Origin of the sequence: Devosia naphthalenivorans, assembly GCF_003056355.1 — a bacterium.
GTDB lineage: Bacteria > Pseudomonadota > Alphaproteobacteria > Rhizobiales > Devosiaceae > Devosia > Devosia naphthalenivorans.
On sequence record NZ_PYVW01000001.1, the window covers coordinates 325,456 to 439,732 of the forward strand.

Annotated in this window: 117 protein-coding genes (2 of these 117 running past the window's edge); 64 read left to right on the forward strand and 53 right to left on the reverse strand. The window is 60.5% G+C overall.

Annotation, left to right across the window (positions count from 1 at the left end):
* Positions 1-1,050, reverse strand: the 5' portion of a protein-coding gene (locus C8264_RS01870; protein WP_108459239.1) for a nucleoid-associated protein. Its footprint begins 27 nt before the window's first position; 1,050 of the gene's 1,077 nt are visible here — the first part of the coding sequence; it begins with the start codon at positions 1,048-1,050; its stop codon lies beyond the left edge, outside the window.
* Between the two features lie 272 nt (positions 1,051-1,322).
* Here C8264_RS01870 and C8264_RS01875 point away from each other — a divergent pair, with 272 nt between their 5' ends.
* Complete coding sequence (locus tag C8264_RS01875; protein ID WP_108459240.1) at positions 1,323-1,604, forward strand: DUF3892 domain-containing protein; 282 nt, start codon at positions 1,323-1,325, stop codon at positions 1,602-1,604.
* A gap of 43 nt (positions 1,605-1,647) precedes the next feature.
* Here C8264_RS01875 and C8264_RS01880 read toward each other — a convergent pair whose 3' ends face one another.
* The 6 genes from C8264_RS01880 to C8264_RS01905 all read right to left on the reverse strand — a co-directional run bounded on the left by C8264_RS01880 (position 1,648) and on the right by C8264_RS01905 (position 5,110).
* Entirely contained in the window at positions 1,648-2,274 is a 627-nt protein-coding gene (locus C8264_RS01880; RefSeq protein ID WP_108459241.1) for a hypothetical protein, read from the reverse strand.
* A gap of 7 nt (positions 2,275-2,281) precedes the next feature.
* Positions 2,282-2,941: a hypothetical protein gene (locus tag C8264_RS01885; RefSeq protein ID WP_108459242.1), complete on the reverse strand. Its 660-nt coding sequence runs from the start codon at positions 2,939-2,941 to the stop codon at positions 2,282-2,284.
* Entirely contained in the window at positions 2,934-3,581 is a 648-nt protein-coding gene (locus C8264_RS01890; protein WP_108459243.1) for a hypothetical protein, read from the reverse strand. Before C8264_RS01890 ends, C8264_RS01885 begins: the two co-directional genes overlap by 8 nt.
* Positions 3,578-3,778 carry a terminase small subunit gene (locus tag C8264_RS22040; RefSeq protein ID WP_162783411.1) on the reverse strand — a complete coding sequence of 67 codons (201 nt, stop codon included), beginning with the start codon at positions 3,776-3,778 and terminating at the stop codon, positions 3,578-3,580. The genes C8264_RS01890 and C8264_RS22040 overlap by 4 nt, the downstream gene beginning before the upstream one ends.
* Positions 3,779-3,909: 131 nt before the next feature.
* On the reverse strand, positions 3,910-4,416 hold the full coding sequence (locus C8264_RS01900; RefSeq protein WP_162783412.1) for a MerR family transcriptional regulator: 507 nt from the start codon (positions 4,414-4,416) through the stop codon (positions 3,910-3,912).
* A gap of 88 nt (positions 4,417-4,504) precedes the next feature.
* Positions 4,505-5,110, reverse strand: a complete 606-nt coding sequence (locus tag C8264_RS01905; protein ID WP_162783413.1) for a hypothetical protein — start codon at positions 5,108-5,110, stop codon at positions 4,505-4,507.
* Between the two features lie 565 nt (positions 5,111-5,675).
* Here C8264_RS01905 and C8264_RS01910 point away from each other — a divergent pair.
* Both C8264_RS01910 and C8264_RS01915 read left to right on the forward strand, forming a co-directional pair.
* On the forward strand, positions 5,676-6,275 hold the full coding sequence (locus C8264_RS01910; RefSeq protein WP_108459247.1) for a 2-hydroxychromene-2-carboxylate isomerase: 600 nt from the start codon (positions 5,676-5,678) through the stop codon (positions 6,273-6,275).
* A 63-nt stretch (positions 6,276-6,338) separates the two neighbouring features.
* On the forward strand, positions 6,339-6,683 hold the full coding sequence (locus tag C8264_RS01915; protein ID WP_108459248.1) for a hypothetical protein: 345 nt from the start codon (positions 6,339-6,341) through the stop codon (positions 6,681-6,683).
* 96 nt (positions 6,684-6,779) lie between these two features.
* Here the strand turns inward: C8264_RS01915 and C8264_RS01920 are convergent, their stop codons facing one another.
* The 21 genes from C8264_RS01920 to C8264_RS02025 form a co-directional block, all read right to left on the reverse strand.
* Positions 6,780-7,784 carry a hypothetical protein gene (locus C8264_RS01920; RefSeq protein ID WP_108459249.1) on the reverse strand — a complete coding sequence of 335 codons (1,005 nt, stop codon included), beginning with the start codon at positions 7,782-7,784 and terminating at the stop codon, positions 6,780-6,782.
* Positions 7,781-8,029 carry a hypothetical protein gene (locus tag C8264_RS01925; protein WP_108459250.1) on the reverse strand — a complete coding sequence of 83 codons (249 nt, stop codon included), beginning with the start codon at positions 8,027-8,029 and terminating at the stop codon, positions 7,781-7,783. The genes C8264_RS01920 and C8264_RS01925 overlap by 4 nt, the downstream gene beginning before the upstream one ends.
* Positions 8,030-8,415: 386 nt before the next feature.
* On the reverse strand, positions 8,416-9,306 hold the full coding sequence (locus tag C8264_RS01935; protein WP_342748679.1) for a MurR/RpiR family transcriptional regulator: 891 nt from the start codon (positions 9,304-9,306) through the stop codon (positions 8,416-8,418).
* Entirely contained in the window at positions 9,303-10,379 is a 1,077-nt protein-coding gene (locus C8264_RS01940) for an ABC transporter ATP-binding protein (protein WP_108459251.1), read from the reverse strand. The genes C8264_RS01935 and C8264_RS01940 overlap by 4 nt, the downstream gene beginning before the upstream one ends.
* The gene (locus tag C8264_RS01945) at positions 10,376-11,125 is read right to left on the reverse strand and encodes a glycerophosphodiester phosphodiesterase family protein (RefSeq protein ID WP_108459252.1); all 750 of its coding nucleotides are present in this window, start codon (positions 11,123-11,125) and stop codon (positions 10,376-10,378) included. Before C8264_RS01945 ends, C8264_RS01940 begins: the two co-directional genes overlap by 4 nt.
* Before the next feature lie 23 nt (positions 11,126-11,148).
* Positions 11,149-11,958, reverse strand: coding sequence for a carbohydrate ABC transporter permease (locus C8264_RS01950; RefSeq protein WP_108459253.1), 810 nt, complete (start codon positions 11,956-11,958; stop codon positions 11,149-11,151).
* Positions 11,948-12,814, reverse strand: coding sequence for a carbohydrate ABC transporter permease (locus C8264_RS01955; RefSeq protein WP_108459489.1), 867 nt, complete (start codon positions 12,812-12,814; stop codon positions 11,948-11,950). Before C8264_RS01955 ends, C8264_RS01950 begins: the two co-directional genes overlap by 11 nt.
* Positions 12,815-12,872: 58 nt before the next feature.
* Positions 12,873-14,132, reverse strand: coding sequence for an ABC transporter substrate-binding protein (locus C8264_RS01960; protein ID WP_108459254.1), 1,260 nt, complete (start codon positions 14,130-14,132; stop codon positions 12,873-12,875).
* 142 nt (positions 14,133-14,274) lie between these two features.
* Positions 14,275-14,736 (reverse strand): heme-degrading domain-containing protein, encoded by a 462-nt coding sequence (locus C8264_RS01965; RefSeq protein ID WP_245892894.1) that lies wholly within the window; start codon positions 14,734-14,736, stop codon positions 14,275-14,277.
* A gap of 51 nt (positions 14,737-14,787) precedes the next feature.
* A complete protein-coding gene (locus C8264_RS01970; protein ID WP_108459255.1) occupies positions 14,788-15,558 on the reverse strand; it encodes an SDR family NAD(P)-dependent oxidoreductase in 771 nt (256 codons plus the stop codon).
* The gene (locus C8264_RS01975) at positions 15,536-16,033 is read right to left on the reverse strand and encodes a 2,4'-dihydroxyacetophenone dioxygenase family protein (RefSeq protein WP_245892895.1); all 498 of its coding nucleotides are present in this window, start codon (positions 16,031-16,033) and stop codon (positions 15,536-15,538) included. Before C8264_RS01975 ends, C8264_RS01970 begins: the two co-directional genes overlap by 23 nt.
* 11 nt (positions 16,034-16,044) lie before the next feature.
* On the reverse strand, positions 16,045-16,797 hold the full coding sequence (locus C8264_RS01980; RefSeq protein WP_108459256.1) for an RraA family protein: 753 nt from the start codon (positions 16,795-16,797) through the stop codon (positions 16,045-16,047).
* Between the two features lie 112 nt (positions 16,798-16,909).
* Positions 16,910-17,971: an ABC transporter ATP-binding protein gene (locus C8264_RS01985; protein WP_108459257.1), complete on the reverse strand. Its 1,062-nt coding sequence runs from the start codon at positions 17,969-17,971 to the stop codon at positions 16,910-16,912.
* Between the two features lie 28 nt (positions 17,972-17,999).
* On the reverse strand, positions 18,000-18,749 hold the full coding sequence (locus C8264_RS01990) for an aldo/keto reductase (RefSeq protein WP_245892896.1): 750 nt from the start codon (positions 18,747-18,749) through the stop codon (positions 18,000-18,002).
* A 94-nt stretch (positions 18,750-18,843) separates the two neighbouring features.
* Positions 18,844-19,704, reverse strand: coding sequence for a carbohydrate ABC transporter permease (locus tag C8264_RS01995; protein ID WP_108459259.1), 861 nt, complete (start codon positions 19,702-19,704; stop codon positions 18,844-18,846).
* Positions 19,701-20,561 (reverse strand): carbohydrate ABC transporter permease, encoded by an 861-nt coding sequence (locus C8264_RS02000; protein ID WP_108459492.1) that lies wholly within the window; start codon positions 20,559-20,561, stop codon positions 19,701-19,703. Before C8264_RS02000 ends, C8264_RS01995 begins: the two co-directional genes overlap by 4 nt.
* A 71-nt stretch (positions 20,562-20,632) precedes the next feature.
* Entirely contained in the window at positions 20,633-21,850 is a 1,218-nt protein-coding gene (locus C8264_RS02005; RefSeq protein ID WP_108459260.1) for a sugar ABC transporter substrate-binding protein, read from the reverse strand.
* A 65-nt stretch (positions 21,851-21,915) separates the two neighbouring features.
* Entirely contained in the window at positions 21,916-23,043 is a 1,128-nt protein-coding gene (locus C8264_RS02010) for a mannonate dehydratase (protein WP_205245594.1), read from the reverse strand.
* A 125-nt stretch (positions 23,044-23,168) separates the two neighbouring features.
* Positions 23,169-24,335, reverse strand: a complete 1,167-nt coding sequence (locus tag C8264_RS02015) for a mandelate racemase/muconate lactonizing enzyme family protein (RefSeq protein ID WP_108459262.1) — start codon at positions 24,333-24,335, stop codon at positions 23,169-23,171.
* Positions 24,332-25,486, reverse strand: a complete 1,155-nt coding sequence (locus C8264_RS02020) for an iron-containing alcohol dehydrogenase (protein WP_108459263.1) — start codon at positions 25,484-25,486, stop codon at positions 24,332-24,334. The genes C8264_RS02015 and C8264_RS02020 overlap by 4 nt, the downstream gene beginning before the upstream one ends.
* A 5-nt stretch (positions 25,487-25,491) precedes the next feature.
* Positions 25,492-25,923, reverse strand: coding sequence for a VOC family protein (locus tag C8264_RS02025; protein ID WP_108459264.1), 432 nt, complete (start codon positions 25,921-25,923; stop codon positions 25,492-25,494).
* A 185-nt stretch (positions 25,924-26,108) separates the two neighbouring features.
* Here C8264_RS02025 and C8264_RS02030 point away from each other — a divergent pair, with 185 nt between their 5' ends.
* The 27 genes from C8264_RS02030 to C8264_RS02160 all read left to right on the forward strand — a co-directional run bounded on the left by C8264_RS02030 (position 26,109) and on the right by C8264_RS02160 (position 53,210).
* Entirely contained in the window at positions 26,109-26,924 is an 816-nt protein-coding gene (locus C8264_RS02030) for an IclR family transcriptional regulator (protein ID WP_108459265.1), read from the forward strand.
* Positions 26,925-26,946: 22 nt separating this feature from the next.
* Entirely contained in the window at positions 26,947-28,137 is a 1,191-nt protein-coding gene (locus C8264_RS02035; protein ID WP_108459266.1) for a mandelate racemase/muconate lactonizing enzyme family protein, read from the forward strand.
* Between the two features lie 14 nt (positions 28,138-28,151).
* Positions 28,152-29,135: a Gfo/Idh/MocA family protein gene (locus C8264_RS02040; protein ID WP_108459267.1), complete on the forward strand. Its 984-nt coding sequence runs from the start codon at positions 28,152-28,154 to the stop codon at positions 29,133-29,135.
* Positions 29,136-29,170: 35 nt separating this feature from the next.
* Positions 29,171-30,172: a Gfo/Idh/MocA family protein gene (locus tag C8264_RS02045; RefSeq protein WP_108459268.1), complete on the forward strand. Its 1,002-nt coding sequence runs from the start codon at positions 29,171-29,173 to the stop codon at positions 30,170-30,172.
* Positions 30,173-30,327: 155 nt separating this feature from the next.
* Positions 30,328-31,443: a cyclopropane fatty acyl phospholipid synthase gene (cfa, locus tag C8264_RS02050; protein WP_108459269.1), complete on the forward strand. Its 1,116-nt coding sequence runs from the start codon at positions 30,328-30,330 to the stop codon at positions 31,441-31,443.
* Positions 31,444-31,518: 75 nt separating this feature from the next.
* Positions 31,519-31,734 carry a hypothetical protein gene (locus C8264_RS02055; RefSeq protein ID WP_108459270.1) on the forward strand — a complete coding sequence of 72 codons (216 nt, stop codon included), beginning with the start codon at positions 31,519-31,521 and terminating at the stop codon, positions 31,732-31,734.
* A 23-nt stretch (positions 31,735-31,757) separates the two neighbouring features.
* Positions 31,758-31,976, forward strand: coding sequence for a helix-turn-helix domain-containing protein (locus tag C8264_RS02060; RefSeq protein WP_108459271.1), 219 nt, complete (start codon positions 31,758-31,760; stop codon positions 31,974-31,976).
* A 112-nt stretch (positions 31,977-32,088) separates the two neighbouring features.
* On the forward strand, positions 32,089-32,820 hold the full coding sequence (gene msrA / locus C8264_RS02065; RefSeq protein WP_245892897.1) for a peptide-methionine (S)-S-oxide reductase MsrA: 732 nt from the start codon (positions 32,089-32,091) through the stop codon (positions 32,818-32,820).
* 80 nt (positions 32,821-32,900) lie between these two features.
* Positions 32,901-33,449: an outer membrane protein gene (locus tag C8264_RS02070; RefSeq protein WP_162783414.1), complete on the forward strand. Its 549-nt coding sequence runs from the start codon at positions 32,901-32,903 to the stop codon at positions 33,447-33,449.
* Between the two features lie 302 nt (positions 33,450-33,751).
* Positions 33,752-34,315: an outer membrane protein gene (locus C8264_RS02075; RefSeq protein ID WP_162783415.1), complete on the forward strand. Its 564-nt coding sequence runs from the start codon at positions 33,752-33,754 to the stop codon at positions 34,313-34,315.
* A 790-nt stretch (positions 34,316-35,105) separates the two neighbouring features.
* Entirely contained in the window at positions 35,106-35,471 is a 366-nt protein-coding gene (locus C8264_RS02080) for an NADH-quinone oxidoreductase subunit A (protein WP_108459275.1), read from the forward strand.
* Positions 35,462-36,043: a NuoB/complex I 20 kDa subunit family protein gene (locus tag C8264_RS02085; RefSeq protein ID WP_108459276.1), complete on the forward strand. Its 582-nt coding sequence runs from the start codon at positions 35,462-35,464 to the stop codon at positions 36,041-36,043. The genes C8264_RS02080 and C8264_RS02085 overlap by 10 nt, the downstream gene beginning before the upstream one ends.
* 11 nt (positions 36,044-36,054) lie before the next feature.
* Positions 36,055-36,672: an NADH-quinone oxidoreductase subunit C gene (locus C8264_RS02090; protein ID WP_108459493.1), complete on the forward strand. Its 618-nt coding sequence runs from the start codon at positions 36,055-36,057 to the stop codon at positions 36,670-36,672.
* On the forward strand, positions 36,669-37,865 hold the full coding sequence (locus C8264_RS02095; RefSeq protein ID WP_108459277.1) for an NADH-quinone oxidoreductase subunit D: 1,197 nt from the start codon (positions 36,669-36,671) through the stop codon (positions 37,863-37,865). The genes C8264_RS02090 and C8264_RS02095 overlap by 4 nt, the downstream gene beginning before the upstream one ends.
* On the forward strand, positions 37,865-39,193 hold the full coding sequence (gene nuoE, locus C8264_RS02100) for an NADH-quinone oxidoreductase subunit NuoE (protein ID WP_108459278.1): 1,329 nt from the start codon (positions 37,865-37,867) through the stop codon (positions 39,191-39,193). The genes C8264_RS02095 and nuoE overlap by 1 nt, the downstream gene beginning before the upstream one ends.
* Positions 39,194-39,204: 11 nt before the next feature.
* A complete protein-coding gene (nuoF, locus tag C8264_RS02105) occupies positions 39,205-40,512 on the forward strand; it encodes an NADH-quinone oxidoreductase subunit NuoF (protein ID WP_108459279.1) in 1,308 nt (435 codons plus the stop codon).
* Positions 40,513-40,517: 5 nt separating this feature from the next.
* Complete coding sequence (gene nuoG / locus C8264_RS02110; RefSeq protein WP_108459280.1) at positions 40,518-42,584, forward strand: NADH-quinone oxidoreductase subunit NuoG; 2,067 nt, start codon at positions 40,518-40,520, stop codon at positions 42,582-42,584.
* Positions 42,585-42,593: 9 nt separating this feature from the next.
* Positions 42,594-43,691 carry an NADH-quinone oxidoreductase subunit NuoH gene (gene nuoH / locus C8264_RS02115; RefSeq protein WP_108459281.1) on the forward strand — a complete coding sequence of 366 codons (1,098 nt, stop codon included), beginning with the start codon at positions 42,594-42,596 and terminating at the stop codon, positions 43,689-43,691.
* Positions 43,691-44,179: an NADH-quinone oxidoreductase subunit NuoI gene (gene nuoI / locus C8264_RS02120; RefSeq protein ID WP_108459282.1), complete on the forward strand. Its 489-nt coding sequence runs from the start codon at positions 43,691-43,693 to the stop codon at positions 44,177-44,179. The genes nuoH and nuoI overlap by 1 nt, the downstream gene beginning before the upstream one ends.
* Before the next feature lie 11 nt (positions 44,180-44,190).
* Positions 44,191-44,799: an NADH-quinone oxidoreductase subunit J gene (locus C8264_RS02125; RefSeq protein ID WP_108459283.1), complete on the forward strand. Its 609-nt coding sequence runs from the start codon at positions 44,191-44,193 to the stop codon at positions 44,797-44,799.
* Positions 44,800-44,814: 15 nt separating this feature from the next.
* Complete coding sequence (gene nuoK / locus C8264_RS02130; RefSeq protein ID WP_108459494.1) at positions 44,815-45,123, forward strand: NADH-quinone oxidoreductase subunit NuoK; 309 nt, start codon at positions 44,815-44,817, stop codon at positions 45,121-45,123.
* 10 nt (positions 45,124-45,133) lie between these two features.
* Positions 45,134-47,236 (forward strand): NADH-quinone oxidoreductase subunit L, encoded by a 2,103-nt coding sequence (gene nuoL / locus C8264_RS02135; protein ID WP_108459284.1) that lies wholly within the window; start codon positions 45,134-45,136, stop codon positions 47,234-47,236.
* Positions 47,236-48,807, forward strand: a complete 1,572-nt coding sequence (locus C8264_RS02140) for an NADH-quinone oxidoreductase subunit M (RefSeq protein ID WP_108459285.1) — start codon at positions 47,236-47,238, stop codon at positions 48,805-48,807. Before nuoL ends, C8264_RS02140 begins: the two co-directional genes overlap by 1 nt.
* A 9-nt stretch (positions 48,808-48,816) precedes the next feature.
* Positions 48,817-50,262: an NADH-quinone oxidoreductase subunit NuoN gene (gene nuoN / locus C8264_RS02145; RefSeq protein ID WP_108459286.1), complete on the forward strand. Its 1,446-nt coding sequence runs from the start codon at positions 48,817-48,819 to the stop codon at positions 50,260-50,262.
* Positions 50,263-51,093, forward strand: a complete 831-nt coding sequence (locus tag C8264_RS02150; RefSeq protein ID WP_108459287.1) for a biotin--[acetyl-CoA-carboxylase] ligase — start codon at positions 50,263-50,265, stop codon at positions 51,091-51,093. It abuts the gene before it with no gap.
* Positions 51,023-52,837, forward strand: coding sequence for a ribonuclease J (locus C8264_RS02155; RefSeq protein WP_245892898.1), 1,815 nt, complete (start codon positions 51,023-51,025; stop codon positions 52,835-52,837). The genes C8264_RS02150 and C8264_RS02155 overlap by 71 nt, the downstream gene beginning before the upstream one ends.
* A gap of 124 nt (positions 52,838-52,961) precedes the next feature.
* Positions 52,962-53,210, forward strand: a complete 249-nt coding sequence (locus tag C8264_RS02160; RefSeq protein ID WP_108459289.1) for a DUF1467 family protein — start codon at positions 52,962-52,964, stop codon at positions 53,208-53,210.
* On the opposite strand, the gene C8264_RS02165 is transcribed toward C8264_RS02160, so the two are convergent.
* Positions 53,211-53,642 (reverse strand): MmcQ/YjbR family DNA-binding protein, encoded by a 432-nt coding sequence (locus tag C8264_RS02165; RefSeq protein ID WP_245892899.1) that lies wholly within the window; start codon positions 53,640-53,642, stop codon positions 53,211-53,213. It lies immediately after the preceding gene.
* A 191-nt stretch (positions 53,643-53,833) separates the two neighbouring features.
* On the opposite strand from C8264_RS02165, the gene proS reads away from it, so the two are divergent.
* Genes proS through C8264_RS02180 form a run of 3 tightly spaced genes read left to right on the forward strand, consistent with a single transcriptional unit; the run spans position 53,834 to position 57,226 of the window.
* Entirely contained in the window at positions 53,834-55,183 is a 1,350-nt protein-coding gene (gene proS, locus C8264_RS02170) for a proline--tRNA ligase (RefSeq protein ID WP_108459291.1), read from the forward strand.
* Positions 55,184-55,197: 14 nt separating this feature from the next.
* A complete protein-coding gene (locus C8264_RS02175; RefSeq protein WP_108459495.1) occupies positions 55,198-56,547 on the forward strand; it encodes an ABC transporter permease in 1,350 nt (449 codons plus the stop codon).
* Positions 56,540-57,226, forward strand: coding sequence for an ABC transporter ATP-binding protein (locus C8264_RS02180; RefSeq protein WP_108459292.1), 687 nt, complete (start codon positions 56,540-56,542; stop codon positions 57,224-57,226). Before C8264_RS02175 ends, C8264_RS02180 begins: the two co-directional genes overlap by 8 nt.
* Before the next feature lie 76 nt (positions 57,227-57,302).
* Here the strand turns inward: C8264_RS02180 and C8264_RS02185 are convergent, their stop codons facing one another.
* From C8264_RS02185 to C8264_RS02210, 6 genes are all read right to left on the reverse strand, one after another.
* The gene (locus C8264_RS02185) at positions 57,303-57,725 is read right to left on the reverse strand and encodes an HIT family protein (protein ID WP_108459293.1); all 423 of its coding nucleotides are present in this window, start codon (positions 57,723-57,725) and stop codon (positions 57,303-57,305) included.
* Positions 57,726-57,728: 3 nt separating this feature from the next.
* A complete protein-coding gene (locus tag C8264_RS02190; protein ID WP_108459294.1) occupies positions 57,729-58,853 on the reverse strand; it encodes a hypothetical protein in 1,125 nt (374 codons plus the stop codon).
* A 55-nt stretch (positions 58,854-58,908) separates the two neighbouring features.
* On the reverse strand, positions 58,909-60,084 hold the full coding sequence (locus C8264_RS02195) for a GNAT family N-acetyltransferase (protein ID WP_425430655.1): 1,176 nt from the start codon (positions 60,082-60,084) through the stop codon (positions 58,909-58,911).
* A gap of 88 nt (positions 60,085-60,172) precedes the next feature.
* The gene (locus C8264_RS02200; RefSeq protein WP_108459295.1) at positions 60,173-60,631 is read right to left on the reverse strand and encodes a RidA family protein; all 459 of its coding nucleotides are present in this window, start codon (positions 60,629-60,631) and stop codon (positions 60,173-60,175) included.
* Positions 60,628-61,953 carry a DNA polymerase IV gene (locus tag C8264_RS02205; protein WP_108459296.1) on the reverse strand — a complete coding sequence of 442 codons (1,326 nt, stop codon included), beginning with the start codon at positions 61,951-61,953 and terminating at the stop codon, positions 60,628-60,630. Before C8264_RS02205 ends, C8264_RS02200 begins: the two co-directional genes overlap by 4 nt.
* A gap of 3 nt (positions 61,954-61,956) precedes the next feature.
* Positions 61,957-62,247: a DUF3572 family protein gene (locus tag C8264_RS02210; protein ID WP_108459297.1), complete on the reverse strand. Its 291-nt coding sequence runs from the start codon at positions 62,245-62,247 to the stop codon at positions 61,957-61,959.
* Positions 62,248-62,334: 87 nt separating this feature from the next.
* Here C8264_RS02210 and C8264_RS02215 point away from each other — a divergent pair, with 87 nt between their 5' ends.
* Positions 62,335-62,706 (forward strand): response regulator, encoded by a 372-nt coding sequence (locus tag C8264_RS02215; RefSeq protein WP_108459298.1) that lies wholly within the window; start codon positions 62,335-62,337, stop codon positions 62,704-62,706.
* A gap of 83 nt (positions 62,707-62,789) precedes the next feature.
* Positions 62,790-64,160: a PleD family two-component system response regulator gene (locus C8264_RS02220; RefSeq protein ID WP_108459299.1), complete on the forward strand. Its 1,371-nt coding sequence runs from the start codon at positions 62,790-62,792 to the stop codon at positions 64,158-64,160.
* A gap of 552 nt (positions 64,161-64,712) precedes the next feature.
* Here the strand turns inward: C8264_RS02220 and rpmG are convergent.
* From rpmG to rnr, 3 genes are all read right to left on the reverse strand, one after another.
* Positions 64,713-64,880, reverse strand: a complete 168-nt coding sequence (gene rpmG / locus C8264_RS02225) for a 50S ribosomal protein L33 (protein ID WP_035096841.1) — start codon at positions 64,878-64,880, stop codon at positions 64,713-64,715.
* Positions 64,881-65,182: 302 nt separating this feature from the next.
* Complete coding sequence (locus tag C8264_RS02230) at positions 65,183-65,578, reverse strand: DUF983 domain-containing protein (RefSeq protein ID WP_108459300.1); 396 nt, start codon at positions 65,576-65,578, stop codon at positions 65,183-65,185.
* Between the two features lie 4 nt (positions 65,579-65,582).
* Positions 65,583-67,865 carry a ribonuclease R gene (gene rnr, locus C8264_RS02235; protein WP_108459301.1) on the reverse strand — a complete coding sequence of 761 codons (2,283 nt, stop codon included), beginning with the start codon at positions 67,863-67,865 and terminating at the stop codon, positions 65,583-65,585.
* A 216-nt stretch (positions 67,866-68,081) separates the two neighbouring features.
* On the opposite strand from rnr, the gene C8264_RS02240 reads away from it, so the two are divergent.
* On the forward strand, positions 68,082-69,128 hold the full coding sequence (locus tag C8264_RS02240; protein WP_108459302.1) for a dipeptidase: 1,047 nt from the start codon (positions 68,082-68,084) through the stop codon (positions 69,126-69,128).
* A 673-nt stretch (positions 69,129-69,801) separates the two neighbouring features.
* Positions 69,802-70,092: a GIY-YIG nuclease family protein gene (locus tag C8264_RS02245; protein WP_108459497.1), complete on the forward strand. Its 291-nt coding sequence runs from the start codon at positions 69,802-69,804 to the stop codon at positions 70,090-70,092.
* Between the two features lie 74 nt (positions 70,093-70,166).
* Here the strand turns inward: C8264_RS02245 and topA are convergent, their stop codons facing one another.
* Positions 70,167-72,812: a type I DNA topoisomerase gene (gene topA / locus C8264_RS02250; protein ID WP_108459303.1), complete on the reverse strand. Its 2,646-nt coding sequence runs from the start codon at positions 72,810-72,812 to the stop codon at positions 70,167-70,169.
* 125 nt (positions 72,813-72,937) lie between these two features.
* On the reverse strand, positions 72,938-73,339 hold the full coding sequence (locus tag C8264_RS02255) for a heme-copper oxidase family protein (protein ID WP_108459304.1): 402 nt from the start codon (positions 73,337-73,339) through the stop codon (positions 72,938-72,940).
* A 265-nt stretch (positions 73,340-73,604) separates the two neighbouring features.
* Here C8264_RS02255 and C8264_RS02260 point away from each other — a divergent pair, with 265 nt between their 5' ends.
* From C8264_RS02260 to C8264_RS02275, 4 genes are all read left to right on the forward strand, one after another.
* Complete coding sequence (locus C8264_RS02260) at positions 73,605-74,636, forward strand: aldo/keto reductase (protein ID WP_108459305.1); 1,032 nt, start codon at positions 73,605-73,607, stop codon at positions 74,634-74,636.
* Between the two features lie 150 nt (positions 74,637-74,786).
* Complete coding sequence (locus C8264_RS02265; protein WP_108459306.1) at positions 74,787-75,161, forward strand: response regulator; 375 nt, start codon at positions 74,787-74,789, stop codon at positions 75,159-75,161.
* Between the two features lie 13 nt (positions 75,162-75,174).
* Positions 75,175-75,393: a hypothetical protein gene (locus tag C8264_RS02270; RefSeq protein WP_108459307.1), complete on the forward strand. Its 219-nt coding sequence runs from the start codon at positions 75,175-75,177 to the stop codon at positions 75,391-75,393.
* Between the two features lie 117 nt (positions 75,394-75,510).
* Positions 75,511-75,927, forward strand: coding sequence for a DUF4260 family protein (locus C8264_RS02275; protein WP_108459308.1), 417 nt, complete (start codon positions 75,511-75,513; stop codon positions 75,925-75,927).
* Positions 75,928-75,967: 40 nt separating this feature from the next.
* On the opposite strand, the gene purN is transcribed toward C8264_RS02275, so the two are convergent.
* Both purN and purM read right to left on the reverse strand, forming a co-directional pair.
* Positions 75,968-76,558, reverse strand: coding sequence for a phosphoribosylglycinamide formyltransferase (purN, locus tag C8264_RS02280; RefSeq protein ID WP_245892901.1), 591 nt, complete (start codon positions 76,556-76,558; stop codon positions 75,968-75,970).
* Positions 76,555-77,631, reverse strand: coding sequence for a phosphoribosylformylglycinamidine cyclo-ligase (gene purM, locus C8264_RS02285; RefSeq protein ID WP_108459309.1), 1,077 nt, complete (start codon positions 77,629-77,631; stop codon positions 76,555-76,557). The genes purN and purM overlap by 4 nt, the downstream gene beginning before the upstream one ends.
* A 274-nt stretch (positions 77,632-77,905) precedes the next feature.
* Between purM and C8264_RS02290 the strand changes: the two genes are divergently transcribed.
* From C8264_RS02290 to C8264_RS02305, 4 genes are read left to right on the forward strand one after another with little or no spacing between them, the layout of a single operon-like run.
* The gene (locus C8264_RS02290) at positions 77,906-78,997 is read left to right on the forward strand and encodes an AI-2E family transporter (protein ID WP_108459310.1); all 1,092 of its coding nucleotides are present in this window, start codon (positions 77,906-77,908) and stop codon (positions 78,995-78,997) included.
* The gene (locus tag C8264_RS02295; RefSeq protein WP_162783417.1) at positions 78,975-79,712 is read left to right on the forward strand and encodes a P-loop NTPase family protein; all 738 of its coding nucleotides are present in this window, start codon (positions 78,975-78,977) and stop codon (positions 79,710-79,712) included. Before C8264_RS02290 ends, C8264_RS02295 begins: the two co-directional genes overlap by 23 nt.
* Entirely contained in the window at positions 79,705-81,870 is a 2,166-nt protein-coding gene (locus C8264_RS02300; protein ID WP_108459312.1) for an RNA degradosome polyphosphate kinase, read from the forward strand. Before C8264_RS02295 ends, C8264_RS02300 begins: the two co-directional genes overlap by 8 nt.
* A gap of 2 nt (positions 81,871-81,872) precedes the next feature.
* On the forward strand, positions 81,873-83,408 hold the full coding sequence (locus C8264_RS02305) for a Ppx/GppA phosphatase family protein (RefSeq protein ID WP_108459313.1): 1,536 nt from the start codon (positions 81,873-81,875) through the stop codon (positions 83,406-83,408).
* Between the two features lie 146 nt (positions 83,409-83,554).
* Here the strand turns inward: C8264_RS02305 and rnd are convergent, their stop codons facing one another.
* Entirely contained in the window at positions 83,555-84,724 is a 1,170-nt protein-coding gene (gene rnd / locus C8264_RS02310; RefSeq protein WP_108459314.1) for a ribonuclease D, read from the reverse strand.
* Positions 84,725-84,920: 196 nt separating this feature from the next.
* On the opposite strand from rnd, the gene aspS reads away from it, so the two are divergent.
* The 13 genes from aspS to C8264_RS02375 all read left to right on the forward strand — a co-directional run bounded on the left by aspS (position 84,921) and on the right by C8264_RS02375 (position 100,491).
* On the forward strand, positions 84,921-86,711 hold the full coding sequence (aspS, locus tag C8264_RS02315) for an aspartate--tRNA ligase (RefSeq protein ID WP_108459499.1): 1,791 nt from the start codon (positions 84,921-84,923) through the stop codon (positions 86,709-86,711).
* Between the two features lie 128 nt (positions 86,712-86,839).
* A complete protein-coding gene (locus C8264_RS02320) occupies positions 86,840-88,441 on the forward strand; it encodes an EAL domain-containing protein (RefSeq protein WP_162783418.1) in 1,602 nt (533 codons plus the stop codon).
* Between the two features lie 110 nt (positions 88,442-88,551).
* Positions 88,552-90,837: an NADP-dependent malic enzyme gene (locus C8264_RS02325; RefSeq protein WP_281261429.1), complete on the forward strand. Its 2,286-nt coding sequence runs from the start codon at positions 88,552-88,554 to the stop codon at positions 90,835-90,837.
* Positions 90,834-91,157, forward strand: a complete 324-nt coding sequence (locus tag C8264_RS02330) for a Dabb family protein (RefSeq protein WP_108459316.1) — start codon at positions 90,834-90,836, stop codon at positions 91,155-91,157. The genes C8264_RS02325 and C8264_RS02330 overlap by 4 nt, the downstream gene beginning before the upstream one ends.
* 45 nt (positions 91,158-91,202) lie before the next feature.
* Positions 91,203-91,601 carry an FtsB family cell division protein gene (locus C8264_RS02335; protein ID WP_108459317.1) on the forward strand — a complete coding sequence of 133 codons (399 nt, stop codon included), beginning with the start codon at positions 91,203-91,205 and terminating at the stop codon, positions 91,599-91,601.
* 115 nt (positions 91,602-91,716) lie between these two features.
* Positions 91,717-92,736: a pyruvate dehydrogenase (acetyl-transferring) E1 component subunit alpha gene (pdhA, locus tag C8264_RS02340; RefSeq protein WP_108459318.1), complete on the forward strand. Its 1,020-nt coding sequence runs from the start codon at positions 91,717-91,719 to the stop codon at positions 92,734-92,736.
* An 89-nt stretch (positions 92,737-92,825) separates the two neighbouring features.
* Positions 92,826-94,223, forward strand: a complete 1,398-nt coding sequence (locus C8264_RS02345; RefSeq protein ID WP_108459319.1) for a pyruvate dehydrogenase complex E1 component subunit beta — start codon at positions 92,826-92,828, stop codon at positions 94,221-94,223.
* 11 nt (positions 94,224-94,234) lie between these two features.
* Entirely contained in the window at positions 94,235-95,608 is a 1,374-nt protein-coding gene (locus C8264_RS02350) for a pyruvate dehydrogenase complex dihydrolipoamide acetyltransferase (protein ID WP_108459320.1), read from the forward strand.
* 12 nt (positions 95,609-95,620) lie between these two features.
* A complete protein-coding gene (locus C8264_RS02355) occupies positions 95,621-96,262 on the forward strand; it encodes an SGNH/GDSL hydrolase family protein (RefSeq protein ID WP_108459321.1) in 642 nt (213 codons plus the stop codon).
* 27 nt (positions 96,263-96,289) lie between these two features.
* Positions 96,290-97,729: a dihydrolipoyl dehydrogenase gene (lpdA, locus tag C8264_RS02360; protein WP_108459322.1), complete on the forward strand. Its 1,440-nt coding sequence runs from the start codon at positions 96,290-96,292 to the stop codon at positions 97,727-97,729.
* Between the two features lie 119 nt (positions 97,730-97,848).
* Positions 97,849-98,889 (forward strand): Gfo/Idh/MocA family protein, encoded by a 1,041-nt coding sequence (locus tag C8264_RS02365; protein WP_108459323.1) that lies wholly within the window; start codon positions 97,849-97,851, stop codon positions 98,887-98,889.
* A gap of 74 nt (positions 98,890-98,963) precedes the next feature.
* Positions 98,964-99,917, forward strand: coding sequence for a lipoyl synthase (lipA, locus tag C8264_RS02370; RefSeq protein WP_108459324.1), 954 nt, complete (start codon positions 98,964-98,966; stop codon positions 99,915-99,917).
* 130 nt (positions 99,918-100,047) lie between these two features.
* A complete protein-coding gene (locus tag C8264_RS02375) occupies positions 100,048-100,491 on the forward strand; it encodes a type II toxin-antitoxin system RatA family toxin (protein ID WP_108459325.1) in 444 nt (147 codons plus the stop codon).
* Between the two features lie 149 nt (positions 100,492-100,640).
* Here C8264_RS02375 and C8264_RS02380 read toward each other — a convergent pair whose 3' ends face one another.
* Positions 100,641-101,144 (reverse strand): CinA family protein, encoded by a 504-nt coding sequence (locus tag C8264_RS02380; RefSeq protein WP_108459326.1) that lies wholly within the window; start codon positions 101,142-101,144, stop codon positions 100,641-100,643.
* Positions 101,144-102,334, reverse strand: coding sequence for a bifunctional 2-C-methyl-D-erythritol 4-phosphate cytidylyltransferase/2-C-methyl-D-erythritol 2,4-cyclodiphosphate synthase (locus tag C8264_RS02385; RefSeq protein WP_108459327.1), 1,191 nt, complete (start codon positions 102,332-102,334; stop codon positions 101,144-101,146). Before C8264_RS02385 ends, C8264_RS02380 begins: the two co-directional genes overlap by 1 nt.
* Before the next feature lie 179 nt (positions 102,335-102,513).
* Between C8264_RS02385 and dusB the strand changes: the two genes are divergently transcribed.
* The 3 genes from dusB to ntrC are packed head-to-tail and all read left to right on the forward strand — an operon-like array spanning position 102,514 to position 106,087.
* The gene (gene dusB, locus C8264_RS02390; RefSeq protein WP_205245595.1) at positions 102,514-103,515 is read left to right on the forward strand and encodes a tRNA dihydrouridine synthase DusB; all 1,002 of its coding nucleotides are present in this window, start codon (positions 102,514-102,516) and stop codon (positions 103,513-103,515) included.
* Entirely contained in the window at positions 103,512-104,645 is a 1,134-nt protein-coding gene (locus tag C8264_RS02395) for a two-component system sensor histidine kinase NtrB (protein ID WP_108459328.1), read from the forward strand. The genes dusB and C8264_RS02395 overlap by 4 nt, the downstream gene beginning before the upstream one ends.
* Positions 104,642-106,087, forward strand: a complete 1,446-nt coding sequence (ntrC, locus tag C8264_RS02400; RefSeq protein WP_108459329.1) for a nitrogen regulation protein NR(I) — start codon at positions 104,642-104,644, stop codon at positions 106,085-106,087. Before C8264_RS02395 ends, ntrC begins: the two co-directional genes overlap by 4 nt.
* Before the next feature lie 194 nt (positions 106,088-106,281).
* On the opposite strand, the gene pip is transcribed toward ntrC, so the two are convergent.
* The 7 genes from pip to C8264_RS02435 all read right to left on the reverse strand — a co-directional run bounded on the left by pip (position 106,282) and on the right by C8264_RS02435 (position 111,659).
* Positions 106,282-107,235: a prolyl aminopeptidase gene (gene pip, locus C8264_RS02405; protein ID WP_281261430.1), complete on the reverse strand. Its 954-nt coding sequence runs from the start codon at positions 107,233-107,235 to the stop codon at positions 106,282-106,284.
* Positions 107,228-108,442, reverse strand: a complete 1,215-nt coding sequence (gene pqqE, locus C8264_RS02410) for a pyrroloquinoline quinone biosynthesis protein PqqE (protein WP_108459331.1) — start codon at positions 108,440-108,442, stop codon at positions 107,228-107,230. The genes pip and pqqE overlap by 8 nt, the downstream gene beginning before the upstream one ends.
* Positions 108,439-108,759, reverse strand: a complete 321-nt coding sequence (pqqD, locus tag C8264_RS02415; RefSeq protein WP_108459332.1) for a pyrroloquinoline quinone biosynthesis peptide chaperone PqqD — start codon at positions 108,757-108,759, stop codon at positions 108,439-108,441. Before pqqD ends, pqqE begins: the two co-directional genes overlap by 4 nt.
* Entirely contained in the window at positions 108,759-109,523 is a 765-nt protein-coding gene (gene pqqC / locus C8264_RS02420; protein WP_108459333.1) for a pyrroloquinoline-quinone synthase PqqC, read from the reverse strand. The genes pqqD and pqqC overlap by 1 nt, the downstream gene beginning before the upstream one ends.
* Complete coding sequence (pqqB, locus tag C8264_RS02425; protein WP_108459334.1) at positions 109,520-110,425, reverse strand: pyrroloquinoline quinone biosynthesis protein PqqB; 906 nt, start codon at positions 110,423-110,425, stop codon at positions 109,520-109,522. The genes pqqC and pqqB overlap by 4 nt, the downstream gene beginning before the upstream one ends.
* A gap of 26 nt (positions 110,426-110,451) precedes the next feature.
* Positions 110,452-110,532 carry a pyrroloquinoline quinone precursor peptide PqqA gene (pqqA, locus tag C8264_RS02430; RefSeq protein ID WP_108459335.1) on the reverse strand — a complete coding sequence of 27 codons (81 nt, stop codon included), beginning with the start codon at positions 110,530-110,532 and terminating at the stop codon, positions 110,452-110,454.
* Between the two features lie 122 nt (positions 110,533-110,654).
* Positions 110,655-111,659, reverse strand: a complete 1,005-nt coding sequence (locus C8264_RS02435) for a LysR family transcriptional regulator (RefSeq protein ID WP_162783419.1) — start codon at positions 111,657-111,659, stop codon at positions 110,655-110,657.
* Positions 111,660-111,867: 208 nt separating this feature from the next.
* Here C8264_RS02435 and C8264_RS02440 point away from each other — a divergent pair, with 208 nt between their 5' ends.
* The 3 genes from C8264_RS02440 (at position 111,868) to C8264_RS02450 (ending at position 113,697) form a co-directional block, all read left to right on the forward strand.
* Positions 111,868-112,329, forward strand: a complete 462-nt coding sequence (locus C8264_RS02440) for an SH3 domain-containing protein (RefSeq protein ID WP_108459502.1) — start codon at positions 111,868-111,870, stop codon at positions 112,327-112,329.
* A 190-nt stretch (positions 112,330-112,519) separates the two neighbouring features.
* Complete coding sequence (locus C8264_RS02445) at positions 112,520-113,047, forward strand: c-type cytochrome (RefSeq protein ID WP_162783420.1); 528 nt, start codon at positions 112,520-112,522, stop codon at positions 113,045-113,047.
* Between the two features lie 29 nt (positions 113,048-113,076).
* Complete coding sequence (locus C8264_RS02450) at positions 113,077-113,697, forward strand: zinc metalloprotease (protein WP_108459338.1); 621 nt, start codon at positions 113,077-113,079, stop codon at positions 113,695-113,697.
* A gap of 13 nt (positions 113,698-113,710) precedes the next feature.
* Here C8264_RS02450 and C8264_RS02455 read toward each other — a convergent pair whose 3' ends face one another.
* Positions 113,711-114,277, reverse strand: the 3' portion of a protein-coding gene (locus C8264_RS02455; protein WP_162783421.1) for a substrate-binding periplasmic protein. It continues 225 nt past the right edge of the window; 567 of the gene's 792 nt are visible here — the last part of the coding sequence; the start codon falls outside the window, past its right edge — the gene reads right to left on this strand; the stop codon is at positions 113,711-113,713.

Here is a 114,277-nt window from a genome sequence, read left to right on the forward strand (position 1 = left end):
GATCGTTATGCGTGTCCACATCTCGTCACCCTCGCCGCCAAAATCCGTTGCTGGCCCCTCTTCGATAACGGCAGTCCTGTCCTGAATGGCCTGTGGGGATGCGGTCAGTTCAATATCGGTCCCAAACTTGAATCTTCTCCGCCGCAGACGAGCCCCCATGTCTGAAGTGTCCCGAACAACTGCTCGGTTGGGGAACTGCTTTGCCTCCAGGAAGCGCGCAAATGGATCTCGGAGCTCAACCGGCAGGTACGACTCACTAAATTCTTGGGACGTGAAAGTTGGTGACTGTTCTGTTTTCACGAATGTATACAGCGCATCGCCCAAATCGCGTTTCGCTTCAGGAGAGATCTGCGCCTGTCGCACGAACTCCCTGGTTAGGTCGAAGAATTTCACCGTCTCATACTTGCCGTTTTCGGGGAACGTACATCCAAGGAAAGCTTCATAGAAATACTGGGCAGCGCCTTCGCGGTGGCTTGCAGTTATGTTGCTGTCAAAAACAAATGCGCGCCAAGATTCGTCTTCTTGAGGGGCATCGGGGTGCACCAAAAACCCGACCTTGAAGAGCCTGGTTGCTGGGGTGAGAAAGATGTTCTCTAGAAATTCGGTGATTACGGCTTCAGCATTTTTACTACGCCGAAAGCCAGATTGCGTCTCAGCTTTTATAATTCCGAGAAATGGGTTCTCCGGCGCACCAAAAGTGCCATCGAAAACTAGGACCATCCCGCCCGGGTAACTCCGCGCCATTTGTGCATCGGCCAGAAGATCAGCAATCACCTTCGACCGATCGAGGAACTCTTCGTCGGTCGACGCCAGTAAGTTACCTGCGGCCTCTACGACGGACCCCTGGCCCTCCCGCACGATTCGCATTTCCATGCTCTTGGACTGTGCGGAAAGCGCATCGGTTATACGCGCTCTAAATTGTGCCAGCGCCATTTCGCTCAGTCGCTCAAGCTCCGTTCCATAGGTAGGAGTGACTTTTTGCCGATCCTCACCCCTCCGGAAGATCTCATGCATAACGATTCGGCCGATTTGTAAGTTTTCGATGAGCAAAACTGTTCCCCCTATTTGCAGCGGGGACTTTAAGCAACTACGACAAAATATACTATATCGGAACAAAGCAAGAACGCAACGAATTCCTGTCCCGTGGCCACAGACTGCGTTGCACAGAAGGGAGTCGGAAAGCGCCGACGCTGCTAGGCCCTCTGACACGGAACATTCTAGGAGGGTGCGTAACCTATTTCCTGTTCACAAGTGCTAGTTTGTTCCGTTTATGGACCGGCTATGTGCTATCACGTCCCCATTAGCGTCAAACGAGGTTCAAAATGGCCGACGTATTGGTAGCGTGCATAAACAAGAAGGACCGCAACAGTTCATATGAGGGCATCACCCACTTGGGCAATGCGAACTCGGCGAATGGCGGGTGGAAGTGGACCCGAGCAGAGGTCATTGCATCCATCGAAGCTAAGACAAACACCTTCTATACTCTCGTTCAAGGTAATCGCGGCAACATTGGCGTGGTGGATGGGTCAACCGGAAAATACGTTCGAACCTATGCGGACGGTGAGTGGAACGACAATCTGCTTTCACTACCAGAGTGTCCCTAACTTGAATCCGGCCCTGGCGCTTCGCAGCAGCCGGGGCCTTTTTCTAGGCCATCAAGGTCGCCTGCCGCATCTTCATCCGCGCAAGCACCCTGCGCGCCACCTGGCTGGCTGGCAAGCTGACGACCCGGCATTCGGTGCCTTCACCATCTGCCGCCCGCGAGTGAGCACCCCCATCGGCGGGCACGGGCACCGCGGAGAGCTCAAACGGCTCCCAGTCTACGGCTCGCAACACTGGCAACGCACCTTCCGTTTCTACCCGCACGTACTCGTGGGTTCGATATCCGACCGACACCGGGAATGGATGCCCATCGCGAAGATCCTGCATGAGCTCTTCGGCCGCCCTCTTGCGTGACAGCTTGACCGTGGCGAAACCTTTGCCGCCGCTGATGTGGACGGAGCTGACGATGACGGTGCCGAGCCTGCTGTCCATCGAAGCGGCGGCGTGAGCATCTAGCAGACTCATGCCGGCCTGAAAGCGCTCCAGCCTAATGTGCGCAGGATCCATCGAAAGTTCTTCGATGTATTCGCCGATCTCAGGCGCCCAGCGCTTTACCTGTGCACCGGCCGCCCAAATGATTTCCACCGTGCGATCTGCCTCGTTGAGCGTGGAGGCGCGGACCTGAACCGCACCATAGCCCTTTGGGACAGGAACCATCTTGCTTGTTGTCATCACGGCCTCAGAAGAACTGGTGCTTTGGAATGCCGTCGTCGACGGGGCCACCAATGCCGAAGAGGGCGAAAGCTTTCGTCCGGGTGAGCCAGCCAAGAGTTCTACCCCACGCCGGCAAATCCCCCATGGGAGGCAGGGAAATGGAGTCGCGCAGCGTGGGTTGGTCCACATATTCTTCGTGCCAGAAGTCGTGCGAAACGTTTCTCAGCGTTGGCCGGCCATACTCGACCCCGGATATCGCAAGCTCCTCATTGACTTCTTCGATCGCTTTGTCGGCGGCCTCCTCGGCCTCGGCAAGAGCTTGTAGTTTGCGTGCAAGGTCTGGGTATTCCGATCGAATGCGGCTAACCGCAGCATCCCTCACGGAAACGGCTGCTTCATAACGCCCGAAAAATGCGGCTGCGGATTCTTCGGCACGAGAGACCTCAAGCCGCCGCGATAGCTCGGCAGTCGCGGCCACGGCCCGATCCAAATCAATGCGAGCTTCGTCGATGACCGCCTCTGCGGCCAAAATGTCTTGCTTGGATCCGGTGAGCAAAAGGTCGGCTCGTCGAGACCGTGCGATTTCCAGGGCGCCCTCTAGGGATGGGATGTCAATGCTGGCAAGTGCCTCCGCGATATCGTTGGAGTTGTTGGACTTCAGCAGTGCTCGTAATTTGTCAAACATGGGTTTCCTTATCGGCGTACGCGCCGAACTCAACGTGTTGGGACAGGACAGAATGGGCTGTTTCGCCGTCAACGATGCCGTTTGTCATCAGCCTGTAGGCGAGTGCCTGCACGCCTGCCCAGGCGTAGCCGTCGGCCATCATTTCGATCGCCAGGTTTTCGGCGCGTCGGTAAAATCGAAAAGCGGCACCATTGCCCGCGTCGGCACCAACTCCGCCGATGGCACATAGAACCGCTTGGCAAGTGTCGCATGGCCCTAGGTGCAGGGCTCGGATCTTGTCGAAGTATCTCCGAAGGTGAAAGCCGGTGCTGTGTATGACCACGCCTTCGAGCCGGTCTTCGGCAACCATTCCAGCCAGCTTGATAGCAATTGATTGCTGCCGAGAGAGCGGGCGCGGTTCGGACAGGGACTGGCACTGCGCGGGCTCGGTAACTCGAACCTCCGATAGGCGCCGACCGAAGAGATGATGGGCCAAGGCATGGCCAGCCTCATGGGCCGCCACGTCCATAGAGGCCGAGGGCGGCACTACATCAATATCAACAATCGCGCCGCTAAAGGGCGAGATAGGGCTCTCGACCATGTCGTAAGTGAAGCCACCGCTTACCGGCCGACTGCAGCATTCTTTGCTGAAGTAGCTCATGGGCGATACCTTGATGGGTCGCGTGTTGCGAACCAGTCGATTACAGCTCGAGTGTCGTAAGTTGCAGCTATGCCCTTCCTGCCCTTCGTGCAGACGGGCAGACTTTCCTTTTCCCAAGTTCGAATGGTGACGACTGAAACACCCAAAATACGGGCAATTTCAACCTGATTGACGGCTTTGCCGCGGATTTGGTTCATGACTTTGCTTCTGATGGGGTGCGAAAGCGAAAACGCATTGAAAAACTCATACCTAGCCAACAGGCGGGCCGTCGCACCGGCAGTGGCCGGGGGTGGCCCTGGAGAACCTAAGGGTGGGGTGGTGCCGGGCATCAGGCGGCTGCTGACTGGCGCTTGTACACCGCCTCTGCCCTTTGCAGGGTACGCGCCCAGATATCACCCACCTTTAGAACAATGGACGCGCAATGAACTTCTGGCGCTCGCAGCATCTCGCGATGAACAACAAAGCCAGTGCCTGCACTTGGCGTCAGCAACGCGATCTCCTCTGGACCGCCGCGGAATACAACTTCCGGTTCCGGGTTCACCTCCAACAGGGCACATGCGGCTTGAGCGGCCATTCGCAGGGGAAAATTGAGGTGAATCAGATCGCGAGTAATCGCTGCCACAGCCGCTTCCCGCACGGTATATTCAACCAGATGATCAACCTTGGTGCCGATGAAGAGCGATAGGCCCCGGTCTCGCCAGTCGCGAATGGCACTGGGTTTAACGTCAATGATTTCGGCGACTTCAGCCGCGTTGAAAATGGGATTGTCCAATTGCATGATTCTGCCCTTCGGGTTTCGGGTGGCCCGAATGGTGCGGGCAAAAAGAAAGGCCACCCCGAAGGATGGCCTCGTGTTGGCGCGACGCCTTGCAAAACTTGCACCTTGAAGAGACTGCTGACCTGAGCCCTTCGTAGAAGAAAGGCTACGAGGCGAGTTCTTGGTGGCATCCGTCGTACTCCGCGTACAATTCCATCAAAGCCTCCAGCGCGACGCGCACGAGCTCGGTGCCAACGGCAGAACCGTACTTCCCATAATGGCCTCGGGACTGCCCGACAGACTCGGAGGTCGAGCCGGTGGCAGCCATCTCCAAAACTCGCCATAACGACGAAGGAATTCCACCTTTTAAAAAGGCAACGGTTTTCCGCGCGTAGATCGACTTCACCATTGCCCTTTCGGGGGAGTGCATTGCACGGGCTGCCGGTGAGGATTTCATTTGGGCGCCAGAGAACAGTTCGCGAGCCACTCTGGCCGCTCCTGGGGCCGAAGGCCAATGAGCTCCGCAATACCGCGCGTTGAGTTCAGCATCAACTTCGGGGCTGTGGCCGGGCTTAGCTGGCCCCTCTACACTTCGGTAGCGATCTTCAAGCTGGTACGCCTTCTCGCCATCCAGCTTAAAGGGCAGCACTTGACCATTGGGCGCCGTCCGGTACTCGAGATCACCTGTCATATGCAACGCCACGATGTGCTCTGCTGTGACGCGCTCCACATGAACCGGGACGCCGAACCGCCTCACATCTTCATCGATCATCGCGTTCTCTGAGCGATAGGTTGCTTCTGCTCCCTGTCCTTCCATTGCCACCAGATCGTGACGCAGACGGCACAGGGACAACAGCGCTCGAGAGTTCTCTGCTGTAGTGCGCATAAGTCGCCCGGCCTTGAGGCGGTCATATGCGGGCCACTGGTGGGCGCCATCTGGCCGGTGATTCTCGTTAGCCGGCGTGCAGGCCGGTACAACGGTTAGCTGGTGCAAGGCGTTCATCATTGTTCCTTCGGTTCATGGCTCCGCCGTCGGCGCTCAAGGCGGCGTTCAGCGGGTTAATGATGGTGCTAGAGGGTCTTCTCGCCCCTATTGCATTCAGTGTGCGGCTGCGTTTTTGAAACTGCCAGCGCAACTGAGCCCACTTATCCCCTGCTGCCGTTCTTTTTAGGCTTGATCTGTCGCGACACACGGGCGGCGCTGTTCCACTGTTCCACTGTTCCACTGTTCCACTGTTCCACTGTTCCACTGTTCCACTGTTCCACTGTTCCACTGTTCCACAGTGCCATGGTGACTGAGCGTCCGTTGAGTTAGGCTGCTTTCGGGAGGGACCATCATGACCGCAACGTTGGACGTGTTCTATTTTCCTGGCAGCACGTACACCTACCTTGCCGCACTACGGGCGCCGACATTGGCTGCAGCGTCCGGTGTGGAGCTCCGCTGGCGTCCATTCAACGTCCGCGCCATCATGATTGAAATGGACAACGTTCCATTCGCCAAAAAGCCTATCAAGGCTAGGTACATGTGGCGCGACATTGAGCGTCGAGCACAGCGCCACGGGCTGCCGTGGAGCGGACAACCCCCTTATCCCGTAGATCCGGAGTTGAAGGCATTGCGGATTGCTACAGTTGCGAGCCTAGAAGGCTTTGGCCAAGCTTTCGCCGAGGCGTCGTACCGTGCTTGGTTCCTTGAGGGAAAGATTCCTGGCGTCGATCAGAACACGGAGGCTGTGCTCCACGGCCTAGACAAAGATCCAGAGCAGGTGGTCGCGCTGGCCAACTCTGGCGAGATACTGCAGCAAGTAGAGGCTGAGACCGATGCAGCCCGATCGCTTGGCATTTTTGGGTCGCCTACCTTTGTAGTCGGGCAGGAAATTTTTTGGGGCGACGACCGGCTCGAGGATGCCCTCGACTGGTTGGCCACCGAGGGGCGGTAGCGAACAAGACCTCGTTGGGAACAAACAACATCACCATCGGTTTGCCCGGCGGAGGTATTTCACATGCACAAAACTATCCTTGTCCTCACCGCAGCCTTGGCCATGGCCGGCTGTTCTACAACTCGCGACAGAGACGTCGTCGTGTCGTCATCATCGACGGCCGTTCTCATGAGTCCGCAGCCGGTGGTGCGGCAGGCTCCCATGCGAATGGCCAGCGGGTCGCAAGCCTCGCTCGAGCCGTCCGCGGCGCTGTTGAAGCCGGGCCCGGGCTACGTCGCATCGTTTCCGGAAGCCGATCGCCGGGCTGCTTGCCAGCGGCTTGATTATCGGGAAGGAACGCGAGCGTTCGCGGCTTGCATGATAGGTGACTTCCCCGAAAATCCGTATTTCGAACAGGCAAGAAACTGACGCACCCAGCGCAGTTCGACTAGCATTCTCCTAGTCCGGCAGATGTGCCCCGCTCAATCATGAGCGAGGCACTCACTGATGTACGTGGCTGGTGCCTCAAGCCACAGACGCTACCCTGCGCCAAGGAGCGTTCGGGTTCGGCTTGAAGCGCGGCGGATTGCGTATGCTCAGCGGTTCGTGAGTATCGTTGTCGTTTTCATGCAGAAGCGAATATGCCGCGAGCGAGCTCATATAGATCATGTCGCCAGGGTCGCCGGATGCCCAAACGCGCACGCCGATTAGGTCTTCGATACCCTCTGGCGCGCTCTGGGTCTCGCCGTAGGTGAGGAGAGCCTGAAACCGTCCGGTCGCCGCCTCATCGAACGGTGTGCCATCGGGCATAAGCTCCAGAACGAAGTAGTCGTCTGCTGTTGCGCTGCCGTCTTCATTCTGCATGTCGATGAAAAAGAACGGCTCGCCTTCGTTGTCGTTCAGCCCTGCGCCAACAATCGTCCATTGCACTGGGAGCGGGAAGGCGACGGGCGCGGCCGCAAGGCCAGCGCCAACGGCGTCTTCCCTGCTACCCTCTTGCTTTATAACCCCGGTAATAACCGGGTCTATAAGCAAGGTTTTGTTCGGTGGCGGTAGAACGCTATCGTTCGTAGCGTTCGGTGACGGTAGAACGTCAGTGTTCCGCGGTGGTAGAACGCACGGCAGTGGCGGAGCGCTCTGTGGCTGTAGAGCGCTCTGCGGCTGTAGAACACTAAGCGGGCCAGCCTCGAACAGCTTCTTGGCCGCTTGCCAATTTGGGACATAGGTCGTGGCCGCTTTGCCGGAGCCGACCTCCCGGGTGAAATAGCCCCACTCAACCAGATCGGAAGTAGCGACCTTGATGCTGCCATGGGTTAGGCCAGTGGCCTTGGCCAAGAAGCGATAACTTGCTCGACCTCTGCCGGCGTCCCGGTAGTAGTGCTCTAGGATCGGCCAAGCGACTTGGGAGTGGATCATGCGCGAGCGCTCGTCTTGGATGACGGCGCCGAGAATGTACCACTTCGCGAGGTTGCCCTCCTCGTCTTTGAGGACACGCGGTGCGGGAGCTTTAGGTCTGCGCTGTCCACTCATACGCCGCGCTCCAGGGCTTCGACAGCCATAGCGGTCAGTTTCTCGGCCAGATCCGCCGAGAATGATGCCGCGAGGTGGCGGCCCGCATAGGGAGCATAGATGCGGTGACGGCCGTCTCGCATACGGAGCAAGCGCAACTTGTAGAGTCGGATCTCGGGGGAGATTTCCACGTCGATAAGACCCACACAGGTGTGGCCGGTGCGGTCGCGTTCAGGCGTGATCGCATGAGATTCAATTAGGTGCATGTCGTTCTCCGTTACCGCCCGTCTGGGCGCGCGAGGTCGATCCCTGCCGCGTTGTGCGGCTGGGATTTTTGGTGGTGGATAGTGGGCTGTTGGGGGTAGCGGAGTTTCAACTCTGCAAGCTTTTGCTACCCGTTTGGGTTCGGCGTGAGTTGAAACTTTTCTTGTAAAATAAAGCAGAGCGCCGGCCTGTCACGCCGGAGGTCGCGGGTTCGAGCCCCGTCTCTCGCGCCATTCTTTTCAATGACTTGAGAGGATTGGCGGGATCGAGTGTCAACTCTCCCTTCTAACTATTTTCATTTTTTCTGGCTCTGTTTTTCGCTCAGAAGTCTGCGCACTATCCTGAGCGCTCCATCAGTTGCCTGAATCGCCGCCCGGTTGCCATTCGTCTAAAGCAGTGTCCGGGAGAGCCCAGACTCCGCGCGGAAGGACTTGAATGCCTCAAGCGAGCGGATGGAGTGGCCGTCGTCGATGGATGCCAGGTCGAGTATGATGGTGTTGGCGATGGTCATCGGCACCACAAGCGATTGGGACTCGCCCGCGGCACCGCGCGATACCGCGATGTGTTGATCGGGCGCTGGGTCGATGCGAGCGCCGCGCAGATCGGTGATTGCCAAGGTCGTGGCACCACGGTCGCGGGCAATGGCGCGCACCTCGTTCATCACCGGGACGGCCCGCCGGAAAGCCAGAAGCCAAAGAACGTCCTCGCCCGACATCTGCGCCAACGCCTCGGGCAATTGATGCATCTGGCGCGCCAGGTCAACCGCCGCATAGCCGGAGCGATTTAGCCGGAGGGCGATGAGACCGGCCAGCGCGCCGAAATGGCCACGCCCAAACACAAGGACTTTCCGGCTCTTGCGGATGGCCTGGGCGAAGCTGCGGATTTGCGCGTCGGTGACGGAGGAGCGCACCTGCTCAAGCGCGGCAATCTCGCTGTTGAGCACGGAAGAGAGCACGCTGCCTTCCTGGGCTTTGACCAGCCGAGCCGCCATGCGGGCGGCCGGGCTCTCGAAATCGCCCATTCCATCCATCAGGCTCGACTGGATAAAGCTGCGGAACTCGGGATAGCCCGAAAACCCCAAGCGGCGCGCCAGGCGAACGGCCGAGGCAGGATGGACACCGGCGCGCGAAGATACCACAGCGCCATTCTCGATTGCCGCCCGAACCGGATCCCGCGTCAGGACCTCAAGCAGGCGCTCGTCCGCCGGGGTCAGTCGGGTCGCGTTACGGGCTATGAGTTCCTGTAGGGCCTGGGAGACGGCATCTTTGGTATCGATCACGGCGCGTCCAAATTTGTCGCAGGGTAGGGGGATACTTCCCTGATCTGCCCACCGAGATCAACGCGCATGCCGCTGTCGTCGAACACCAGTGCCCGGGAAAGGTCGTAGCTTACCCAGAGATTGCTGTTGGCGGGCGGCAAGTCGGCGCGGGCACAGTTGAGCGTCAGTCGTCCGGCGGTGCTGTCGCAGTGAAGGATCATTGTGGCGCCGGTCATTTCAGAGAGCATCATGCGCACGGGCAGCCCGGCTCCGGATGGCGTACCTGCATGTATGGTCAGGTGCTCGGGACGCAAGCCAAGTGTCAGATTGGAATCGCCGGTAAAGCCGGGAACCGATCGGGCCGGCAGAAAATTCATGGGCGGCGCGCCCAAGAAGCCGGCGATGAAGCGGTGCGCGGGCCGGTCGTAAATGGCTTCCGGCGTATCGAACTGGAGCAGATGCCCGTCCTTCATCACCGCGATTCTATCGGCGAGCGATAGGGCCTCGGTCTGGTCGTGGGTGACATAGACGATGGTTGCACCAAGCTGGCGGTGCAGCTCCTTGATCTCGGTGCGCATGGCGATGCGCAGCGCATTGTCGAGGTTAGACAGCGGCTCATCCATGAGGAAGATGGAGGCGTCGCGGGCCATTGCGCGGCCCATAGCGACGCGCTGGCGCTGGCCGCCGGAAAGAGCTGCAGGCTTGCGATCGAGGTACGGATCGAGCTGTAGGGTCTGGGCCACGTTTTCGGCCCGGGCATTACGCTCGTGCCTGGGTATCCCGCGCAGTTCGGGGCCAAAGGCGATGTTTTCGCGCACGCTCATATGCGGGTAAAGCGCGTAGTTCTGGAAGATCATGGCTATGTCACGATCCTGCGGCGGCAGGTCGTTGGCGCGGGCGCCGCCAATATGGATGTCGCCGCCATTCGCATGTTCGAGCCCGGCGATCAGGCGCAGCAGCGTGGACTTGCCGCAGCCCGAGGGGCCGACGATGACGATGAACTCGCCGGCCTCGATGTCCATGGAAAGACCATGCAGTACCGGAGCGCCATTGGCGTAGCTCTTGCGAATATCCTTGAGTTCTATCGCACTCATACCGGGCGCTCTTCGGTAATGCGGTTGCGAATGGCGATGGCCAGGGTCGGGCGGTCAGTGGTGAACACCTTAACCCCCATGGCCAGCGCTTTTTCGATCTGCGGCGTGGTATGAGCGGCCCAGCAGCCAAACTGGATGCCTGCGGCGCTGAAAGCGGCCATCAGCTCGGCATCCGCATCATCGATATTGATCCCAATCTCGTCGATCCCGCGGGCGCTCAGGAGTTCGGCCACCGCAGTGAGGCCGAGCTGGCGCAGCACCGGCGGGCTGACAAGCCAAAGGCGCGGACGGGTGCTTGCGGCGCCCAGTTCCTCCAGGGTTTCGAGAAGAAAGGAAGAGAAAGTGGTGCGGGCGAGCATGCCTTCCCGTTCCAGCGTCGCGATCACGCCGGGAACGAAATCGCGATAGGCGCGGCCGTTAGAGCCCGGCTTGATCTCGCAGCGAAATTCCACGGAGGACGGCGCATAGATGGCGCAGAGCTCCGTCAAAGACAACGGATGCTCCCCAGCGCTGTAGTTGATCACCGCCCGCCGCACGTCTGCTTCCGACAATTCGGCGATGGCGCCGGCAGTATCAGTGGTGCGATCGAGGGTGGCGTCATGGTGCACCATGATGGCGCCGTCACGGGTGGGGTGTAGATCGAACTCGACTTCGTCCAGGGGCATGCGGGCAGTGGCGCGAAATCCGGTGGGTGTGCTGTCGCCGAATTCAAGTGTGCCGCCGCGATGCGATGCGATGCGTGTCATCGTCTGTTGTCCTTGTTGTCGTGTCATTTGACGGCACCCATGGTGATGCCACGTACCAGGTGCCGCTCGACAAAGAAGAAGCCGAGGAGCACGGGCAGGATGGTGATGGTGGAGGCGGCCATAACCAGCGGCCAGTCGATCAGGCCCTCACCGGGATTGACGCTATAGAGCCGGGCGAGGCCGAGCTGGAGAGTATAGAGATCCTCTTTGCCAACGGCGACCAGGGGCCAGATGTAGTTGTTCCATTCGGCCAGGAAGATGTAGAGGCCCATTGAGGAGATCGCCGGGCGCGAGATCGGCACGATGACACGCCAGAGAACCTGCAGGGGACGGGCGCCATCCATATAGGCCGCTTCGTCGAGTGCCTTCGGAATGCCGCGAATGTATTGGCGCAGGAAAAACGCTGCAAAGCCGTTGGAGATCGCGGGCAGGATCAACCCGGCATAGCTGTCGAGCAGGCCGGCCTTGGCGAGGGTCAGATAGTTCGGGATCAGAGTGATGTGGCTAGGGATCATCAGCGTCGCCACGGTGACGCCGAACAGGAGATCACGGCCGCGGAAGTCAAAGCGCGCAAAGGCGAAGGCGGCCGTGGTGGAGACGACAAGTCCCGCAATTGTAACGACGCCCGAAACGAACAGGCTATTGAAGAGGTAGCGGGCGAAGTTGAACTGGCCGATCGCTGTGGCGTAGTTGCTCAGGGTAAAGTCGAAGCCGCCCGTATAGTAGGAATGAGCCGTCTGGAAAGACATCCAGATGGAATAGAGCACAGGCGACAGAAAGACGAGACCGCCCAGAAGTGCGAGGGCGCTGAGCGCTTTTTCCTTAGGCTTCATAGTGCACCTTTGCGCCCAGCACGCGTGACTTGACCAAGGCGAGCCCGATCAGCAGCACGAACAGGATGACTGCCAGAGCCGAGCCGGTGCCGATGTCGAAGAGGACAAAGCCGGTGCGGTACAGCAGGTGAACCAGCATATCAGTGGCGCCCGCGGGCCCGCCGCGAGTCATGACATTGATGATGGTGAAGACCTGGAATGCCTCGATGACCGAAATCACCAGCAGGAAATAGGTGGTTGGCATGATCAGCGGCACGGTAACACGGCGGAACACCTGCCAGCGGCGCCCGCCATCCATGGAGGCGGCGTCATAGAGCTCCTGCGGCACGGCCTGCAGTCCCGCAATATAAATGATGACGTCGTAGCCGAGTTGCTTCCAGGTGTTGATCAAGATCAGGACCAGCAGAGCGATCTGGGGATCCTGCAGCCACGGGACCTTCCCGAGACCCAGTCCGGTCAGCGCGGCGTTGGCCAAGCCATAGTCGGTAGAAAATACCCAGGAGAAAACCACCGCGATGGAAACCGTTGAGGTGATGGTTGGCAGGAACAGGGCGCCGCGCAGGATGCGTGAGCTGAAGATCTCACGCTTTAGATAGCTGGCGATCGCCAGGGCAAGTGCCAGGCGAAGCGGCACCGAGATAGCGGCAAAGACGGCGGTAACGCTCAGTGAATGCCAGAAATCGTCGGACGCGAAGAGGCGCGCATAGTTGTCGAAGCCGACAAACGGCTTCTCAGGCGACATGAAGTTCCAGGAACGGAAGCTGAGGTCGACGCTGGAGATGATCGGCAGGTAGGTGAACACCGCGATGAAGGCAATCAGCGGCGCGGCGAGCAAATAGGGCGTGAGCTTTGGCATGAGCATTGGCACCGTTGGGGCAGCGGACCTGGGGAGCCCGCTGCCTTGGTCAGGGAGCTTAGTTGCTGGTGCGGGCTTCTTCGGCGCGCGTTTCCTCGGCAAACTGAATCAGGGTCTCTTCCACCGGACGCTGACCCAAAGCCATGGCCTGCCACATGTCGTACTCGTTGGTGCGCATCCAGGTCACGACCGGGGTGCGGGCGCGGCCATGGGCGTTGGGCAGGGAGTTGATGGCGACGTCAATGCCGGGTTGGCTGGCCAGGGCCTCGGCGGCAACGGGCTGCTCGGCCGAATTGCGGTTGATCGGCAGATAGCCGGTGGCAGCGAACCAGATGGCATTGGCCTCCGCGGATGCGGCGTAGCTCACGAAATCATAGGCCGCGTCCTGCGCCTCTTGCGGGGAGTTGGCGAGGATGCCGATGCCGGCGCCGCCGATCGGCACTGCGCAACCATCATTGCAGGGCATGGGCAGCACGCCCAAATCTTCGCCCAAGGCATCCCTGGCGCCGACATAGTTGCCGGTGGAGTTCATCATGATGCCGACCTTGCCGGCCAGGAACGCGTCGCGGCCGTTATCTTCCTCGGTCACGCCGTCGGCCGAAGCAAGCTGGCGGTCGTGCACCAGCGAAGCCATCCATTCATAGGCTTCGATGGTCTTGGGATCGTCGAGCAAGATCTCGCCCGTGGTGGCGTCGATCAGGTCACTACCATTGGCCATCACCAGACCCCAGCGGGCAAATTGGCCAGGGGCTGCAATGCCCGTTATGCCCTCCGAAGCCAAGGCGTCGGAGACGGTCTGGGCAGCATCGGCGATCTGCTCGAAGGTGGACAGATCGGGTTCGCCCTCGATGCCGGCGCGGGCGAAGATGTCCTTGTTGTAGTAGAGGACGGGGGTCGAGGAGTTGAAGGGGACGATATAGTTCTTGTCACCGATGACGCCGATCTGGCGGGCATAATCGTAGAGCTCATCCTTGAGCGGATCTGCGTCGAAATAGGGGGTGAGGTCGGCCAAAACGCCGCCATCGGCGAACAGGCCATAGCGGGTTACTTCAAGGATTACCGCGTCGGGCGCCCGGTTGGCCGGAATGGCCGCCTGCAGGCGTGCGACGATATCGTTGTAGTTGCCGACATATTCCGCCTGAACGTCCACTTCGGGATTGGCGGCTTCGTATTTGCCGATGATTTCTTCGAGGGCTTCACCGGACTTGTTATTGAAGCTGTGCCAGAAGGTGACGGTGGTCTGTGCCTGTGCGGCAGAAGCGGAAACGGCCAAAGCCAGGACGCTGGCTGCAATCAAGACGTGCAATTTGCGTGACATGTTGTTCTCCCTGCAATTGGAATTGCATTGCAGGGAGTGATCTAATCGGCGAGTCCAACGCTTTGCTGACGTTTATGCGAAAGTTTCATGACCACGGAAGCGGTGCATATCGACAGTCGCCGGATGTGTTATTGAGGATATCTCAGGCGAGTTGCTGAAGCGCCGATACGACCAGTCGATGATCCTCTACGTCAGGCAGGCCACTGACAGCGACGGCGCCAACTACCCCTACATCACGCACAAAGATCGGCACGCCGCCGCCACTGGCTGCAAAATCGCGTTCAGGGAGCCGGTAGCGGGCATGGAAATTGACGTCCTTGCTCTCGCACAACAATCGCATATAGAGCGAACTCTGATGAAACCGCAGGGCAACGGCGCGCTTGCGGCGGAGCCAATCGGCATTGTCCGGAGTGGCGCCTGGCATCAACGCCAGAAAAACTGGCGTGGCGCCATGCGATATTTCGATCCCGATTGGCAGATTGCGCTCGGACGCTGCTGCCTGGATCGCAGCGCCGATTTGCCAAGCGACGGCATAGTCAAAACGCTTGAGCACCAGCGCCGCTTGTTCCGTCAGCAAAGTTTCCATGGTTGGTGGATTGATCAAGGGCGACGCTCCTCAGGCTCATCAAGTAGGTTGGAGTTGGACCGCCCCGGCTCAGGCGATGGAGTAACCGCCATCCACCACAAGGGTGGAACCGGTCACAAACGAGGCTGCTGGCGAGCAGAGATAGAGCACCGCATTCGCGACCTCCTCCGGGCGGCCCCACCGCTTGAGCGGGGTGCGCGACAATATCGGGTCGGCACGGCTCGGATCATCCCGCAACGGTTGCGTCAGAGGCGTTGCAATCCAGCCAGGAGCCACCGCGTTGACCCGGATGGACTGGTCCGCAAACGCTATCGCCAGCGATTTGGTGAGTTGGGCGACCCCGCCTTTGCTTGCCGAATAGGCCGGCACCAGCCCACCGCCGAAAAACGACAGCATGGACGCCAGATTGACGATGCTCCCTTGAGTCGCAGCCAGCAACGGCCGAGCGGCGGCGCACATGCGCATGGTGCCATTCAGATTAACGTCGAGCACCTGCTCGAACACGGCAGGATCGAGTTCATCCCCGCGCCGGATCATGCCTGCGCAGTTGACCAGAATGTCCAGATTGCCAAGGCGCGAGATCGTCGCGTCAATTGCAACAGGATCTCGCACGTCCAGCACGCCAAGGTCGGCCGTGGCAAAATCGGCATCACCCGCGAGCGTGTCGATCTCTGCTTGGCTTATGCCCGTGGCTGTCACGCCCGCGCCCGCCCGAAGGAATGCCCGCGACACTGCGGCGCCAATGCCCGAGGTGCCGCCTGTGACCAGAACCTGCTTGCCGCCATACCAGCCGCTGGCCCAGCTGTAGTCCAGCTGCTCAGCGGATGAACTGGTCGACATAGTCTGCTCCCAGGCCGACCTTCTCGTAATGAGTGCGGCACATATCGATCTTGGTGAAGACGTCTTCGTAGCCGGCGTGCTGGTTGTTCTCGTCCAAATACACCATCGACCCGGTGATGTTGAAGAACGTGATCATCTCGCTAACGTCTTCGGGCACCATCAGGGTGTGGATCTCCCCGGGCGGCTCGAACACATACGAGCCGGTCTCTGCCACCCAGTCGTGCTCAAGATAATACCAGCGGCCCTTGATGACGTAACCATGGACCGGATTGGGGTGCAGGTGCCGCGACAGCACGCCCGAGCGACGAACGCGCAGCAGATTGCACCATTGGCCAACCAAGGTGTTGAGCATCAGCGGGCGGAACCACACGCCCTCCGCCTGGGGCACCCAAACACGCTCATCGTCGGGCACCGCCTGCACCGCGATTTCAGTAGGCGCGAGCGGATGGGCCGAACCGGCCATATTCTTGTACATGACTATCCCTCCTAAGGCTGGAGCGGGTTCGCCGCGCGCCAGGCCTGATATTCCGGCTCCACCTCAGCCGTCAGCGGGTAGTATTTGCGCAAATCCGCCCCCTGCGATAGGCGCAGCCGTGCAAACTCTTCCCACTCGGCATGCTTGCTGGCTTCCTCGATCAGCTTTTCAGCCATGGCAACCGGCACGACAACAACGCCGTCGTCGTCAGCCACGATGATGTCGCCCGGCATGACCAGCGCGCCGCCACAGGCGACGGGAACATTGACGGCAAAAGGAATGAGATTGGTCTGCGCATGGTAGTTGGGCGTCACGCCCTTGACCCAGATACCCAGATCCAATTCCGCGGCCTTGGCCGAATCCCGGATGCAACCATCCACAACAATGCCCGAGCCGCCGCGGCCGGCCAGATAGGTCAGCATCATCTCGCCGAAGATGCCGCTGGCCATGTCGCCGCGAGCATCAACCACCACCATGTCGCCCGCCTGAGCCGGATAAAGCACATGGCGATGCAACTGGCGCTCCGGATTGTCGTACTCGTTGGACCCGTAGAGGTCTTCGCGTTTGGGCATCATCTGCAGGGTCAGCGCGGGACCCGCTACCGAGCGGCCGGTTTTCAGCGGGCGCGGCCCGTGGATTTGCGCATCGCGAATGCCCATCAGGCTAAGCTCGCTGCTTGCCGTAGCGGTGCCGATCTTGGCCAATGCGTCGCATTGCGCGCGCGGTGGGCGGGAAATGTCCTGGATGTCTTCTGGTGATTGCATTGTGAATGCCCTTGGTCGAATGGAATGGCAGCGACCGGGCCGTAACCGGTCGCTATGCGTCTTGTCGTCTTGATTGAAGCCGCACGAGCGCTGGCTGGCGGATTGAATCCGTTCAGGCGTGCTGAATGCGCTGACCTGACTTGCTATCGAACAGGTGGATCCGGTCATGGTCTGGCTTTACGCGCAGCTTCTCGCCGGGAAGACCTGTGATGCGCTCGCGGAACACCCCGACCACCTCGTGCCCGGCAAAGCGCATGGCGACCTGCGTCTCGGAGCCTGTTGGCTCCACGGTGATGATCTCGGCGTCGATACCCTCGGCATCGAGCACGAAGTGTTCTGGACGAACGCCCAGGCTCACGGCTCGGCCATCCTCACCCGCGGGCGCATAGGGCAATTCGATCGCTGTTCCGTCTGCGGCAACGAAGCGGCCGCCGACCAGCTTGCCGCCAAGGATGTTCATCGATGGCGAGCCGATAAAGGCCGCCACAAACAGATTGTTCGGATAGTCGTAGAGTTCGAGCGGCGTGCCGATCTGCTCGACGATCCCGTCATGCATCACCACTATCCGGTCGGCCATGGTCATGGCTTCGATCTGATCGTGTGTGACATAGACCGTGGTGGTCTTGAGGCGCTGGTGGTTTTGCTTGATTTCGGAGCGCATCTGGACGCGCAGCTTGGCATCGAGGTTCGACAGTGGTTCGTCGAACAGGAACACTTTTGGATTGCGCACCATGGCGCGGCCCATGGCGACGCGCTGACGCTGGCCGCCGGAGAGCTGGCGCGGATAGCGCTCCAGATAGGGGTCAAGGCCGAGCATCTGCGCGGCCACCGTAACGCGGCGCTTGATTTCCTCCTTGGGTGCCCGCGCGAGCTTGAGCGAAAAGCCCATGTTCTGTGCCACGGTCATGTGGGGATAGAGCGCGTAGCTCTGGAACACCATCGCGATATCGCGTTCCTTGGGGGGCAGGGCATTGACCACCTTGCCATCGATGGCAATCTCGCCACCGGAAATTTCCTCTAGCCCTGCCAGCATGCGCAGCAGCGTGGACTTGCCGCAGCCCGAAGGCCCGACCAGCACCACGAACTCGCCATCGGCGATGTCGACGGATACGCCGTGCAGGATCTCTACCGAACCGTAGGATTTGCGGGCGTCGCGAATTGAAACTGAACCCATGAAAAGAAACCTTTCTCGAGCGAACCCGTCAGTCGTCCCAGCGGGGAGACTTGGCCGGATTGATGTGGCGATAACCGCGATCGAGCCGGCGGATCTGGTCCATGTGCTCGGGCGTCAGGATGATGGTGGTGGCGTCCCAATTGTTTTGCAGATTGGTACGGCTGGCCGAGGCGGGGATCACGATGTGTCCCTCGGCCATCAGAAATGCCAGGGCCACGGCAGCGGGCCCGGTGCCGAGTTCTTCGGCGATGCGCATCAGCACGGGATCGGTGGCGACCTGCCCCTTGACCAGCGGCTGGTAAGCGGTGAGCTGCAAGCCGCTTCCACGCGCGAAATCGCGCAGCTTGGGCACCTGCAGCCACGGGTGGATTTCCACCTGGTTGGTGGCCAGGGCCTGGGCGTCGAGCAGGGCCTGGGCCCGCTCCAGCAGCGCGATGGTGAAGTTGGACACCCCGATCAGCCGGGCGTAACCAGCTTCGCGCGCCTGGCCGAGCGCTTCCATATAGCTCTCCAACGGCACGACTTCTTGCGGCACCGGCCAATGGATCAGCAGCAGGTCCACCTGGTCGACGCCGATGGTGTCGAGGCTCTTGCGCACGCTGGCCATGAAATCGGCAGGTGCCAGATTGGTATCGGCAACTTTGGTGGTGATGAACACCGCATCACGGCCAAGGCCCGAGCGGCGCACCGCTTCGCCTACTGTGGCTTCGGTATCGTAGCTCTGGGCAGTATCGAGGTGGCGGTAGCCGATCTCGAGCGCTGTGGAGATTGCGTCCACTCCTTGCGGTCCTGTGCGGCCATAAGTGCCAAGGCCGAGGGGCGGGATGAGTGTCGAGGATGCCATGAACAAGGCCCTTTCGAAGTAGACGGGACTAGCCCTTGGTGGCGCCGGCCGTCATGCCGCCTACGAACAGGCGCTGCATGGACAGGAACAGAATGGCGATGGGAAGGGTCATCACCATGGAAGCCGCCATTACGGCGCCCCAGTCGGTGTTGAACTCCGTGGAGAATTCCGCCAGCCCGATCGGCAATGTCTTGACCGAAGAATCGGTGGCGAAGCACAGCGCGAAGATGAACTCGTTCCAGGTGGTCACGAACGCATAGACCAGCACGGAAACGAGGCCCGGAACGGAGAGCGGCAGGGTAATGCGGAACAGCACGCCGATGCGGCTTGCGCCATCGATGATCGCGGCTTCCTCAAGCTCCACCGGAATGGCCTTGAAATAGCTGGTCAGCATCCAGACCGACAGCGGCAGGGTCAGGATCATGTAGACCAGGATCAAACCCCAATAGGTGTTCACCAGCCCCAGCACCCGCAGGGTGATGAACAGGGGCACGATGATCGCGGCGGTCGGCAGCAATTGACCGACGAGCACGAAGGACTGCAGGATCGGCTTGCCGCGGAAGTTGAAGCGCGCAAAGCCGTAGGAGGCAAAGATCGCCAGGATCAGCGCCAGCACGGTTGAGCCCACCGACACCACCACGCTGTTCAGGAAATAGCGCGGGATATTGGATTCAAACAGCACCTTTTGGTAGTTGTCGAGCGTCGGCATGGTCGGCCACCAGATCGGTGGGATGGTGTAAAGCTCGCGCAGGGTCTTGATGGATGACAGGCCCATCCACCAGAACGGAAACAGGCACACGAACACCAGCAACAGGGAGCCGATGATGATCAGCGGCATCGGCAAGCCCGTGCGCTTGAGCTGAGCGGGGGCGGAAACGACAGTGCTCATCGAGCTTCTCCAGCATTGGAGGCAAGGGTGCGGATGTAGACAAAGACCACGACGATCGCGACCGCGAAGAACATCACCGACAGCGCCGCCGCCTGGTTGAACTGCACGCTTTCAAAGGCCGTCCGGAAAATCTGAATCGGCGTGATCAGCGTCCGATTGGCGGGGCCGCCGCGGGTGATGGCGTAGATGATGGTGATGTGGTTGAGCGCCCAGATCACCAGCAGCAGCGTCACTGCGATGATCACCGGCCGCACCTGGGGTAGCATCACGTACCAGACCTCTTCCCAGAAGCTGGCGCCATCGATGCGCGCGGCTTCATAAAGATCGTTGGGAATGGACTGCAGGCCCGCCAGCACCATGATGGCGACAAAGGGGAACATCTTCCAGATATTGATGGCGATCATCACCGGCAACACTGTGCTGCCATTGGTCAGCCAGCCAACCGGCTCGGGGACAATGCCGGGCGCTGTCAGCATGTAATTGATGATGCCGAATTCGGTATGGAGCATCCAGGCCCAGGTCGTGGCGGCAACGATGCCCGGCACCACCCAGGGGATCAGCGTCACTGAGCGCACAATGGCCCGGCCGCGGAAATTCTGGTTCAGCAGGATGGCAGCAAGAACCCCCAGGATCACCTGGAAGACAATGGAGCCAAACACCCACCAGAGGGTATTCACGAAAGCTGTCGGAGTAGCGCGGGCGCCCAGGATGCGCGCGAAGTTCTCGACCCCGACATAATTGCCCTGGTTGTCGGTGACGCTGAGCAAGCCCGTATAGGCTACTGGATAGGCAATCAGCAGGCCCAGTACCAAAAGGGCGGGCAGAACAAACAAATAGCCTGTGGATTGTCGATGCATGGCGACCACCAAAAGAAGGAGAAGCAACGCCCCGGCCACACATCGCGGCCGGGGCGCAGGGAGGGAGCGGGCTAGAGCAGGGCTTCGATTTCGTCAGCAGCGCCATCCATGGCGGTCTGCACGTCCTCGTCGCCCAGCAGGATGCGCTGGATGCCGTCGAAATAGGCCTGGCTGATCTGAACCCAGCGCGGATGCGCCGGCACCGGGCGGCCAAAAGGCAGCATTTCCTTGAAGACCTGCAGGATTGGGTCCTGGAAGCGTTCGGCTTCCATGGCCGAGACGCGGGCAGGGAAGGTGTCGGTCAGGACGGCCTGGCTATCGGCTTCGCCGAGGAAAGCGATAAAGGTCTTGGCTTCTTCCGGGTTCTTGGCATCGGTAGGAACCACAAGGCTCCAACCGCCCAGGATCGCGGCAGTGTCGGCGCCTTCGGGATGTGGAATGGCCATCACGCCGATATCGATATTCGGATTTTCCTGGCGGATCGAGTTCACGTCGAACTGGCCCGACTGATACATCGAGACCGTTTCGGCGATGAACAGGCGGCGATTGGCGGTACCGTCATTCTCAAGCGTCGAAGATGGCGAAATGCCGTTCTTGAGGAAATCGGTGTAGTAGGTCACAGCCCGCACACTTTCAGGGCTGTTCACCAGCACTTCAGTGCCGTCTTCGGAGATGATGCCGCCGCCCGCCATCCACATGAACGGCAAAGAACGGAAAATGGTGTTGCCCACTTCGCCGCCGCCGGTGATGGCAAAGCCGGACTTGCCATCCTTGGTCATGGCCTGGGCCGCGGCCACAAATTCTTCCCAGGTCTGGGGTGGGTTCTCAGGATCAAGGCCGGCCGCTACCAAATCACCCTTGTTGTAGATGATGGCATGGGTTTCGATGCGGTAGGGAATGCCCCAGAGCTGATCCTCCCAGGTCACGTAGTCGAGCGCTGCGGGGATATAGTCCTCGCGGTCGGTCAGTACCTCATCGAGCGGCACCACCAGGTTGTTCTGAGCGTAGCCGTTCACCCAGCCATGCTGGACATCGATCACGTCGGGCGCTGCGCCGGACTGGAGCGCGGTCAGGATGCGCTGGGGCAGGCCGTCGGTGGTAGTGATCTCGAGGTTGATGGTGATATCGGGATTGGCAGCCTGGAACTTTTCCACCAGCTCACGGGCGCGAGCCTCGTTGAAATTGGGGGTCCACCAGGTCACTTCGCCGGCGCTGGCCCAACCGGCCGAGAGCGCCAAGCCCGAAACAGTGCAACCCAGCAGGGCTGCCGTCTTGAAAAGCTTCTTCATGATAATCCTCTTCCTCCCTGCGACGTCGATGTCGCAATCCTTTCCCCGCTAGCCGGGGCGTGCTGTCACTGTCGCGAAACGGCAGCTTTCTGGTGATGTGCCACGGGCGTGGCACGGCTGGCCGAAAGCGCTGAAGCTTGCGCGATCAGCGCTTTCATGTAGCCAATGGTGTAGGCATGGCCGGCATGCCATGGCGCCGAGCAATCGAGTTCGGGGACGTGGTCGGGAACCAGCACCCCGTCATAGCCCTCTTCGTGCAGGATCTGCACGATCCGAGCCATGTCGATGTCGCCATCATCGACAAAGGTCTCCACATAATTGGGCACCTCGCCGTGCACGTTGCGGAAATGGACGTAGCCAATAGACCCGGCGCGCGCAAAATGGCGCGTCGTCTCGTAGACATCGCCTTCGCGCATTTCGGCGAGCGAGCCCACGCAATATTCCAGCGCATTGGCAGGACTGGGCACCAGCGCCAGCAGGCGGTCATACTTGGCGTGCGAATTGACCAGCCGGGCTGTGCCGCGCAGCAGGTCCACCGGGGGATCGTCGGGATGGGCGGCAAGCCTTACGCCGGCATCTTCGGCGACCGGCACCAGTTCACGCAGGAACCATTCCAGCCTTGCCCAGAGTGTAGCCTCGTCCACGGCCTGTGGCGAAGCGCCGGGTACTCCGCGCCGATAACGCATATTGCCCACCATCCCATCGGGAATGGGGCTTTGCGCGTCGATCTCGTCCATCGCGAACACGGCGGTAACAGCGCCGCCACGACCGACCGGCTTGCGCTGCCAACCCCAGACGCCGGCGAGCGAGAAATTGTAGCCCACGACGGGAATGCCGGCTCGACCGGCATTCCGTACCAGGGTCTTCATGTCTTCCATTTGCTCGGCCTTGCGAGGGCCATCAAGCAAGATATCGGACCAGAAATTAGGGGAGATGTTCTCCATGGCGGCGACGCGCAACCCGTGACGCCCCAGCATGGCGACCAAGTCAGCCATGTACTGATAGGACCAGAGCGGCGCATCGATGCAGTCGCCATTGATCGGGCCGACGCCGCCCGCCAGATAGGCCGAATTGTCGGCGTTCCGCGCATAGTCGGTCAGGTGCACGACAACGTCCTGCACGCCGAGCTGGCTTGCGAAACGCGCGCCTTTCTCGCTCAGCAACTCGCCATAAAGGCTTATTCCGATCCTCACGCTGTCCTCCGGTTGATGGCGCTCTCTGGCGCAGTTCATATTTGAACATCATCAATTCTTGATAGAACTATGATGCGCAGAGCCCGGGCTGTCAACAGCCCAGGTCCGTTATTGCGTTTCGTTCGCTACTTCGTGTGGGTCGCCTCACCCGTGGCAACGCCGCTGGTGTTCATCGAGCCATCGAACAGGGGCACGTTGGTCGCTTCATAGGGAAAGCGGGCGCAGGCTTCCTCGATCAGTTCGACGCCCAGGCCCGGCGCGGTCGGAGCCAGCATGTAGCCGTTCTCGAACTGCAGGGTTTCCCGCACCAGCTCCTTCCGCCAAGGCACGTCGACGGAAACGGTTTCGAATACCGAGAAATTGGGGATCGCCACCGACATGTGCAGCGTCATGGCGTTCATCACTGGCCCAACCGGATTGTGGGGCGCAATCGGGATCAGATGCGTGTGAGCCAGATGCGCGACCCGCTTGGTCTCGCCCATGCCGCCAGCATGCGACACATCGGGCTGAAGCACATCGACAGCCTTCTTGCTGAGTGCTTCGAGAAATCGCGCCGGCTCATAGAACCGCTCGCCAGCAGCGATCGGCACCGGGCTATTGGCGCGCACATCGGCAAGGGCATCAATGCTCTCGGGCGGTGTCGGCTCTTCGATCCAGGTCAGGTCGAACGGCGCCAGCGCTTTGCACATGGCAATCGCGGTAGGCACATTGAGGCGCCCATGCACGTCCAGCATCAAATTGATGTCCGGCCCGACCGCATCGCGCACAGCTTCGACGATCTCGATGGTCTGCCGGCGCTGCCGGCGATCCATTTCCAGATCAGCGACATCAAAGGGATCCCATTTGAGCGCATTGTAGCCCATGGCAAGGGCCTTGCGCGCATTGTTGGCGTACTGCTCGGGCGTCGTCGCGCCAAAGAACCAATGATTGGCATAGCACGCGACGCGGTCGCGATATTTTCCGCCTAGCAGTTCGAACACCGGCACGCCCAGTGCCTTGCCCTTGATGTCCAGCAGCGCCGCCTCGATGCCGCCCAACGCCGTGCGAAATACCGCCCCGGTGCGCCAATAGCTGTCGCGGTGCAATTGCTCGATAATGGCATCGACCGCGAACGGGTCCTTGCCGATCAGCACCCGCTCCAGCTCCTCCAGAGCCGCCACGACTGTGTTGGTCTTCCACTCCAGCGTGGCCTCCCCAACTCCATCGATGCCGTCATCGGTGTAGAGCTTCACGAACACGAAATTGGTTCGCGACACATTGGCCACGAAGGTCTTGAGGGCAACAATCTTCATTGGATGGCTTTCGCGGAGGCGCCGTCTGCCATGGCCGCTTCCAGAATGGCGCGGTAGTCCTCAGCCGAGGCGGTGCGGGGGTTGGTGGGATGACTGTGATCGGCGAGGGCGCGTTCGATGATCCAGTCGAACTGGTCACGTCGGACGCCCATGGCGGCAAGTCCTGCGGGCAAGGCAAAGCTACTGTTGAGCGCCTCCAGGGCGGCGGCGAGATCATCGCCTTCGCCCAGCCCCATTGCGATCTTGAGTCGGGCCAGCTTGTTGCCGACCGCCGGTGTGTTGAAGCGCACCAGCAGCGGCATCAGGATAGCGTTGAGCGTGCCATGGTGAAGCTTGAGGTCCTGCAATCCCCCCAGCGCATGACTGAGAGAATGCACTGCGCCCAGGCCCTTCTGGAACGACAGCCCGCCATGCAGTGCACCCAGCATCACCTCGGTACGCGCTTCGACATCGGCGCCATTGGCGAATGCTTTGGGCAAGTTGCGCCAGATGCGTCCCGCACCATCGAGCGCAATGGCATCGGCGACGGAGTTGGCCCGCGGCGAAAAGAAGGTCTCGATGCAATGGGACAGCGCATCCAGACCCGTCGCCGCCGTAAGATAGGGCGGCAACTTCAATGTCAGTTCCGGGTCGCAGATGGCGCGCCGCGGGATAAGGTGCGGGCTGATAATGCCGAGCTTGCGCCCGTCGGCCAGAGTCAGGAGCGCCGCCCGTCCCACTTCGGCGCCGGTGCCGGCTGTGGTGGGTATCGCGATCATCGGCGCCACTGCAGGCGTGATCCGTTCGATGCCACCATAAATGGCTGCGTACTGCTCGAGATTGCCGGGATGATTGGCCAGCAGCGCCACACCTTTGGCCAGATCGATAGGCGAGCCACCGCCCAACGCCACGACGCCGTCGCAGTTGCCGGAACGATACGCCGCAAGCGCCGCTTCAACCGCGCGCTCGGTTGGATTGGGCGGCGTGTCCAGAAACAGCGTGCGATCCGCGGGCAACAGTGGCTCGACGCGATCCAGCAGCCCCGATGCCAAGAGGCCCGCATCCGATACCAACAGCGGACGCGTGATCTTGAGCTCAGCCAAGGCTCCGGGCAGCGTGGCCAGCTCGCCCGGGCCAAAATCAATGGCAGTCAGATAGGTGATGCGCGCCATGGCTGTTACCGTCCCTTGAGCCGGGCAATGGCCTGGGCCTGCATTGAGTCAGCCGCCATCTGCATCAGCTCGATGCGGTGGCCGTCGGGATCTTCGATCCACGTTTGCCAATTGCCATCGGCACCCTGCACCTTGGGGCGGATCATCTCGACGCCGGCCTCATTCAGCTCGCGCACGGTCTGCTCGATATCGGGCACCTGCAGGCACATATGGTTGTAGCCCACGGCCTCGCGCTCGCTGGCGCGCTCTCCCTCGCCTTCGGGAAACACTTCGAGGTACTGGTCGTCGGTGATGCGCAGGTAGACCAGCCACAGCCGACCCTCACGATCCAGCCGCAGCATCTCGGTGAACCCCAGCTTCTTCGTGTAGAAATCCAGGGTACGAGCGACATCCTTTACGCGGATGGCAACATGGGTGATCGCGGAAACTGTTAGCATCAAACGAAACCTTTCGGGGAGGGGCCCGCCAGCGCAGGGCGGCAGGCGGGTAGGGGCCGACCAATCGGCAAGTTGGGCTGGTGTTGCATCAGAAATCCTCCGGCGGCGTTGCGCCCTTGGCCGATCGCTTTTCGATCAATCCAAATATGAACTTTGACAGTTCATAATGTTATGGTAGTCAGGGCATGGAATTTGTCAACTATGGACCGCAAGCCTTGATCAGCGAGCTCGAGCCCGGCGCGGCCACCAAGCACACAATCCCCGTCATTGACCGCATGATGGACTTGCTGCGCGCTCTTGAACAGCGCGACTCGGGCATGACCATCAGTGACCTGATCGGCGTTCTTGGGCAGCCCCGCACCACGGTCTACCGCATCCTCAACACCCTCCAGCACCACGACATGGTGCGCCGTGACGATGCCGGCGCCTATCATCTGGGCGCGCGCCTGCTAACCCTTGCCTCCCATGTCGCCTCACGCGCCAGCGATGTCGATCTCGCCGCCATTGCGCAGCCATTCATCGACAAGCTCGCCGCTGAACTTGGCGACGGCGTCAAGCTCAGCGTGATCGACAATGAAGGCATTCTGGTGCTTGCCGCCTCTCAGGGTCGGCGCGAATACGCCCTGACAGTTGCGCCGGGGCAGCGCATGCCCATTCACGCCGGGGCCGCTAGCAAGCTCCTGCTCGCCTATCTTGAGCCTGAAGAGCAGGACCGCTGGATCAGCAAGCCCTTGAGCGCCTTCACTTCCAGAACCGTTACCGATCCGAAGCGATTGCGCAGCGAACTTGCGCGCATCCGGCGTCTTGGCTGGGCTCAGGACAAGGGCGAAAACGCCCCTTCCATCCACGCTTACGCAGCGCCGATTTTTACCAAGGCAGGCAAGATGGTGGGTGCGGTAAGTGTTCCTTTTCTGAGCGGCACGGAACCGGCGCGAATGGAAATTATCCGCATGGCTGCCATCGAAACAGCCGCAGCCATCAGCCAGGCCATGCCTGCATAAAATACGTATTCGGGGGACATTTGTGAAAATTGTTGATCTGAAATGCGCCATTATCGGCAAGAGCCCGATTGTGCGCATTGTTACCGATGAAGGCATTTCTGGTTATGCCCAGGCCGAGACCTGGAAGCCTTACCTCAAGCCCCACATCTTGGCGTTTCGCGATGCGCTGATCGGGGAAGACCCGACCTTGGTCGAGCGCGTCATGCTCAAGATTCGCCAGCGTGGCGGTTTCAAGCCATGGGGCACCGCCGTCAGTGTCATCGAAATGGCGCTGTGGGATCTTGCCGGCAAGGCTGCAGGCGTTCCGGTACACAAGCTCCTGGGTGGCAAGATTCGCGACCAGGTGCGGGTCTATAACGGCTCGGTGCGTTTCCCGTTTACCGGCCACCGCCCGGAAGACTATGCCGACGACATAAAGAAGATGATGGCTCTGCCGCAGGGGTTTACCATCTTCAAGCAGCCCATCGGCTTTCACTCGCCCATGAAACGCGAGGTGCCGAACTTCTATTATGGCGAACCCAGTGCCAGCCCGTTCCATGGCGCGCTCGACCGCGGCCCGATCACCGAGAAGGGCCTTCGGCATTTCGTGGATTGTGTTGCCGCCATGAAGGAAGTCACCGGCGACGATGTGGGGCTGGCGCTCGATTGCGGCCCGGGCTGGATGCTGGGAGACGCCATAAGGCTGGCGCGGCTGCTCGAGCCTTACAACTTACTCTGGATCGAGGATCTGCTCAGCGGCGACTACACGCCTTGGGTCAATGCCGGCGTCTATCGCGAACTGACGCGCACCTCCACCACGCCGATTCACACCGGCGAGCAGATCTATCTGCGCCAGAACTTCAAGGAGTTAATCGAGACTCAGGCCGTGCATGTGGTTGGCCCCGATCCGGCCGACGTGGGTGGCATTGCCGAGCTCAAGTGGATTGCCGAATACGCCGATCTGCACGGCATCACCATGGCGCCGCACGGCACGGCCAACGGCGTCTTGGGCCTGGGTGCGTTGGTTCAGGTTTCCGCCACGTTGCCCAACAATTTCATCGCCTTTGAGTACACCCATGGCGATCCCGAATGGTGGAATGATATCGTCGAAGGCCTGCCTCCAATCGAAAACGGCATGATCACGGTGCCCGACCGTCCCGGCATGGGTGTCGAGATCGTGCCCGAACGCGCCCAGCGCTATCTCGGCCCCGACGACCAGGACTTCTTCCGCTAGCCACAAGGACCACCATGCACAAAATCGGCATCCTCGGGGCGGCGGGCATTGCGCCGCGCTCCATCATCCAACCGGCACGCCGCCAGGGCGAGACCATCATCCATGCAGTGGCCTCGCGACGCCCAGGTGCGGCTCAGGTCTATGCCGATACACACCGCATCCCCGTCGCCTATTCCAGCTATGATGCGCTCCTGGCCGACCCCGAGATCACCATCGTCTACAACGCCTTGCCCCCAACCGGGCATGCCGAATGGACCATCCAGGCGCTTGAGGCCGGCAAGCACGTGTTGTGCGAAAAGCCGCTGGCGACCAGCGCCACGGAAGCCGCGGAGATGGTGGAAGCGGCCCAGAGATATAATCGCCTTCTCGCCGAGGCCTTTCACGACCGCTACCATCCGGTCTTCCTTCATCTGCTGGACCTCAAGCACAGCGGCGCCTTCGGACCCATCAAGTCGCTGCAAGCCAGCTTCCACGTCGATATTCCCTTTGATCCCAAATCGATCCGCCACGACCCGAGCCAGGGCGGCGGTGCGATGATGGACCTTGGCTGCTATCCTGTGCACTGGCTGCGTTCCTTCATGGAAGCCGAACCTGAAATTCGCTCCGCCAAAGCTGTGCTCACTCCGCTCGGCGTCGACCAGCGAATGGAAGCCGAACTGATGTTTCCCGGCGATATTCCCGCAAAGATGATTGCTGATATCAGCAGCCCACCCTTCCGTGGCATGCTGCGCATCGAGGGGGAAAAAGGCATCGTGGAACTCGACAATCCCTGTCTGCCCCACAAGGGTCACTCCCTGCGCGAGTGGTTTGGCGAAAGCTATCGCGAGCACACCCTGGGCGCCGGCACGACCTATGACTATCAATTGGCCGCGTTCATTGAAACACTTGCCGGTGGCGGCACACTGCCGACCGGAGGCGCTGATGCCGTGGGCAATATGCAGGCCGTGGACGCGATCTACGCCGCAGCGCAAGCGGGCGGCAGTTTTCCTGCCCGCTAGAACAGAACATTTAGACCAGGCCAAGGAGAGAGCCGTTGAAAAAGATTCGTTGGGGCATTTTGTCGACGGCCAATATCGGCATGGAAAAGGTCACGCCGGCCATCATGCGCTCGGCGCATTCGGAGGTGATGGCTATTGCTTCCCGTGACCTCGGCAAGGCTCAGGCGGCCGCAGGCAAGCTGGGCATTCCGAAGGCCTATGGCTCCTATGAAGAACTGTTTGCCGATCCCGAGATCGACGCCATCTACAATCCCCTACCCAATCACCTGCATGTGCCCATGACGGTAGCCGCTGCCAAGGCCGGCAAGCACGTGTTGTGCGAAAAGCCAATTGCGCTGTCTGCCGCCGAAGCCGAGCAGCTGCGCGAGTGTCCGCCCGACCGCATTGTGCTCGAAGCCTTCATGATCCGCTTCCACCCTCAGTGGCTACGCGCGAGAGAGATCATTCGCTCGGGCGAGTTGGGCGAAATCCGCGCCATCAATGCGGTATTCACCTATTTCAACGCCGATGCCGGCAATGTCCGAAACCAGGCCGATATCGGTGGCGGTGGCATCATGGATATAGGCTGCTATCCCATCACCGCCGCCCGCTTCCTGTTCGAAAGCGAACCGAGCCGCGTCGTGGCGCTGGTCGAGCGGGATCCGGATTTCAAGACCGACCGGCTGGCTAGTGTCCTGGCCGACTTCGGCGGTGGACGGCAGCTTAATTTCATCTGCTCGACCCAGACCACCGGCGAGCAGAGCCTGCAGGTGCTCGGCAGCAAGGCCAAGCTCGAAATCACTATCCCCTTCAACGCGCCACCCAATGAGCGCACCGCCATCACCATCGATACTGGCGCCCCCTTCGACGGCTCGCTGGCACGACGCGAAATCCTTCCGGCCTGCGATCAATACACCGAACAGGCCGAAGCCTTTGCCCTCGCCGTGCTCGGCCAGCAGCCGCTGCCTTGGGGGATCGAGGACGCCATCGCCTCCATGAAGGTCATCGACGCGATATTCGAGAGCGAGAAAACCGGCGGCTGGTCAAAAATTCAGTAGTGAGCCTATCCAACAGCCTTGCGAACAGGCTGTTGGACCTTCTTGCGTTCCCTCCATCGTAGGATTACGATTGACTCGTTTCATGGGGGGCTGCCTGGTTACCCACTGAGCCGTCCGCGCCTGTTTTGTAAATTCATGCGTTTGAGCCGTCGGAGATGGGTGAGCGTTCAAAGTCTTACATTACCAACCTGCTTGGAACCTACGACATCGCCCTGGGGGGCGAGCGCCCCTTTGACATCGTCGTTCATAACGATCGATTATTCGATCGGGTGATGCTTGAAGGTACCTTGGGCCTGGGAGAGGCCTATATGGATGGCTGGTGGGACAGTCCGGCGCTTGACCAGGCCATCCACACGCTACTCGTCCATAATATCAAAGCCAACTTGCCGGTTGACGTCGGGCTGATCTGGAGCGTCATTCGCGGCAAAATCCTCAACCTGCAGCGGTTGCGTGTGCGTGAGGTCGGCGAAAAACATTACGACATCGGCAACGATCTCTACTCCGCCATGCTGGACAAGCGGATGATCTACTCATGTGGATATTGGCGGAATGCCGATAACCTCGATGCGGCACAGGAGGCCAAGCTCGACCTCATTTGCCGCAAGGCAGGTCTCGAACCGGGCATGAAGATCCTGGACATAGGCTCGGGTTGGGGTGGCTTTCTGAAATTCGCAGCAGAACGGTATGGCGTGGAAGGAGTGGGTATCACTATCTCCAAGGAACAAGCTGCCTATGCCAATGCCCACCGCGACGGGTTACCGATCGAAACGCGGCTACAAGACTATATGAGCCTTGAGGGCAATTTCGATCGGATCATTTCGATCGGCATGTTCGAACATGTCGGTTACAAGAACTACCGGACGTACATGCAAAAGGTCCGATCGCTGCTGGCCGACGACGGTCTTTTCGTTCTGCATTCGATCGGCGGTAATCGCACCCAGTCCCATGGTGATCCTTGGAGCGAGAAATACATCTTTCCAAATGGCATGCTGCCCAGCCAACGCCAGATTGCGGCTGCCAGCGAAGGCCTGTTCGTCATGGAGGATTGGCACAATTTCGGTGCCGACTACGACAAGACACTGATGGCCTGGCACGACAATTTCGAGGCCGCCTGGCCCGTGCTGTCGCAGCAGTACGATGAACGGTTTCGACGCATGTGGCGCTATTATCTTTTAAGCTTCGCCGCCACTTTCCGCGCGCGCTATGTGCAGCTCTGGCAGGTGGTGTTCTCACCCAAGGGGCAGGCCGGCGGGTATACTTCTGTTCGCTAGGCACTCGATTTTGTGGTCGGGGCCGAGCGCAACCCGATTGATGGCCACGGATTACCTCCCAAGGAGGATTGCGCCATGGCCACGATGGTTCGACTAACGCAGGAACAAATCAATCACCTGCTTGAAGAGGCAGATCAAATGGAACTGGCCATGAAGGCTCTGCACGAGGAGCTCGCATCCATTGGCACGCCCAAGGATACGCTGAACCGCTTCGCTAAATTCCATGATCGTTTCACTGGCGCCATTTCATACCTCAAGCGGCAGCGGGAGCTGGGCGGAACCGAACGGTAGAAACTTGTGTGAGGACCTCACCCATGCCCATCAAAATATCCGACAGGTCACCCGCCGCAGACCGAGATCGTCGGGAACGCCTCGGGATCAGCGTTGACGACCTCGCCATACGAGCCGGCATAACGGCGCAAGAGCTAACCACCTACGAGCAGGCCAAATCGGAAGCGGACGCCAATCCAGCGACCGCCATGAAGGTGGTCGACGCACTCGACGCGTTCGAAACTGAACAGGGCGAACAGTAACCGATCCGATCTGTTGCACGGCGGTTCATTTCACCGTGAGGGTACTGAACCGGCGCGGCCGAGGGTCCATATAAGATGAACCAATGAGCATCGCTCAAAAAGGGGTTCGCACATGCCACACGCCCGCATCCAGACTGTCGCGCGCACTTTACCTTGGCGCACCACGATGGCGGCCTTCCTCGTCCTGCCAGTGATGGCCCTCGGTTTGTTCAACCAGCCAACCGCGGCGCAAGAGGCGCCCGTCGTCATTCCTCCGCCGATCAGTGACCTGGCCGAAACAAGTAGCAGCGCAAAGGCGATTTTTGCGGGCGGCTGCTTCTGGGGCGTGCAGGGGGTGTTCCAGCGCGTCGAGGGAGTGACCAGCGCAGTCTCGGGATATTCCGGCGGTTCTGCTGAGACCGCGACCTATGAACTGTCGAATAGCGGAACGACCGGTCATGCCGAGACGGTTGAAGTGACCTACGATCCTTCCGTGATCAGCTACGGCGAATTGCTGCACATCTACTTCTCGGTGGCACACAACCCGACGCAACTGAACTACCAGGGCCCCGACCGTGGTACCCAGTATCGCTCAACGATATTCGCTGTGAACGAGGAGCAGGCTGAGACAGCCCGTGCTTATATAGAGCAACTGGATCAAACGGGCCTCTTTGAAGGGCCGATCGTCACGACGATCGAGTCGTTTGAAGCTTTCTATCCCGCCGAGCAGTACCATCAGGATTTTCTGACCCTCAACCCGAGCTGGCCATACATCGTGGCGCATGACCTGCCCAAGATCGAGGCGCTCAAGAAAATCTTCCCCGATGACTTCCGTGCGGAGCCGGTGCTGGTCGGAGCACTCTAAGCTTCCGTAGCGGTGCACCTGGGGGAACTCCGGTATCAGGCTGGCGGTTTAACCAAGGTCCGCAGTTGATGAAGGTGGCCATGAGCATGATCAGAATCGCAACGCTTGGAGCAATCATCGCCGCCCTTCCAATGGGCGCCCATGCCGCCGATACCATCACGGTTCCAACAAGCGCGCCTGCCGAAATGCCGATCTATCAGCAACCGGGATTTGACTGGGGCGGCTTCTACGCCGGCATCTATGGCGGAGCGCAGAGCCGCGAAAGCGGCACCCAATACGGCCTCGGCGTGCAGGCCGGCGTCAATGCGCAGTTCGACTTCTACCTCTTGGGTGCGGAAGTCGCCGTGCATGGCCTTGCCGAAGGAGACGCGGACGTAGGCAACAGCAGCTACGGGCAGATTCTCGGGCGCGCCGGGCTGGTGGTGACCGATAATGTCCTGGTTTATGCCGCTGGGGGCTACGGCATCGATCTGGGTGCGCCCGATGAGAGTGAGGTCCTTGTCGGCGGCGGCGTGGAGTTGGCCGTGACAGACAACGTCTCCATCGAAGCGCAATACCTCCACGGATTCCCCCTTGAGGGGGGCGAAGCCACGGACCAAATTACCTTCGGCGCGAACTTTCACTTCTAGTAAGGCTATGAGTTAACAAGGTGTTAACGGCGCTTCTTGGGGGTGAAACCAGCCGACATCCGATTCGACCGGACCTTCCAAGATTCGACTCAGTAGCGCCTCAGCACGGCCCGGAATGGCGATGATAGGGGTCTGGATTCATCGCATTTGTGTCAAAATGAGCCAAATGCGCGGCAAGGATGCAACACTGCTCACCCTGCGTTAGCCGAGCGGCCCAATTTCAGGCAACATTGTCTTGTCAGCCGCGTTTGGTTGGGGCATCTAAACGGTCGACTACGGTTAACTCTATGGGAGTGCAAGATATGTTTGTACGTTCGCTTTCTCTCGGTGTGGCTGCTGCCGCGCTGCTCGTTGGTGGTGCTCAGGCCGCCGACCTCATCATCCCAACCACGCCACAGCCGATCTATGAAGCTGCTGGTTTCTCCTGGGATGGCATGTACGCTGGTGTGAACCTCGGCGGTCAGTTTGCTGAAGACGATCTGGGCGACAACGTCAGCCAGTTCCTCCTCGGCGGTGCCGTTGGTGTGAACTTCATGGTTGCTGACCCCATCCTGCTCGGTGCAGAAATCCAGGGCAACTACCTGTTCGAAAACGATGACTTCGAGAACGCTGGCCAGTTCCTGGCTCTCGCTCGTCTCGGCGCTGTCGTGACCGACTCGGTCCTGGTCTATGCTGCTGCCGGTGCTGGCGTGCAGTTCAACGACGATGATGATGCCGGCATCTATGCCCTCGGCGGTGGTGTTGAGTTCGCTGCTACCGACGCTGTGTCGGTTCGCGCCGAAATCCTCGGCATCGGCACCTTTGACGATGGCGACGACTTCTTTGAAGCCGCTCAGGCCACCGTTGGCGTGTTCTACCACTTCTAAGATTTGCAATAGGGCAGGGCGGCTTGCCGCCCTCTCGACCTAGCGTCTTGCAAACCCAATTCGGCGAACCAGTTCTTCTGGTTCGCCGTTTTGGTTTTTTCGGTTGTTTGTCTGAGCGATCCGAACTCGTACTTGCAACCTCATCTGCCGTAGATTTGATTCCTTGATGCTGCCGTCTGAGGCATCCCTGCGCCAATCGGCGCGCCGCCGTAGCGAACATCTGCTCTACGGTACAGAGCTAAAGCACCGAACAGAATAGACTTCACTCAGTAGACCTCATCCTGAGCCTGTCGAAGGACGAGGTCGTGGCACCCAGGCCTCCTACTCGCTCGACCCCGGATCAAGCCCCGGGGCAGGCTCCCGTGGTTCGACATCCTGAGCTTGTCGAAGGGTCACCATGAGGTCTCGCCCCCTTCACCTGAGGTCCACCAAACCCAACGCGCTCCAGGCGCGGCGTCTCTTGATGGCGCCAAATCATTCGAATCGGCGGGCGCATTTTGAAGTCAGGTTCAGCGGACGTTCTATACTGGGACTGCGCGCCGCATCGGAGGCCACGGCCAGACCGATTTCTGTGAAATAAGTACCTCTTTTTGCCTGTTCGTCAGAATTGCCGGAGAATGGTCCCGGCAGACATATATGATCTTCAAGGTCATATTTTCTTTCCCTTGAAACGCGATAGGCAAAGGTCTAAGCCCAAGCCATCAATCCTCGCGTTGGTTCGCTCGCCCCAATTGCCTGCGCTGCTCTCGCGATACCGGTCGCCCGACCGGCATAGAACACAGGCTGCCGCATGACTGATTTGCTCAGCGACTACTTGCCCATTGTCCTTTTCATCGGCCTCGCCGCCGTTATCGGATTGGCACTTCTAGTCGCTCCGTTCCTGATCGCCGTGAAGCGCCCGGACCCCGAGAAAGTGTCTGCTTTCGAAGCGGGGTTTGACGCATTTGACGACGCCCGTATGAAGTTCGATGCCCGCTTCTACCTGGTGGCGATTCTCTTCATTATCTTCGATCTTGAAGTTGCCTTCCTGTTCCCCTGGGCAGTGGCCTTCCGGGAAGTGGGTTGGTTCGGCTTTTGGTCAATGATGATCTTCCTCGGCGTTCTGACCGTTGGCTTTATCTATGAATGGCGGAAAGGTGCACTCGAATGGGATTGAGTGAACAAAACAGCACGCTGGTTGCTCCGCGCCCCACCGGTTTGATTGATCCGCGTACCAATAAGACCGCTGGCGCCGGCGATCCGTTCTTCACGGATGTGACGGACGAACTGGCAGACAAGGGTTTCCTGCTCTCGACTGCAGATCAGTTGATTACCTGGGCCCGCACCGGCTCGCTGATGTGGATGCAGACTGGCCTGGCTTGCTGTGCCGTCGAAATGATGCAGATGTCGATGCCACGCTACGACGTCGAGCGCTTCGGTACGGCCCCGCGCGCTTCTCCGCGTCAGTCGGATGTGCTGATCGTTGCCGGCACGCTGACCAACAAGATGGCTCCGGCCCTGCGCAAGGTCTATGACCAGATGCCGGAGCCGCGCTACGTCATCTCGATGGGAAGCTGCGCCAATGGCGGCGGCTACTATCATTATTCGTATTCGGTGGTGCGTGGCTGCGACCGCGTGCTTCCGGTTGATATCTATGTTCCTGGCTGTCCTCCCACGGCCGAGGCGCTGCTTTACGGCATTCTGCTGCTGCAGAAGAAAATTCGCCGTACCGGCACGATTGAGCGATAGGATTGGCCACCATGGATGAAGTAATCCAGCTCGATCCGATGGCAGCGTTGGGTCAGCACATTGCGGGCGCCTTGGGCGCTGCGGTCACCGGTAGCGAGATCGCGTTTGGCGAACTGACGATTACCGTAGGCCGCGACGCAATTGTGTCCGTCGCGAGCTTCCTGCGTGACGATCCGCGTTGCCGTTTCATTTCACTGATCGACATCTGCGGCGTGGACTATCCCGAGCGCGATGAGCGGTTCGAAGTCGTCTATCACCTCATGAGCCCATACCTGAACCATCGCGTTCGGGTGAAGCTCTCGGTTGATGACGAAACGCCTGTGCCGTCCATAACGGAAGTATTCGTCGGCGCCAATTGGTTCGAGCGCGAAGCCTATGATCTTTTCGGGATATTGTTCTCAGGTCATCCCGACCTGCGGCGGATTCTGACGGACTACGGTTTTGATGGGCATCCCTTGCGCAAGGACTTCCCGCTGACGGGATTTGTGGAGGTTCGCTACGACGAAGAACGCAAGCGCGTCGTCTACGAGCCCGTAAAACTGGCGCAGGAATTCCGGTCGTTCGACTATCTGTCACCGTGGGAAGGTACTGACTACGTGCTGCCCGGCGACGAGAAGGCCAAGCAATGAGTGTAGCTGAAACCGAAGTTCGCAACTTCACCATCAATTTCGGCCCCGTCCATCCGTCGGCGCACGGCGTGTTGCGGCTGATTCTTGAACTCGACGGCGAGATCGTTGAGCGTGTCGATCCGCATATCGGCCTGCTTCACCGCGGCACCGAGAAGCTTATCGAAGCCAAGACCTATCTGCAGGCACTGCCGTATTTTGATCGGCTGGACTATGTCGCGCCGATGAACCAGGAACACGCCTGGGCGCTGGCCATCGAAAAGCTTCTGAACATCGAAGTGCCGCGTCGCGGTCAGCTTATTCGCGTGCTGTATTCAGAGATCGGCCGGCTGCTGGCGCATCTGATGAACGTGACCACCCAGGCCATGGATATCGGCGCCTTGACCCCGCCTCTGTGGGGTTTCGAGCAGCGCGAGCAACTGATGATTTTCTATGAGCGCGCTTCGGGCTCGCGGATGCATGCGGCGTATTTCCGTCCGGGTGGCGTGCATCAGGACCTGCCTCAGGCGTTGATCGACGACATCGAGTCGTTCTGCTCGACGTTTCCGAAGGCTCTCGAAGATATCTATAGCCTCCTCACTGAGAACCCGATCTTCAAGCAGCGCAACGTCGATATCGGCGTCGTAAAGCTGGAAGACGCCTGGAACATGGGTTTTTCCGGTGTGCTGGTGCGTGGCTCGGGCGCTGCCTGGGATCTGCGCAAGAGCCAGCCCTACGAATGCTATGACGAGATGGAATTCGATATTCCTGTCGGCAAGAACGGCGATTGCTACGATCGCTATCTGGTCCGCATGGAAGAGATGCGCCAATCCAACCGCATCATGAAGCAGTGCATCGACAAGCTGAATGCGCCAGATGGCAAGGGCCCGGTTTCATCGCTCGACGGCAAGGTCGTTCCGCCCAGTCGTGGCGAGATGAAGCAGTCGATGGAAGCGCTGATCCATCACTTCAAGCTCTATACCGAGGGCTTCAAGGTTCCGGCCGGCGAAGTTTATGCCGCTGTCGAAGCGCCCAAGGGCGAGTTCGGCGTCTATCTGGTCAGCGACGGCACCAACAAGCCCTATCGTTGCAAGATTCGCGCGCCGGGGTTTGCTCACCTGTCTGCCATGGACTTCCTGTGCCGGGGCCACATGCTCGCCGACGTCGCCGCCATCCTTGGCTCACTTGATATCGTGTTCGGAGAGGTTGATCGCTAATGGTTGCGCGTCGCCTGGCGGATGAGTCGGTTCAACCGGCTGCATTCGCGTTCAATGCTGACAATGCCAAATGGGCGGAGTGGAAGATCGGGCTTTACCCGGCTGGCCGCCAGCAGTCCGCCGTCATTCCGCTGCTGATGCGAGCGCAGGATCAGGACGGCTGGATCAGCCGCGCCACGATCGAGACGATCGCGGACATGCTCAACATGGCCTATATCCGCGTGCTGGAAGTGGCGACGTTCTATACGCAGTTCCAGTTGCAGCCAGTGGGTAGCCGCGCCCATATTCAGGTTTGTGGCACGACGCCCTGCCAGTTGCGGGGTGCCGAGGGGCTGATCGAGATCTGCAAGTCCAAGATCCACCATGATCCGCACCATTTGAGTGCGGATGGTACCTTGAGTTGGGAAGAGGTTGAGTGCCTCGGCGCCTGTGTGAACGCGCCAATGGTAGCGATCTTCCACGACACTTATGAAGACCTGACGCCTGAGCGCTTCGAAGAGGTCGTCGACGCCTTCCAAGCCGGCAATGGCGCCAGCATCAAGCCCGGTCCACAGGTCGCGCGTATTTTCTCGGCTGCGGCTTTTGGGCAGACCACCTTGCTGGAAACACCGACAGCGACACGCGAGAAGTTTGTCCCGCCGGCACCGCCTGAGAGCCCAGCGGCGGCTGTTGCGGCTCCAGCTGCTGCACCTGCGGGCAATGCACCGCAGCCTGCTACTACCGCGTCCAAGCCACGCGACGTGGTGGAAGAATCTGCTCCAGCAATCAAGGGCACCCCCGCCGAGGCTAAGGTTTCCACGGCGAAAGCCGAGGGTGAGCGCAAGGCGGCGAACGCTGCTGCGAAAGCCAACGGCAAGCCCAATGAAGCAATGCGCGAGGGGGCAACGGGGGCCGAGTCCGACGCCGGCAAGATCGACGGCGGCGACGCTGTTGGCAAGGCCACCGACAACGCTCCCGCAGAGGGCGCAGCTCCGGCCGTTACCAAGAAGTCGCGGACGATCATTGCTCCCAAAGCTAATCCGAAGGAAGTCAATCCGGTCGCTGAGGTTGGTGGCGAGGCAACGCTGTTTGTTGCTCCCGCGGGACCTGCCGATGATCTGAAGCTCATTGGCGGAGTGGGCCCTGTCCTTGAACGCCGGCTTAATTCGCTCGGCATTGCCAAGTGGAGCCAAGTCGCGGCGCTGACGCCGGAAGATATCGCCAAGGTGGAAGAGGCTCTCAGCTTCAAGGGTCGCGTTGCCCGCGACAATTGGCTGGCACAAGCCGAGGCTCTCGCCCGTGGCGGAGAAGCAGAATACATCCGCGTCTTCGGCAAGAAGCCGCGTTAGGAGTGTGAGAAGTGCTCGCTGATAAAGACCGCATTTTCACCAATCTCTATGGTCGTCATGACTGGACGCTGGCCGGCGCACGCGAACGCGGCGCCTGGGTCGGCACCAAGGAGTTCATCGACTCCGGCCGTGACTGGATCACCAACGAAGTGAAGGCATCTGGCCTGCGCGGTCGTGGCGGGGCAGGGTTCCCCACTGCGCTCAAGTGGACCTTCATGCCCAAGGTCAATGACGGCCGTCCCCACTACCTGCTCGTGAACGCAGACGAGTCCGAGCCAGGTACGTGCAAAGATAGAGAAATTTTGAGGCATGATCCGCATCATCTCGTAGAAGGTTGCTTGCTTGCTGCGCGCGCAATGGATGCACACTTGGCGTTCATTTACGTACGTGGCGAGTTCATCCGCGAGCGCCAGAACCTCGAGCGCGCCGTCGAAGAGGCCTATGAAGCCCGGTTGATCGGCAAGGATAATATCCACGGTTGGGACCTGGACATCATCGTCCATCACGGCGCCGGCGCCTATATCTGCGGCGAAGAAACCGCGCTTATGGAATCGCTGGAAGGCAAGAAGGGCCAACCACGCCTCAAGCCGCCTTTCCCAGCCGGCATGGGGGTTTACGGCAACCCGACCACGGTCAACAACGTCGAATCCATCGCAGTCGTGCCGGAAATTTTGCGCCGCTCAGGCGCCTGGTTTGCATCCATCGGTCGCGCCAATAACACCGGCACCAAGCTGATGTGCGTGTCCGGCCACGTGAACAATCCCGCGACTTTCGAAGAGGCCATGGGCGAGAGCTTCAAGGACATTATCGAGAAGCATTGCGGCGGCGTCCGCGGCGGCTGGGACAACCTGCTGGCGGTGATTCCTGGTGGCGCATCAGTGCCTTGCGTGCCTGGCGAGAAGATCCAGAACGCCATCGTCGATTTCGACGGGCTCCGTGAGGTCGGGTCATCGATGGGCACAGCCGCCATTATCGTGATGGACAAATCGACCGACATCATCAAGGCAATCTGGCGTCTTTCCGCCTTCTACAAGCACGAAAGCTGTGGTCAGTGCACGCCGTGTCGCGAAGGCACCGGCTGGATGATGCGCGTGATGGAGCGCATGGTCGAAGGCCGCGCCCAGAAGCGCGAAATCGACATGCTGTTCGAGGTCACCAAGCAGATCGAAGGGCACACCATCTGTGCGCTCGGTGATGCTGCGGCGTGGCCGATCCAGGGCCTGATCCGCAACTTCCGTCATGTGATCGAAGAGCGGATCGACCAATACACATATTCGTCCACTTCCGACGGTGCCGTGCCGTCGATCGCGGCGGAGTAAGGCTGATGGCAAATATCAAGGTCGACGGCCAGCTCGTCGAAGTTCCAGACTACTACACGCTGATGCAGGCCGCCGAAGCAGCTGGCGCTGAGATTCCGCGCTTCTGCTACCATGAACGTCTGTCCGTCGCCGGCAATTGCCGCATGTGCCTGGTCGAGGTCAAAGGTGGCCCACCAAAGCCACAGGCGTCTTGCGCAATGTCGGTCAAGGATCTGCGACCCGGCCCAAACGGCGAGCCGCCTGAGATGTTCACCAACACGCCAATGGTCAAAAAGGCCCGCGAAGGCGTGATGGAATTCCTGCTGATCAACCATCCGTTGGATTGTCCCATTTGCGACCAGGGCGGCGAGTGCGACCTGCAGGACCAGGCCATGGCTTATGGCGTGGACAAGAACCGCTTTGCGGAAAATAAGCGCGCGGTCGAGGACAAGTACATCGGCCCGTTGGTCAAGACCTCGATGAACCGCTGCATTCACTGCACCCGTTGCGTCCGGTTCACCACTGAAGTCGCGGGCATTTCCGAGATGGGTCTGCTGGGCCGCGGTGAAGACGCGGAGATCACGACCTATCTTGAGAAGGCGCTGACCAGCGAACTTCAGGGCAATGTAATCGATCTTTGCCCCGTTGGTGCCCTGACCTCCAAGCCCTATGCGTTCAATGCCCGCCCATGGGAATTGACCAAGACCGAATCCATCGACGTGATGGACGCTGTTGGATCGAACATCCGGGTTGATAGCCGCGGACGTGAGGTGATGCGCATACTGCCGCGCATCAACGAAGCCATCAATGAAGAGTGGATTTCGGACAAAACACGCTTTGTCTGGGATGGTCTCAAGAGCCAGCGCCTGGATCGGCCCTATGTGCGCCGCAATGGCAAACTGGGCGCGACGACCTGGGATGATGCTTTTATCGCCGTCGCAAAGGCGATGAAGCGTCCGGGTGCTCGGATCGGAGCGATCGCTGGCGATCTGGCCAGCGTCGAAGAGATGTTCGCGCTCAACAAGCTCCTGGCTTCGCTGGGCTCGGGCAACGTAGACGCGCGTCCGGCCGGGTCCGTGCTGAGCGCTGCTAGTGGCCGTGCCTCCTATCTGTTCAACCCGACAATTGCCGGGATCGAGCAGGCTGACGCCATTCTGCTGATCGGCACCAATCCGCGCAAGGAAGCGTCGCTGATCAATGCTCGCATCCGAAAGGTCTGGCGTGCAACCGGGCTGCCCATTGGCTTGATTGGCGAAAACGCCGAGCTCACCTACAACGTGCAGCACTTGGGAAATGGTTCGGACACGTTGAATGATCTGGTTGCCGGCAAGGGCAGCTTCGCCGAGCTTTGGGCAAAGGCCAAGAAGCCGCTGGTGATTGTGGGCGAGGGCGCGGCTTCCGCTGACGTTCTGGCTTCTGCTGCGAAGCTCGCGACGGGCAATGCGGAAATCGCTGAGGGCTGGAGTGGCTTTGCCGTACTGCACAATGCGGCCGCACGCGTGGGCGCATTGGACATTGGCTTTGTCCCGGCAAAGACCGGTGCGGACACAGCTGCGATGCTATCGGGCGCGGTGGACGTATTGTTCCTGCTCGGAGCAGACGAGTTTGACTTGTCCCAGTTGGGCGACACGGTAGTTGTCTATATCGGTACGCATGGCGACAACGCTGCGCATCGGGCCGACATTATCCTGCCGGCCGCGACCTACACCGAGAAGAGCGCGACTTATGTCAACACGGAAGGTCGTGTTCAGATGACCACCCGCGCAGTGTTTCCACCGGGCGATGCCAAGGAAGACTGGGCGATCATCCGGGCGCTCTCGGCTGTGGTTGGAGCTCCGCTGCCGTTTAACTCGCTGAGTCAGCTACGCGCGGCGATTTATGCAGAGTTTCCGCACCTGGCTCGCATCGACTCGATTGCATTTGGCAAAACAGCGGATATTACCAAGCTGGCCAAGGGCAAGATCAAGGGCGGCAGCACGCAGTTCGTGTCGCCGATCTCCGAGTTCTATCTCACCAATCCGATCGCGCGCGCTTCCGCCGTCATGGGCGAGTGTGCAGCTACGGCCGCAGGCCTGCGACAGGCTGCGGAGTAGGGAAGCATCATGGACTTTATCAACTCCGCGCTTGATTACCTGCTAGGCATCCCGATCCTCGGATGGGGTGTCCATGTTGGTTTCGTCTACAAGGCGCTGCTGTTGCTCGTGGCACTGCTGGTGTTTACCGCATTCATCCTGTTGGCTGACCGCAAGATCTGGGCTGCTGTGCAAATCCGCCGCGGTCCCAACGTGGTGGGGCCGTTCGGTCTGCTGCAGAGTTTTGCCGACCTGCTGAAGTTTGCGCTCAAGGAAGCTGTTATTCCGGCTGGCGCCGACAAAGTGCTGTTCATCCTGGCGCCGTTGATTACCGCGACGCTCGCGCTGGGCGGCTGGGCCGTGGTGCCGGTCAACGACGGTTGGGCGATGGCCGATCTGAACATCGGAATTCTCTATATCCTCGCGATCTCGTCCCTGGGCGTTTATGGCGTCATCATTGGCGGTTGGGCTTCGAACTCGAAATATCCCTTCCTGGGATCGCTCCGTTCAGCCGCACAGATGGTGTCCTATGAGGTTTCTATCGGACTCGTTATCATCACCGTGCTGCTTTGCGTGGGGTCGCTGAACCTCAATGACATCATCCGGGCCCAGTATGAAATGGGGCTGGCTCATATGATCGGGCTGCCGCAGCTGACGTTCCTCAACTGGTTCTGGCTGCCACTGTTCCCCATGTTCGTCGTGTTCTACGTGTCGGCCCTGGCTGAAACGAACCGCCCGCCGTTCGATCTGGCGGAAGGGGAATCCGAACTGGTTGCCGGATTCATGACCGAGTATTCATCGACCCCATACATGCTGTTCATGCTAGGCGAGTACATCTCGATCCTGTTGATGTGCGCCATGACCACCGTGCTGTTCCTGGGCGGCTGGACATCGCCGATCGACCTGCCGCCATTCACCTGGATCCCGGGGTTCATCTGGTTCTTTCTCAAGCTGAGCATGGTGTTCTTCATGATCGCCATGGCCAAGGCTATCGTTCCACGTTATCGCTACGACCAGTTGATGCGTATTGGCTGGAAGGTATTCCTGCCGCTGTCGCTGCTGTGCGTGATTGTTGTTGCATTCGTTCTCCAGCTGACGGGCTGGGGCTGGCATGGAGGAGTCGCCTGATGCGCGCTTCCCAACTCGTCAACACGCTGCTTATGCGCGAGTTCGTGTCATCGTTCTTCCTGACGATGAGGTACTTCTTCGCGCCAAAGCCGACGATCAACTATCCTTTCGAAAAAGGCCAGGTGAGTCCGCGCTTCCGTGGGGAGCATGCCTTGCGTCGCTACCCCAATGGGGAAGAGCGTTGCATCGCCTGCAAGCTCTGTGAAGCGGTCTGCCCGGCGCAGGCCATCACCATCGAGGCTGGTCCGCGCCAGAACGACGGCACGCGTCGCACGGTCCGCTATGACCTGGACATGGTGAAGTGCATCTATTGCGGCTTCTGCCAGGAGGCTTGCCCGGTGGATGCGATCGTAGAGGGTCCCAACTTCGAATTCGCAACTGAAACGCGCGAAGAGCTCTACTTCTCGAAAGAGAAGCTCTTGGCCAACGGCGATCGGTGGGAGCGTGAAATCGCTGCCAATCTTTCTGCCGACGCTCCGTATCGCTGAGAGGGAAGAGCATGACCCTTCCGCTATTCTTCTTCTACGTATTCTCGGCAATTGCCGTGGCTTCAGCCGTCATGGTCGTCGCCGCACGCAATCCGGTGCACGCCGTGTTGTTCCTCATCCTCGTGTTTTTCAATGCCGCCGGGCTCTTCATGCTGGCAGGAGCCGAGTTCCTGTCGCTGATCCTGATCGTCGTCTATGTCGGCGCCGTGGCGGTGTTGTTCCTGTTCGTCGTCATGATGCTCGATGTGGATTTCGCATCCCTGCGCTCCGGCATGCTGCAATACGCACCGATCGGCGTGGTGGTGGGGCTGGTGTTGCTGATCGAGCTACTGTTGGTTGCAGGCAGCTTCGTGGTTTCGCCCGAGGTGGCAAGCGCGTCGGTTCTGCCCATCAACAATGGTGTGGACAACACAAAGGCGCTCGGGCTGGTGCTTTACACCCGCTATGTCTTCCTGTTCCAGGGGGCAGGGGCGGTGCTGCTGGTCGCCATGATCGGCGCCATTGTATTGACGCTGCGCCACAGGCCAAACGTGAAACGTCAGGACCCCGTCAAGCAGGTGGCGCGCCGTGCTTCCGAGACGATGGAAGTTGTCAAAGTCAAAAGCGGTCAGGGATTGTAGGAGGCAAATATGGGCTTGGGTATCGGGCTCGGTCACTACCTGACCGTAGCCGCAATTTTGTTCACGCTGGGCGTGTTCGGCATCTTTCTGAACCGCAAGAATATCATCGTCATCTTGATGTCGGTGGAGCTGATCCTTCTGGCGGTCAACCTCAATCTGGTAGCCTTTTCGGCACAGCTGAATGACCTGCAGGGGCAAGTGTTTGCCCTTTTGATCCTGACCGTTGCCGCTGCGGAGGCCGCCATCGGTCTGGCTGTACTGGTTACGTTCTTCCGCAACCGCGGCACGATCGCGGTTGAAGACGTCAACATGATGAAGGGCTAGAAGCACCGCTATGATTCAAGCGATCGTTTTTCTGCCCCTTATCGGCGCGCTCATTGCTGGTTTGCTGGGCCGTACCATCGGACATCGGCCCAGCGAGTACATCACCACGGGCCTGCTGATTATCTCGGCTGTGCTGAGCTGGGTCGTTTTCCTGCCTGTCGCATTTGGCGATGGGCTGGTGGGCGCAGTGGCTAGCGAGGAAGCTCAGGCTGCCGCCGTGAAGGTGGAGATCATGCGCTGGATTCAGGTCGGTGACATGGATCTGCGCTGGACGCTTCGGGTCGACACCTTGACGGCCATCATGCTGGTGGTAGTCAATACGGTATCGAGCCTCGTCCATATTTATTCGATCGGCTATATGGCCGAGGATCCGCACCGGAACCGCTTCTTCGCCTATCTGTCGCTCTTTACGTTCGCCATGCTGATGCTGGTGACCGCCGACAATTTCCTACAGATGTTTTTCGGGTGGGAAGGTGTGGGTCTGGCGTCGTACCTGCTGATCGGCTTTTGGTACACGCGTCCTTCGGCAAATGCCGCAGCGATGAAGGCGTTCGTCGTAAACCGCGTCGGCGATTTCGGCTTTGCGTTGGGTATTTTCGGCAGCTTCATGCTGTTGGGTACCATCGACTTCGACGCAGCGTTCGCGAACCTGCCGGAAGTAACCAATTACACGATGCACTTCCTGGGCTGGGACTTCCACGCCCTGACGGTGATCTGCCTTCTGCTCTTCATGGGCGCCATGGGTAAGTCCGCGCAGTTCCTGCTGCACACCTGGTTGCCTGATGCCATGGAGGGGCCAACCCCGGTATCTGCGCTGATCCATGCTGCGACCATGGTCACGGCTGGTGTCTTCATGGTGGCTCGGCTGTCGCCAATGTTCGAGACTTCGCCAACTGCCTTGACGGTGGTGATCGTTATTGGTGCCATCACCGCATTCTTTGCGGCGACCGTCGGTCTGGTGCAAAACGACATCAAGCGCGTCATCGCCTATTCGACCTGTTCTCAACTGGGCTATATGTTCGTGGCTCTGGGCACGGGTGCGTACTCGGCTGGTGTGTTCCACCTCTTCACGCACGCCTTCTTCAAAGCGTTGCTGTTCCTTGGTGCCGGCGTGGTCATCCACGCCATGCATCATGAGCAAGACATGCGGAACATGGGTGGGCTCTCCAAGAAGATTCCGATCACCTACGCAATGATGCTGATAGGTACATTGGCGCTGACCGGCGTGGGTATTCCCGGCACGAACTTCCTGGGCTTTGCGGGCTTCTTCTCCAAGGACTCCATCATTGAGGCAGCCTATGCCTATGGTGGCAATGTTGGCTCGTTTGCCTTCTGGCTCCTGGTGATTGCTGCGCTGTTCACGAGTTTCTACTCTTGGCGCCTCATTCACCTGACGTTCCATGGCAAACCGCGGGATGCGCAGCATGCGCACACCGCTCATCCCGATCCGGTGCACGCCGCGGCTGAAACACATCATGAGCCGATCGACGACAGCAATGCCGACGGTCATGGCCATGATGCTCATCATGGTTCCGCCTATGACAATGCCCATGAGTCACCAAACGTAATGCTGGTGCCGCTATTTGTGCTGGCAGCGGGGGCAGTGCTCGCAGGTGCTCTGTTCTACGGGATGTTCTTCGAGGATCTCGAACACGTGGAGCACTTCTTTGCTGGCTCCATTTTTGTTGATCACGAGATCATCGAAGCCGCTCACCATGTGCCGCTATGGGTCAAATGGAGCGCCACGATCTCGATGATCGTCGGCTTTGTGGCCGCCTGGTACATGTACATCAGGGAACCCGACATGCCGCGCAGGCTCGCCGCACAGAATCCGGGATTGTATCGGTTCCTGCTCAACAAATGGTACTTTGACGAACTCTACGACGCGATCTTTGTGCGGCCTGCGATCTGGGTCGGACGCGCGTTCTGGCGAGGGTTCGATGATTGGCTGATCAATGAAAAGCTTACCGAAGGTCTCGGCCGGCGGGTCCAGAATGTCACGTCCTGGGTCGTCAAGCTCCAGTCCGGCTACCTCTATCATTATGCCTTCGCCATGCTGATCGGCATCGCGGCACTGCTGACCTGGGCCATCGCGGCCGGGGGACTGATCTGATGAATTTCGACAACACTATCCTGACGATACTGACCTGGCTGCCGTTGCTCGGGGCTGCGATCATCCTGGTGACCCCCAGGAATTCTCTTGACGCGATCCGCTGGACGGCGCTGGCAACAACGTTGGTTACGTTGGCGCTGTCGCTCTGGATGTGGTCGGCGTTCGACCCATCCAATCCAGGCTTTCAGTTCGTGGTGAACTTGCCATGGATCGGCGACAGCATCGGGTATCGGGTCGGCGTGGATGGCATCTCTGTGCTTTTCGTGGTGCTTTCGGCGCTTCTGATGCCGTTCTGCATTTTGTCGAGCTGGGAATCCATCGAAACGCGCGTCAAGGAATTCATGGTCGTCTTCCTGGTGCTGGAGACGCTGATGATCGGCGTGTTCACCACGCTTGATCTGGCTATGTTCTATGTGTTCTTCGAAGGCACACTGCTGCCGATGTTCCTGATCATCGGCATCTGGGGTGGCTCGGCCCGTATCCAGGCCAGCTACAAGTTCTTCTTTTATACCTTCGCCGGCTCTGTGCTGATGCTTCTGGCTATCATGGCCATGTATTGGAATGGCGGCACTACCGACATTGCCAAGCTGCTCAACCACGAGTTCCCAGAATCCTGGCAGCCATGGCTTTGGTGGGCGTTCTTCCTGTCGCTTGCCGTCAAGATGCCGATGTGGCCATTGCACCGCTGGTTGCCCGAGGCGCACGTTCAGGCGCCAACTGCCGGTTCGGTGATCCTGGCCGCGATCTTGCTCAAGCTGGGTGGCTACGGCTTCCTGCGTTTCAGCCTGCCCATGTTCCCCGACGCGTCGCTACAGTTCGCCAACATAATCTTCTTCCTTTCGGTGGCAGCCATTATCGTGACCTCACTCGTCGCGCTGGTGCAGACCGATATGAAGAAGCTCATTGCGTATTCGTCCGTCGCTCATATGGGCTTCGTGACAATGGGTATCTTCGCTGGCAATGCGCTGGGTATTCAGGGTGCGCTGTTCCAGATGATCTCGCATGGCATCGTGTCGGGTGCCTTGTTCCTGTGCGTGGGTGTCATCTATGATCGCATGCATACCCGTGACATTGCTGCGTATGGCGGTCTGGTGGAGCGCATGCCCCGCTATGCCTTTGCCTTTATGGTGTTCACCATGGCCAATGTGGGCTTGCCCGGAACGTCAGGCTTCGTGGGCGAATTCCTGACGATGATTGGCGTGTTCCAGGTAAACACCTGGGTGGCTTTCGGCGCGGCGTTCGGGGTGATTTTCTCGGCCTGTTATGCGCTATGGCTCTATCGCCGGATCATCTTCGGCGCCCTGACCAAAGAAAGCCTCAGGGGCATGCTGGATCTCAATCTGCGCGAGAAGGTGATGCTTTATCCGCTGATCGTTCTGACCATTGTGTTCGGCTTCTATCCGTCCCCCATCCTCGACACCACTGCCGCAGCCGTGGACAAGCTGGTCGCTCAATATTCGGCATCTATTGGCATTGATCTCAGTGCGCCGAACCCGTTGCTGGGCGAAGTTGCGCCCACGCCGGTTGAAGAAGCGGCGGCTCATGAGCCCGCTGCGGCTGCATCCCACTAGGAGACTCCCGTGAACTCAGACGTTACAGATTTCGCGAGCCTGGCTCCTGCGTATCCCGAGATGCTGCTGGCAGTCGGCGCGATCGTGTTGCTGCTGGTTGGCGTTGCAATCAACAAGGAGCGTTCGCTTCTTGTTTCCTACGGCGCCGTCCTCCTGCTTCTGATCGTGGCGGCAATCGTGCTTTTTGCGCCTGCCGAGGGCGTGCTGTTCAATGGTGTCTTCATCGCGGACAGCTTTGCGCGCTTCATGAAGGTGATCGTCCTCGCCGGAGCGGCGTTTTCGCTCATGCTTGCGCTGCCGCATGCCGAGGAGAACGGTACGCACAAGTTCGAGTATTCGATACTGGCGCTGCTGGCGACACTTGGCATGATGGCCATGGTGTCCGCCAATGATTTGATGAGCCTTTACATAGGGCTCGAGCTCCAGTCGCTGGCGGCCTATGTGCTGGCTGCGATCAAGCGCGACGATCCACGTGCGACTGAAGCGGGCCTCAAGTATTTCGTGCTGGGCGCGCTGAGCTCAGGCATGTTGCTCTACGGAGCATCGCTGATCTATGGCTTCACCGGCCACACCAATCTTCAGGAAATCGTGATCGCCATCGCAGCGGAAGGCCGGTCCATTGGGCTCATCTTCGGTGTCGTGTTCCTTCTGGCAGGTGTTGCCTTCAAGATTTCGGCCGTTCCTTTCCATATGTGGACGCCCGACGTTTATGAGGGTGCTTCGACCCCTGTGACGGCATTTTTCGCGACTGCTCCAAAGGTTGCTGCCATGGCGCTCATGGTGCGACTGGTCATGGACACCTTTCAAGGCATCACCCATGATTGGCAGCAAATTGTCATCTTCCTCTCGATAGCCTCGATGGTCCTTGCTGCCTTCGCCGCCATTGGGCAGAAGTCGATCAAGCGCCTGATCGCGTACTCTTCGATTGGTCATGTGGGCTTTGCCTTGGTCGGCCTTGCCTCTGGTACGCAGGTGGGCGTCGAGGGTGTGGCAATCTACATGGCCATCTACGTCGCCATGAATATTGGCCTGTTTGCCTGCATTCTCTCATTGCGGAGCGACGCCGGCTATGTGGAGACCATTCAAGACTTCGCTGGGGCAGCTCAGACGCGTCCCTTCGTGGCAGCGATAATGGCGATAATCATGTTTTCGCTGATTGGCATGCCCCCTCTGGCAGGGTTCTTTGCCAAGTGGCATGCGTTCCTGGCAGCGATCGACGCGCAGCTTTATCTACTGGCCGTTATTGGCGTTCTGGCGTCAGCAGTAAGCGCGTTCTACTATCTGCGTATCGTCAAGGTGATGTATTTCGACGAGCCCGTGCATCGTTTTGAAGCCGTGCCAGCCGAGCTCACGATCATCATGGCGGTGAGCGGGCTGTTCGTGGTCACTTACTACTTCACGGTCGGCGGTCCACTTGCGAGCTTTGCGCATGTAGCAGCTGGAAGCCTATTCTAGGTGAGGGAGTTCTCGCTCGGACCAAGGGCACGTGCAGCCGGGTACCGGTTGCGCGGCTATGACAGTATCGGTTCGACAAACGCCGAAGCGATTGCGGCGGCGAACGCTGGAGATCCTGGTGGCATCTGGTTTGTTGCCCGGCAGCAAACCGCGGGCAGGGGGCGCAGGGGGCGCACTTGGGAGAACCCGCACGGCAATCTTGCCGCCACCCTCCTGCTCGTTCCGGAGGCCGAGACCAGCGTAGCGGCTACGCTGGGCTTTGTTGCCGGCGTGGCGCTGAGCGGGGCGCTGTCGTCCATATTGCCCCATGGTTCAGTCAAGATCGGCATAGATGGTGCCGATGAACTGAATGGCAGTGGGCGGATCGCGCTAAAGTGGCCAAACGACGTCTTGGCCGACGGTGCCAAGTTGGCCGGTATCCTGCTAGAAGCGAGCAAGATGCCAGACGGCAAACATGCCATCGCGATCGGCATCGGTATCAACATCGTTGCGGCTCCCACGGGACTACCCTATCCAGCGACAAGCCTTGTCGATCTGAGCAATGAGCGCACCGCAGAGGACGTCTTTGAAGCACTAAGCGATGCCTGGGTAGAGGCGTTCGGGTTGTGGAACGATGGGCTGGGTATCGAGGCGGTACTTCAGCGCTGGCGAGGGTCGGCGGCGGGTATCGGCGCGCCTGTTTCCATCAGTCAGGATGGCAACATCCTGCGCGGCATTTTTGAAACAATTGACGCGGCCGGGCGATTGATCGTTCGAGCCGATGACGATCGCCGCATCGCTGTCACGGCGGGCGACGTACATTTTGGGGCAACGGCCAGCGCCCGAAGCTGACCATCATCTGCGCAGGCGACCGGCGACCGAAGTTCGCCCCGGCGTTGCGCTCGAAAGGAACGATAGACCCATGGCTCAAAACCAAAGGGATGAACTCGTCTTCGTGCCGCTTGGCGGCGTAGGCGAGATTGGCATGAATATGGGGGCATATGGCTTCGGGCCCGAGCGTTCCCGCAAGTGGATTGTGGTAGATTGCGGGGTCACGTTCGGCGGACCGGACCTGCCGGGGATTGAGCTAATCATGGCCAACCCTGAATTCTTGGAGGAGCGGGCCGATGACGTACTCGCGCTGATCCTCACGCATAGCCATGAAGACCACTATGGTGCCGTTCTGGACCTGTGGCCTGGCTTCGAGAAGCCCGTGTATTGCACTCCCTTTACCGCGGCAATGCTGGCCGCGAAGCGGGCTGGGGATGGCATCGTTGAAAATGTTGACGTCACCATCATGCAGCCCGGCAAACCGTTCCAGGTCGGGCCGTTTACGCTTGAAGCCATCAACGTGGCGCACTCCATCCCTGAAGCAAACGCACTGTTGATTTCGACACCGGTGGGACGGGTGCTTCATACCGGCGACTGGAAGCTTGACCCAACGCCGGTTCTGAGTGCGCCGACGGATGTTGCCCGCCTGCAGCAGATCGGTGAGGACACTGCCACGCCGCTGGCGTTAATCTGCGACTCGACGAATGCGCTGAAGGATGGGGAAAGCCCGAGCGAGGCCGAAGTGGCCGCCAATTTGGCAGCGATGATCGCTGAATCGCCCAACAGGGTCGCGGTCACCACGTTCGCCTCCAATGTTGGCCGTGTTGTTTCCATCGTGCGTGCGGCAGAGAAGGCAGGACGGCAGGTCGTCATGTCCGGACGCTCGCTGCACCGGATCATGGGAATTGCCAAGGAACTCGGCATGTTGGAAGGGCTGCCGCCCTTGCTCGACCAGGATGCCTATCGCACGATAGCGCGTAACAAGATCGTCCTGATCTGCACCGGTAGCCAAGGCGAAGCGCGGGCCGCCATTGCCCGAATTGCGCGCGGCGAACACCCGGTGATCGATCTCAACGCCGGTGATCGCATGATCTTTTCGTCGTGGGCAATCCCCGGCAATGAGCGCGAAGTCATCGACATTCAGAACATGTTGATCGACAAAGGTGTCGAGGTGATCACCCAGAATGATGGCCTGGTGCACGTCACGGGCCACCCGCGCCGGGAGGAATTGCGGCGTCTCTACGCGCTCGTAAAGCCAGAGGTACTGGTGCCGGTCCATGGCGAGGCAGTGCATCTCGAGGCTCATGCGAAGCTTGGCCGTGACGCCGGGATTCCCAATGTGTGCGAAGCCCGCAATGGCGACATGGTCCGTCTGTTCCCCGAACCGATGGCATTTCCTGGTGAAGTGCGGACTGGTGAGCTCTATCTTGATGGGCTGGTGCTCTGCACCCCGGAAGAGTCGGGCGTCAAAGGGCGTAGGCGTCTGTCGTTCGGCGGCCACGTCGTAGTCAGCCTGTGTGTGAATGGCGGCGGGCAGATCGTGTCCGGCCCGGATCTGGTAATCGAAGGCTTGCCCGAGACGGAGGACGAGTCATTGACCGAGTTGGTCGAAGACACGGTGGCCGGGGTGTTGAAGTCGATGCCGCCCAAGCGTCGCAGCGATACGGAAGTGTTGAATTCGGCTTTGTTCAAGGCTGTTCGCAACGAAGTGAATGCCTACTGGGGCAGAAAGCCCAATGTCTCGGTATTCGTGCATCGGGTATAAGCATCCGTAACGGCCTTGCCCGATATGACGGATGAGGCAAAGCAACGCTCATTGCCCCTCGCGTTTGACTATTGGGCAGTGAGCTTGCTGAAGTACGGGCACGACGCCGCCAAGGAGAAGCACTATGCCGATTACTTCCGCCATCGCCGTCTTTGTCGTTGTCTGGTGGCTGAGCTTCGTTGCCGTGTTGCCGATCGGCGCTCGCAGTCAGAGTGATGCCGGAGATGTGGTCGCGGGGACTGATCCCGGTGCGCCTGTTGCGCCAAGATTGCTTTTCCGGGCATCGATCGCAACCGGTGTCGCGGTGATCATGACCCTTCTGGTGTTCTGGGGACTTAGCAACGAGACTCTGCATCATTACTGGAACCGTTGACTACCGCTTGGTTTTGCCAACTGCGTGGCTATGAGCAAGTGCCAGAGCAGCGCGCAGATCGGCTTCGGTTGCCTTCGACAAGTGCATGGTTGTCCAGCCCTGTCGGCCCCACGCGTTGTCGACAGGTTGGAATATATCCGGCGCGAGCTGGCATTTGAATTCCTGCTCGTCGGGAGTGAGTTTCAAATTGGCCGTCTCACCATCGTGTGACAGCGTCACATAAATGCGTGCGACCTTGAAGGCTATCCGATCAAAATGGGGATGTTCTGTAGTACCGGGCAGTGCCAGGGCGGCCTTACGAAGATCATCTCCAGTCATCGTCGCTGGACTACCAATCATCTGAAAACAAAAAAGCGGGGCACATGGCCCCGCTGAATTGAGTTCGTTCGACAATACGCTGGTCTTAGGTGCGCTACTGAAGCGCGCTGCCAACGCTCCTCCCTTGACGTTGTCGACGTCCAGCGGTTTGAACCGCCTTTGCTTTATTGTTCCAGACCCTAACAAGTTGTTAGGGGGCTGTCACGCAGATTCTGCATGCCTTCCATGCTTGCATCGGATGATCGAACAGGGTTTGAGTGGGCGCCAAGAAAAGCCTTGAGTCGATTGTTCTTTCGGGAGTTCCCATGCGCCTGTCCCGGTATTTCCTGCCCGTGTTACGTGACGTTCCGAAGGAAGCCGAGATCGTCTCGCATCGGCTGATGTTGCGCGCGGGAATGATCCGCCAGCAAGCCTCCGGGCTCTATTCCTGGCTGCCACTGGGCTACAAGGTGCTGATGAAGGTCCAGCGCATCATCGAGGAGGAGCAGAACCGCTCCGGTGCGATTGAATTGCTGATGCCGACCATCCAGTCGGCGGACCTGTGGCGGGAGTCCGGCCGTTACGAGGCTTATGGGAAGGAGATGCTGCGCATCGAGGATCGTCACGAGCGCGAGTTCCTTTATGGCCCGACCAACGAGGAGATGATTACCGACATCTTCCGCTCGTCGGTGAAGTCCTACAAGGACCTGCCGCTCAACCTCTACCACATCCAGTGGAAATTCCGCGACGAAGTGCGCCCGCGCTTTGGCACGATGCGCAGCCGCGAGTTCCTGATGAAGGACGCCTACTCGTTCGACCTCACCAAGGAAGATGCGGTCAAAGCCTATGAGCGCATGTTCGTGGCCTATATGCGCACCTATGCTCGCATGGGGCTCACCGCTATTCCGATGCGGGCCGACACGGGTCCGATCGGCGGCGATCTCAGTCACGAGTGGATCGTGCTCGCTGATACCGGCGAGAGCGCGGTGTTCTGCGACAAGCGGCTGCTCGATAAGCCCATTCCCGGACCGGACACCGATTTCCGTGGCGATCTGAAGCCAATCTTCGACGACTGGACCTCGCTGTATGCGGCAACCGAGGACATGGTCGATATGGGCCAGTTCGAGGCAGGCGTGCCAGAAGAATTCAGGGTATCGGCCCGCGGCATCGAGGTTGGCCATATTTTCTACTTCGGGACCAAATACTCCGAGCCCATGAAGGCAAATGTCACCGGGCCCGACGGCAAGGAAATCACCGTTCATATGGGATCCTACGGCGTGGGGCTGACGCGGCTCGTGCCGGCGATTATTGAAGCATGCCATGATGATTCTGGCATCGTGTGGCCGGTGAGCGTGGCGCCCTTCGAGGCTGTGCTGATCAACCTCAAGGCAGGTGATGCAGAGTGCGACGCTGCGTGCGACGAGCTTTACGCAGAGCTGACAGCTGCCGGGCTCGACTTGCTCTATGACGACCGGGATCAGGGCGCCGGCGCCAAGTTCACCACTGCCGATCTTATTGGTATCCCCTACCAGATCATCCTGGGGCCGCGTGGGCTGAAGGCGGGCGAGGTCGAGATCAAGCATCGCCAGAGTGGCGAGCGCGAGACCCTGCCGATTGCCGATGCCGTGACACGCTTGAAAGCGCTGATCGAACCGCAGAGAAAGACCGACATTTGACCGACACGGCGCCGATGCTGCTGAATAAGGGCACGCGTCCCTTCTCGCGGTTCGAGTGGATGGTTGCTGGGCGCTACTTGCGCGCCCGGCGCAAGGAAGCGTTCATTTCGGTGATCGCCAGCCTCACCATGGTGGGTGTGGCCATCGGCGTCGCCACGCTGATCGTCGTAATGTCGGTGATGAACGGCTTTCGCGCCGAGCTCCTGACCAAAATACTGGGATTGAACGGTCACTTCACGGCATATCCGATCGAGAGCGAGTTCACTGACTACGAGGAAACCATTGCCACTATCCAGAACATACCTGGGGTGGAATTTGCAGTGTTTTTCGTCGAGGGGCAGGTGCTTGCATCGGGCCGTGGTAATTCCACTGGCGTCACTGTGCGGGGCATGAACGAGGAAAACCTCGAGAAGCTGAAGCTCCTTCATGGGGCAGCCGTGCAGGGCGGTTGGGACGGTTGGGACGACAGCCGGGGAATCGGCATCGGCTACAGGTTGGCACAGACGCTTGGGGTGTCGCTGGGCGACCAGGTGCAGATCATCAATCCTGACGGCGCCATGACCCCATTCGGGACGACACCGCAGATCAGATCGTATCCGGTCAACGTCATCTTCGATCTTGGCATGGTCGAATTCGACAGCTTCTACATGTACATGCCGCTGGAGCCGGCGCAGGACTACTTCAAGATGTTCACCGAGGTGCTACGACCCGGGTTCGAGCAGCTTGATCCTCTGGCGAGTGACGAAGAGATCGACGCTGCCTACGAGCGCATCAACCAGGCGACGGCCGCGGAGATATTCATTTCCAATCCCGATGATACGGCAACGATCCGCGAGCGCATCCAAGCCTCGCCGATCAGGCCGTTAATCCTCACCGATTGGCAGCAGCGCAACGAGACTTTCTTTTCCGCGCTGCAGGTGGAGCGGGTGGTGATGTTCACCATTCTCTCGATGATTATTCTGGTCGCGGCATTCAACATCATCTCAAGCCTTATCATGCTGGTGAAGGACAAGAGTTCGGACATCGCCGTGCTTCGCACCATGGGTGCCAGCCGAGGGGCGATCATGCGGATTTTCTCCATTACCGGAACGACCATCGGCGTTATCGGCACGCTGGTCGGAACTGGACTGGGACTGGTCGTAGCTGCGAATGCCGAGCCATTGCGGGCTTTCATTTCCAACACGCTCGGCGTAGCGATTTTCCCGCCGGAAGTGTTTTTCCTGTCGTCTTTGCCGTCCAAGACCGATCCTGTAGAGGTCACGGTAGTGGTTTGTCTTGCTCTCGGGCTGAGCTTTCTCGCGACGCTCTATCCTGCGTGGCGAGCCGCTCAATATGACCCAGTAGAGGCCCTGCGTTATGAGTAAACCTCATCTCGTCCTGACCAATGTCCATAGGCACTATGGCGAAGGCGACAAGCTTGTGCGCGTCCTGGAAGCGGCAAATCTGACCGTGAAGACCGGTGAACTCGTTGCACTGGTTGCGCCTTCCGGCGCGGGGAAGTCGACGCTGCTGCATCTCTCTGGTTTGCTGGAGAGCCCGCAGGGCGGCGAGGTGGAGATTGTCGGCATCAAAACCAGCAAGCTGGGCGATCGCGGGCGGACGCAATTGCGTCGATCCACGGTTGGCTACGTTTATCAGTTCCATCATTTGCTGCCGGAATTCACTGCGCTCGAGAATGTCTCAATGCCGCAACTTATTGCCGGCAAGTCGCAGCAGGATGCGGACAGGCGTTCGATGGAACTCCTTGAGCTATTGGGGATCGGCAACCGGGCGACCCACAGGCCGGCAGAGCTATCCGGCGGTGAGCAGCAGCGCGTGGCCATCGCGCGGGCATCCGCCAATCATCCGAAGGTCATTCTGGCTGACGAGCCGACAGGCAATCTTGACCCGGAGACCAGCGAAATCGTCTTTGGTGCACTGGCCAATCTGATCAAGAACGAAGGGGCCGCAGCGTTGATCGCGACGCACAATCATGATCTGGCGCGACGAGCAGACCGGATCGTCACCCTCAAGGGTGGATTGGTTGTCGAACACGAACTCTGATCGAGGCGGACGCTGCGCGTCTTGGTGCGTTGGCACCGACATAGGTAGCTGAGGGGCTGTTGGCGACAGCGAACCCTTACCGGTTCAGTTCCGCCGCTATTGCTTTTGCCAGCGCTGCCAGTTCGTCTTCATCCGCCTTGCCGCCCGCGTGAGCAGCCAATGTTTGACCCTCATACATCGGGATGATGTGGAAGTGCAGGTGGAAGACGGTTTGCCCGGCAGGCGCTTCGTTGAACTGAGCGAGTCGTATGCCATCTGCTTTCGTGGCGGCTTTGGCGGCAATCGCGACCCGTTGAACCAGGGGCATCAAAGCCGAAAATACTTCCGGATCAGCGTCCAGCAAATTGCGCGATGGCGCCTTGGGAATGACGAGGGTATGCCCACGCGATTGCGGGAAGATGTCCATCATTACAAGGGCTGTTTCGTCTTCGTATACCTTGTGGTTCGGGATCTCGCCCCGCAGGATCTTGGCGAAAATGTTGGATGGGTCATAGCTCATGGTTCACTCCGCCGGCTTGAAGGTTGCCGGCTCGCCCTTTTGGAAGAATCGGAAACGAAAGTAATTGAGCACGGCGAGCCCGGTCAGCGTAACCGGTACGTAGCGGAATCCGCGCCGGATAAAGAACAGCGCGATGCCGACCGCTGTGCTGGCACTCATGGCGCCCTTGCCCATGGCCGACGTGAAAGAGGACGGAACAATGTGCCGGTAGATCAAGGCGTTGGACCGATAGTAGTCGCGCGCCCGCAGTGCAAAAGCTCGCTTGGACGCAGAATAGTCCCTCAGTTCAGCCATGCCCATGTCGCCGTGGAATTCGACCTCCGACCCCAGCGCCCAGACTTCTGGTGGCGCTAGCCGGGTCTTGCCCGTCTCCATGAAGAGATCGATCAGGTCGCAAAAGGTTTGATAGTTGGCGTTCCAGCAGTCTTCGCTCTTGGCGCCGTGGGAGAGGACGAGCACATCCGCACGTTCAAGCTTTTCGCCCGTGGCGGCGTAGTTGCCGGCGGTGAAGTCGACGCCGGACTTGGCTGTATCCACGGTCCCGCCAAGTGCGGCGAGCTTTGCGGCCATGGCTGAACCAAAGGCTCCGCTCGCGCCTGTGATCAGGAAGCGGCGCCCTTTTATTTGACAGGCGGTGCCCGCAGCTAGATCAAATACATTCGCGAACGACGAGAAGAAGTTGTGCGGATAGACGTGGTGCATGGCGTGGTAGTTATTGTCCACCCAGAGCAGGCCTTGTTGGCCGCCCACGCGGTCCATGGACATGTGGTTGTAGTCCAGACCCTCCTCCCGGATTGTCATCACCAGCATAATTGTGCGGATTGCGGCAACGGTCGCGATAACGGGCCAGGGGAAAAATAGCAGGAAGATCAAGGTCCCAGCCATGGAGGTGAGGTATTCCGGCAGGATGTGGAACCACAGATTGGCGCGCGCATAGGCGGGGTTGACCTGCATGTCGAGGCCCAGGAACTTGTGGTGAACCCAGTGCCAGGATGAGAACTTGCGCAAAAGCGGGAAGCGCGAGGTCTCCCATTTGTGAAGTATCCAATGCAAGGCGTCGAACAGAGCCGTCGACACGATGAACACCAGGGCGGCTTGGAGAATGAAGGCGAGTATATCCCAGATCATACCCCTACATAGAGCGGAAGGATCGGAGGGGAAAGTGGTGTTTGTGCTGCCGGTGTCAGCGGTTAGTCCGCTCGCCTTTGCGGAACGGGGTGAATTGCTCGAGGAGTTCCTGGTTGTGTTCGACCGAGGTGCGCTCGTGGTCGAGGTAGTCGGCGATGGCTTCGCGGAGGGCGGGGTGGGCTATCCAGTGGACTGAGTAGGTGGTGGAGGGCTCGTAGCCGCGGGCCAGTTTGTGTTCGCCCTGGGCGCCTGCTTCGACGACTTGGAGGTTGTGCTGGATGGCGTAGTCGATGGCCTGGTAGTAGCAGAGTTCGAAGTGCAGGAACGGGACGTCGCGCGTGCAGCCCCAGTTGCGGCCGAATATCCGATCCTTACCGACAAAGTTTATGGCTCCAGCGATGGGTGTTGGTCCGTCATAGGCCAGCATCAATACTATGCGGTTGGCCATGGTTTCGTTGATGAGCGAGAAAAACTCGCGATTTAGATATGGGCGCCCCCATTTGCGGGCGCCGGTGTCTTCGTAGAAATCATAGAATGCGTCCCAGTGGTGTTCCCTAAGGTCGGAGCCGGAGAGCCATTTTACGGTGAGGCCATCGGCGAGTGCGTCGCGGCGTTCGCGGCGAATTGTCTTGCGTTTACGGGAGGATAGCGTTTCGAGAAACTCGTCGAAACTGCTGTATCCCTGATTGTGCCAGTGGAATTGCGTATCGAGGCGCTTGAGCCAACCGTCGATTTCAATCTCGTCCGCTTCCGCCTGGGGCACGAAGGTGGCGTGCACCGAGGAGGCGTTTCGCTGCGAAGCAAGCTGCTGTGCTGCTGCGAGCAAGCTCGCTTTTATCTCCGGTTTTACTCCGGGCACGAGCAGCTTTGGCGCAGTTGCGGGCGTGAATGGGACCGAACATTGCAGCTTTGGATAGTAACTGCCGCCGGCGCGCTCCAGGGCGTTGGCCCATCCGTGGTCGAAAACATATTCGCCCATGGAGTGCGACTTGAGAAACAGCGGCATGAGCCCAAGCGGCTCGTCGGCCTCGTCGCTCAGGAGAATGTGCTGCGGCTGCCAACCGGTGCGGCTGGTCGCGCAGCGCGATTCTTCCAGCGCCAGGAAAAAGGCGTGATCGAGAAACGGATTATCCGTCACGCCATCGGTCGAGGGCACGAGGCTGTTCCAGACGGCAGCCGGAATGCTGGCCGTGGAGGGATGGATGGTCGCCTTGTAAGCGCTGCTTGACAATGTGGGGATCGGGGCTTGGAGGATGGTCTGACCGATATGGGGCGGGGGAGCCTCGGCTTCAACCCTTGGCCACCCCCAGGCGTCCCGGCTAAACCTCGACCACTGCCTCGATTTCAACGGCAGCGCCGAAGGGCAGGGAGGCTACGCCAAAGGCTGCGCGGGCGTGCTTGCCCTTGTCCCCAAGTACGCTGACCAGCATGTTGGAGCAGCCATTGGCGACCAGGTGCTGCTCGGTGAATTCAGCGGTGGAGGCGACGAGGACGGTGACCTTGAGGATGCGCTTGATGTCCTCGAGCGGCACGCCGCCCATGTGGACGATCTGGCTCAGCACGTTGAGGGCGGCGAGTTCGGCAGCATTGCCGCCCTGAACCACGTTCATGTTGTCGCCCAGACGGCCGGTAACGACGCCGGCTTCATTGCTGGAGATCTGGCCGGATACATAGAGGATGTTGCCGGTGCGGGTGACGGGAACGTAGCTGGCGACCGGCGCCTTGGGTGCGGGCAGTTCGTAGCCATATTCGCGGAGCTTTTCGATCGGGCTGGTCATCTGGTGTTGCCTTCGGTTTTTTCGTCGTCAATGTCGAGCGGAGCCCTGCTGGGCTTGCGCCCATAGAGCTTGCCGCGGATTACAGCCTCACGGCCGAAACGGGTGCGAACCTTGTCCATTGCCCGCTCGGCGGCTGCCTTGCGTGCTATGGCCGGTTCCAGCAGATCGGCCGGATCGGTGCCATCTGCAGTATCGATACCTGAAACACCGATTCCGATTAGCCGGAAAGCGGTGCCGTCAACCTCCCGCTGCAGCAGCGACAGGCCGGTCTCGTAAATCACGTTGGTCAATTGCGTGGGGATCATTAGGTGCCGCGCGCGTGTGCGCAAGCGGAAACCGGCCGATTTCAGCTTGAGGGTCACTGTGTCGCCCACGATGTTCTTGGCCTTGAGCCGCTCGGAGAGGCGCTCGGTGACGTTGAGCAGTTCGGTGGAAAGCTCTTCCAGGGACGAGATATCGCTGTTGAAGGTGGTCTCGGAGGAAACGGTTTTCATTTCGCCTTCTGGCGAGATGCGGCGGCTATCCTGGCCCCGCGAGAGGCGGGCAAGGCGGGCGCCGGTTTCGCCGTAGCGCCGCATCAGGTTTTCCGGCGGCTCCTCCTGCAATTGTCCGATGGTGTTCAGGCCATCCTTGCGCAGGGTTTCGGCGAAGACCTTGCCCACGCCATAGATCATGCTGATCGGCTTTGGCGCGAGGAAGGACATCGTTTCGGCTTCCCCGATCACGGCAAAACCTCGCGGCTTATCGAGATCGGAGGCAAGCTTGGCGAGGAACTTGTTGTGGCTGAGGCCAACCGAAATGGTGACGCCGATTTCGGTTTCGACAGCTTTGGCGAAGCGGGCAAGGACCAGGGCAGGAGGGGCCTTGTGGAGGGCCTGAGTGCCCGAGAGGTCCAGGAAAGCTTCGTCGATTGAGAGTGGCTCCACCATGGGGGTAAGCGTCTGCATGATCTGGCGGATCTGGCGGCTCACACCTACATATTTGGCCATGTCGGGCTTGATGATAACGGCGTCCGGGCAAAGCTGTGTGGCCTTGAACATGGGCATGGCCGAACGAACACCGGATTGGCGGGCAATATAACAGCAGGTGGAAACTACACCGCGAACGCCGCCGCCAATGATCAGGGGTTTATCCCATAAACTCGGATCATCCCGCTTTTCCACGGAGGCATAGAAGGCGTCACAGTCGACGTGAGCAATGGAAAGGGAAAAGAGTTCGTCATGGCTGATCAAGCGCGGCGACCCGCAAGCGGGGCAACGTCCCAGTGCTGCTGCATTGGTGCCGTGTTGCAGGCAATCCCGGCAAAGCCATTCGCGCGCCAATTGCTACCCCGCTGGGTTGATCCGATGCCAAACGCGCATGAACTGTTCGGGCGACAGACCCGTATTGGCGCAAAGAGCGAGAAGAATCGCTTCGTTGGCGGCAACATAGTCGATAAGACCGCGCTCGAAAGCAGGGGTGCCGACAGCATTGCGCAACGCCGCTGGATCGAGGCCAGCATACTGCATGAAACCCAGCAATTCTTCAGGGTTCTCTGCCAGATAGCCAAGGCAGGCTTCAGCCAGCGATGTCACGGATGGGTCGGCTTTGTCGGGACGGGGCACAGCCGGGCTCATTTGGTGTTTTGTAACGGATTCAATGTTAGCTGAAGATGGCGGCAAAGCGAAGTGCCGCCGGCACCTTGCCGGTGCGAGGAAGAATTCATGCCAAAGACAGTTATGATCGTCGAGGATAACGAGCTCAACATGAAGCTCTTCAACGATCTGCTAGAATCACGTGGCTATGCCGTGATCCAGACCCGCAACGGTATGGAGGCGCTCGATCTCGCCCGTGCCCATCACCCAGACCTGATTCTGATGGATATCCAGCTGCCGGAGGTTTCCGGGCTCGTGGTGACCAAATGGCTCAAAGACGATGATGAGCTCGCGCACATACCCGTCATTGCCGTCACGGCTTTTGCCATGAAGGGCGACGAAGAACGGATTCTGCAAGGCGGTTGCGAGGGCTACATCAGCAAACCGATATCCGTGCCTCACTTTCTGGAAACTATTGCCCGGTACATTGGCCCCGCCTGATCGGCGCGTATTTTCCCGGTCAGTCTGTCGCCTGACGCCGATAGTGAACGCTACCGGCGGGTGAACATTTTCCGGGGCTTGAAGTGACCGCACGCGTTCTGATCGTCGATGATATTCCAACCAATGTGCGCCTGCTCGAAGCGCGCCTTACGGCCGAGTATTTCGAAGTCGTAACGGCGACCTCCGGGCAGCAAGCGCTTGATATCTGCGCCAATTCCGACATCGACATTGTCCTGCTCGACGTCATGATGCCGGAGATGGACGGCTTCGAGGTCTGTCTGCGGCTCAAGGGTAGCCCCAAGACCCATCATGTCCCGGTGTTGATGGTCACGGCGCTGGATCAGCCTTCCGACCGGGTTCGCGGGCTTGAGGTGGGTGCAGATGATTTTCTGACCAAGCCCGTCGACGATGTTCAACTGATGGCGCGCGTCAAAAGCCTGGTGCGTTTGAAATCGCTGACTGACGAATTGCGCGCCCGCGCCATGACGGGTCAGCAGATCGCCGTTGAAGACGCGATCAGGGCGATGGACAAGATCAGCACCGCGGGCGGCTCGATCCTGATCATCGACACCGATCAGCGCCATGCGGAGCGCCTCAAGAACTATCTCACGCCGGAACATCAGGTCGACATCCTGACGCAGCCAGCCGAAGCGGTGTTCCAGGTCACTGGTGCGCAATACGAATTGGCGATCGTGAGCATGGCGCTGGCGGATTATGATCCGCTGCGGGTCTGCTCGCAGATTCGGACGCTGGAGCATGCCCGGACCTTGCCGATCATTCTTGTGGCGGACGAAGCGGACAGGCCGCGCGTGGTGCGGGCGCTGGATCTGGGGGTGAATGATTTCATTTCCCGGCCGGTGGAGCGCAACGAGCTGGCAGCGCGCGTGCGCACCCAGATCAGGCGCCATCGCTATGCGCTGGAGCTGCGCCAAAGCGTCAACAATACCATGGCGATGGCCGTGACCGACGACATGACCGGGCTGTATAATCGCCGGTATTTCGACCGCCATCTCGGTGTCATGCTGAGCAAGGCGCAGAGCCAGGATCGCGACATGGCGCTGATGATCCTGGACATCGATCACTTCAAATCGGTCAATGACAATTATGGCCACGATATCGGTGACGCGGTGCTCCGGGAGTTCGCGGCACGGTTGAAGAGAAACATCCGTGGCGTTGATCTTGCTTGCAGATTTGGCGGTGAAGAGTTCGTGGTCTTGATGCCTGATACCGACTATCGGCAGGCTGAAACCATTGCGGAGCGGGTGCGGCAGTCCATCTCGGAGCGGAGTTTCGAGATTGGGGCAGATCGGCACCTGTCGGTGACGGTATCGGCCGGGGTGACGCTCAACGAGGCACGCTCGGAGACGCCAGAGTCACTTATCAAGCGGGCCGACGTGGCTCTGTACCGGGCCAAGCGCGAGGGGCGGAACCGGGTGGTGTTCGACGCCGCCTGATTTGTGCGCAATTGCGCGTATTAGGGTTATTTGTTATAATTAACAAAGGGTTGTCGGCGCCGAAGTGCCGGTTATCCTTGAGTTTTTCGGCTCTGAGAGTAGGTTGAATTCACCGCAGCGAGACACCCGAAAGGGCCTCGCCGGCGAGTTCCCCAGGGACTTCTCAGGTTCGCCGCAACTCCTGAGAACCATGGGGCGGTTGGTCCGGACGCGGACAGAGTGGCCTCTTCGACATGCCGCTCCGGACCAGCCACTCATCATTGGATGTCGCACAGCATATTGGGCTAAAGCGCTAGCATGGTGCTAACGTTGAGGGCACCTGCGGGGTTCAAGGGTGCCCATCAGAGCGCATCGCGCCTGATGTGAACTTGACCCGGGGCCGAGCGAGTGGAGGCCGGGTGCCACGACCTCGTCCTTCGACAGGCTCAGGATGAGGTCTGCTCAGTCCGACCCTGTTCTACTCAATCGATCCTGTTCTACGACCTGCACTCACGAAAAAGCCCCGCATCATCGATGCGGGGCTTTTTGATATTCGACAGAGCAGGCGCCAGATTACTTGATCTTGGCTTCCTTGAACTCGACGTGCTTGCGCACGACCGGATCGTACTTGTTGTACGAGAGCTTCTCGGTCTGGGTGCGGGCGTTCTTCTTGGTGACGTAGTAGAAGCCAGTATCAGCCGTCGACACGAGCTTGATCTTGACGGAAGCGGCTTTGGCCATTGGTTAGTCCTTCACAAAGCGAAAGGCGCCGCAAAATGCGGCGCTGGGAATTTGGGCGCAACCTACGGATTTCGGTCCGATTGTCAATGGGGGATCGATTGCCCCCGCCCGAGTCTCGTCACGTTCCGCGCTGTCTTCGGGGTTGATCCGAGGACCTCCCGCAACGCGTATCGGGTTGATAGTGGCCCTCGGGTCGAGCCCGAGGGAAACGCGGTGTGTGGGGTGGGCTTGGTGCCCGCTGGGAGTCGCTGTGTTGGGTGGCCGAGGGGCACGGTGCGTTGGCCGCACAGTGCCGAAAAATCTCAGTCGATCTGGCCGGTGCCGAATCCGTACATGCCGTTGGCCCATTGCAGGCCGACGATGGCGCCCTTGATGGACGGCAGCATGGCGAGCGGCATGATAACGGCCAGTGGAATCATGGTGTAGAGATAGGTCAGCGGACTGACCTGGTAGACCATCTCGATGTGCAACATGGCCAGCACCAGGATGTGACCCACGATGGTGATGGCGATATAGGGCGGGAAGTCGTCGGCGCGATGCAGGTTGAGCTGTTCGCCGCAGGCGTTGCAGTGATCCGCAACCTTGAGGTAGGCGCGGAACATCTTGCCCTGACCGCAATGAGGGCACTTACAGAGCGTGCCGCGCCACATCGCCTGGCCGACGCTGCGCTGTTCGATTGCTTTTGCCCTGTTGGTCATCGCTCTACCTCTTTTTGCGGCCCTTCGGGCCATATGATCTAGGTGGGCGCTTTGTGGAGCGTCGGCTAGATGACGGATTGCCGCGTGTGCCTTCCGACAGAAGCTCGAAACGCAGGGCGCCGGCGACAGGCGCTGCTTCGAGTAGCCGGACGGTTACGCGATCTCCGAGGGCGAATTTTTCGCCGGTACGGTCGCCGACCATGGCCTGCTGGTCTTCGGCATAGCGGTAGTAATCCTCGCCGAGGGTGGAGGCAGGAATAAAGCCGTCGGCTCCGGTTTCCAGCAGGCGCACGAAAAGGCCGGAGCGGGTGACGCCGGAGATGCGCCCCTCGAAGCGGGCGCCGATCTGGGCGGCAAGGAACTGGGCGAGCAGGCGGTCGGACGTTTCACGCTCGGCGTTCATGGCACGCCGTTCGGTGGCCGAGATGTGCTGGGCGATGCCGGGCAGCTTGAGGATTTCACTTTCGCTGAGGCCATCATCGCCGATGCCCAGCACCGTTATCAGTGCGCGATGGACAATGAGGTCGGCGTAGCGGCGGATGGGCGAGGTGAAATGGGCGTAGCGGTCCAGATTAAGGCCGAAATGGCCGTAGTTCTCGGGGGAGTATTCGGCCTGGGCCTGGCTGCGCAGAACCATTTCCGAGACCTGCTCGATATTGCCGGCCTTGCGGGCCTGGGCGAGGATGCCGTTGAAATCCGAAGCGCGGACGCTGTCGGACTTCTTGATGGCAATGTCCAGCGAGCCGAGGAAATCACGCAGCGCCTGGAGCTTTTCGCTGCTGGGCTCATCGTGGACGCGGTAGAGCAGGGCCGATTTCTTCTGCTCAAGCGTTTCGGCGGCCGCGACGTTGGCCGCGATCATCATTTCCTCGATCAGGCGATGGGCGTCGAGCCGCTCGGGCGTGTGGATGTCTTTGACGAGGCCTTTTTCGTCGAGGATGATCTTGCGTTCGGGCAGGTCGAGATCGAGCGGGCCGCGCTTGTCACGCGCCTTGGTCATGGCGTCGTAGGCGGCATAGAGCGGGCGCAGGATGGGGTCGAGCAGGGGGCCGGTCTTGTCGTCGGCATTGCCGTCGATGGCGGCCTGGGCCTGCTGGTAGCTCAGTTTAGCAGCGGAGCGCATCAGGATGCGGTGGAAGCTGTGGTTGCGCTTCTTGCCATCGGCGCCGAACACCATGCGCACGGCAAGCGCGGCGCGGGGTTCGCCTTCCTTGAGCGAGCAGAGTTCGTTGGAAATACGCTCGGGAAGCATCGGCACGACGCGGTCGGGGAAATAGACCGAATTGCCGCGGAGATAGGCTTCGCGGTCGAGCGCAGTGCCGGGACGGACATAGGCGGCGACGTCGGCGATGGCGACGGTGACGATATGGCCATCGGGGTTGGTGGGGTCGGTGTCGGGCTCAGCGTGGACGGCGTCGTCGTGGTCCTTGGCGTCGTGCGGGTCGATGGTGATGAGGGGCAGTTCGCGCCAGTCCTCGCGGCCCTTGAGGGTGGCTTCCCGGGCTTCGTCGGCCTCGCGAATGACGGAGGCGGGGAAGCGGTAGGGGATTTCGAGGGCGTGAATGGCGATGAGGCTGATTGCGCCTTCGGACATGGGATTGCCGATGACGGAAGTGACCTTGGCGCGCGGGATCATCAGGCGGCCGGAGAGCTTTACCTCGACCTCCACCAGATCGCCGTCCTTGGCATCGAGCAGATCGCCCAGGGGGATGCGCATTTCCTTCTGCTTGCGCTCGACCGGGATGAGGCGGGCGCCGTCGTCGTCCATCCGCACAATGCCGATATGCGCGCGGCGGGGTTTGTCGAGGATCTTCATCGCCTTGGCGGTGTAGTGGGGGACGTCGTCTTCGCCGGCATCGATGCGCGCGAGGATGCGGTCGCCGGGCGCGGGCACGACGCGGGCGTCGCGACCACCGATCACCTGAACGCGGGGCTTTTCGCCTTCTTCCTCGTTCCACTGGGCGGGGAAGGCGTGCAGATCATCGGGATCGGCATCGGTGGGGATATCGAGCACGGTGACGTGCGGCAGGGCGGCGGTGCGGCGCAGCGCCTTGCGGGTGCGCGTGATGATGCCCTCGCCCTCAAGCTCGTTCAGCATTGCCTTGAAGGGGCGGCGCATGTCGCCACGGATGCCGAACACCTTGGCGAGATCGCGCTTGCCCTTGATGTCAGACTGTTGAGCGAGCGCTTCGAGAAGCTGTTCGCGCGTGGGCAGAGCATCGGCGGCAGGCATGCGGGTGCGCCGGGGGCCGGAGGTGTTTTTTGATTTGGTTGGTGGCTTGGCCATAAGGATTTTTTCGTTGCGTTAGCTGATAGATAGGTGATGGCAGCCCATTTGCCAAATGAAGCGGCGGGACGGGGGATTGGTTCCGGCAATTGTTGTGGGTGGGGAGCTGTTTGGCGGGATTTTAGAATGCCCCGGCTCAGGGCCGGGGTGACACCGCCGGTGGGGGACGTTTATTGCATAAGCTGGCAGAACAACTCGACGAAAGCCGATTCCCACATGACCATTCCCTTTTTTGACGGCCACAATGACACCGTGTTGCGCTTGCTGGAGCTTGCGGCGCCTGGGCAGGAGGCGGCGTTTGTCGAGGGTGGCAGGGGTGGCCATATCGATTTGCCACGGGCCAAGACGGGTGGGATGGCGGGCGGATTTTTCGCGATGTTCCCGCCGCCGCTGAAGGGGAGCCTGGCGGGAACGGTGGGGACGGCGGCTTCTTCGAACGGGCAATTGCCGCCGGAGCTGGCGGTTGCGGATGCGCAGGCGTCTACCAATGGTATGGCGTCTATCCTGCTGCGGCTGGAGCGCATGGGGGCGCTGGCGCTGTGCCGGTCGGCAGCGGAGGTGCGCGCGGCAATCGGGCAGGGTACGCTGGCGGCCATCATGCATATCGAGGGGGCTGAGGCGATCGATACCGAGTTCCGGGCGCTGGACGTGCTTTATGCGGCCGGGCTGCGCTCGATCGGGATCACCTGGAGCCGGGCTAATGCGTTCGGGACCGGGGTGCCGTTCCGCCACAATGCGGACCCCGATATCGGGCCAGGACTGAGCGATGCCGGCAAGGAATTGGTGCGGCAGTGCAATCGGCTTGGGGTGATGATTGATTTGTCGCATCTCAATGCGGCCGGGTTTCGCGATGTGGCTGATATCAGCACGCATCCGCTGGTCGCGACGCATTCAAATGTGCATGCCATCTGTCCGCATGCGCGCAATCTGGTGGACTGGCAATTGGCCGCCATTCGCGAGAGCGGCGGCATGGTGGGGCTGAACTTCGCAACAGGCTTTCTGCGACCGGATGGGAAATTCGTGGCAGACACGCCGATCGAGTTGATGGTGCGCCATATGGATGCGCTGGTGGAGGCGGTTGGTGAGGACGGTGTGGCGCTGGGGAGCGATTTCGATGGGGCGATGGTTCCTGCTGAAATTGGGGATGTAACGGGCGTGCAGAAGCTGCTGCAGGCGCTGTTGGACAAGGGCTATGGCGAAGAGCTGGTGCGCAAGATCGCGCTGGGCAACTGGCTTTCGATGATCGAGCGCACCATCGGATAGGCGTTCGATGTGCCTTTGGCGTCATGCCCTGCCAAAGAATTAGCGCAGAACATTGGCGCGTCAAAATAAGCCATTGAAAAATCGTAATCTATGGCCATGTTGATGGTGTGCGTTAGCACAATCCGTTTTCATCACTATTGACGCTTTCAGCCGAATGGCCTGGAAGCCAGGAGGTTATTCATGCCCGCCCTTAGGCTCTGTCAGTCATGCGCTGGACCCCGGCCACGTGCCGCCGTTCGTTGCCCATGGTGTTTGGCAAGCTACACATCGCCGAGTCGTATCCCCGAGCATTTGTTCGCGACCGCTGAAGGCGAGAAGGGTGTGGAACCTCAAGGCTATCCGCCGGCGGCGCATCGCCGCCGCTAGTGCGACCAAACGCCCATGGCTTTAGGCTGTGAGATGGCCATGATGGGCACAGCGGTGTCTGCCGGAAACGACGGCACCGCAGGGGCTTGAGCGCTGAACAGCTAGGCGCTCGCCCCGATTTTTATTGAAGAGCCCCGGTCGGGAGACTGGGGCTTTTTGTTTTATGGGGCTGGGTTTGGCGGGGCAGAGTGGCCCTCGGGTCGAGCCCGAGGGAAACGTGGTGGTTGTTGGAATTATAGAGGATAGGCTGACGCTGCGTTTGCCCTCAGGCTTGACCCGAGGGCCACTTGCCGCATCAACTAGGCCAATGGCGGCTTGGGTTTACATCATGGCGAACAGGCCGCTTGGCACGATTTATGTCGGCTCGACGACGAAGCTTGTCCAGCGCGTGTGGCAGCACAGGAACGAGGTGGTTCCGAGTTTCACCCGCGAGTACCGGTGTCATCTGCTGGTGTATTTTGAGGGACATCAAGACATCCGCCACGCCATGCAGCGGGAGCGGAACGTCAAGCATTGGGTTCGTGATTGGAAGGTCGAGCTGATCGAGAAGGGTAATCCGGAGTGGGATGACCTTTATGGCTTGATCGTGGGTGGTTGAGAGTGGCCCTCGGGTCGAGCCCGAGGGAACGTGGTGGTTGTTGGGAGGCTGGGGTCAAAAGAGGGTATTTGTAGCTAGAACGGCACGTCTTCTTCGGCGACTTTTTTGGTGACCGCTTTTTTGGTTGCGGGCTTCTTGGTGGTGGTGGCCTTTGCAGCGGCGGTCTTGGTTGCCGCCTTCTTTGCGGCGGGCTTTTTGGCAGCGGCTTTTTTGGCTGGGGCCTTTTTCACCTTGGTGCCGGTGGCTTCGGCTCTTGCCGCGATCCACTCTACGGCTTCCTCCAGCGTTACCGCCTCGGGCTGCACATCCTTTGGGATGGTGGCGTTGATCTTGCCCTGGTTCACATAGGGACCGTAGCGGCCGGCGCGGACGGTGATGGGGCCGTTGTCGTGCTCGAAGGTCTGGATGGCGGCGACGGCTGTGCCGCCGCGCTTGAAGCCGCCGGCGGCTTTTTGGGCCAAGAGGTCAACGGCGCGGTTGAGGCCGACGGTGAAGACTTCCTCGACATCGGGCAGGTTGGCGTATTTGCCGTCGTGCAGGATGAAGGGGCCGTAGCGACCGAGGCCCGCCGAGATGGGGAGGCCGGTTTCAGGGTGGAGACCCACTTCGCGGGGGAGCGAGAGGAGTTTCAGGGCCGATTCCAGGGTCATGGAAGCGGCTTCCCAGCCCTTGGGTATGGAGGAGCGCTTGGCTTCCTTGCCGTCGCCAAGCTGGACATAGGGGCCGAAGCGGCCGGTCTTGAGGAAGACCTCTTCGCCGCTTTCTGGATCAGTGCCCAGAATGCCGTCACCGGCTGCGGCTTCCGAGGACTGGCCCGAGGCGGCGTCGGAAAGCTGCATGGTGTGCTTGCATTCGGGATAGTTCGAGCAGCCGATGAAGGCGCCGAACTTGCCCAGCTTGAGCGAAAGTTGGCCGGTGCCGCAGGTAGGGCAGAGGCGCGGATCGCCGCCGTCCGGCTTGGGCGGGAAGATGCGGCTGGCGAGCAGGTCGTTGAGCGCGTCGAGGACTTCGGAAACGCGAAGGTCCTTGATCTCGGTGGTGGCGGCGGTGAAATCCTTCCAGAAATCACGCAGCACCTGCTTGTAGTCGATCTCGCCGGCGGAAACCTGGTCGAGCTGTTCTTCGAGGCCGGCGGTGAAGCCGTATTCCACGTAGCGGGTGAAGAAGGATTCAAGGAACGCCGTGACGATGCGGCCACGATCCTCGGGGTGCAGCGCCTTGCCCTCGAGGCGGACATAGTCGCGATCCTTAAGGGTGGTGAGGGTGGCGGCATAGGTGGAAGGACGGCCGATGCCGAGTTCTTCCATCTTCTTGATCAGGCTCGCCTCGGTGTAGCGCGAAGGCGGCTGGGTGAAGTGCTGCTCGATGTCGACGGCTTGCAGGTTCGGTTTGTCGCCGACCGACAGGGGCGGCAGTTCGCGGCTGTCTTCGTCTTCGGTTTCCTCGTCGGATTTGACCTCGACACCATAGAGCTTGAGGAAGCCAGGGAAGATGACGACGGAGCCGACGGCGCGCAGTTCGACGGCGCGGCCGGGCACGTTGACGGCGATGTCCACCGTGGTGCGGTCGATCTCGGCCGAGCGCATCTGCGAGGCGAGGGTACGGCGCCAGATCAGGCCGTAGAGCTTGGACTGGTCGGCGTCGAGATTGAGGTTCTCGGGGCGCTTGAACATGTCGGTGGGGCGGATGGCCTCGTGCGCTTCCTGGGCGTTCTTGGCCTTGGTCTGGTAGATGCGCGGCTTATCGGGAAGGTATTCCTCGCCGAAATATTTGCCGATCACCGAGCGGGCCATGGAGATGCCTTCGGGCGCCATCTGCACGGCGTCGGTACGCATATAGGTGATCAGACCGTCCTCGTAGAGGCGCTGGGCGATTTGCATGGTGCGATTGGGCGAGAGGCCCAGGCGCGATGACGCGTCCTGCTGCAGCGAGGAGGTGGTGAAGGGCGCGTAAGGATTGCGCTTGGTGGGTTTTTTCTCGACGGATGAGACGTTGAACTGGCCGGATTCGATCAGCTGCTTGATCTCGGCGGCGTTTTCGCCGGTCTTGATGTCGAGCTTGTCGGTCTTCTTGCCGTCGACTGAGAACAGGCGCGCGAGGAAGCTCTTGCCCGATTGGGCGAGCTTAGCCTCGACGGACCAGTATTCCTCGGGCTTGAACTTTTCGATCTCGGCCTCGCGGTCGGAAACGAGGCGCAGCGCGACGGACTGGACACGGCCGGCCGAGCGGGAGCCGGGCAGCTTGCGCCAGAGAATGGGCGAAAGGGTGAAGCCGACGAGATAATCGAGGGCGCGGCGGGCGAGATAGGCGTCCACCAGCGGCATGTCGATGTCGCGCGGCTTGGCCATGGCGGCCGTAACGGCATCCTTGGTGATGGCGTTGAAAACGACGCGCTGGACGGTCATGTCCTTTTTAATGGACTTCTTGGCCTTGAGCACGTCGAGTACGTGCCAGGAGATGGCTTCGCCTTCGCGGTCAGGGTCGGTCGCGAGGATCAGGCCGTCAGCGCCCTTGAGGGCATTGGCAATGTCGCTCAGGCGCTTGCGGGAGGCCGTGTCGACCTCCCAGGACATGGCGAAATCTTCGTCGGGACGGACCGAGCCGTCTTTTGCCGGCAAATCGCGGACGTGACCGAAGGAGGCCAGGACTTCATAGCCTGAACCCAGATATTTGTTGATTGTCTTGGCCTTAGCCGGACTTTCAACGACGACGACCTTCATGGAGTACCCGTTCCGCAACGCTTGGTGAGAAGTGGCGCAACATGGTGAAGGCCGGGTGCGGTGTCAACGGGCGCTGAAAAGAGAGTGCCCGGCAATGGTCATGCATGGCCGGGCAGGGAGGTGGATCAGGCGATCCTGGCGGAACGGCCCAGAGTGACGTTTTCTGGGGCGAAGACCATCCAGGCGAAGATCAGCACGCCGGCAAAAGTGATGAGTGCGCTGACAGCGACCACTGGCTCCATGGCGGGATTGCCGAGCAGGAGCAGGTAGAGTGCCACCGCCATCATGGCGACGCCCAATGTGTAGACAGCGTAGTGAACCATGGCGAGGCGCCGTTCGGCCTTGGCCGGGTTCAGCGCGTAATAGCCGCCGAAGATGGCGCTCGTGACCCAACCCAGCAGATTGACATGGGCATGGGCGCCGATGACGTTGTGGTTCTGGCTGATCGCCATCTGCAGACCCATCATGACGCCGACGATCAGGAACAGCACGGCCGTCCTGAAAAACAAATTCGAAATCCTGGGCATTTCTCCCTCCAAAGGCCCGCTCGACCTTCCCTCCGAATGCGAGTGCGGGCGCGTCAAAATACGCCTGTGCGGCACGGTTTACCACTACCGATACGGCCTATGTAACGTTGCACCTTGCCAGCGGCGGAGCCTTGTGATGCACTTGGCCTGCGCCGTTCGGCGCCCGCTTCATCACATGCCCAACCGGACCGATCTGCGCGGAAGAATAGTGCCGCTGCTCCCGGTCCGCGGGTGGAACCGTCAATGCCCAAGAGGAGGTCTATCCATGGAGTACCGCAAGCTCGGTAACAGCGGCGCCATCGTCACCAATTACTGCCTGGGAACGATGACGTTCGGCAAGGAATCTGACGAGGCGACCTCGTTTCGGTTGATGGATGACTATGTGGCCGCGGGCGGCAATTTCATCGACACGGCCAATGTTTACAGCGACGGGCTCTCGGAGCAGATCATCGGGGGCTGGCTCAAGAGCAAGCCGGGCATTCTGCGCGATCTCGTGATTACCACGAAGGGCCGCTTTCCGATGGGCGACGGGCCCAACCATCTGGGGCTGTCGCGCAAGAATCTGAGCGAGGCGCTGGACGCTTCGCTCAAGCGCCTGGGTGTGGAGCATATCGATTTGTACCAGCTGCATGCGTTCGATGCGCTGACGCCGATAGAAGAAACGCTGCGGTTCCTGGATGACTCGATCCGTAACGGCAAGATTGCCTATTACGGATTTTCCAATTTCCTGGGCTGGCAAATGACCAAGGCGGTGTGGATCGCCAAGGCCGGCAATTTCCAGCCGCCGGTGACGCTGCAGCCGCAATATAATCTGCTGGCGCGTGACATCGAGCATGAAGTGGTGCCGGCGGCGCTGGATGCGGGTATCGGGCTGTTGCCATGGTCGCCGCTCGGCGGGGGGTGGCTGTCGGGCAAGTACAAGCGCGACCAGATGCCGAGTGGCGCAACGCGGTTGGGCGAGAACCCCAAGCGTGGGCTCGAAGCGTTCGAAAAGCGCAACGCCAATCCGGCCACGTGGCAGGTCATTGGCGCGCTGGAGGATATCGCCAAGGCCCGGGGGGCTTCCATGGCGCAGGTGGCGCTGGCGTGGCTGGTGAAGCGGCCGGCGGTGACTTCGGTGATCCTGGGGGCTCGCACGGCGGAACAATTGGCGGATAATCTGGGCGCGGCCGATGTTACCCTGAGCGATGACGAGATGAGGACGCTGACCGAAATGAGCGCACCGCAGGTCGCCGACTATCCATATGGCGAGGGCGGCAACAGGCAGCGCAACCGGCGGATGGAAGGCGGGCGCTAGGATGGGCGGGGGCGCCTGCGGATAGCGCGGGCGCTCCAGCACCAATGCTTTGGGGGAGCGTGCGTTACCGTACCAAGGGCTGCGTGAAAGGATTGATTAAGGTACCGCTAAGGGAGCGTCATTTGCTCATCCTTCGTTGGCGGCACGAACATGCAAGCAATCGATCAAAGCCTTATCATCGTTGAAGACGAACCCCTTATCTCCATGATGGTTGGAGAGATTGCCGAAGACCTCGGCTGGAAGGTCGATGGCAGCGCCCAGACGGAGGCTGATGCCTTTGCGCTCCTGAACAGGAGTGTGCCCAGCCTCGCGCTGCTCGACATCAATCTGGGCCTGACGACGAGCCTTGCAGTGGCGGCATCGTGCCGCGACCGCGGCATTCCGGTGGTTTTCATCACCGGGTATTCGGCAAAGGAGGTTTCTCCGCTCTGTGGTGGTGCTCCGGTGTTGGCTAAGCCGTTTTCACCGGAGGATTTGGACCAGGCATTGCGGCGGGCGATGGTCGCCGATGCATTGATTGCTTAGGCCTGGGCGGACCATGGGACCTGCCAAGCGGTCATTAGTCCTTGATGCGTCCATCGAAATTGCGTCGATGCAATTGGTGCGGACGGATATTGCCTATCATGCGCAGTTGGAGATGGTCGAACGCCTGAAATCGGATGGGCTCGATACGTCGCACCGGGAGAAGATTTTGGGGTTCCTCAAGGAGCAATTGGAGCGCAACCACGCCTGGTTGCGGTCACTGCAGAGTATCTGAAGGCCAGGCGCCTAATTTTCTGGGGCATACATTATTGTAGAGCCGCTGAAGGGTTTTTGGGAATGGCAGGCAGGGCCGCTCCCGCGCTAGTCTCCGGACATGAACAGGAGACGGCACATGGCTTCCACCAAAGCAACGACGGCGGACGGGCGTTACGGAGCTGGCGAGAAAGCCAGAGCGGGCATTGAAAAGCCGGTGGCGCTGATGTTGCGCCTCGAAGGCGGCTTGGCGCTGGTATTGGGTTTATGGGCGTTTCAGGCGCTGGGCGGCAATTGGTGGCTGTTTGCGGCGTTGTTCCTAGCGCCGGACCTGTTCATGCTGGGCTATTTGCGGGACGCGCGAACTGGTGCGGCTATCTACAATGCGGGGCATACGTATCTGGCGCCGGCAGTGTTGGCGCTGATCGCGGTGGTGCTTGGCGCGAGTGTGCTGCTGCCGCTTGCGGTGATCTGGGCGGCGCATATCGGGTTAGATCGGATGCTGGGGTTCGGGTTGAAGTCACCAGCGGGGTTTAAGTCGACGCATTTGGGGTAGGGGTGGTTCTACACGCGCGGATTACGCGCAGGGTGCGGAGTTAGTGCAGCGTTGATAGGTCGCCAAGTGCGAGGCGGCGGAGGGCTTCGGGGTAGATGCGGTGCTCTTCGATGAGAATGCGGGCGGCAAGGGTCTCGGGGGTGTCGCCGGGGAGGACGGGCACCTTGGCTTGCAGGATTGGAGCGCCTTCGTCGAGGCCGGGGGTGACGAAGTGGACGGTGCAGCCGGAGACGGTGGCGCCGTCGGCGAGGGCGCGTTCGTGGGTGTGGAGGCCACGATAGAGCGGCAGGAGCGATGGGTGGATGTTGATCATCCGGCCGGCCCAGTGATTGACGAAGTCCTCGCCCAGAACGCGCATGAAGCCGGCGAGGCAGACGATCTCCACGTCCCAGCTTTCAAGGATCTGGGTCATCACGTCCTCGAACATCTCGCGGGTGGGGAACTTGCTTTGCGCAAGGAACGCGGTGGCAATGCCCTCGGAGGATGCAACCGCGAGGCCTGGAGCGGCGGCGCGGTTGGAGAGGACGCCGACGATTTCAGCCGGGTAGTCTGGGGCCTTGGCAGCCTCGATCAGGGCGGACATGTTGGAGCCGCGTCCGGAAATCAGGATGCCGACACGCTTGCGGATCACAGGGGAAGCTTGCCCTGGAAGGTGACGGGCTCGCCGGTGCGGGCGGTGAGATGGCCAACAACCGAGGCAGTTTCGCCGGCCTCGGTCAGGTGCGCCACCAGTCGCTCGGCGTCGATTGGCGCAACGGCGACCAGCATGCCAACGCCGCAATTGAAGGTGCGCAGCATTTCGCGCTCGTCCATGCCGCCGACGTGGCTGAGCCAGGAGAATACCTTGGGGGTCTGGATGGCGGCGAGGTCGACATGGGCCGCCAGCTCGTCCGGGAGGACGCGTGGGATATTGTCGATGAAGCCGCCGCCGGTAATGTGGGCCATGGCCTTGACGCCGATGCCGGCCTTGAGCGCGGACAGCAGCGGCTTCACATAGATGCGGGTCGGTGTCAGCAGCGCGTCGGCAAGCGTCTGGCCCGGTGCGAAGGGGGCGTCGGCGTACCAGTCGAGACCGGAAAGCTCGACGATCTTGCGGACCAGGGAATAGCCGTTGGAGTGAACGCCGGAGGACGCGAGCGCCACCAGCGTGTCGCCTTCGGCAAGATCGTTGCGCGGCAGCAGGGTGCCACGTTCGGCGGCGCCAACGGCAAAGCCTGCCAGATCATAATCCTTGCCGTGATACATGCCCGGCATTTCGGCGGTTTCGCCACCGATCAGGGCGCAACCGGCGAGGCGGCAACCTTCGGCTATGCCATTGACGATGGCGGTGCCCTGTTCGACGTCAAGCTTGCCGGTGGCAAAATAATCGAGAAAGAACAGCGGCTCGGCGCCCTGCACGATCAGGTCATTGACGCACATGGCGACAAGATCCTGCCCGATGGTGGAATGATTGCCCGCATCGATGGCGATCTTGAGCTTGGTGCCCACGCCATCATTGGCGGCAACGAGCACGGGATCAATGAAGCCTGCGGCGCGCAGATCGAAAAGACCGCCAAATCCACCGATCTCGCCGTCAGCGCCCGGGCGCCGCGTGGAACGAACTGCGGGCTTGATCGCTTCTACGAGCGCATTGCCGGCATCGATATCGACACCTGCCTGCTTGTATGAGAGACCGTTTGGTGTCAGGTGTTTCGGATCGGACATAGGCCTCGGACCGTAGGTTGTGTAGACAGTTAGGTGATGGCGGCTGCAAACGGCGATTTTCTGCGCTTCCGGTGCTCACGTACCCATGTACGCTGCGCTCCGGTTCTCGAAAACCACCATTTTCGCCTCCCCTGACCTAACTGTCTTCACAACCTAGTAGGGAAAGCGTGCGCAAAGCCTCTACCGGAAGCCTGGGCGGTTGCCAATTCCGGAGCCGGAAGCTAGATGGCCTGATAGCTTCTCCACCACATCCACGCAAGGGCCGCCCAGCATCATGACTCTTCGAAATCAAGTGCTGATCTGGACTGCCTTCCTTGTGGTGCTGGTCCTGCTGCTGTGGCTGTTCCGCAGTATCCTGCTGCCATTCGTCGTTGGGGCGGCGTTGGCTTATCTGCTCAACCCGCTGGTCAACCAGTTGCAGAAGTGGCGGTTCAACCGGCCGCTGGCCACGACGGTGGTGCTGCTCAGCGTCATTACCATCGTGCTGAGCCTGTTTTTCATGCTGGTGCCAATGATCGGCCAGCAGATCATCGAGCTGATCCAGCGCCTGCCGGGCTATGTCACGGATTTGCAGGAGCTTTTTGCGCGCTGGGCACCCGAGATCAACGAGTTCCTGGGGCCGGAGCGGGCAGCGCAGGTGCAGGCTAGCATCGCCGATCTGGCGCGGCAGGCACTGGGCTTTATCGCGACGCTGCCGGCCGAACTGGTCAATATCGGGCTGACGGGGGTGAGCGTCATTGCCTTCATCGTGCTGACGCCTGTGGTGGCATTCTATCTGCTGCTCGACTGGGAGGGCATGATCCGCGGATTGCAGGATCTGCTGCCGCGCGAAACCAAGGGCGAAATCAACCAGATCCTGTCGGACATCGATGATTCCATGGCTGGCGTCATTCGCGGACAGGGCGGCGTGCTACTGATCGATGCTGCCTATTATGCGACGGCGCTCAGCCTTTTGGGGCTGAACTTCGGGCTGGCAGTGGGAATCATTGGCGGGCTGCTGAGCTTCGTGCCGTTCGTGGGCGCGGTGGTCGGCTTCGGGCTGTCGATGGGAATTGCGGTGGTGCAGTTCTGGCCCAATTACTGGATGGTCGCGGCGGTGGCCGCGGTGTTCCTGGTGTGGCAGTTCGTCGAGGGCAATATTCTTTACCCCAAGCTGGTGGGATCGAGCATCAACATCAACCCCGTTTGGCTGATGTTCGCCCTGCTGGCCTTTGGCGCATTGTTCGGGTTCGTGGGCCTGTTGCTGGCAGTACCTTTGGCGGCGATCGTGGGCGTGCTCATTCGCTACGGCGTCAGCAAGTATAAGGCCAGCGCGCTTTATCAAGGACAGAATGGTGGCTCCGATGGTGACGCCAATACCGTCTGATCGCTCGTCGCAGTTGATCTTCGAACTTAGCCACACGCCTGCGCAGGGCGAGGCGGACTTTCTCGTGGGCGAAGGCAATGGCCTGGCTTATAGCCGCATCATGGCTTTTCCCCACTGGCCCGATCCAGTGACGCTGCTGATCGGCCCCGCGAAATCGGGCAAGTCGCATCTGGCGCGGATTTTTGCGGATCGCAGCGGTGCGATCAATAGCGGAACCGATGATCTGGAGGCGCTGGCGACCCGAGGGGGCAACCAGCCGATCGTCGTCGAGGATGTGGACCGGCTGCCCTATGACGAGGCGGGGCTGTTTCACCTGCTCAACCAATCCATGCGCGACCAGCGGCCATTGTTGCTGACGGCGCGCGATGAGGTGGCGCAATGGCCGCTGGCCACGGACGACGTGCGGTCACGGGCGCGGCGGGCGACGGCGTTTACCCTCGAAATCACCGACGACATTCAATTGTCACAGATGTTCGTGAAACTGTTCGGCGATCGACAAATCAAGGTCGATCCGAAGATCGTCGGCTATCTGGTGGCGCGCATGGAGCGCTCCGCCGAAGAAGTGGTGATTCTTGCCGACCTTATGGATAGACTGGCGCTGGCCAGAGGCACTGCCATAAATCGCAGGATCGCAGCTGACGCGCTCGACCTTCGCCGCCAGGCGCGCGGGGAAGCGGGCACCGAACAGGACTGGGACACGCAAGACGATGAATGAGATGAGCGAGTTCGCCGAAGCCGAGCCTACGGTGCCCGATATCGAAGCGCTGCGCAAAAGTCCGGCGCGGTTCGTCAACCGGGAGGTGAGCTGGCTGCAGTTCAACATGCGCGTGCTGGAGGAGGCGGGGAACGAGCATCATCCGCTGCTGGAACGGCTGCGGTTTGTTTCGATTTCGGCCAATAACCTCGATGAATTTTACATGGTGCGCGTGGCCGGCCTGAAGGGGCAGGTGCGGGCAGGGTTGGCCAAGCAAAGCGCCGACGGGCTTTCGCCGGCCGAGCAACTGGACGAAATCGCGACGCTGGCGCAGCATTTGCAGCTGGAACAGCAGGATCACTGGCAGCACCTGCGCGAGGAGCTGTTTGCGCAGAACGTGGTGATCCACGAGGCCAACGACCTCACCGCCGACCAGGTGGATTATCTGCAGAAGCTGTTTCGGGAAGAGATCTTCCCGGTGCTGACGCCGATCGCGGTGGATCCGGCGCATCCATTTCCGTTTATCCCCAACCTTGGTCTGGCACTGGCCTTCGAGTTGCGCCGGCCCGACAATGACATGCTGCTCACTGCGCTGGTGCGTATTCCGGGCAATCTGGACCGGTTCATCAATTTGCCGAGTGGGCTGGTTTCGGAGGGGCGCAGCGAGGTCGTGACGATCGACACGCTGGTGAAGCTGTTCTTCCACAAAATGTTCCCGGGACACGAAGTGGTCGGCTCCGGCGCGTTCCGCGTAATCCGGGACAGCGAAATCGAAATCGATGACGAGGCAGCGGATCTCGTGGTGGAGTTCGAGACGGCGCTGCGGCAGCGGCGGCGCGGGCAGGTGATCCGGCTCGAAATCGAAAGCTCGATGACCCGGGCGCTCAAGCGCCAGATCAGCGAGCAGCTGGGCGTAACCGAAGTCGATGTGTTCGAGGTGCACGGCTTCCTGGGGCTGTCGGATGCGCGCAAGGTTTGCGACATCGAGCGGGCCGACCTGAAATTCACGCCCTACCATGCGCGCTTCCCCGAACGTATCCGCGACTATAGCGGGGACAGTTTCGCTGCGATCCGGGCCAAGGACATTCTGGTGCACCATCCGTTCGAGAGTTTCGACGTGGTGGCGCAGTTCCTGATGCAGGCGGCGCGGGACCCGGACGTGGTTGCCATCAAGCAGACGCTGTATCGGACCTCGGCGGATAGCCCGATCATCAAGGCGCTGGTGCTGGCGGCGGAGGCTGGCAAATCGGTGACGTGCCTTGTGGAACTCAAGGCGCGGTTCGATGAAGAAGCCAATATCCGCTGGGCGCGCGACCTTGAAAGGGCCGGGGCGCAGGTGGTGTTCGGGTTTATCGAACTCAAGACGCACGCAAAGCTGAGCCAGGTGGTGCGGCGCGAAAAGGGCAAGCTGGTCAGCTACTGCCATATCGGCACCGGCAACTATCATCCGATCACGGCCAAGATTTATACCGATCTGAGCTATTTCACGATCGATCCGGCGATCACACGCGACGTGGCGCGGGTGTTCAACTTCATCACCGGCTATGCCCGGCCGACGGAGCTGGAAACCATCGCAGTGTCGCCGGTCAACCTGCGGCAGACCTTGCTCGACGATATCGCCAGCGAGATCGCATTTGCCCGCAACGGCCAGGCGGGACATATCCTGCTGAAAATGAACTCGCTGGTGGATCCGCCGATTATCGACGCGCTTTATGACGCGAGTCAGGCCGGGGTGAAGGTTGACCTCATCGTGCGCGGGATCTGTTGCCTGCGGCCCGGCATTCCGGGGTTTTCGGACAATATCCGCGTCAAATCCGTCGTCGGGCGGTTCCTCGAGCACAGCCGCATCTATTGCTTCGGCAACGGGGAAGCGATGCCTAATCCGCGAGCTAAGGTTTATATATCGTCGGCCGATTTGATGGGCCGAAACCTTGACGGGCGGGTCGAAGTCATGGTCCCCATCCTGAACAAGACCGTGCATAAGCAGATCCTGGACCGGATTCTGGTTGCCTATCTCAAGGACAACCAGCAGAGCTGGGAAGTGCTGCCGGACGGCAGTTCGCATCGTATGCGGGTGGCGGAAGGCGAAGAGCCGTTCAACGCGCATGACTACTTCATGACCAACCCCTCGCTGTCCGGACGTGGCAGTGCCGGCATGGTCGAAGGTGACGAGGGCTAGGCTTGAACCAATTCTGGGGCGTTGACGCCGATCCGACCGCGCAGGGCCGTATCAAGGGCGCCAAGCCAGTGGCCGTGCTCGACATCGGATCCAACTCGGTGCGCCTTGTCGTCTATGAACGCCATGCGCGGGCGTTGACGCCGCTTTACAACGAGAAATCATCGTGTGCGCTGGGGCGCGGCGTGGGGCAGACCGGCAGGCTTGCCGACGCCAATGTTGCCCAGGCCCTTAATGCCATCAAGCGGTTCGCGCTGGTGACCCGAATGATGCGGGTGGGCAAGGTGTTCGTGCTCGCCACGTCGGCCGTGCGGGACGCCGCAAACCGGGAGGAATTCGTCAGTGCCGTGGAAGCACTGATCGAGACCCCGGTGCAGGTGTTGAGCGGCGAGGAAGAGGCTTACTACGCCGCGCTTGGCGCGGTCGCCGGCATGCCGGACTTTGTCGGCACGGTAGGCGATTTGGGTGGTGGGAGCCTTGAGCTTTCGACCATTGGCAACGGTGCGGGCACGGATGGACAGTCTTTCCCGCTGGGCGTGATCCGCCTGCAGGACGACAGCAATAGCTCGTCGATCAAAGCGGCGAGTATCGTGCGGGAGCGTCTTGAAAGTTCCGGACTGGCGGAGACGGGCAAGGGCACCTCGTTCGTCGCCATCGGCGGCACCTGGCGTTCGCTGGCGAAGCTGCACCAGGTGGTGAGCGGGTATCCGTTACACATGGTGCAGCAATATGTGGTGGACGCCGACGAGATGATGGCGTTCTGCGATGAAATCATCAACGCCGGTTCACTCAAGGGCTACCGCCGCGCAGAGAGCGTGAGTTCCTCACGGCGGGAGCTGGTTCCGTTCGGCGCCGCGGCGCTGCTCGAAGTGCTCAAGGCCGGGCAGTTCGGCAGGGTCGTGTTCTCGGCCCTTGGCGTGCGCGAGGGCTATCTTTACGGGATGCTCGACAAACGCGAGCAAGCCATCGATCCGCTGATACAGGGCGCTGAGGAGCTTTCAGTGCTGCGCTCGCGCTCGCCCGCGCACGCGGACGATCTTGTGGAGTTTACGGGACAGTTTCTGGCCGCCTCAGGCACGCCGGAAACGGCCGAGCAGGCACGGTTGCGGACCGTCGCGTGTCTCTTGGCCGACATAGGCTGGCGGGCGCATCCGGATTACCGCGGGCCGCAGAGCGTGGATGCGGTGGCTTATGGGTCGCTCAGCGGCGTCGACCATGCCGGGCGCTCATTCCTCGCCCAGGTCATTGCCATCCGATATGGCGGGCTCAAGAACAAGGCGGCGGCGCCTCTGGCGCATCTGACAAGCGCCGAGATGATCGCCCGGGCCCGGTTGATCGGCGCGCTGTTCCGGGTCGCCTATCCGATGTCGGCGGCCATGCCCGGTATTTTGCCGAGGATCCGCTTCGAAGCGGTGGAAAAGACGCTGACGCTGGTGTTGCCGGCTGACCTGGCGTTCCTAGACGGGGAGCATCTGCAGGGCCGACTGGATCAGTTCGGCAATGTGGCGGGGTTCAAGAACACGCAGGTGCGGGTGGATTAGGCCTCGCTGGGATGCGGGTAGCGCGTTTTTAGGTTACTCGGCGTGAGTCGAGGAAGCCCACTTTGCACTGCAGTGAGTGAGATTCCCGCTTTCGCGGGAATGACGCTGTGAGTGCTGCGGGATGCGAGAATTGGCGCAGTGGCGGTTTATTCCGCTGGGATAGCGTCTTTGACGGCAAACTGGACGATGCCCTTGCGGGTGGCGACGAGGCCGATGCGGCCGTGCTTGATGTCGAGGGCCTTTTCGCCGAACAGCTTGCGGCGCCAGCCCTTTAGGGCGGGAACGTCGGCTTCGTCGTCAAGAACCAGGGCGTCGATATCGTCGGAGGTTGCGATGATGCGCGCGGCGACGCCGTGTTGTTCGGCAACGGATTTGAGCAAGACACGGAGCAGGTCGCCGACAGCGCCTTTTGGCGAAGGGCCGCGGTAGCGTTCGGGCATGACCGGCAGCTCGGACTTGGGCAGGGCTTCAACGTCACGGAGCAACGCCATGATTTCGGCGGCGGCGGAACTGCGGCCGAAGCCGCGTGGCACGGCGCGGAGCTTCTCGAAGGCGTCGGGGGTCAGCGGGCGCTGTTGGGCGAGTTCGAACAGCACATCGTCCTTGAGGATGCGGCTGCGCGGCTGATCGCTTTCCTGGGCGCGCCTTTCACGCCAGGCGGCTAGTTTCTTGAGGGCGGCGAGATCGCGCGCCCGGTTGATCTTCATCTTGAGCCGTTCCCAAGCCTGTTCGGGCTGGACGACGTAGGTGTCGATGCTGCGCAGGACGCCGAGTTCGTCCTCTACCCAATCCCAACGCTTGGTGGCGTCCACCTGCTTGCGCAGTTCGCGGTAGATGTCGCGCAGATGGGTGACGTCCGCGAGCGCATAGAGGCGCTGCTTCTCGCTAAGGGGGCGGGCCGACCAGTCGGTGAAGCGGGATGACTTGTCGAGTTCGACATTGGTGATGGAGCGGACCAGATTGTCATAGGAGACGCTGTCGCCGAAGCCGCAAACGCTCGCCGCAACCTGGGTGTCAAAGATATTGACCGGTACCTTGCCAGTGAACTTGACGAAGATCTCGATATCCTGCCGCGCGGCATGGAAGACCTTGGTGACTGCCGGATTGGCCAGCAGTGCAAAGAACGGAGCGAGGTCCAGCCCATCCGCCAGCGGGTCGATCAGCACCGCTTCGTCGTCCGTGGCGGCCTGGATCAGACAGAGCTTGGGCCAGTAAGTGGTTTCTCGGAGGAACTCGGTATCCACGGTAATAAAATCAAATTTTGCAGCGCGCTCGCAAAAGGCATCGAGCACATCTGTGGAAACTACGAGGTCCATACCTAAGTCCGTCTCAAATTCGTCACTATTGTTCCTAGCAGGTGCGCCGTTCACACTCCAGAAGCGATTTGTTAACCATGAAATAGGGTTAGCGCGCGCCCGGCTGTGTGGGACTCACTATCCGGCTGGCTTGACAATCGAGGCCTTGCATGCGCTTTTCCGGCCCGTGAATCCGCCCTTTTTCGAGAGCTTTGCCATGACGACACACCGCTACCGTTCGCACACATGCGGAGCTCTGACGGCAAATAATGCGGGTGAGACCGTGCGCCTGAGCGGCTGGGTGCATCGTATCCGTGATCATGGTGGATTGCTGTTCATCGATCTGCGCGACCATTACGGCCTCACCCAGGCGGTTGTTGATCCTGATTCCCCTGCCTTTGCCGCGATGGAAAAGGTGCGCTCGGAATGGGTTATCCGCATCGACGGCGAAGTGAAGCTGCGCGATGCCGCGGTGGTGAACCCGAACCTGCCGACCGGTGCGGTGGAAGTGTTTATTCGTGAGCTGGAAGTGCTTTCCGCGGCCAAGGAATTGCCGCTGCCGGTGTTTGGCGATCAGGAATATCCGGAAGACGTGCGGCTGCGCTATCGCTTCCTCGATTTGCGCCGCGAGAAGCTGCACGCCAACATCGTCAAGCGCACCAAAGTTATTGCGGCGATGCGCGCCGGCATGACCGAGCAGGGCTTTGCCGAATATTCAACGCCGATCCTGACGGCTTCCTCGCCGGAAGGCGCGCGTGACTTCCTCGTGCCCAGCCGTATCCATCCCGGCAAGTTCTTTGCGCTGCCGCAGGCGCCACAGCAATACAAGCAATTGCTGATGGTAGCCGGGTTCGACCGCTATTTCCAGATTGCGCCGTGCTTCCGCGATGAAGACCCGCGTGCAGACCGTCTGCCGGGCGAGTTCTACCAGCTTGACCTGGAAATGAGCTTCGTGACGCAGGAAGATGTGTGGGACACGGTGACCCCGGTCATCACCAATATTTTCGAGCAGTTTGCCGAGGGCAAGCGCGTGACCAAGGACTGGCCGCGCATTCCCTATGATACCGCGATCCGCAAATATGGTTCGGACAAGCCTGACCTGCGCAATCCGATCGAAATGCAGGCCGTGACCGAGCATTTCGCGGGGTCGGGCTTCAAGGTGTTCGCCGGGCAGATCGAGGCCGACTCCAAGGTTGAAGTCTGGGCCATTCCGGCCAAGAACAAGGCCGGTGCCGAGCCAATCGGCCGTGCGTTCTGCGACCGGATGAACGCCTGGGCGCAGGGCGAGGGCCAGCCGGGCCTGGGCTATATCTTCTTCAAGGAAGGGCAGGGCTCTGGCCCTATCGCCAAGAACATTGGCGGAGAGCGGACTGCAGCGCTGAAGGCCCAGCTTGGTCTGGAAGATGGCGATGCAGTGTTCTTCGTGGCTGGGCGTCCCGAGAAGTTCTACAAGTTCGCCGGCGACGCACGCACCAAGGTCGGCACCGATCTGGGCGTGGTGGACACAGAGCAGTTTGCCCTGTGCTGGATCGTGGACTTCCCGTTCTACGAGTGGAGCGAAGAAGAGAAGCGGGTGGATTTCGCCCATAACCCATTCTCGATGCCACAGGGCGGGATCGATGCGCTCAATTCGCAGGACCCGTTGACCATCAAGGCCTATCAATATGATGCGGTCTGCAACGGCTATGAAATCGCTTCGGGTTCGATCCGTAACCAGTTGCCCGAAACCATGGTCAAGGCGTTCGAACTGACCGGCAAGAGCCGCGACGAAGTCGAAGAGCAGTTCGGTGGTCTCTATCGGGCGTTCCAGTTTGGCGCGCCGCCGCATGGTGGTGCCGCGTTCGGGGTGGACCGTATCGTGATGCTGCTATGTGGCGTGCAGAATTTGCGCGAGATCACGGCCTTCCCGATGAACCAGCAGGCCGAAGACCTGTTGATGGGCGCGCCGAGCCCGGCCGAGCCCAAGCAGTTGCGCGAACTGGGCATCAGGCTCAGTCCGCAGAGCTGACCTGGCAAGACCTGAGTTTTCCAAGGGCGGGCACGATGTGTCCGCCTTTGTTCGTTTTCCATCTTAGCGGTGCGTTAAACGCTGATTGATACCCATGAGCGGTTCACGACGACCGTTGGATTTGCTGGTTGAGATCGCGCTACTCCCATATCCTGATGCTGCTGGGCGCGATTTTCGCGTTCACGCCGATCGTCGCTGTGGATCACCTGCTCGACGCGTACGTACGCGTGCAGGAAAAAGCGACGGCATTGCAGTATGTTGGCGATTTTTCTTCGCAGATCGAAGCGAATGCGGCCCAAGCCATCAATTCGCTGCGGACGGTGCTTGCGGATAGCCCTTCGCTGTGTGCCCCCACGTTCGTAGAGAATGCGCAAAGCGCGATCGAGAACAGCATCGGCCTCAAGCAGGTGCTGGTCGAAAACGCAGACGGTGTTCAATATTGTGATGCGTTCGGGCGCAAGGTCGAATATTCGCCCATCTCCGATACGCTCCCCGTGCCCGGCCGGACCGAGACCATCACCGTGGTGCAATTGGCCAATATGGGTGTGCCGGCGCTCAAGATCACCCAGGCGATGGGGGACACGCGCAAGGTTTCGGTGTTCTTGCCGCTGCTGGGGCGTGACCCGGAAGTGCTCGCCAAAGGGTTCGATGCCTCGGCCGTCCTGCGGGTGATGATGACCAATGGCACCCCGGTGATGACGGTGGGTGACCCGGCGCTGCTGGTGGATCGTGCGCCAGCGGAGATCATCAGCGGCGAACGGTTTGCCGGGGAGTTTCCGATAAAGGTGGAGTACGCGCTGCCGTTTGCCGTTGCGCGGGCAGGGTATGCGGACCTCGATGTCACCTTTACGATCATCAGTTGCCTGATGAGCGGGTCGTTCCTGATCCTGGCGCTGCACTATGTACGCAAGTCGCGCGTGCCGGCATTCGATCTGGAACGGGCAATCTCGCGCGGTGAAATCCGGCCGTACTACCAGCCCGTGATCAATCTGCGGACGGGCGCGCTGGAAGGGTGCGAAGTGCTCTGCCGGTGGGAGAAAAAGAACGGGCAAGTGGTGCCGCCCGGTGCTTTCATCGATTATGCCGAAACCACCGGGCTGGCCATTCCCATGACCCTGTCGCTGATGCAGCAGGTGAAATACGATCTGGGTGACATCTGCCAGCAGATGCCGGAGCTCAAAGTGTCCATCAATCTGTTTGAGGGGCATTTCCGCGATGCAGGGATCGTGGACGATGTGGAGGCGATCTTTGCCAACAGCAAGATTTCCATGCGCCAGCTGGTGTTCGAAATCACCGAGCGGCATCCGCTGGCCAATTCGACCGTCGCGAAGGGCGTGATCGCAGGCCTGCATGCGTTGGGGTGCCGGATGGCGCTGGACGATGCCGGTACGGGACACTCCAATTTGGCATATATCGGCACGCTGGGCGTGGATATCATCAAGATTGACCGGGTTTTCGTCGACATGGTGAAGCCAGACACGACGCTGGTTCCGGTTCTGGATGGCCTGATCGCCCTGGCCAAGGACATGAACTGCGAGATCGTGGCGGAAGGCGTCGAGACCGAAGCGCAGGCGCTGTACCTGCGCTCGCGCGGGGTTCTGCAGGCACAGGGGTTTATCTTTGCACCCGCGCTCAAGGTCAGGGCTTTTCAGCAATTAGCGCTGGCACTACACGCCACCCGGGCAACGCCGCGCAACCGCGTGGAAGAGATCGTCTCCAACGCCGCCTGAGCGTTTTCACGATGTGGAAGCGGGGTGCCGAGATAACCCTTTTAATCGCTGGCGATTGATGGCACGAAGCGGCCGAGGCCTGTGCTCAGCAGGCGAGCCAGGAGGTCCCATTGTCGACTGATATCAACGAACAGCGGAAAGCCCTGCGTGAAGCGGCGCTGCATTTCCATCAGTTCCCGAAGCCAGGCAAGCTCGAGATTCAGCCGACCAAGCCACTGGGCAACCAACGCGACCTGGCGCTGGCCTATTCGCCGGGTGTTGCAGCGCCCTGCGAGGAAATCGCCGAAAACCCGGATTCGGTGGCGAAATATACTTCGCGGCAAAATCTGGTGGCCGTCATATCCAACGGTACGGCCGTGCTGGGCCTGGGCAATATCGGTGCGCTGGCGTCCAAGCCGGTAATGGAGGGCAAGGCCGTCCTGTTCAAGAAATTCGCTGGGATTGACGTGTTCGATCTTGAGATCGACGAACTCGACCCCAAGAAATTCATCGATGCCGTGGCGCCGCTGTGGCCGACCTTCGGTGGCATCAACCTCGAAGATATCCGAGCGCCGGACTGCTTCGAGATCGAAGAAGCGCTGCGCGAGCGCATGCCGATTCCGGTGTTCCATGACGACCAGCACGGCACCGCGATCATCGTGGGCGCAGCCGTGCTCAACGGACTTGAGCTCAAGGGCAAGAAGATCGAGGACGTCAAGATATGTGCGTCCGGGGCCGGGGCGGCGGCGATTGCCTGCCTAAACGTGCTGGTGGCGCTTGGCGCCAAGCACGAGAATATCTGGGTGGCCGATAAGGATGGCCTGGTTACCCACAAGCGCAATGATGTCAATGACAAATGGCGGGGGCAATTCCGGCGCACCAGTGATGCGACGACGCTGGCAGAGGTGATCGAGGGTGCGGACGTATTTCTCGGGCTTTCGGCGGCCGGCGCGCTGCAGCCCGAGATGCTGGCCAAGATGGCGCCCAAGCCGCTGATCCTGGCGCTGGCGAATCCTTATCCCGAAATCATGCCTGAGGTCGCCCAGGCTATCCGGCCCGATGCCATGGTGTGCACGGGGCGGTCCGACTTCCCCAACCAGGTGAACAACGTTCTGTGTTTCCCATTCATTTTCCGCGGCGCGCTCGACGTCGGTGCGACGACGATCAACGAGGAAATGAAGCTGGCGGCCGTTCGGGCTATCGCCAAGCTGGCGCATGAGCCAGGGCTGGAAAGCTCGCCCTCGGGCGCTCCGGCGGTGTTTGGGCCGGAGCACATCATTCCCAATCCGTTCGATCAGCGGCTGATTCTGCGTATTGCACCGGCTGTTGCGCGTGCGGCGATGGAATCGCGTGTAGCCAAGAACCCGATCACGGACTGGGCGGCGTATCAGGATCGCCTCAACCGGTTCGTGTTCCGCTCGGGGCTGGTGATGAAGCCGATCATCGATCGGGCGCAGGGGCAGAACAAGCGCATCGCCTTTGCCGATGGCGAGGATGAGCGCGTGCTGCGCGCGACGCAGGTGCTGCTCGAGGAGCGCATCGCGCGTCCCATCCTGATCGGGCGTCCTTCGGTCATTGAGGCACGTATCGAGCGGTTCGGGCTCAATCTTCGTCCGGGCACCGATTTCGAGATCATCAACCCTGAGGACGATCCGCGCTATCGCGATTATGTGAGCCTGTTCCATTCGCTGGTCGGGCGCGACGGCGTGACGCCGGATACGGCGCGGCAGATGGTGCGCACCAATACGACGGTGATCGGTAGTCTCGCGGTCAAGCGCGGCGAGGCCGATGCGCTGATCTGCGGGCTGCAGGGGCGCTTCATCAAGCACATACGCGATATCCGCTCGGTGATCGGGCTGCAGGAAGGGTTGGTGGATGTTTCGGCGCTGTCCATGCTGATCATGCCACGCGGCGCGTTTTTCCTCGCCGATACCTATGTCAACATGGACCCTACGGCCGACGAAATAGTCGGTATCGTGCTGCAGGCGCGCAATCACCTCAAACGCTTCAATATCGAAGCGCGCGTCGCGCTGCTGAGCTATTCCAACTTCGGCTCGCGTGATGGCGACAGTGCCTACAAGATGCGCGAAGTCTATAAACAGCTCAAGAGCATAGCGCCGGACCTGATTGTCGAGGGTGAGATGCAGGGCGACCTCGCGCTGAACCAGGAGCTCCGGGAACGCTATATTCCGGATAGTATATTGAGCGGTGAAGCAAACCTGCTGATTTTCCCAAATCTGGACGCGGCAAACTTGTCGATGACGCTGCTCAAGGAAACCAACAATGCGTTGGCCGTTGGCCCGATCCTGATGGGCCCAAAGGCGCCGGCACATATTTTGGCGCCCTCGACCACCAGCCGCGGCATTGTGAACATGGCGGCGATTGCGGCAACCGAGGCTATCGGAGTTGAGCCATGATCCGCCACACCGTGGTTTTCACTCTCAAGCACGTCGCAGGGTCGGCAGCGGAAGGCGCGTTCCTGAACGATGCCAAGGTGCTGGCTGGCATTCCCGGCGTTGAGAAGTTCGAGCAACTGCGGCAGGTGAGCCCGAAGAACGATTATGCGTTCGGATTCTCAATGGAGTTTGCCGATCAGGCGGCATATTCGGAATACAACGAGCACCCTGACCATGTGGCGTTCGTCAGGGAACGCTGGGTGCCGGAGGTGGAGCGTTTTCTCGAGATCGATTACGTGCCCGTTTACGGCGTGCGCCTGCTGGTTTCAACCACGTGTTAATGCCTTGTGAGCCATAGTCGGGGGGTCTAGTTCCCCCGGTTGCCCATGCCCACCCGTCTCAAACGACCCGCTATCTGGCGCCCGCTGGCGCTCACCGCAGCTCTTTTGAGCTTCCAGGGTTATCTGGGATTTTCTGCTATCGGTGGACAGTTCGGAATCGAAAACCGGACGCAAATCCTGATCGATATCGATCAGCTAAAGAACAAATCGGCGGCGTTGCAGGCCGAAATCGATGCGTATCGTCACCGTGCTACACTGATGGATACGCGGCGGCTGGATCCTGATATCATTACCGAACGCGCCAGGGCGCTGCTCAATATGGCGCATGCCGACGACATTCTCGTCATGGTCGATCCTGCGACGGGTAAACCACTTTCCGGTTCATTCTCAGAATTACCTGAAGATCAGTTAAGTGCAATTATCGCAGCGGAGCCAACGCTTTAAGCTGTCATTGCGTCGGCGCAGGAGCATTGTGTTCTAGCAGCAGCTTGCGTTATGATGCGGCAATGTGGCCAACTCCGGCCAAGCGGCAAATCATTTCCGATGCGGAGCGTTCTCAATGGCGCGTAAAGCTGTGGCCACTCAGGCCAAGACGCAATCCAACCTACCCCAGTTCACTCCAGAGCAGGACCTCGAAGCCTACCGCGAAATGCTGCTGATCCGGCGTTTCGAGGAAAAGGCCGGCCAGATGTATGGCATGGGCCTGATCGGTGGGTTCTGCCATCTTTATATCGGCCAGGAAGCCGTGGTGACCGGCGTCACCATGGCCAGCGAGAAGGGCAAGGATGCCCAGATCACCGGCTATCGCGACCACGGGCATATGCTGGTGATGGGGCTGGACCCCAAAGGCGTCATGGCCGAGTTGACCGGTCGCGAGGGCGGCTTGTCCAAGGGCAAGGGCGGCTCGATGCACATGTTCTCCAATGAGCATCGATTCTATGGCGGCAACGGCATCGTGGGTGCGCAGGTTTCGCTGGGGGCAGGCCTTGCCTTTGCAGCGAAGTACCGTGGCGACGATTCGGTGTCGCTGGCCTATTTCGGCGACGGCGCGGCCAACCAGGGCCAGGTCTATGAGAGCTTCAACATGGCAAAGCTCTGGAACCTGCCGGTTGTGTTCATTATCGAAAACAACAAATACGCCATGGGCACGTCTACCGAGCGCTCGTCGGCAACCACTGATTTTTCCAAGCGCGGCGCTTCGTTCGACATTCCGGGCGAGCAGGTCGATGGCATGGACGTGCGCATGGTTTATGACGCGTCGCAGCGGGCCATCGAGCATGCGCGCTCCGGGAAGGGGCCGTACATTCTCGAAATGCTGACCTATCGCTATCGCGGCCACTCGATGTCCGACCCGGCGAAGTATCGCACCAAGGACGAAGTGACCAAGTACCGCCAGGAACGCGACCCGATCGAGCAGGTCAAGGCGCGGCTGCTGGAAGGCGGTCACCAGAGCGAAGAGCAACTGAAGGCCATCGAAAGCGAGATTCGCGCCATTGTCACGGAAGCAGCCGATTTTGCGACCAACGACAAAGAGCCCGATCCGGCTGAACTGTGGACTGACATCACCATCAGCGCCTGACCCAAGGCGGGCGCCGCCGCGCTGAATATTCACCCATCTGCCCGCCGCGTGGCCCCTGATGCCCGGCGTCTCATTGCTGGAGAGCTTATATGCCTCAAATCCTGATGCCCGCGCTGTCGCCGACCATGGAGGAGGGCAAGCTCTCCAAATGGCTGGTCAAGATCGGTGATACCGTTTCGCCCGGCGATGTGCTGGCCGAAATCGAGACCGACAAGGCGACCATGGAAGTGGAAGCGGTCGATGGCGGCACCGTCAAGGAGCTGATGATCGAAGAAGGCACCGAGGGCGTGAAAGTGAATACGCCTATCGCGCTGGTGCTGGGCGAAGGCGAGGAAGTGGGCGAGGGGAATCGTCCCGCGGCGCAGACCGGTTCGTCTGATCCGGAAGGCCAGTCGGCTGTGGCCGAAGCCGCGACCGTGCCCGCCGAGGCCAAGTCCTCTCCGGCAGCTGAAGCACCCAAGTTCACCGCGCAGAACGATCCCGACCTGCCCGAAGGCGTGGAAATGGTCGAGATGACTGTTCGGCAGGCCTTGAACGAGGCGATGGCCGAAGAGCTGCGCCGCGACAAGGACGTTTTCATCATGGGCGAGGAAGTTGCCCAGTATCAGGGCGCCTACAAGATCACCCAAAACCTGCTGGAAGAGTTCGGACCCGAGCGCGTTGTCGATACGCCGATCACCGAGCACGGCTTTGCGGGTTTGGCGGTTGGTGCGGCGTTTGCGGGGCTGAAGCCAATCGTTGAATTCATGACCTGGAACTTTGCCATGCAGGCGATCGACCAGATCATCAACTCGGCGGCCAAGCAGCTCTATATGTCGGGCGGGCAGGTGAAGGCACCCATGGTGTTCCGCGGCCCGAACGGTCCGGCAGCGCGCGTGGGTGCGCAGCACAGCCAGGATTTCTCGGCATGGTATTCCCATGTTCCGGGTCTCACGGTCATCGCGCCTTATAGCGCCGCTGATGCCAAGGGGTTGCTGAAGTCGGCGATCCGGTCGCCCAATCCGGTGGTGTTCCTCGAGAACGAGGTTCTCTATGGCTCCACAGGCCTTGTGCCCAAGATGGATGATTTCCTGCTACCGATCGGCAAGGCGCGCATTGCCCGCAAGGGTGCTGACGTGACCATCGTGTCGTTCTCGATGGGCATGCGTTACGCGACGCAGGCGACCGAGAAACTGGTGGCGGCTGGTGTCGATGTGGAACTGATCGATCTGCGCACGCTGCGTCCAATGGATAGCGACACGGTGATCGAGTCGGTCAAGAAGACCGGGCGCCTCGTGACCGTGGAAGAAGGCTGGCCGCAGGGCGGTATCGGGGCGGAGCTTTCGGCGCGCGTGATGGAGCAGGCGTTCGACTATCTCGATGCGCCAGTGATGCGCGTGGCCGGCAAGGATGTGCCGATGCCCTATGCTGCCAACCTTGAAAAGCTGGCGCTGCCGAACGTCGATGAAGTGGTGGCAGCGGTCAACGCCGTCACCTACCGCTCGTAAGGAGATCTGGGATGCCGATCAATATCACCATGCCGGCGCTCTCTCCGACGATGGAAGAGGGCAAGCTCGCCAAGTGGCACGTCAAGGAGGGCGACAGCGTCTCCTCGGGTGACGTGATCGCCGAGATCGAAACCGACAAGGCCACGATGGAAGTCGAGGCCGTGGATGAGGGCAAGATCGGCAAGATCATGGTTGCCGAGGGTAGCGAGGGTGTAAAGGTCAACGCCGTCATCGCCGTGCTGCTGCAGGAAGGCGAAAGCGCCGATGCAGCTGCAGCTCCTGCGCCAGCGGCTGAGGCACCCAAGGCCGCGGAAGTGCCGAAGGCTGATGCTGGTACGCTGATGCGCGACAAGGATACGCCGAGCAATGCGACGGCGCCGGTTGCCAACAGCAATACCGGAACAAGCGCGCCATCTGCGGCTGCTCCGGCCAGCAAGCCGGAGGGAGGCAAGGTCTTCGCTTCGCCGTTGGCACGTCGCTTGGCCAAGGAAGCCGGGATCGACGTTTCGGCGATCAGCGGTTCGGGTCCCAAGGGGCGCGTGGTGAAATCGGACGTGGAAGCGGCCAAGTCCGGCAAGACGCCGCTTAAGGCTGCGGCTTCTGCTGCGGGGGCGCCGGCTGGCGGTGGTGCCGCGCCTATGGGCATGACCAAGGCGCAGGTCCTGGCGCTTTATCCGGAAGGCTCATACGAGCTCGTGCCCAACGACAGCATGCGCAAGGTCGTGGCGCAGCGCCTCACCGAATCCAAGCAGACGGTGCCACATTTCTATCTGACGCTGGATTGCAAGATCGATGCGCTGATGGCGGCGCGCGAGCAGATCAACAACTCTGCGCCGAAGGGCAAGGACGGCAAGCCGGGCTATAAGCTCTCGGTCAATGACTTCGTGATGAAGGCGTGGGCTGTTGCGCTGCAGCGGGTTCCGGCGGCGAATGCGACCTGGGCGGTCGACTCTATCCTCTACCACAAGCGCAGCGACGTGGCGGTTGCCGTGGCCGTGCCGGGCGGATTGTTCACCCCGGTGGTGAAGTCCTGCGATACCAAGACGCTTCGGGAAATTTCCGAAGAGGTCAAGGACCTCGCGACCCGTGCCCGCAACAAGAAGCTGGCGCCGCATGAATATCAGGGTGGTGCTTCGTCGGTTTCCAACCTGGGCATGTTCGGTATCAAGGAGTTCGGCGCCGTCATCAATCCGCCGCATGGCACGATCCTGGCGGTCGGCGTTGGCGAGGAGCGGGTCTATGCGGAAAAGGGCGAGATCAAGATCGGCCAGTTCATGACCTGCACCCTCAGCTGCGACCATCGCTCCGTCGATGGCGCGCTGGGCGCCGAAGTGCTCGGCGTGTTCAAGGACCTGATCGAAAACCCGGTCATGATGCTTGCGTAGGGGCAAAACGGCATGAAAACCATTCTTGCCTATGGCGATAGCCTGACGTTTGGGGCTAATCCGCAGCCGAATGGGCAGCGGCATGCGTTTGAGGATCGGTGGCCGACGGCGCTGGAGAGTGCGATTGGTGGCAAGGCTCGGGTGATTGCCGAGGGGCTTGGCGGTCGCACTACGGTGTTCGATGACTTTTCGAATGTTGCGGACCGCAATGGGGCGCGGGTGTTGCCGACTTTGCTCGAGAGCCACAAGCCGCTCGACCTCGTCATCATCATGCTGGGCACCAATGACCTCAAGGTCTATCTCAATGGTACGGCGTTCGGCGCGGCCATGGGGGTCAAGCGGCTGGTGCAGATCGTGCGGACGCATCCTTATGATGCGGGCACGGCCATTCCGCAGGTGATCGTCGTGGCGCCGCCGCTGACGGTGGAGACCGACCATGTCGATCTACACCCGATGTTCGCGCCGCGCGCTGACGAAGCCAAGCTGTTCGATTTTTACTATAGCCGCGTCGCCAACGAACTTGGCGTGGGGTATTTCAACGCCGCAAGCGTGGCCGTTGCCGACCGCGCCGACGGCGTTCATCTCGATCCGGCAAATACCCGCGCCATAGGCGAGGGACTTGCTCCGCTCGTTACACAAATGCTGGGTCTGTGACCCGACTAGACCATTCTGGAGGCCCAAATGGCTGACCAATACGACCTTCTCGTGATCGGCGCCGGCCCTGGTGGCTATGTTGCTGCCATTCGTGGTGCGCAACTGGGCATGAAGGTGGGCATTATCGAGCGCGAGCATATGGCTGGCATCTGCTCGAACTGGGGCTGCATCCCGACCAAGGCGCTGCTGCGCTCGGCCGAGGTCTATGGGCATATGAGCCACGCCAAGGATTACGGGCTGACGGCCGAGAAGTTCGGCTTCCACATCGATGGTGTCGTCAAGCGTTCGCGCGCTATTGCAGCGCAGATGAACAATGGCGTGCAGTTCCTGATGAAGAAGAACAAGGTCGACATCATCTGGGGCGAAGCCGTTATCACGAAGCCGGGTGAAGTGCGGGTTGCGCCCACCAAGAAGCCGATCGTGCAGCCGCAGGGACCAGTGCCGAAGAATGCGCTGGGCGAGGGGACCTACAAAGCCAAGAACATCATTATCGCGACCGGTGCGCGGCCGCGCGTGTTGCCGGGGATCGAGCCCGATGGCGACAAGATCTGGACCTATTTCGAGGCGATGAAGCCGGCCGCCATGCCGAAATCGCTGGTGGTGATGGGGTCGGGCGCGATTGGCGTTGAGTTTGCGTCGTTCTATCGCTCGATGGGCGCCGAGGTGACCATCATCGAGCTTTTGCCGCAGATCATGCCGGTCGAGGATGCGGAGATTGCCGGTCTGGCCCGCAAGCGGCTGGAGAAGCGTGGGATCAAGATCCTGACCGATGCGAAGGTCGCCAAAGTGGAAAAGACCGCCGATGGTGTCACGGCGCATGTGGAGCTCAAGGACGGCTCCAAGCAGCAGATTTCGGGCGAGAAGCTTATTTCGGCCGTTGGCGTGCAGTGCAACATTGAGAACCTCGGTCTTGAAACCGTGGGCGTTAAGACGGAACGCGGCGCGATCGTGATCGACCACTATGGCAAGACCAGTGTGGATGGCATCTGGGCGATTGGTGATGTGGCCGGTCCGCCGATGCTGGCGCACAAGGCCGAGCATGAGGCGGTGATTACCGTCGAAAAGATTGCTGGGCTGAATGTCCACGGTTTGGATAAGACCAAGGTGCCGGGTTGCACCTATTGCGAGCCGCAGGTGGCGAGCGTTGGGCTGACCGAAGCCAAGGCCAAGGAAGCTGGGCGCGAAATCAAAGTTGGGCGGTTCCCGTTCGTGGGCAATGGCAAGGCCATTGCGCTGGGCGAGCCCGATGGTTTGGTGAAGACGATCTTCGACGCAAAGACCGGTGAACTTCTGGGCGCGCATATGGTTGGTGCCGAGGTGACCGAGCTGATCCAGGGGTTCGTGATCGCGATGAACCTCGAGACGACCGAGGAAGAGCTGATCCACACTATTTTCCCGCATCCGACATTGAGTGAAGCGATGAAGGAAAGTGTGCTGGACGCTTATGGACGTGCGTTGAATATCTGACATCCTGCCACGGCCTCGTCCTCGACAGGCCCGAGATGAGGTCTACTGGAATTGGGGAGCCCTCATGGTGAGCTTGTCGAACCACGAGGGCGCGCCCCGAACGCAAAGGAGTTATCCACATGGTCAAGGCAATCCAGATCGGGCTCGGACATTGGGGATTCAGCTGGTCCAAGGAGGTTATCCCCAAAGTTCCCAATGTCGAGATGGTCGCTTATGTGGACTCCAGTCCGGAGGCCACGGAGCGGGTTCGAAACGAGCTCAACGTTCCCGAGAACCTGCTGTTCACGAGCCTCGATGAAGCCGCAAAAGCGGGTAAGGCGGAACTGGCCATCTGCACCTTGCGGACCGAAGCGCATTATCCGGTGGTCAAGCGGTGCCTGGAACTTGGCCTCAGTGTCATTGTGGAAAAGCCATTTGCATCGACAATCGAGCAAGGCAAGGAACTGGTTGAGCTGGCCAAGGCCAATGGCCGGGTGCTGATGGTGAGCCAGAACTACCGGTTCCAACCGGCGCCGATCGCGGCGGCCGAGCTCATCGGCGCACAGAAGTTCGGCCCGGTGAATTTAGTGTCCATCGACTTCCGCCGTCACGCGCCGAGCCAGGGGTATCGGTATTGGGACATGCCCGATCCGCTTCTGGCGGATATGTCGATCCACCATTTCGACCTGATGCGAATGGTTTTGGGGGATAATGCCAAGCGCGTTTCCTGTCGCACATGGAATCCGCCCGCCAGCCCGTTCGGTCATCATCCAATCGGGGTCGCGACGCTTGAGTTCGAAAAGGGAACCATTGTTTCCTATCGCGGTAGCTGGATGAGCAGCGGTCCGGTGACCCCTTGGGCCGGCGAGTGGACGATGGACTGTTCGGAAGGGCAGATCATCTGGACTTCACGCGATCACTTCATGGGAAAGGCCGGTCCGGATCGGCTGAGCCTTCGGCCACTGGATGGCGAAACGACGCCTGCGGAACTGGAGCCGCTGCAATTTAGCGACCGGGTGGGAACATTGGCTGCGATTGCCCGTGTCATCGAAACCGGGACGATGCCGGCGCGGTTCAGTTCGGGCGAGGACAATCTGCATTCCCTTGCCCTGGTGCAGGCGACGATTCTCTCGGCCTCTCGCGGTGGCGATTGGGTGGAGATCGCCGAAGTATTGCAATAGTTTGAAGAAGGCCGGGTTGAACCGGCTGCGTTTGGGAGCGATATAGCGGGCACACTGCCCAGTCAGGACCAAAATTGGTTACGCTCATCGACAATTCGGCGCTCAAGCCGCGCCACCCCGAAAAAGCCAACCGGCCGGACAGCGTCGTGCTGCGCAAGCCGGACTGGATCCGCGTCAAGGCGCCGGGCTCCCCGGTCTACAAGGAAACCCAGCAGATTGTGCGTGAGCATGGGCTGGTGACCGTGTGCGAGGAGGCGGGCTGCCCCAATATCGGGGAGTGCTGGAGCAAGAAGCACGCGACCATGATGATCATGGGCGAGATCTGCACGCGCGCCTGCGCCTTCTGCAATGTGCGCACCGGCATGCCTGGACCACTGGACCCGAGCGAACCCGAAAAGGTGGCGTTGGCAGTCCAGAAGCTTGGCCTTGAGCATGTGGTGATTACCTCGGTCGACCGGGACGATCTGGCCGATGGTGGCGCGCAGCATTTTGCCGATGTGATCCTGGCGATCCGCGCGCGCAATCCCAAGACCACCATCGAAATTCTGACGCCGGACTTCCTGCGCAAGGAAGGCGCGCTGGAAATCGTGGTGGCCGCTAAGCCGGATGTGTTCAACCACAATCTGGAAACGGTGCCGTCAAAATACCTCAAGGTGCGCCCTGGTGCGCGGTACTTCCATTCGATCCGATTGCTGCAAAAGGTGAAGGAACTCGATCCGACCATGTTCACCAAGTCGGGGATTATGGTGGGCCTGGGCGAAGAGCGGAACGAAGTGCTGCAGTTGATGGACGATCTGCGTTCTGCCGATGTGGATTTTCTCACCATCGGGCAATATCTGCAGCCGACCAAGAAGCATTACCCGCTGCAGCGTTTCGTGACGCCGGACGAGTTCAAGTCCTTTGCGACGGTTGCGACGGCTAAGGGGTTCTCACTGGTGTCTTCGAGCCCGCTGACGCGGTCCTCGCACCATGCGGGTGAGGATTTTGCTGCGCTCAGGGCCGCGCGCATGGCAAAGCTGGGGCATTAGGATAGTTGCCGGTCCAGCCTACATCCAGTAGGCCTCATCCTGAGCCTGTCGAAGGACGAGGCATCCTTCGCGTTCCAGGCCTCGTGGTTCGACAGGCTCACCATGAGGCCTCCCCTGTACTGAAAGCCAGATGAAGCGTTTTTTTGAGCGGCACGTGCCGCACCTGCCGCAGCGCATGTTCGAGATCGTCGCCGATCTGCGCGATTACCCACGCTTTATTCCCAACTGCAAGGCGATGGATGTGCGCCCCGACCCGGCGGCGGGGGACGCCAATGTCGTGCTGGCCAAGATGACACTGTTTTTTGGGCCGATCACGCAGTCCTATACCAGCCGCGTGACCACTGACCCGGTGGCGCTGACCATTCGCGCCAAGGCGGTGGATGGGCCATTCGCCTATCTCGACAGCGTGTGGAGCTTTGAGCCGGAGGGGCAGGGCACGCGGGTGAAGTTCGAGATCGATTTCAAGATTTCAAACGTGTTCATCGCCGCTGTGGCGGAACCCGCCTTCGCGGCGAAGCAGGAAGAGATCATGCGGGCGTTTTGCGAGGAAGCGGATCGGCGGTTCGGGGACTGAGGGATTGTGCTAGGCCCTCGTGGTTCGAGGCTCGTGAAGAACTCGCACCTCACAATGAGGGCTACTTTGAACTCGGCGTACCAGTAGCCCTCATGGTGAGGTGCGCTGCTTTAGCGAGCCTCGAACCACGAGGGTGTGGCACCAGCCACTTAGTCCTGGTCGCTCGTCAGTACCTGTAGCACCAAGTCCAGTGCCGCGCCGACGCTGGCTTTGCGGATGCCGTCGCGGCCGAGGTCACCGAATTTGTGTTCGATGACGACGGTGGCGAGTTCCGATGATACCGCGACATAGACGAGGCCAACGGGCTTTTTCTCGCTTCCGCCATCGGGGCCGGCAATGCCGGTGACGGCCACGGCATAGTCTGCCCGCGCAGTATTGCGCGCGCCATCCGCCATGGCGCGGGCCACCTGGTTGCTGACGGCGCCGTAGTCGCGGATGAGACGTGCCTGGACGTGGATCATGCGGGATTTGGCGGTGTTGGCATAGGTGACGTAGCCGCCGTAGAAGGCGGCGGATGAACCGGGAATGTCGGTCAATGCCGCGGCGATCATGCCGCCGGTACAGCTTTCAGCCGTAACGATGGTCTTGTTGGCTGCTGCCAGAACGTCGATGATCTGCTTGCCCGTGCTGGGCGATTTTGCCGGGGCGGCCATCAGTCGCCCCTCGGCATTTCGATGCTTGCGCTCGCCATTGCTACCATGCCTTCCTCCCGCCCGATAAACCCGAGTTGCTCGTTGGTGGTTGCCTTGATTGCGATACGTGAGATCGCAATTCCAAGTGTTTGAGCAATCACTTCGCGCATAGCCGGTACGTGCGGGACGATCCTCGGCGCTTCGCAGACGATTGTCACGTCGAGATTGACGATGCGTCCACCGGCTTTTGCAACGAGTTCACCGGCGTGCTTGAGGAATACGACGGAGGCAACGCCCTTCCACTGCATGTCGGAGGGGGGGAAGTGGACGCCGATATCGCCTTCGCCAATCGCGCCAAGGATAGCGTCGGTCAGCGCGTGGAGAGCAACGTCGGCATCGGAATGGCCCTTGAGCCTGGCGTGGTGAGGGATTTTGACCCCGCCCAGCCAGACGGCGTCGCCCGGCTCGAACTGATGCACGTCAAAGCCAGTGCCAATGCGGGTTTCCACAGGGTTATCTCCATGAATGATCCGCTCGGCGCGGGCAAAGTCGTCGGGGTGGGTGATCTTGATGTTGTTGCGGTCGCCGGGCACCAGCGCGACACTGAGACCTGCCCATTCGGCGATCTCGGCGTCGTCGGTGAACGGGCGGCGAATGGTGGTCGCGCGCATATGGGCGGAGAAGATCGGGCTGAAGCGGAAGCCTTGGGGCGTTTGGGCGGCGGCGAGTTGGCTGCGATCTTCGGTGGTGGCGACCAGTTGGCCATCGAGCGTGCGCTTTATGGTGTCGGTGACGGGGAGCGCGGGCAGGGCACCTTCGTGTTGGTCGAGTGCTGTAATGACGTTGTCGATGAGCGCAGGGGTGACGAAGGGCCGGGCGGCATCCTGGATGAGGACGAGGTCAGGGCGTAGCGGCGCCAGGGTCTTGAGGCCTTCCAGCACGGAGGCTTGCCTTGTGGGGCCGCCGATGACGCGCGACATCAGGTTTGGATGGGCGAGATCGAGGGCGGCGTAGCGTTCGGCGTGATCGGGGTGGATGACGACCAGCACCTGACTAACTGCTGGATGCTCGAGGAACGCCTGCGCCGTCCGGGAAAGTACCGGAACGCCCGCGACAAGCCGGTATTGCTTGGGATCAGGCACGCCATCGGTGCTGACGCGTTCGCCCTTGCCGGCGGCGACGATGATGACGGCGATGGATTTCTGACGCATGGGAGGCACAACACTCAAGACTTGAAACCGTCACAACTCCGTGGTCTAGCGCCCGCTCCGGCATGCGGCAAGTGCAGGGCTGCTGAAGCATGTTTGCCGCAGCCAAGCCTGTTGCACTGCGCACGGTTTTGACTATTATGCAGGCACTATTTTGGTCGTGATCATTTCTGGGGCAATTAGTGGCTTATAGTGCCTGCAAGTTGAGCATCGGCGGCCATGAGGTGCGCAACAATGCTTTTCTGGCGCCGATGGCGGGGATAACCGACCGCCCTTTCCGCAGAATCGCTGAGCGGTTTGGCGCGGGAATGGTCGTTTCAGAGATGATCGCCAGCAGCGCGCTCAATGCGGGCAACCAGGACATGCTGCGCCGGCTGGGCAAACCGGACAGCCTGCCGCATATGGTGCAACTGGCCGGCTGCGAGGCCGAGTGGATGGCCAAGGGCGCCAAAATCGCCCACGACGCTGGCGCCGATATCATTGACATCAATTTCGGCTGCCCTTCCAAGCGCGTGACCAACGGCTTCGCCGGTTCGGCGCTGATGCGCGTGCCGGATCATGCGATGACGCTGATCGACGCGGTAGTCGCGGCAACGCCGCTGCCGGTGACGGTCAAGATGCGGCTCGGCTGGGATGATGAAAGCCTCAACGCACCGGAGATGGCGCGGCGGGCAGTTGATGCCGGCGCCAGGATGATCACCGTGCATGGGCGGACGCGGCAGCAGTTCTACAAGGGGCAGGCGCGCTGGGAGCTGGTGCGCGCCGTGGTCGAGGCCGTGGACGTTCCGGTTGTGGTCAATGGCGACATCGTGGACCTGGAAAGTGCCCGTGAGGCGCTGGAACAATCGGGCGCTGCGGCGGTGATGCTGGGGCGCGGGGCGCAGGGCAGGCCTTGGGCGGTTTCGCAGATCGGGGCAGGGCTGGCCGGTGAAGCGGGGCCCGAGGCGCCAACGGGTGACGAATTGGTGGCGCTCATCATCGAGCAATATGAGGGCATGTTGACCGACTATGGCACGGCGGTCGGGCTGCGGGCCGCCCGCAAGCATCTCGACTGGTATGCCGAAGCGGCGGGCTTGGCCCTCGACAAGCCGACGCGGGCTGCTCTGCTCAATAATGAAACTCCAGCCGAGGTGATCGCCATGATCAGTGCAAGTTTCTCCGGCGGCTGGAAAGCGGCAGCATGAGCGCCGTTCCGGTCACAGCCCCCGAGCCGATCCCCTCCACCGCCGTACTGCAGGCTCTGCCGCAGCCGATCATCGTTTGTGCCGAAGACCGACAGATCGTTTTCGTGAACTATGCGGCCGAGGCGTTTTTCGGCGCCTCACTAAGCATGCTGACACGCCAGAAACTCGACGATCTGATCGCCTTCGGTTCGCCGATTATTTCGCTGGTGGAAACCGTGGCGTTGCGGCGCGCGCCGATGACAGAATATCGCGTGCGGGTGGGTTCGTCGCGCTTTGGCGATGAGCGGATCGCCGATGTATTCGCCAGCCCCTTGTCGGACAGCGACGGCCGCATTGCGCTTTTGATGCAGGAGCGCACCATGGCCGACAAGATCGACCGGCAGATGGTTTCGCGTGGCGCGGCGCGATCGGTGACGGGCCTTGCTGCCATGCTGGCCCACGAAATCAAGAATCCGCTGTCCGGTATTCGCGGTGCGGCGCAACTGCTGGAGCAAACGGTCGACAGTGATGAAATTCCACTGGCTCGGCTGATCCGCGAGGAAACCGACCGTATCGTCCATCTGATCGACCGGGTTGAAGTGTTCGGTGACGAGCGCCCGATGGAGCGCGAGCCGATCAATATTCATGTGGTGCTCGATCGGGTTAAGCTCTTGGCGCGCAATGGCGTGGCGCAGGGTATCGCCTTCTCGGAAGAGTACGATCCTTCACTGCCGCCGGTCTATGGGAACCGCGACCAGTTGATTCAGGTGTTCCTGAACCTTGTCAAGAACGCGTCGGAAGCCCTTGAGCGGACGCAGAAACCTGAGATCAAGATTTCGACCGCATTCCGCCCGGGTATCCGCATCAGCGTCACCGGGGTGTCGGAACGCATTTCGCTGCCGCTCGAAATTGTCATCGAGGACAATGGGCCAGGTGTGCCGCCCGATATCATGCCGTTCCTGTTCGACCCGTTCGTCACGACCAAAATGCACGGCTCGGGCCTGGGCCTGCCGCTCGTGGCCAAGATCGTTGGCGATCATGGCGGGGTGATCGATTGCGAGAGCCGGTCGGGCCGTACAAAGTTCAGAATTCTTCTCCCCATTGCGAGCGGGGCTTTCCAAATGCCGTTTGAAGAGGAAGTGGCAAAATGAGCCATGTCGTCCTGCTCGCCGATGACGATGCAGCCATTCGCATGGTGCTCAACCAGGCGTTGACCCGCGCTGGCTACGAGGTGCGGCCGACCGGCAATATCTCGACCATGTGGAATTGGGTAAGCCGGGGTGAAGGCGATATCCTGATCACCGATGTCGCCATGCCCGACGGCAATGCCTTCGAGGTGATGCCCAAGATCAAGAAATTGCGGCCGGATCTGCCGATGATTGTGATGAGTGCGCAGAACACTTTCATGACGGCCATCCGGGCGTCGGAAGTGGGCGCCTATGAATATCTGCCCAAGCCGTTCGATATCACCGAGGTGCTGTCCGTGGTGGCGCGGGCGCTGGCGGACGCCAAGAAGCCTACCGCTGCTGAACGCAAGGCGGAAGAGCCGGGCGAGACCATGCCGCTGGTGGGCCGCTCGACCGCCATGCAGGATATTTATCGTGCGCTGGCACGGCTGATGCAGACCGATTTGACGGTGATGATTACCGGCGAGAGCGGCACCGGCAAAGAACTGGTAGCACGGGCGCTGCATGATTTCGGCAAGCGCCGGAACGGGCCGTTCGTAGCGATCAACATGGCGGCCATTCCGCGTGATCTGATCGAGGCCGAACTGTTCGGTCACGAAAAGGGGGCTTTTACCGGCGCCAATACGCGCTCGTCGGGCCGCTTCGAGCAGGCCGAGGGCGGTACGCTGTTTCTCGACGAAATCGGCGACATGCCGATGGATGCCCAGACACGATTGCTGCGCGTGTTGCAGGAGGGCGAGTATACGATGGTCGGGGGGCGGACCTCGATCAAGACCAATGTGCGTATTGTCGCCGCCACGCACCGAGACCTCAGCCAGATGATCCGGCAGGGTCTGTTTCGCGAGGACTTGTATTACCGCCTAAACGTGGTGCCTATCCGCTTGCCACCGTTGCGCGAGCGTGTGGACGATGTCGGCGATCTGGCCACGCACTTTCTCAAGAGTGCTCAGCGGGAAGGGGAGCCGATAAAGTCGATCTCGCCCGAAGCGATCCGACTGATGCAGAACTATTCCTGGCCCGGCAATGTGCGGGAACTGGAGAATCTCGTTCGACGTCTTTCGGCGCTCTATGCGGATGAGTCGATCTCGGCGGAAATAGTACAGAACGAGCTCAACATGGTTGACCGCCAGGCAGCGCCAAGCGCCACTGGACCGATGGATGTTTCCATGGCCGTGGAGACCCATGTGGGACAGGTGTTGCGGGAGTTCGAGCCTAACCTTCCGCCCGCGGGGCTCTACCAGCGCGTGATCGACAAGGTTGAGGCGCCGCTGATTGCCATGGCGCTCAATGCCTGTGGCGGCAATCAGATTAAGGCCGCGGATTTGCTGGGGCTGAACAGGAATACGCTGCGCAAGAAGATCCGGACCCATAGTATCGAGATCGTGAAGCATAGCCGGCGGGGGTGAGGATCGCCTCACCGACCGAAATGTATCGCAGCCCTGTCAGCAACTTCGTCGCCAGCTTACTGGGCTCGTGCGGATATCGGTTGTGGTGATCATTCTCTTGGCCTCGTTGGCGATGCGTCGGCTGCCAAGAGCGCTGCCGTTGAGGCATTTGGAGGTCGAAGGGCAGGGGCCGGCATGGCGGTATGGGAGGCCGCCTAAGCTCCAAGTTCGTTGATAGCCTTACGCATTGCCTGTTGTATACCGGGCTCGGTCAGGCCATGCCCGGCGCCCGCAATCGGGATTACTCGTGCCTCGGGCCAGAGTGCGGCCAAGGCGTAAGCGGTTTGCGGGGGGCAGAGCAGGTCATAGCGGCCCTGGATGATCCGGCCGCGGATGCCGCGCAGGTTGTTCGCCTGCCGCATCAACTGCCCCGGAGCGAGGAAGCACTCATGGGAAAAGTAATGGGCTTCCATGAATGGTGTGGAGGGAATTGGATCGGTGCCTTCCATCCGGGCTGCAAGGTCAAGCCGGTCCGAAGGCGGAGCGATCTGGGACAGGATGCGCTCTGCATCGTGCCAGGCCCAGGCCGCGGGGCGGTAAATGGACGGATCCGGATCGAGAATGCGGCGCCAATAGGCATCGAGCGGACAGGCTTGCTCAGCCGGATCGAGCAGGCCCAAAAAATCGGCATGGAGGCGCGGATAAAACCGCGGCATGGCGCCGAGAAAAGCCCATTCCAACTCTTCGCGCGTTCCGAGAAAGGTTGCCCGCAGCACTATCCCGCTCACGCGCTCCGGATGGGTCTGGGCATAGGCCAGCGCCAGCGTTGCGCCCCAGGAACCGCCAACCACGAGCCAGCGGTCGATCCTCAAGGCGGTTCGGATCGCTTCCATATCGGCGATCAGGTCGGTGGTGGCGTTCGCCACGCGCGAGCGGAAAGGCATGCTGCGGCCGCAGCCGCGCTGATCGAACAGCACGGCTCGAGAACGAGTCGGGTCGAACAATCGGCGATGTGCCGGCTGACAGCCGCTGCCGGGGCCGCCATGAAGGTAAACCACCGGCGTGCCGTCCGCGCGCCCGACGGTCTCGACATAGAGCCGGTGGCCGTCGCCTACCGCCAGCATCTGTGTAGTCAGCGGGGTGAGGGAGCCTGCTTCGTCCTCAGGCACCGTCGCTGGGCTCCGCTTCCAGCGTGCCGCCGGAGAAGTTGCGGTAGATGACGCGCTTGCTGCCACTTTCCGCTTCAGTCTGCGCCGTGTTGAAGATGGTCTGGTGCAGCGGGGAGAGCGAGCAGGCGGGATCGGTGTTGTCTGCCCGACCGGTCAGTGCGAAAGCCTGGCAGCGGCAGCCGCCGAAGTCGATCTCCTTGAAGGCGCAGCTTTGGCAGGGTTCCGGCATCCAATCGGTGCCGCGGTAGCGGTTGAAGGCATCCGAATTGTGCCAGATCCAGGCAATCGAGTGGTTTGAACGCACCGAGAGAAAATCAAGGTCGGTGATGGTTTCGGCCGCATGGCAGGGCAGCACCTTGCCCGCAGGCGTGATGTTGAAAAACTGCCGGCCCCAGCCGCCCATGCATTTCTTCGGGCGATCAGCATAGTAATCGGGGATGACGAAATCGATATCGAGGATGCCCTTGAGCCGAACGCGAGCGTTTTCGACGATATCGGTGGCGCGGTCGAGTTGATCCAGGGTTGGCATCAGCGCCGCCCGGTTCTTGAGGGCCCAGCCATAGTATTGGACATTGGCGACCTCGATCCGGTCGGCGTCCATCTCCACCGCCATGGCGATGATCGATTCGAGTTGATCCAGGTTCTGGCGGTGCATGACGGCATTGACCGTCAAGGGCAGTTCCAGCTCGCGCGCCCAACGCGCCACTTCGATCTTCTTGGCGTGCCCATTGCGGAACCCACCGACGCGATCGGCCAAGCTCGCCTCGCTGCCCTGAAAGCTGATCTGGATGTGAGCGAGGCCTGCATCAGCGAGCGCTTCCAGCTTGTCCCGGTTAAGCAACACAGCCGAAGTGATAAGGTTGGTGTAGAGGTCGAGTTCGCTGGCGTGCCGGACGAGTTCGACGATGTCCTTGCGCGCGGTTGGCTCGCCACCCGAAAAGTGCACCTGCAGCACGCCGATTTCGGCCAGCTCGTTCAGCACGCGCTTCCATTCCTCGGTGGTCAGCTCATTGCTCGTCCGCTCCATCTCCACGGGGTTGGAGCAATAGGGGCACTGCAAGGGGCAGCGGTGGGTGAGTTCGAGCAGCACTGCCAGGGGAATCCCATACCGTGCAGCCACCGAGCCGTTGCTGCCTTCGAGCAGGGCCACGCCGTCCTGTGGATCGGCGCGCAGGCTGAGGCTATTTGGGTCCACCGTTGGGCTCATGGCTGTTTCCTTCCCTCGATCAGGAACCCCGAATCGGCCAGGTCCTGCAGCATCTCGATGACGTCTGCGCCAATACGCTCGGGTGGAGCGGCGTATTTCGCCGCCAGTATCTTGATCATTGCGGCGACGCTTTTTTCTCCGTCGCACAGCTGGAGAACTTCCACCGCTATGTCATCGGGTGCCATTACGCGCTCGGGCACCAACAGCACCCAGCGCCCACGCGTCTCGTCCAGCCGCAGCTTGGCCCCGCGCGCCAGCCGCGGCACACTTTCAAGCGATACAGCCATGCGACGCCTTGCGGCGGGTGCCGTCTCCATCAGCTTTGCTCCGGCACGAAGGCGCCGGGCGGAATGTGCCCGCTCACATAGGCATGATAGAGCGCGTCGAGTTGCACCCAGAGAACGTTGGTCTTGAAGATTAGCGCGTTGCACACGAGGCGCCTTTCCTCCGGCGTGCGGGCGTGGGCCTTGACGTAGTCGAGGGCAAAGTCTGCGTCGCGCGGGGCCTGCTCGAGCCGCCGGGAGAAGTAGCTCATTACGTCGGGATCGATGAAGTCGTAGTGCTCCAGCATCCCGGCAATGCGCTCCTGGTGCAGATTGGGCGCAAAGAGCTCGGTCAACGAGGACGCGATGGCTTCAAGGGGTGTGCGTTCGCGCACGAAGTGGACATAGGCTTCCACGGCAAATCGCGTGGCCGGGAGGATGCCTTCGGTGGAAGTCACATAGTCAGGGTTCAAGCCAAGGCCGGTGGTCAGCTTCAGCCAGCGCTCGATACCGCCTTCGCTCCCGAGGTCTCCATCATGATCGGCAATGCGGTGACGCCACTCGATGCGGGTTGCGCGGTCGTGGAACCGCGAGACCACCACCGCATCCTTGATCGGTATGGTGCTCTGATAATAGTAGCGGTTGAGCGACCAGGCCTGCACCTGCCCCTTGTTGAGCTTGCCGCCATGCAGCAGGTGATGAAATGGATGCAGGTTGTGATAGCGCGTTTCGCCAATATGCCGGAGCTGGACTTCCAACTGATCGGCGTTTTCCAGGGGCGTATCAGGAGCCAGTGACAGGGCCGTCATCGAACTCATAGGGTGATCTCCATGCCTTGGGCGGGAATGGTCCAGCCCGCAGCTTCCAAGGCCTGCCGCTCGGGCGAAGCCGGCTGCCAGGCAGGGTTGGAATTGTTGATGTGAAAGAAGAACTTGCGGCCGATCTTCGCCGTGCCGAGGGCGGCGATGGCGTCCTGCATGGTGATGTGGCCCATCCGCTGCCCGGTCTTTTGGCCAAGACCCTGCGCGATGAGTTCGTCATCCCGCCACAGGGTGCCATCAATGAAGAGGGCTTCGACCTCTTCCAACTTGGCCAATATGTTGTCGTCCAGCCGAGCGCAGGCCGGCAGGAACACCACGCTGCGCCCGCTTGCCCGGTCGGTGATCCTCAGTCCCAGTGTGTCACCGGGATCAGGGCCGTCATGATCCTCAAGGAACAAGGCAACCTTGCCTGGAGCCGCAAAGGGCGTGATGTCCAGCCCGGTTGAACTCCCATCCGGAAGGGCAGGGCTGAAGGTGATGCCAAGCGCCATCGGCAGGCGCGTGACGACCCCGGGCTTGAGCGCGTTGAAGATGGTATTCGCCGAAAGGATCGAGTGCACGCGAGGGTGGGCATGAAGCGCGAAGGGGGAGCCTTCGCGCAAGGTCAACAGCCCGGCGATCGCATCGATCTCGCCATTGGTGAGCAGCACCCCGGCAATGGGAGAGTGCCGCATCTGGCCAGCCTTGGGATGCAGGGCAGGGGTGGCCGCAATCTGCTGGCGGATATCGGGCGAAGCGTTGATCAGGAACCAGTGCTCACCGTCCGCGCTGACGGCGGCCGAAGCCTGATCGGCGCCCTTGGCCGCGTCGCTGCGCGCTGCCCGGCAATTGGCACAGCCGCAGTTCCACTGCGGAACGCCGCCACCTGCCGCGGCTCCAAGTATTACGATTTTTATCACGAGAATGGCGCCGCGGCAGGAAACACTTACTTGCGCTTGGCGCAGGCGTACATGTTGATTTCCATGCTTACAGGGATCTCAACGATGTTGGGCTTGTTCCATGCCATAGCATTTCTCCTCATTGAACACGGCGAGTGTGCCGCGCCCCATGGTGCGAATAGCTGCTTCAGGCAGCAATCTATGGCGCTCATAACCCGAGCGATATGGAACGAAGCATGCGTCGGCAATGCTAGAACCGGGCTTCGGGCCCGCTGTCGAGAAATGGCGGTACTGGCAGCAGATCCGGTGGCACGATGGCGCGGCTGGCTTCCTCCAGCGCCGCGATGAAACTGCGATAGGGCTCGATCCGCTGGTATTGAGACGGAATGAGCGCCACGATCCTGCGGGATACCGCATTGACTCGATAGAGGCGCACGCCCTTGAGCGTTTCGGCGCCATGCAGTAGCGACAATGTCGGCACCAGGCAAATGCCTGCCCCGGCCCGCACAAGTTCTGTCGCCACCTCGAAGCTGCGACACTGAGCGGCGACGCTGTTGTCCGGAAACAGCCGTTCGTACCAGTTCTGCACGCGTCGGGTTTGCTGCGTACCAAATGAGAAGCGGATCGACTGGTTGAGTATTGCATAGTGCTCGGCCGACAACTGACGAGCCGGATCGGTGATACCCGAAAGGTCCAACTGCTCGGGCACGGCAAGCACATGCTCATCGGCCAGCAAGCTGATCTGTGCAAACCCGCCACCAGAGTCGGGCACGGAATTCTCGGCCAGCAGGCCGACGGCAATGCGGCGGTCATAGAGCAGGTCGAGGATGTCGGCGGGTGCTCTGTCTTCGATGTCAAAATCGATCTGAGGGAGTATTTTGCGCAGGCGGGTCAGTGCCCCAGGTAAAAGTGTGCGCAAGACCGAGGTGATGCCGGCGACCCGGATCGTGGTCCGCCTGCCGGTCACATATTCCATCAGCCCATCCTCAAGCTCACGCATGCCCCGCAGCATGTGCTCCGCCCTGGGCATCAGGTATTGACCGGCTTCGGTCAGCTCCATCGCTCCCGGCCGACGGTTGAACAGCCGGGTTCCCACGAGCGTTTCGAGGCGCGAGAGCTGTTGGGAGAGCGATGGTTGCGTGATGCCGAGCTGCTTTGCTGCTTCCGTGAGGGTCGGTGCGTGTGCGACGGCGGCGAAGATGCGCAGCTGGTGCAGCGAGATGTCGTTGTGAATGGTGGGAGAGGCATTGATCATATGTGTTTCCACCGCAGGCATTCCCCGTGTTGCCGATCCCTGGCTTTTGTTCAAGGAGAAACTCGGCCAGCCAGATCCGCAACATCGCGCCCTGCCATACAAATGGCGCAGGTGAACTCTGCCCAACGGGCTGTTCAGATTACATTCATGCCGTTTGTTGCCTTTTGCGGTCACCGGGCCAGCCAGCCCACCCCATAAGGAGAACACAATGCAACTGAACAAGAGAGCCCTCAAAGCTGGCTTTGTCGCGGTAGCGTTACTTGCATCGGCGAGCGCTGCCATGGCCGCCCCTGGATTTGCCACCACCAATGTCAATGTTCGCTCGGGGCCAGGCACGGGCTACGGTGCCGTGGATACCCTCCGCCGCGGGGAACGCGTCGACGTTTCAGGTTGCCGCGGTGGGTGGTGCTATGTCGAGAAATCCGGGCCGGATGGCTGGGTTTCGGCGAGTTATCTGAACGCTGCTCGCTCGGCCTCTCAGCCGGTGATCCGCTTCCAGTTCAACTTTGGCAGCCCGCCGCGTTTTGAAGCGCCTCATCACCGGCCCTCGCCGCGGGATTGGGACCGACACCACCGCAACGACCGGGATTGGGACCGTCGTGATCGTGACCGCAATGACTGGGGCGGCCGAGATCGGGACCGGGATCGCCATGATTGGGACCGACGCTGAGCTGGTAAATTGACCCGAAGCCCCGGCACTTTGCCGGGGCTTTGTCGTGCGGAAAAGTGCCTCGGAATGAGGGCGCGGATAAAAGCCTATTGCAATAAGCGGCGATGTCCGCTTCGGTAGTGCTGCGTGCAAGCTCCGATTGTGCTTCGGTTTTTTTCGGTTCTGCTGCCGTGTGATGGGGAGGTTTTCAATGAACAAGAAACGTGCAATTCGGCTGTTCGGTGGCGCGGCGGCGGTGGTCGCAGCGGGCGCCACGATTTTGTTTGTGTCGGGTGCGGCCAACGGACTCGAAGCCACCGCGCCGGCGACGACGCCGGCCGTTTCAGCACAGCACTCCGACACTCGCATACAGATTGCCCAAGCCGACGCGGCGGCGGCCGAAACTCCGGTGTCCTATTCATCGGAGCAGGCCGACCGTGGCGAAACTCAGTTCGAGAGAAACTGTGTGGAATGCCACGGCGACGATCTGCGGGGTGGGCTGCTTGGCGGACCGCCGCTGCGCGGCCTGAGCTTTGAGGGGAAGTACGCCAATGGAGTGCAGGCCGGCGTGTTGTTCGAGGTCATGAGCGCGACCATGCCGCCCAATAATCCCGGCGGACTTTCGCCGAGTACCTATGCCGATTTGATGGCGTATATCCTCAAGCGGAACGGCTTTGCGGCCGGTGCGCCGCTACCCTCGGACGTGGACGCGCTTTACACCATGATCGTCGAGAAGTGACGGCTGCGCCCAGGTTCCGCGGGGCTTAAGTGATCGGCTCGGATTTGACCGTGCAGCTGGTGATGCTGCGGCTCCTTGCGGGGCTGATCCTTGCCACGGTGCAGGGCGTCACGATCGCCGCAATTGCCGTGCTGCTCGGCGACAAGGGTCCGCGCTACGACGCGCGATTGACCCTGATGCCTTTCGCGAATGTGGACCTGTTGGGCCTCGGCTCGATGATGCTGTCGGGGTTTGGCTGGAGCAAGCCGGTAACGATCGAGACGGCACAATTGCGATTTGGGCGCTGGGGTCTGGTGATCGCAGTGTTGGCGGGCAGCGCGGCGCTGCTTGCAGTGGGGTATCTGCTGCTGTTGCTGGTTATTCCGGCGCTGACGCTGCTGCCGTACACCGCCGGGCTGACCACCGCTGCATTCTTGCGCGTTGCGGCGCGGCTCTCGGTGTGGATGGCGCTGTTTACGCTGCTGCCCCTTCCGCCATTGGCGGGTGCGCATTTCCTCGCGGCGGCGGGCATAAAGATGCCTGCGGTCACTGGCACCGTGATCGGCTGGGGCCTCCTTCTTGCCTCGACGTTTGGATTTACCAGGACGATACTGGCGCCGCTATACAGGCTCGTCGCTCCACTGGTTCTGGGACCAGAGCTCGGCGGCTAGCTCACGACGCATTCTAATCGATGGGGGCCGCACCGTAGCGATCGAGGGTGGCAGCGATGGTGCCGTCGGCGGAAAGCTCGGCGAACGCGCCCTCAATAGCGCGCTTGAGGGTGATGTCGCCCTTCCAAAGTCCGAACACCAGATTATAGCGCCCGAGTTCGGGGGACGCCCAGGCAATCGTCCAGCCGTTTTCGGCCGCAAGCTTGGTTGCCAGCATCGCCTCAGTAACCCCGGCGTCGAGCGTGCCGTCCGCAATTGCGCCGACGAGGGCGTCGGCACTGGCGACAACCCGCGCCGTGGCGTTTTGAGTGCGCAGGAAACTGGCTAGCCCAATGCGGTCAAGGCCCGAGACCAGCGCCAGAGTGCCGACGGTAAGGCTTTCAATGGAGGCCAGCGGTGCCGGCGAGATGATAGCCCAACCGGTGTCGGCATACGCCGGCCCGGTTTCGAGAAACGACCTGGTCTGATCGGAGTCCACGACCCCGCCTGCGATTACCTGGCACTGGGCCCGATTGAGATTCCAGTTGCGCGGGTTGAAATCGCGACCCATGGCGCGGTTCTCGCTGATCAGCAACGATAC

Coding starts and splice junctions, on each gene's coding strand:
- C8264_RS01875 (WP_108459240.1), top strand. CDS start 1,323: ATGGCCGACGTATTGGTAGCGTGCATAAACAAGAAGGACCGCAACAGT.
- C8264_RS01880 (WP_108459241.1), bottom strand. CDS start 2,274: ATGACAACAAGCAAGATGGTTCCTGTCCCAAAGGGCTATGGTGCGGTT.
- C8264_RS01885 (WP_108459242.1), bottom strand. CDS start 2,941: ATGTTTGACAAATTACGAGCACTGCTGAAGTCCAACAACTCCAACGAT.
- C8264_RS01890 (WP_108459243.1), bottom strand. CDS start 3,581: ATGAGCTACTTCAGCAAAGAATGCTGCAGTCGGCCGGTAAGCGGTGGC.
- C8264_RS22040 (WP_162783411.1), bottom strand. CDS start 3,778: ATGAACCAAATCCGCGGCAAAGCCGTCAATCAGGTTGAAATTGCCCGT.
- C8264_RS01905 (WP_162783413.1), bottom strand. CDS start 5,110: ATGATCGATGAAGATGTGAGGCGGTTCGGCGTCCCGGTTCATGTGGAG.
- C8264_RS01910 (WP_108459247.1), top strand. CDS start 5,676: ATGACCGCAACGTTGGACGTGTTCTATTTTCCTGGCAGCACGTACACC.
- C8264_RS01915 (WP_108459248.1), top strand. CDS start 6,339: ATGCACAAAACTATCCTTGTCCTCACCGCAGCCTTGGCCATGGCCGGC.
- C8264_RS01920 (WP_108459249.1), bottom strand. CDS start 7,784: ATGAGTGGACAGCGCAGACCTAAAGCTCCCGCACCGCGTGTCCTCAAA.
- C8264_RS01925 (WP_108459250.1), bottom strand. CDS start 8,029: ATGCACCTAATTGAATCTCATGCGATCACGCCTGAACGCGACCGCACC.
- C8264_RS01940 (WP_108459251.1), bottom strand. CDS start 10,379: ATGAGTGCGATAGAACTCAAGGATATTCGCAAGAGCTACGCCAATGGC.
- C8264_RS01945 (WP_108459252.1), bottom strand. CDS start 11,125: ATGACACGCATCGCATCGCATCGCGGCGGCACACTTGAATTCGGCGAC.
- C8264_RS01950 (WP_108459253.1), bottom strand. CDS start 11,958: ATGAAGCCTAAGGAAAAAGCGCTCAGCGCCCTCGCACTTCTGGGCGGT.
- C8264_RS01955 (WP_108459489.1), bottom strand. CDS start 12,814: ATGCCAAAGCTCACGCCCTATTTGCTCGCCGCGCCGCTGATTGCCTTC.
- C8264_RS01960 (WP_108459254.1), bottom strand. CDS start 14,132: ATGTCACGCAAATTGCACGTCTTGATTGCAGCCAGCGTCCTGGCTTTG.
- C8264_RS01970 (WP_108459255.1), bottom strand. CDS start 15,558: ATGTCGACCAGTTCATCCGCTGAGCAGCTGGACTACAGCTGGGCCAGC.
- C8264_RS01975 (WP_245892895.1), bottom strand. CDS start 16,033: ATGTACAAGAATATGGCCGGTTCGGCCCATCCGCTCGCGCCTACTGAA.
- C8264_RS01980 (WP_108459256.1), bottom strand. CDS start 16,797: ATGCAATCACCAGAAGACATCCAGGACATTTCCCGCCCACCGCGCGCG.
- C8264_RS01985 (WP_108459257.1), bottom strand. CDS start 17,971: ATGGGTTCAGTTTCAATTCGCGACGCCCGCAAATCCTACGGTTCGGTA.
- C8264_RS01995 (WP_108459259.1), bottom strand. CDS start 19,704: ATGAGCACTGTCGTTTCCGCCCCCGCTCAGCTCAAGCGCACGGGCTTG.
- C8264_RS02000 (WP_108459492.1), bottom strand. CDS start 20,561: ATGCATCGACAATCCACAGGCTATTTGTTTGTTCTGCCCGCCCTTTTG.
- C8264_RS02005 (WP_108459260.1), bottom strand. CDS start 21,850: ATGAAGAAGCTTTTCAAGACGGCAGCCCTGCTGGGTTGCACTGTTTCG.
- C8264_RS02015 (WP_108459262.1), bottom strand. CDS start 24,335: ATGAAGATTGTTGCCCTCAAGACCTTCGTGGCCAATGTGTCGCGAACC.
- C8264_RS02020 (WP_108459263.1), bottom strand. CDS start 25,486: ATGGCGCGCATCACCTATCTGACTGCCATTGATTTTGGCCCGGGCGAG.
- C8264_RS02025 (WP_108459264.1), bottom strand. CDS start 25,923: ATGCTAACAGTTTCCGCGATCACCCATGTTGCCATCCGCGTAAAGGAT.
- C8264_RS02030 (WP_108459265.1), top strand. CDS start 26,109: ATGGAATTTGTCAACTATGGACCGCAAGCCTTGATCAGCGAGCTCGAG.
- C8264_RS02040 (WP_108459267.1), top strand. CDS start 28,152: ATGCACAAAATCGGCATCCTCGGGGCGGCGGGCATTGCGCCGCGCTCC.
- cfa (WP_108459269.1), top strand. CDS start 30,328: ATGGGTGAGCGTTCAAAGTCTTACATTACCAACCTGCTTGGAACCTAC.
- C8264_RS02055 (WP_108459270.1), top strand. CDS start 31,519: ATGGCCACGATGGTTCGACTAACGCAGGAACAAATCAATCACCTGCTT.
- C8264_RS02060 (WP_108459271.1), top strand. CDS start 31,758: ATGCCCATCAAAATATCCGACAGGTCACCCGCCGCAGACCGAGATCGT.
- msrA (WP_245892897.1), top strand. CDS start 32,089: ATGCCACACGCCCGCATCCAGACTGTCGCGCGCACTTTACCTTGGCGC.
- C8264_RS02070 (WP_162783414.1), top strand. CDS start 32,901: ATGAGCATGATCAGAATCGCAACGCTTGGAGCAATCATCGCCGCCCTT.
- C8264_RS02075 (WP_162783415.1), top strand. CDS start 33,752: ATGTTTGTACGTTCGCTTTCTCTCGGTGTGGCTGCTGCCGCGCTGCTC.
- C8264_RS02080 (WP_108459275.1), top strand. CDS start 35,106: ATGACTGATTTGCTCAGCGACTACTTGCCCATTGTCCTTTTCATCGGC.
- C8264_RS02085 (WP_108459276.1), top strand. CDS start 35,462: ATGGGATTGAGTGAACAAAACAGCACGCTGGTTGCTCCGCGCCCCACC.
- C8264_RS02090 (WP_108459493.1), top strand. CDS start 36,055: ATGGATGAAGTAATCCAGCTCGATCCGATGGCAGCGTTGGGTCAGCAC.
- C8264_RS02095 (WP_108459277.1), top strand. CDS start 36,669: ATGAGTGTAGCTGAAACCGAAGTTCGCAACTTCACCATCAATTTCGGC.
- nuoE (WP_108459278.1), top strand. CDS start 37,865: ATGGTTGCGCGTCGCCTGGCGGATGAGTCGGTTCAACCGGCTGCATTC.
- nuoG (WP_108459280.1), top strand. CDS start 40,518: ATGGCAAATATCAAGGTCGACGGCCAGCTCGTCGAAGTTCCAGACTAC.
- nuoH (WP_108459281.1), top strand. CDS start 42,594: ATGGACTTTATCAACTCCGCGCTTGATTACCTGCTAGGCATCCCGATC.
- nuoI (WP_108459282.1), top strand. CDS start 43,691: ATGCGCGCTTCCCAACTCGTCAACACGCTGCTTATGCGCGAGTTCGTG.
- C8264_RS02125 (WP_108459283.1), top strand. CDS start 44,191: ATGACCCTTCCGCTATTCTTCTTCTACGTATTCTCGGCAATTGCCGTG.
- nuoL (WP_108459284.1), top strand. CDS start 45,134: ATGATTCAAGCGATCGTTTTTCTGCCCCTTATCGGCGCGCTCATTGCT.
- C8264_RS02140 (WP_108459285.1), top strand. CDS start 47,236: ATGAATTTCGACAACACTATCCTGACGATACTGACCTGGCTGCCGTTG.
- C8264_RS02155 (WP_245892898.1), top strand. CDS start 51,023: ATGACGATCGCCGCATCGCTGTCACGGCGGGCGACGTACATTTTGGGG.
- C8264_RS02160 (WP_108459289.1), top strand. CDS start 52,962: ATGCCGATTACTTCCGCCATCGCCGTCTTTGTCGTTGTCTGGTGGCTG.
- proS (WP_108459291.1), top strand. CDS start 53,834: ATGCGCCTGTCCCGGTATTTCCTGCCCGTGTTACGTGACGTTCCGAAG.
- C8264_RS02175 (WP_108459495.1), top strand. CDS start 55,198: ATGCTGCTGAATAAGGGCACGCGTCCCTTCTCGCGGTTCGAGTGGATG.
- C8264_RS02180 (WP_108459292.1), top strand. CDS start 56,540: ATGAGTAAACCTCATCTCGTCCTGACCAATGTCCATAGGCACTATGGC.
- C8264_RS02185 (WP_108459293.1), bottom strand. CDS start 57,725: ATGAGCTATGACCCATCCAACATTTTCGCCAAGATCCTGCGGGGCGAG.
- C8264_RS02190 (WP_108459294.1), bottom strand. CDS start 58,853: ATGATCTGGGATATACTCGCCTTCATTCTCCAAGCCGCCCTGGTGTTC.
- C8264_RS02200 (WP_108459295.1), bottom strand. CDS start 60,631: ATGACCAGCCCGATCGAAAAGCTCCGCGAATATGGCTACGAACTGCCC.
- C8264_RS02210 (WP_108459297.1), bottom strand. CDS start 62,247: ATGAGCCCGGCTGTGCCCCGTCCCGACAAAGCCGACCCATCCGTGACA.
- C8264_RS02215 (WP_108459298.1), top strand. CDS start 62,335: ATGCCAAAGACAGTTATGATCGTCGAGGATAACGAGCTCAACATGAAG.
- rpmG (WP_035096841.1), bottom strand. CDS start 64,880: ATGGCCAAAGCCGCTTCCGTCAAGATCAAGCTCGTGTCGACGGCTGAT.
- C8264_RS02230 (WP_108459300.1), bottom strand. CDS start 65,578: ATGACCAACAGGGCAAAAGCAATCGAACAGCGCAGCGTCGGCCAGGCG.
- rnr (WP_108459301.1), bottom strand. CDS start 67,865: ATGGCCAAGCCACCAACCAAATCAAAAAACACCTCCGGCCCCCGGCGC.
- C8264_RS02240 (WP_108459302.1), top strand. CDS start 68,082: ATGACCATTCCCTTTTTTGACGGCCACAATGACACCGTGTTGCGCTTG.
- C8264_RS02245 (WP_108459497.1), top strand. CDS start 69,802: ATGGCGGCTTGGGTTTACATCATGGCGAACAGGCCGCTTGGCACGATT.
- topA (WP_108459303.1), bottom strand. CDS start 72,812: ATGAAGGTCGTCGTCGTTGAAAGTCCGGCTAAGGCCAAGACAATCAAC.
- C8264_RS02255 (WP_108459304.1), bottom strand. CDS start 73,339: ATGCCCAGGATTTCGAATTTGTTTTTCAGGACGGCCGTGCTGTTCCTG.
- C8264_RS02260 (WP_108459305.1), top strand. CDS start 73,605: ATGGAGTACCGCAAGCTCGGTAACAGCGGCGCCATCGTCACCAATTAC.
- C8264_RS02265 (WP_108459306.1), top strand. CDS start 74,787: ATGCAAGCAATCGATCAAAGCCTTATCATCGTTGAAGACGAACCCCTT.
- C8264_RS02270 (WP_108459307.1), top strand. CDS start 75,175: ATGGGACCTGCCAAGCGGTCATTAGTCCTTGATGCGTCCATCGAAATT.
- C8264_RS02275 (WP_108459308.1), top strand. CDS start 75,511: ATGGCTTCCACCAAAGCAACGACGGCGGACGGGCGTTACGGAGCTGGC.
- purM (WP_108459309.1), bottom strand. CDS start 77,631: ATGTCCGATCCGAAACACCTGACACCAAACGGTCTCTCATACAAGCAG.
- C8264_RS02290 (WP_108459310.1), top strand. CDS start 77,906: ATGACTCTTCGAAATCAAGTGCTGATCTGGACTGCCTTCCTTGTGGTG.
- C8264_RS02295 (WP_162783417.1), top strand. CDS start 78,975: ATGGTGACGCCAATACCGTCTGATCGCTCGTCGCAGTTGATCTTCGAA.
- C8264_RS02300 (WP_108459312.1), top strand. CDS start 79,705: ATGAATGAGATGAGCGAGTTCGCCGAAGCCGAGCCTACGGTGCCCGAT.
- rnd (WP_108459314.1), bottom strand. CDS start 84,724: ATGGACCTCGTAGTTTCCACAGATGTGCTCGATGCCTTTTGCGAGCGC.
- aspS (WP_108459499.1), top strand. CDS start 84,921: ATGACGACACACCGCTACCGTTCGCACACATGCGGAGCTCTGACGGCA.
- C8264_RS02330 (WP_108459316.1), top strand. CDS start 90,834: ATGATCCGCCACACCGTGGTTTTCACTCTCAAGCACGTCGCAGGGTCG.
- C8264_RS02335 (WP_108459317.1), top strand. CDS start 91,203: ATGCCCACCCGTCTCAAACGACCCGCTATCTGGCGCCCGCTGGCGCTC.
- pdhA (WP_108459318.1), top strand. CDS start 91,717: ATGGCGCGTAAAGCTGTGGCCACTCAGGCCAAGACGCAATCCAACCTA.
- C8264_RS02345 (WP_108459319.1), top strand. CDS start 92,826: ATGCCTCAAATCCTGATGCCCGCGCTGTCGCCGACCATGGAGGAGGGC.
- C8264_RS02350 (WP_108459320.1), top strand. CDS start 94,235: ATGCCGATCAATATCACCATGCCGGCGCTCTCTCCGACGATGGAAGAG.
- C8264_RS02355 (WP_108459321.1), top strand. CDS start 95,621: ATGAAAACCATTCTTGCCTATGGCGATAGCCTGACGTTTGGGGCTAAT.
- lpdA (WP_108459322.1), top strand. CDS start 96,290: ATGGCTGACCAATACGACCTTCTCGTGATCGGCGCCGGCCCTGGTGGC.
- C8264_RS02365 (WP_108459323.1), top strand. CDS start 97,849: ATGGTCAAGGCAATCCAGATCGGGCTCGGACATTGGGGATTCAGCTGG.
- C8264_RS02375 (WP_108459325.1), top strand. CDS start 100,048: ATGAAGCGTTTTTTTGAGCGGCACGTGCCGCACCTGCCGCAGCGCATG.
- C8264_RS02380 (WP_108459326.1), bottom strand. CDS start 101,144: ATGGCCGCCCCGGCAAAATCGCCCAGCACGGGCAAGCAGATCATCGAC.
- C8264_RS02385 (WP_108459327.1), bottom strand. CDS start 102,334: ATGCGTCAGAAATCCATCGCCGTCATCATCGTCGCCGCCGGCAAGGGC.
- C8264_RS02395 (WP_108459328.1), top strand. CDS start 103,512: ATGAGCGCCGTTCCGGTCACAGCCCCCGAGCCGATCCCCTCCACCGCC.
- ntrC (WP_108459329.1), top strand. CDS start 104,642: ATGAGCCATGTCGTCCTGCTCGCCGATGACGATGCAGCCATTCGCATG.
- pqqE (WP_108459331.1), bottom strand. CDS start 108,442: ATGAGCCCAACGGTGGACCCAAATAGCCTCAGCCTGCGCGCCGATCCA.
- pqqD (WP_108459332.1), bottom strand. CDS start 108,759: ATGGAGACGGCACCCGCCGCAAGGCGTCGCATGGCTGTATCGCTTGAA.
- pqqC (WP_108459333.1), bottom strand. CDS start 109,523: ATGAGTTCGATGACGGCCCTGTCACTGGCTCCTGATACGCCCCTGGAA.
- pqqA (WP_108459335.1), bottom strand. CDS start 110,532: ATGGCATGGAACAAGCCCAACATCGTTGAGATCCCTGTAAGCATGGAA.
- C8264_RS02435 (WP_162783419.1), bottom strand. CDS start 111,659: ATGATCAATGCCTCTCCCACCATTCACAACGACATCTCGCTGCACCAG.
- C8264_RS02440 (WP_108459502.1), top strand. CDS start 111,868: ATGCAACTGAACAAGAGAGCCCTCAAAGCTGGCTTTGTCGCGGTAGCG.
- C8264_RS02445 (WP_162783420.1), top strand. CDS start 112,520: ATGAACAAGAAACGTGCAATTCGGCTGTTCGGTGGCGCGGCGGCGGTG.